General features: G+C 54.6%; 89 protein-coding genes, 1 other RNA gene and 1 other annotated feature (1 of these 91 cut by a window edge). Of the genes, 36 read left to right on the forward strand and 54 right to left on the reverse strand.

The genetic code is table 11. The annotated features are described in order from the left end of the window. The 8 genes from AC1RKC_RS17055 to AC1RKC_RS17090 form a co-directional block, all read right to left on the reverse strand. A protein-coding gene (locus AC1RKC_RS17055) for a sugar diacid recognition domain-containing protein (RefSeq protein WP_020825537.1) crosses the window boundary here: on the reverse strand, positions 1 to 579 show its 5' portion. The gene continues 555 nt to the left of window position 1, outside the view; 579 of the gene's 1,134 nt are visible here — the first part of the coding sequence; it begins with the start codon at positions 577 to 579; its stop codon lies off the left edge, out of view. Positions 580 to 745: 166 nt separating this feature from the next. Then, positions 746 to 1,390, reverse strand: a complete 645-nt coding sequence (gene adk, locus AC1RKC_RS17060) for an adenylate kinase (protein WP_020825536.1) — start codon at positions 1,388 to 1,390, stop codon at positions 746 to 748. A 203-nt stretch (positions 1,391 to 1,593) separates the two neighbouring features. Continuing rightward, on the reverse strand, positions 1,594 to 3,459 hold the full coding sequence (gene htpG, locus AC1RKC_RS17065; protein WP_020825535.1) for a molecular chaperone HtpG: 1,866 nt from the start codon (positions 3,457 to 3,459) through the stop codon (positions 1,594 to 1,596). A gap of 143 nt (positions 3,460 to 3,602) precedes the next feature. Next, positions 3,603 to 4,208, reverse strand: coding sequence for a recombination mediator RecR (gene recR, locus AC1RKC_RS17070; RefSeq protein WP_020825534.1), 606 nt, complete (start codon positions 4,206 to 4,208; stop codon positions 3,603 to 3,605). After that, on the reverse strand, positions 4,208 to 4,537 hold the full coding sequence (locus AC1RKC_RS17075) for a YbaB/EbfC family nucleoid-associated protein (protein WP_020825533.1): 330 nt from the start codon (positions 4,535 to 4,537) through the stop codon (positions 4,208 to 4,210). The genes recR and AC1RKC_RS17075 overlap by 1 nt, the downstream gene beginning before the upstream one ends. Positions 4,538 to 4,578: 41 nt before the next feature. Further along, positions 4,579 to 6,531 carry a DNA polymerase III subunit gamma/tau gene (gene dnaX, locus AC1RKC_RS17080; protein WP_046374335.1) on the reverse strand — a complete coding sequence of 651 codons (1,953 nt, stop codon included), beginning with the start codon at positions 6,529 to 6,531 and terminating at the stop codon, positions 4,579 to 4,581. Continuing rightward, positions 5,182 to 5,246, reverse strand: a sequence feature (DnaX frameshifting element). Its footprint overlaps the gene before it by 65 nt. Before the next feature lie 83 nt (positions 6,532 to 6,614). Next, complete coding sequence (gene apt, locus AC1RKC_RS17085) at positions 6,615 to 7,166, reverse strand: adenine phosphoribosyltransferase (RefSeq protein WP_020825531.1); 552 nt, start codon at positions 7,164 to 7,166, stop codon at positions 6,615 to 6,617. Between the two features lie 192 nt (positions 7,167 to 7,358). Then, positions 7,359 to 7,739: a DUF454 family protein gene (locus tag AC1RKC_RS17090; protein ID WP_020825530.1), complete on the reverse strand. Its 381-nt coding sequence runs from the start codon at positions 7,737 to 7,739 to the stop codon at positions 7,359 to 7,361. A 149-nt stretch (positions 7,740 to 7,888) separates the two neighbouring features. On the opposite strand from AC1RKC_RS17090, the gene priC reads away from it, so the two are divergent. Together priC and rsmS are read left to right on the forward strand one after the other, a co-directional pair. Then, on the forward strand, positions 7,889 to 8,425 hold the full coding sequence (gene priC / locus AC1RKC_RS17095; RefSeq protein ID WP_020825529.1) for a primosomal replication protein PriC: 537 nt from the start codon (positions 7,889 to 7,891) through the stop codon (positions 8,423 to 8,425). Positions 8,426 to 8,526: 101 nt separating this feature from the next. Continuing rightward, entirely contained in the window at positions 8,527 to 8,706 is a 180-nt protein-coding gene (gene rsmS / locus AC1RKC_RS17100; RefSeq protein ID WP_020825528.1) for a pleiotropic regulatory protein RsmS, read from the forward strand. Positions 8,707 to 8,743: 37 nt separating this feature from the next. On the opposite strand, the gene mscK is transcribed toward rsmS, so the two are convergent. The 3 genes from mscK to acrR form a co-directional block, all read right to left on the reverse strand. Next, positions 8,744 to 12,133 (reverse strand): mechanosensitive channel MscK, encoded by a 3,390-nt coding sequence (mscK, locus tag AC1RKC_RS17105; protein WP_262259305.1) that lies wholly within the window; start codon positions 12,131 to 12,133, stop codon positions 8,744 to 8,746. Between the two features lie 100 nt (positions 12,134 to 12,233). Then, positions 12,234 to 12,587: a DsrE/DsrF/TusD sulfur relay family protein gene (locus AC1RKC_RS17110; protein ID WP_116691053.1), complete on the reverse strand. Its 354-nt coding sequence runs from the start codon at positions 12,585 to 12,587 to the stop codon at positions 12,234 to 12,236. Between the two features lie 10 nt (positions 12,588 to 12,597). Continuing rightward, complete coding sequence (acrR, locus tag AC1RKC_RS17115; RefSeq protein ID WP_020825525.1) at positions 12,598 to 13,287, reverse strand: multidrug efflux transporter transcriptional repressor AcrR; 690 nt, start codon at positions 13,285 to 13,287, stop codon at positions 12,598 to 12,600. 142 nt (positions 13,288 to 13,429) lie between these two features. Between acrR and sdeX the strand changes: the two genes are divergently transcribed. The 4 genes from sdeX to ykgO all read left to right on the forward strand — a co-directional run bounded on the left by sdeX (position 13,430) and on the right by ykgO (position 18,367). Then, on the forward strand, positions 13,430 to 14,617 hold the full coding sequence (sdeX, locus tag AC1RKC_RS17120) for a multidrug efflux RND transporter periplasmic adaptor subunit SdeX (protein ID WP_020825524.1): 1,188 nt from the start codon (positions 13,430 to 13,432) through the stop codon (positions 14,615 to 14,617). A gap of 17 nt (positions 14,618 to 14,634) precedes the next feature. Further along, a complete protein-coding gene (gene sdeY / locus AC1RKC_RS17125; protein WP_046374338.1) occupies positions 14,635 to 17,781 on the forward strand; it encodes a multidrug efflux RND transporter permease subunit SdeY in 3,147 nt (1,048 codons plus the stop codon). A gap of 178 nt (positions 17,782 to 17,959) precedes the next feature. After that, the gene (locus tag AC1RKC_RS17130; protein WP_046374339.1) at positions 17,960 to 18,214 is read left to right on the forward strand and encodes a type B 50S ribosomal protein L31; all 255 of its coding nucleotides are present in this window, start codon (positions 17,960 to 17,962) and stop codon (positions 18,212 to 18,214) included. 12 nt (positions 18,215 to 18,226) lie between these two features. Continuing rightward, positions 18,227 to 18,367 carry a type B 50S ribosomal protein L36 gene (ykgO, locus tag AC1RKC_RS17135; RefSeq protein ID WP_012005563.1) on the forward strand — a complete coding sequence of 47 codons (141 nt, stop codon included), beginning with the start codon at positions 18,227 to 18,229 and terminating at the stop codon, positions 18,365 to 18,367. A gap of 112 nt (positions 18,368 to 18,479) precedes the next feature. On the opposite strand, the gene AC1RKC_RS17140 is transcribed toward ykgO, so the two are convergent. Genes AC1RKC_RS17140 through AC1RKC_RS17155 form a run of 4 tightly spaced genes read right to left on the reverse strand, consistent with a single transcriptional unit; the run spans position 18,480 to position 21,093 of the window. Then, on the reverse strand, positions 18,480 to 19,358 hold the full coding sequence (locus AC1RKC_RS17140) for a metal ABC transporter substrate-binding protein (RefSeq protein ID WP_020825520.1): 879 nt from the start codon (positions 19,356 to 19,358) through the stop codon (positions 18,480 to 18,482). 25 nt (positions 19,359 to 19,383) lie between these two features. Continuing rightward, a complete protein-coding gene (locus tag AC1RKC_RS17145; protein WP_041414279.1) occupies positions 19,384 to 20,241 on the reverse strand; it encodes a metal ABC transporter permease in 858 nt (285 codons plus the stop codon). Next, complete coding sequence (locus AC1RKC_RS17150; protein ID WP_176983628.1) at positions 20,228 to 20,950, reverse strand: metal ABC transporter ATP-binding protein; 723 nt, start codon at positions 20,948 to 20,950, stop codon at positions 20,228 to 20,230. Before AC1RKC_RS17150 ends, AC1RKC_RS17145 begins: the two co-directional genes overlap by 14 nt. Continuing rightward, positions 20,947 to 21,093 (reverse strand): hypothetical protein, encoded by a 147-nt coding sequence (locus AC1RKC_RS17155; RefSeq protein ID WP_020825517.1) that lies wholly within the window; start codon positions 21,091 to 21,093, stop codon positions 20,947 to 20,949. Before AC1RKC_RS17155 ends, AC1RKC_RS17150 begins: the two co-directional genes overlap by 4 nt. A 302-nt stretch (positions 21,094 to 21,395) precedes the next feature. Between AC1RKC_RS17155 and AC1RKC_RS17160 the strand changes: the two genes are divergently transcribed. From AC1RKC_RS17160 to hha, 3 genes are all read left to right on the forward strand, one after another. Beyond that, positions 21,396 to 21,749 carry a hypothetical protein gene (locus AC1RKC_RS17160; protein ID WP_237142410.1) on the forward strand — a complete coding sequence of 118 codons (354 nt, stop codon included), beginning with the start codon at positions 21,396 to 21,398 and terminating at the stop codon, positions 21,747 to 21,749. A gap of 162 nt (positions 21,750 to 21,911) precedes the next feature. Beyond that, a complete protein-coding gene (gene tomB, locus AC1RKC_RS17165) occupies positions 21,912 to 22,280 on the forward strand; it encodes an Hha toxicity modulator TomB (RefSeq protein WP_020825515.1) in 369 nt (122 codons plus the stop codon). Between the two features lie 55 nt (positions 22,281 to 22,335). Beyond that, on the forward strand, positions 22,336 to 22,539 hold the full coding sequence (gene hha / locus AC1RKC_RS17170; protein ID WP_020825514.1) for a hemolysin expression-modulating protein Hha: 204 nt from the start codon (positions 22,336 to 22,338) through the stop codon (positions 22,537 to 22,539). Positions 22,540 to 22,615: 76 nt separating this feature from the next. Here the strand turns inward: hha and AC1RKC_RS17175 are convergent, their stop codons facing one another. Then, positions 22,616 to 23,548, reverse strand: a complete 933-nt coding sequence (locus AC1RKC_RS17175) for a LysR family transcriptional regulator (RefSeq protein ID WP_020825513.1) — start codon at positions 23,546 to 23,548, stop codon at positions 22,616 to 22,618. A 138-nt stretch (positions 23,549 to 23,686) separates the two neighbouring features. Between AC1RKC_RS17175 and AC1RKC_RS17180 the strand changes: the two genes are divergently transcribed. Together AC1RKC_RS17180 and AC1RKC_RS17185 are read left to right on the forward strand one after the other, a co-directional pair. Then, positions 23,687 to 25,474 carry an adenine deaminase gene (locus AC1RKC_RS17180; protein WP_261135003.1) on the forward strand — a complete coding sequence of 596 codons (1,788 nt, stop codon included), beginning with the start codon at positions 23,687 to 23,689 and terminating at the stop codon, positions 25,472 to 25,474. A gap of 164 nt (positions 25,475 to 25,638) precedes the next feature. Then, complete coding sequence (locus AC1RKC_RS17185; protein WP_261135002.1) at positions 25,639 to 26,982, forward strand: NCS2 family permease; 1,344 nt, start codon at positions 25,639 to 25,641, stop codon at positions 26,980 to 26,982. Positions 26,983 to 27,097: 115 nt separating this feature from the next. On the opposite strand, the gene ffs is transcribed toward AC1RKC_RS17185, so the two are convergent. Then, positions 27,098 to 27,194: signal recognition particle sRNA small type (ffs, locus tag AC1RKC_RS17190), an RNA gene on the reverse strand. 157 nt (positions 27,195 to 27,351) lie between these two features. Between ffs and AC1RKC_RS17195 the strand changes: the two genes are divergently transcribed. Then, entirely contained in the window at positions 27,352 to 27,666 is a 315-nt protein-coding gene (locus AC1RKC_RS17195; protein WP_020825510.1) for an MGMT family protein, read from the forward strand. A 65-nt stretch (positions 27,667 to 27,731) separates the two neighbouring features. On the opposite strand, the gene AC1RKC_RS17200 is transcribed toward AC1RKC_RS17195, so the two are convergent. After that, positions 27,732 to 28,223 carry a YbaY family lipoprotein gene (locus tag AC1RKC_RS17200; protein ID WP_020825509.1) on the reverse strand — a complete coding sequence of 164 codons (492 nt, stop codon included), beginning with the start codon at positions 28,221 to 28,223 and terminating at the stop codon, positions 27,732 to 27,734. Between the two features lie 230 nt (positions 28,224 to 28,453). On the opposite strand from AC1RKC_RS17200, the gene tesB reads away from it, so the two are divergent. Further along, positions 28,454 to 29,317 (forward strand): acyl-CoA thioesterase II, encoded by an 864-nt coding sequence (gene tesB / locus AC1RKC_RS17205; protein WP_020825508.1) that lies wholly within the window; start codon positions 28,454 to 28,456, stop codon positions 29,315 to 29,317. Positions 29,318 to 29,396: 79 nt separating this feature from the next. Here the strand turns inward: tesB and AC1RKC_RS17210 are convergent, their stop codons facing one another. From AC1RKC_RS17210 to AC1RKC_RS17245, 8 genes are all read right to left on the reverse strand, one after another. After that, positions 29,397 to 29,996: a peroxiredoxin gene (locus tag AC1RKC_RS17210; RefSeq protein ID WP_242501564.1), complete on the reverse strand. Its 600-nt coding sequence runs from the start codon at positions 29,994 to 29,996 to the stop codon at positions 29,397 to 29,399. A 58-nt stretch (positions 29,997 to 30,054) separates the two neighbouring features. Next, on the reverse strand, positions 30,055 to 30,903 hold the full coding sequence (asd, locus tag AC1RKC_RS17215) for an archaetidylserine decarboxylase (RefSeq protein ID WP_261135001.1): 849 nt from the start codon (positions 30,901 to 30,903) through the stop codon (positions 30,055 to 30,057). A gap of 1 nt (position 30,904) precedes the next feature. Beyond that, positions 30,905 to 31,591, reverse strand: a complete 687-nt coding sequence (locus tag AC1RKC_RS17220) for an MOSC domain-containing protein (RefSeq protein WP_020825505.1) — start codon at positions 31,589 to 31,591, stop codon at positions 30,905 to 30,907. A 231-nt stretch (positions 31,592 to 31,822) separates the two neighbouring features. Further along, positions 31,823 to 33,109, reverse strand: a complete 1,287-nt coding sequence (gene amtB, locus AC1RKC_RS17225) for an ammonium transporter AmtB (RefSeq protein WP_020825504.1) — start codon at positions 33,107 to 33,109, stop codon at positions 31,823 to 31,825. 36 nt (positions 33,110 to 33,145) lie between these two features. After that, entirely contained in the window at positions 33,146 to 33,484 is a 339-nt protein-coding gene (glnK, locus tag AC1RKC_RS17230; RefSeq protein ID WP_012005549.1) for a P-II family nitrogen regulator, read from the reverse strand. A 292-nt stretch (positions 33,485 to 33,776) separates the two neighbouring features. Continuing rightward, on the reverse strand, positions 33,777 to 35,555 hold the full coding sequence (locus tag AC1RKC_RS17235) for a SmdB family multidrug efflux ABC transporter permease/ATP-binding protein (RefSeq protein ID WP_020825503.1): 1,779 nt from the start codon (positions 35,553 to 35,555) through the stop codon (positions 33,777 to 33,779). Then, positions 35,548 to 37,323 carry a SmdA family multidrug ABC transporter permease/ATP-binding protein gene (locus AC1RKC_RS17240; RefSeq protein ID WP_046374345.1) on the reverse strand — a complete coding sequence of 592 codons (1,776 nt, stop codon included), beginning with the start codon at positions 37,321 to 37,323 and terminating at the stop codon, positions 35,548 to 35,550. Before AC1RKC_RS17240 ends, AC1RKC_RS17235 begins: the two co-directional genes overlap by 8 nt. 97 nt (positions 37,324 to 37,420) lie before the next feature. Beyond that, the gene (locus tag AC1RKC_RS17245; protein WP_493092527.1) at positions 37,421 to 37,882 is read right to left on the reverse strand and encodes an Lrp/AsnC family transcriptional regulator; all 462 of its coding nucleotides are present in this window, start codon (positions 37,880 to 37,882) and stop codon (positions 37,421 to 37,423) included. 122 nt (positions 37,883 to 38,004) lie between these two features. Here AC1RKC_RS17245 and AC1RKC_RS17250 point away from each other — a divergent pair, with 122 nt between their 5' ends. Further along, positions 38,005 to 39,045 carry a PLP-dependent cysteine synthase family protein gene (locus AC1RKC_RS17250; RefSeq protein WP_020825500.1) on the forward strand — a complete coding sequence of 347 codons (1,041 nt, stop codon included), beginning with the start codon at positions 38,005 to 38,007 and terminating at the stop codon, positions 39,043 to 39,045. A gap of 61 nt (positions 39,046 to 39,106) precedes the next feature. Here the strand turns inward: AC1RKC_RS17250 and cof are convergent, their stop codons facing one another. Further along, positions 39,107 to 39,931, reverse strand: a complete 825-nt coding sequence (gene cof, locus AC1RKC_RS17255) for an HMP-PP phosphatase (RefSeq protein ID WP_115059842.1) — start codon at positions 39,929 to 39,931, stop codon at positions 39,107 to 39,109. Positions 39,932 to 40,034: 103 nt separating this feature from the next. Here cof and AC1RKC_RS17260 point away from each other — a divergent pair, with 103 nt between their 5' ends. Continuing rightward, a complete protein-coding gene (locus AC1RKC_RS17260; protein ID WP_041415228.1) occupies positions 40,035 to 41,783 on the forward strand; it encodes an SgrR family transcriptional regulator in 1,749 nt (582 codons plus the stop codon). A gap of 97 nt (positions 41,784 to 41,880) precedes the next feature. Continuing rightward, the gene (gene queC, locus AC1RKC_RS17265; protein WP_020825497.1) at positions 41,881 to 42,579 is read left to right on the forward strand and encodes a 7-cyano-7-deazaguanine synthase QueC; all 699 of its coding nucleotides are present in this window, start codon (positions 41,881 to 41,883) and stop codon (positions 42,577 to 42,579) included. A gap of 35 nt (positions 42,580 to 42,614) precedes the next feature. On the opposite strand, the gene AC1RKC_RS17270 is transcribed toward queC, so the two are convergent. The 9 genes from AC1RKC_RS17270 to bolA form a co-directional block, all read right to left on the reverse strand. Beyond that, on the reverse strand, positions 42,615 to 43,028 hold the full coding sequence (locus AC1RKC_RS17270) for an acyl-CoA thioesterase (RefSeq protein ID WP_020825496.1): 414 nt from the start codon (positions 43,026 to 43,028) through the stop codon (positions 42,615 to 42,617). Between the two features lie 155 nt (positions 43,029 to 43,183). After that, positions 43,184 to 43,573, reverse strand: coding sequence for a ComEA family DNA-binding protein (locus AC1RKC_RS17275; RefSeq protein WP_046374347.1), 390 nt, complete (start codon positions 43,571 to 43,573; stop codon positions 43,184 to 43,186). Positions 43,574 to 43,712: 139 nt separating this feature from the next. Further along, on the reverse strand, positions 43,713 to 45,596 hold the full coding sequence (ppiD, locus tag AC1RKC_RS17280) for a peptidylprolyl isomerase (protein ID WP_046374348.1): 1,884 nt from the start codon (positions 45,594 to 45,596) through the stop codon (positions 43,713 to 43,715). Positions 45,597 to 45,778: 182 nt separating this feature from the next. Then, entirely contained in the window at positions 45,779 to 46,051 is a 273-nt protein-coding gene (hupB, locus tag AC1RKC_RS17285; protein WP_006319790.1) for a nucleoid-associated protein HU-beta, read from the reverse strand. Between the two features lie 216 nt (positions 46,052 to 46,267). Continuing rightward, positions 46,268 to 48,622, reverse strand: a complete 2,355-nt coding sequence (lon, locus tag AC1RKC_RS17290; RefSeq protein WP_020825493.1) for an endopeptidase La — start codon at positions 48,620 to 48,622, stop codon at positions 46,268 to 46,270. Positions 48,623 to 48,816: 194 nt separating this feature from the next. Then, positions 48,817 to 50,088 (reverse strand): ATP-dependent protease ATP-binding subunit ClpX, encoded by a 1,272-nt coding sequence (clpX, locus tag AC1RKC_RS17295; RefSeq protein WP_020825492.1) that lies wholly within the window; start codon positions 50,086 to 50,088, stop codon positions 48,817 to 48,819. A gap of 163 nt (positions 50,089 to 50,251) precedes the next feature. Next, the gene (gene clpP, locus AC1RKC_RS17300; protein WP_020825491.1) at positions 50,252 to 50,875 is read right to left on the reverse strand and encodes an ATP-dependent Clp endopeptidase proteolytic subunit ClpP; all 624 of its coding nucleotides are present in this window, start codon (positions 50,873 to 50,875) and stop codon (positions 50,252 to 50,254) included. Between the two features lie 623 nt (positions 50,876 to 51,498). Next, positions 51,499 to 52,803 carry a trigger factor gene (gene tig / locus AC1RKC_RS17305; RefSeq protein WP_020825490.1) on the reverse strand — a complete coding sequence of 435 codons (1,305 nt, stop codon included), beginning with the start codon at positions 52,801 to 52,803 and terminating at the stop codon, positions 51,499 to 51,501. A 366-nt stretch (positions 52,804 to 53,169) separates the two neighbouring features. Continuing rightward, a complete protein-coding gene (gene bolA / locus AC1RKC_RS17310; protein ID WP_004940361.1) occupies positions 53,170 to 53,484 on the reverse strand; it encodes a transcriptional regulator BolA in 315 nt (104 codons plus the stop codon). 365 nt (positions 53,485 to 53,849) lie between these two features. Here bolA and AC1RKC_RS17315 point away from each other — a divergent pair, with 365 nt between their 5' ends. The 8 genes from AC1RKC_RS17315 to AC1RKC_RS17350 all read left to right on the forward strand — a co-directional run bounded on the left by AC1RKC_RS17315 (position 53,850) and on the right by AC1RKC_RS17350 (position 62,905). Further along, positions 53,850 to 54,428 carry a lipoprotein gene (locus tag AC1RKC_RS17315; protein WP_006319785.1) on the forward strand — a complete coding sequence of 193 codons (579 nt, stop codon included), beginning with the start codon at positions 53,850 to 53,852 and terminating at the stop codon, positions 54,426 to 54,428. Positions 54,429 to 54,481: 53 nt separating this feature from the next. Continuing rightward, entirely contained in the window at positions 54,482 to 55,960 is a 1,479-nt protein-coding gene (gene ampG, locus AC1RKC_RS17320) for a muropeptide MFS transporter AmpG (RefSeq protein WP_046374350.1), read from the forward strand. A gap of 439 nt (positions 55,961 to 56,399) precedes the next feature. Further along, a complete protein-coding gene (gene cyoA, locus AC1RKC_RS17325; protein ID WP_041414273.1) occupies positions 56,400 to 57,347 on the forward strand; it encodes a cytochrome o ubiquinol oxidase subunit II in 948 nt (315 codons plus the stop codon). A 4-nt stretch (positions 57,348 to 57,351) separates the two neighbouring features. Then, positions 57,352 to 59,343: a cytochrome o ubiquinol oxidase subunit I gene (gene cyoB, locus AC1RKC_RS17330; RefSeq protein ID WP_020825487.1), complete on the forward strand. Its 1,992-nt coding sequence runs from the start codon at positions 57,352 to 57,354 to the stop codon at positions 59,341 to 59,343. Further along, positions 59,333 to 59,950, forward strand: a complete 618-nt coding sequence (locus AC1RKC_RS17335; protein ID WP_046374351.1) for a cytochrome o ubiquinol oxidase subunit III — start codon at positions 59,333 to 59,335, stop codon at positions 59,948 to 59,950. The genes cyoB and AC1RKC_RS17335 overlap by 11 nt, the downstream gene beginning before the upstream one ends. Next, complete coding sequence (locus AC1RKC_RS17340) at positions 59,947 to 60,285, forward strand: cytochrome o ubiquinol oxidase subunit IV (RefSeq protein WP_020825485.1); 339 nt, start codon at positions 59,947 to 59,949, stop codon at positions 60,283 to 60,285. Before AC1RKC_RS17335 ends, AC1RKC_RS17340 begins: the two co-directional genes overlap by 4 nt. Positions 60,286 to 60,302: 17 nt before the next feature. Continuing rightward, positions 60,303 to 61,193 carry a heme o synthase gene (gene cyoE / locus AC1RKC_RS17345; protein WP_020825484.1) on the forward strand — a complete coding sequence of 297 codons (891 nt, stop codon included), beginning with the start codon at positions 60,303 to 60,305 and terminating at the stop codon, positions 61,191 to 61,193. 347 nt (positions 61,194 to 61,540) lie between these two features. Further along, positions 61,541 to 62,905, forward strand: coding sequence for an MFS transporter (locus AC1RKC_RS17350; protein WP_020825483.1), 1,365 nt, complete (start codon positions 61,541 to 61,543; stop codon positions 62,903 to 62,905). A 201-nt stretch (positions 62,906 to 63,106) separates the two neighbouring features. Here AC1RKC_RS17350 and AC1RKC_RS17355 read toward each other — a convergent pair whose 3' ends face one another. Then, complete coding sequence (locus AC1RKC_RS17355) at positions 63,107 to 63,598, reverse strand: YajQ family cyclic di-GMP-binding protein (RefSeq protein ID WP_020825482.1); 492 nt, start codon at positions 63,596 to 63,598, stop codon at positions 63,107 to 63,109. Between the two features lie 167 nt (positions 63,599 to 63,765). Here AC1RKC_RS17355 and panE point away from each other — a divergent pair, with 167 nt between their 5' ends. Together panE and yajL are read left to right on the forward strand one after the other, a co-directional pair. Further along, positions 63,766 to 64,677: a 2-dehydropantoate 2-reductase gene (panE, locus tag AC1RKC_RS17360; protein ID WP_046374353.1), complete on the forward strand. Its 912-nt coding sequence runs from the start codon at positions 63,766 to 63,768 to the stop codon at positions 64,675 to 64,677. Next, the gene (gene yajL, locus AC1RKC_RS17365; protein ID WP_046374354.1) at positions 64,640 to 65,233 is read left to right on the forward strand and encodes a protein deglycase YajL; all 594 of its coding nucleotides are present in this window, start codon (positions 64,640 to 64,642) and stop codon (positions 65,231 to 65,233) included. Before panE ends, yajL begins: the two co-directional genes overlap by 38 nt. A gap of 90 nt (positions 65,234 to 65,323) precedes the next feature. Here yajL and AC1RKC_RS17370 read toward each other — a convergent pair whose 3' ends face one another. The 3 genes from AC1RKC_RS17370 to thiI all read right to left on the reverse strand — a co-directional run bounded on the left by AC1RKC_RS17370 (position 65,324) and on the right by thiI (position 70,747). Continuing rightward, positions 65,324 to 66,970, reverse strand: a complete 1,647-nt coding sequence (locus AC1RKC_RS17370) for a ShlB/FhaC/HecB family hemolysin secretion/activation protein (RefSeq protein WP_493092526.1) — start codon at positions 66,968 to 66,970, stop codon at positions 65,324 to 65,326. A 74-nt stretch (positions 66,971 to 67,044) separates the two neighbouring features. Continuing rightward, complete coding sequence (locus AC1RKC_RS17375) at positions 67,045 to 68,523, reverse strand: filamentous hemagglutinin N-terminal domain-containing protein (protein WP_258090344.1); 1,479 nt, start codon at positions 68,521 to 68,523, stop codon at positions 67,045 to 67,047. A gap of 775 nt (positions 68,524 to 69,298) precedes the next feature. Next, positions 69,299 to 70,747 carry a tRNA uracil 4-sulfurtransferase ThiI gene (gene thiI / locus AC1RKC_RS17380; protein ID WP_020825479.1) on the reverse strand — a complete coding sequence of 483 codons (1,449 nt, stop codon included), beginning with the start codon at positions 70,745 to 70,747 and terminating at the stop codon, positions 69,299 to 69,301. 232 nt (positions 70,748 to 70,979) lie between these two features. Between thiI and xseB the strand changes: the two genes are divergently transcribed. The 4 genes from xseB to AC1RKC_RS17400 all read left to right on the forward strand — a co-directional run bounded on the left by xseB (position 70,980) and on the right by AC1RKC_RS17400 (position 75,152). Then, positions 70,980 to 71,243: an exodeoxyribonuclease VII small subunit gene (xseB, locus tag AC1RKC_RS17385; RefSeq protein ID WP_020825478.1), complete on the forward strand. Its 264-nt coding sequence runs from the start codon at positions 70,980 to 70,982 to the stop codon at positions 71,241 to 71,243. Between the two features lie 5 nt (positions 71,244 to 71,248). After that, complete coding sequence (gene ispA, locus AC1RKC_RS17390; RefSeq protein WP_020825477.1) at positions 71,249 to 72,169, forward strand: (2E,6E)-farnesyl diphosphate synthase; 921 nt, start codon at positions 71,249 to 71,251, stop codon at positions 72,167 to 72,169. A gap of 34 nt (positions 72,170 to 72,203) precedes the next feature. Further along, a complete protein-coding gene (dxs, locus tag AC1RKC_RS17395) occupies positions 72,204 to 74,069 on the forward strand; it encodes a 1-deoxy-D-xylulose-5-phosphate synthase (RefSeq protein ID WP_404780569.1) in 1,866 nt (621 codons plus the stop codon). Positions 74,070 to 74,177: 108 nt separating this feature from the next. Next, positions 74,178 to 75,152 (forward strand): aldo/keto reductase, encoded by a 975-nt coding sequence (locus tag AC1RKC_RS17400; protein ID WP_046374358.1) that lies wholly within the window; start codon positions 74,178 to 74,180, stop codon positions 75,150 to 75,152. A gap of 46 nt (positions 75,153 to 75,198) precedes the next feature. Here AC1RKC_RS17400 and pgpA read toward each other — a convergent pair whose 3' ends face one another. The 6 genes from pgpA to nrdR form a co-directional block, all read right to left on the reverse strand. Beyond that, the gene (gene pgpA / locus AC1RKC_RS17405) at positions 75,199 to 75,693 is read right to left on the reverse strand and encodes a phosphatidylglycerophosphatase A (protein WP_041414271.1); all 495 of its coding nucleotides are present in this window, start codon (positions 75,691 to 75,693) and stop codon (positions 75,199 to 75,201) included. A gap of 1 nt (position 75,694) precedes the next feature. After that, a complete protein-coding gene (gene thiL, locus AC1RKC_RS17410; RefSeq protein ID WP_048759611.1) occupies positions 75,695 to 76,678 on the reverse strand; it encodes a thiamine-phosphate kinase in 984 nt (327 codons plus the stop codon). A 52-nt stretch (positions 76,679 to 76,730) separates the two neighbouring features. Further along, positions 76,731 to 77,147 (reverse strand): transcription antitermination factor NusB, encoded by a 417-nt coding sequence (nusB, locus tag AC1RKC_RS17415; RefSeq protein ID WP_020825472.1) that lies wholly within the window; start codon positions 77,145 to 77,147, stop codon positions 76,731 to 76,733. Between the two features lie 20 nt (positions 77,148 to 77,167). After that, complete coding sequence (gene ribH / locus AC1RKC_RS17420) at positions 77,168 to 77,638, reverse strand: 6,7-dimethyl-8-ribityllumazine synthase (RefSeq protein WP_012005513.1); 471 nt, start codon at positions 77,636 to 77,638, stop codon at positions 77,168 to 77,170. A gap of 119 nt (positions 77,639 to 77,757) precedes the next feature. Then, positions 77,758 to 78,867: a bifunctional diaminohydroxyphosphoribosylaminopyrimidine deaminase/5-amino-6-(5-phosphoribosylamino)uracil reductase RibD gene (ribD, locus tag AC1RKC_RS17425; protein ID WP_129941081.1), complete on the reverse strand. Its 1,110-nt coding sequence runs from the start codon at positions 78,865 to 78,867 to the stop codon at positions 77,758 to 77,760. A 10-nt stretch (positions 78,868 to 78,877) separates the two neighbouring features. Next, positions 78,878 to 79,327: a transcriptional regulator NrdR gene (gene nrdR, locus AC1RKC_RS17430; protein ID WP_004949256.1), complete on the reverse strand. Its 450-nt coding sequence runs from the start codon at positions 79,325 to 79,327 to the stop codon at positions 78,878 to 78,880. A 186-nt stretch (positions 79,328 to 79,513) separates the two neighbouring features. Between nrdR and AC1RKC_RS17435 the strand changes: the two genes are divergently transcribed. After that, entirely contained in the window at positions 79,514 to 80,068 is a 555-nt protein-coding gene (locus AC1RKC_RS17435; protein WP_020825470.1) for a SadB/YajI family lipoprotein, read from the forward strand. A 47-nt stretch (positions 80,069 to 80,115) separates the two neighbouring features. Here the strand turns inward: AC1RKC_RS17435 and ttrA are convergent, their stop codons facing one another. Genes ttrA through ttrB form a run of 3 tightly spaced genes read right to left on the reverse strand, consistent with a single transcriptional unit; the run spans position 80,116 to position 84,981 of the window. Next, positions 80,116 to 83,199 carry a tetrathionate reductase subunit TtrA gene (ttrA, locus tag AC1RKC_RS17440; RefSeq protein ID WP_493092525.1) on the reverse strand — a complete coding sequence of 1,028 codons (3,084 nt, stop codon included), beginning with the start codon at positions 83,197 to 83,199 and terminating at the stop codon, positions 80,116 to 80,118. After that, on the reverse strand, positions 83,192 to 84,250 hold the full coding sequence (ttrC, locus tag AC1RKC_RS17445; RefSeq protein ID WP_130016243.1) for a tetrathionate reductase subunit TtrC: 1,059 nt from the start codon (positions 84,248 to 84,250) through the stop codon (positions 83,192 to 83,194). Before ttrC ends, ttrA begins: the two co-directional genes overlap by 8 nt. Continuing rightward, on the reverse strand, positions 84,247 to 84,981 hold the full coding sequence (ttrB, locus tag AC1RKC_RS17450; protein WP_048759620.1) for a tetrathionate reductase subunit TtrB: 735 nt from the start codon (positions 84,979 to 84,981) through the stop codon (positions 84,247 to 84,249). Before ttrB ends, ttrC begins: the two co-directional genes overlap by 4 nt. Positions 84,982 to 85,134: 153 nt before the next feature. Here ttrB and ttrS point away from each other — a divergent pair, with 153 nt between their 5' ends. Further along, on the forward strand, positions 85,135 to 86,889 hold the full coding sequence (gene ttrS, locus AC1RKC_RS17455) for a tetrathionate respiration histidine kinase TtrS (RefSeq protein ID WP_400824912.1): 1,755 nt from the start codon (positions 85,135 to 85,137) through the stop codon (positions 86,887 to 86,889). Beyond that, positions 86,867 to 87,466, forward strand: coding sequence for a tetrathionate respiration response regulator TtrR (gene ttrR, locus AC1RKC_RS17460; RefSeq protein ID WP_201895678.1), 600 nt, complete (start codon positions 86,867 to 86,869; stop codon positions 87,464 to 87,466). The genes ttrS and ttrR overlap by 23 nt, the downstream gene beginning before the upstream one ends. Positions 87,467 to 87,535: 69 nt before the next feature. Here the strand turns inward: ttrR and secF are convergent, their stop codons facing one another. The 5 genes from secF to queA all read right to left on the reverse strand — a co-directional run bounded on the left by secF (position 87,536) and on the right by queA (position 93,021). Continuing rightward, complete coding sequence (secF, locus tag AC1RKC_RS17465; RefSeq protein ID WP_020825464.1) at positions 87,536 to 88,504, reverse strand: protein translocase subunit SecF; 969 nt, start codon at positions 88,502 to 88,504, stop codon at positions 87,536 to 87,538. 10 nt (positions 88,505 to 88,514) lie between these two features. Beyond that, positions 88,515 to 90,362 carry a protein translocase subunit SecD gene (gene secD, locus AC1RKC_RS17470; RefSeq protein ID WP_071844576.1) on the reverse strand — a complete coding sequence of 616 codons (1,848 nt, stop codon included), beginning with the start codon at positions 90,360 to 90,362 and terminating at the stop codon, positions 88,515 to 88,517. 25 nt (positions 90,363 to 90,387) lie between these two features. Further along, positions 90,388 to 90,720, reverse strand: a complete 333-nt coding sequence (yajC, locus tag AC1RKC_RS17475; protein WP_004949246.1) for a preprotein translocase subunit YajC — start codon at positions 90,718 to 90,720, stop codon at positions 90,388 to 90,390. A gap of 33 nt (positions 90,721 to 90,753) precedes the next feature. Continuing rightward, positions 90,754 to 91,878, reverse strand: coding sequence for a tRNA guanosine(34) transglycosylase Tgt (gene tgt, locus AC1RKC_RS17480; protein WP_020825462.1), 1,125 nt, complete (start codon positions 91,876 to 91,878; stop codon positions 90,754 to 90,756). 72 nt (positions 91,879 to 91,950) lie between these two features. After that, on the reverse strand, positions 91,951 to 93,021 hold the full coding sequence (gene queA, locus AC1RKC_RS17485) for a tRNA preQ1(34) S-adenosylmethionine ribosyltransferase-isomerase QueA (RefSeq protein WP_020825461.1): 1,071 nt from the start codon (positions 93,019 to 93,021) through the stop codon (positions 91,951 to 91,953). Positions 93,022 to 93,265: 244 nt separating this feature from the next. Between queA and AC1RKC_RS17490 the strand changes: the two genes are divergently transcribed. From AC1RKC_RS17490 to ggt, 3 genes are all read left to right on the forward strand, one after another. Continuing rightward, positions 93,266 to 93,847 (forward strand): ACP phosphodiesterase, encoded by a 582-nt coding sequence (locus AC1RKC_RS17490; RefSeq protein ID WP_261138735.1) that lies wholly within the window; start codon positions 93,266 to 93,268, stop codon positions 93,845 to 93,847. Between the two features lie 229 nt (positions 93,848 to 94,076). Beyond that, on the forward strand, positions 94,077 to 94,679 hold the full coding sequence (locus tag AC1RKC_RS17495; RefSeq protein WP_020825459.1) for a peroxiredoxin C: 603 nt from the start codon (positions 94,077 to 94,079) through the stop codon (positions 94,677 to 94,679). Positions 94,680 to 94,909: 230 nt separating this feature from the next. After that, the gene (ggt, locus tag AC1RKC_RS17500; protein WP_493092524.1) at positions 94,910 to 96,673 is read left to right on the forward strand and encodes a gamma-glutamyltransferase; all 1,764 of its coding nucleotides are present in this window, start codon (positions 94,910 to 94,912) and stop codon (positions 96,671 to 96,673) included. Positions 96,674 to 96,810: the final 137 nt, after the last annotated feature.

Genomic DNA, 96,810 nt, shown 5'->3' on the forward strand with positions numbered 1-96,810 from the left:
GCGCTGAGTCTGCTCCAGCTCCGTCAGCAATTCACGCAGCAGGTGCGGCTGCGTGTCCTGTAATTCCGCGATCCAGACAATCCGTGGCTGTTGCAGATCTAACCCCAGGTAGGCGGCCATCGCCTCCAGCGAGCCTGATGCCGGCTGCGGTTGCAGCAACTGATTGGCCAGTTCCTCGCGGTAGCGTTTTTCCCACTGATGTTGATCCAGCAACGCCGCCTGCTCCACCATCATTTCGGCCGCCATTTTCACCAGTTCGGCATAAGCACGTACCTGCGCGGGTTCACCGGAAATACCGATCACCCCCACCTGTTGGCTGTGAAAACTGAAGGGCAAATTGATGCCGGGCCGCACTCCCTTGAGGTGCGCGGCAGTCACCGCATCGATTTCCACCACCCGGTTTTCGGTCAGCGCCAGAACAGCGCCTTCATGACGCTGAAACAGGCGTGAGGGGTTGCCGGAAGCGATGATGACGCCGTTGCTGTCCATCACATTGACAGAATGGCTGATGATGCTCATCGCCCGCTGCACGATCTGGCGTGCGGTGGATTCTGCCAGCAAATGGGTTGGTCTGAGCATGCGGATTGTCCCCGGGGATTAAGATGGGGGAGTTATACGCCATTTCTCTCGGTGGATTAAAGGGCACTAGCGCAACAAGCCACGGCGATCACAATTCGGCGGGTAAATAATAAAAAAAACGCCAGGCGGATGAGGCCTGGCGCTATGCACAGCAATGAAAAACCGATTAGCCGAGGATGTTCGCCAGTTCGGCGCTCACTTCGGTCACTTTGCGGGTGCCGTCGATTTTACGGTATTGGGTGTTACCTGCAGCAGCTTCTTTGCTGTAGTAGGAAATCAGCGGTGCAGTCATCTGATGGTATTCCACCAGACGTTTACGTACGGTTTCTTCCTGATCGTCTTTACGAGTTGTCAGTTCTTCACCGGTCGCGTCGTCTTTACCTTCCACCTTCGGTGGATTGAATTTAATGTGGTACACGCGGCCAGAAGGGGCATGTACGCGACGACCAACGATGCGATCGATAATCAGCTCGTCCGGTACGTCAAATTCCAGCACGTAATCCACATTGATGCCGGCTTCTTTCATCGCGTCAGCCTGTGGAATGGTGCGCGGGAAACCGTCCAGCAGAAAACCTTTACGGCAATCTTCCTGGGTGATGCGTTCTTTAACCAGTGCAATGACCAACTCATCGGTCACCAGCTTGCCGGCGTCCATGATTTCTTTCGCCTGCTTGCCCAATTCACTGCCGGCCTTCACGGCTGCGCGCAACATATCACCCGTAGAGATTTGCGGAATACCGTATTTCTCCATGATGAATTGAGCCTGAGTACCTTTACCAGCGCCCGGAGCGCCCAGCAGAATGATACGCATTGCGTAAATCCCCTTGCTATGTAGTTTTTATAAAATTGCGAAAACGCTCAACCATACCATTTCAGGGGGGGCTGGCTCAAGGTACGCGAGGAAATCGATTGCGGCGCCAAAGGGAGGAAACAGAGAATAAAGCGCGGGAAATCGGCAGGAAAAACAAAAAAATACGCCCAAAATTCGCGGATTTTGGGCGTATATACTCGGAATTATGCGGACAACAGTTTATTCATACGACGGATAAACTGATTTGGATCCTCCAGGGTGCCGCGTTCAGCCAGCAGAGCCTGATCCAATAACAGATCAATCCATTCGGCGAATTGTTCGTTATCGCCCACATCGGATGCGCGTTTGACCAACGCATGCTCCGGATTCAGTTCGAAAATGTACTTCACCGCCGGCGCTTCCTGGCCCGCAGCGGCAAACAGCTTCGCCATCTGGGTGCTCATTTCGTCGGCATCGGTGATAACGATAGCCGGCGTGTCGGTCAGACGGTGCGTCAGACGCACGTCCTTCACGCGATCGCCCAGCAGGGTTTTCACACGGTCAACAAAGGGCTCCAGCTGCTTCTCGGCGGCCTTCTGCTCTTCGGTTTCGTCTGCCAGCTTGTCCAACGCGTCATCTGCCTTGCTGACGGATTGGAACGGCTTGCCGTCGAACTCGGTCAGGTAGCTCATCATCCATTCGTCGATGCGGTCAGAAAGCAGCAGCACTTCGATGCCTTTCTTGCGGAACAGTTCCAGGTGCGGGCTGCTCTTGGCGGCGGCATAGCTGTCGGCGGTGATGTAATAAATCTTCTCCTGCCCTTCTGCCATGCGGCCCACGTACTCTTCCAGCGAGACGGTTTGCGCCGAGCTGTCATTGTGGGTGGAAGCAAAGCGCAGCAGCTTGGCAATGGCTTCTTTGTTGCCACCATCTTCCGCCGGGCCCTCTTTCAACACCAGACCAAACTGCTGCCAGAACTTCTGGTAGCCTTCCGCATCGTCTTTAGCCAGTTTCTCCAGCATCTGCAACACACGCTTGGTCAGCGCACCGCGCAGGTTCTGGGTCACACGGCTGTCTTGCAGGATCTCACGCGAAACGTTCAGCGGCAGATCGTTGGAATCGATCAGGCCACGCACGAAACGCAGGTAGTTCGGCATGAACTGTTCAGCGTCGTCCATGATGAACACGCGCTGCACGTACAGCTTCAGCCCGTGCTTGTGATCGCGGTTCCACATGTCCCATGGCGCCTGGGCCGGAATGTACAGCAGGCTGGTGTATTCCTGCTTGCCTTCCACCCGGTTGTGGCTCCAGCTCAGCGGATCGGTAAAGTCGTGCGCGATGTGCTTGTAGAACTCTTTGTATTCTTCGTCGGTCACGTCAGCCTTGCTGCGGGTCCACAGGGCCTGCGCCTTGTTGATTTTTTCCCAGGTGACGGTGCCGTCTTCTTCGTTTTTGCTTTCAATCTCAACCGGCAGTGCAATGTGGTCGGAGTATTTGCCGATCACGGAACGCAGACGCCAGGCATCGAGATACTCATCTTCGCCTTCGCGCAGATGTAGGGTAATTTCGGTACCGCGATCTTCTTTGCTGATATCGGCAATGGTGTAATCGCCTTCGCCGACAGATTCCCAGAACACGCCTTGATCGGCCGGAGCGCCCGCGGCACGAGTGCGCACGGTGACTTTATCCGCCACGATGAACGCGGAGTAGAAACCCACGCCGAACTGACCAATCAGCTGGCTGTCTTTGGCCTGATCGGAACCGATGGATTCCAGGAAGGCTTTGGTACCTGACTTGGCGATGGTACCCAGGTTTTCAATCACTTCCTCACGGCTCATGCCAATACCGTTGTCGGCAATGGTCAACGTACGCTGTTCTTTATCGAAAGAAAGGCGCACACGCAGCTCGCCGTCACCTTCATACAGCTCAGGCGTCGACAGTGCGCGGAAACGCAGCTTGTCGGCGGCATCCGAGGCGTTGGAGATCAGCTCGCGCAGGAAAATTTCTTTATTGGAGTACAGCGAATGAATCATCAAATGAAGCAGTTGTTTTACTTCAGACTGGAAACCACGGGTTTCTTGACCTTTCATACTCATTGATTACCTCAAAGACAATAGCTACCAAAAGCGAACAATGAGGATTAAGTGGGGACAAGGGCGTTGTTTTTCAAGCGGCTGGCGGGAAATTTTTGCAGATAGCTGACGGGGCCAAATAGCCCCATCAGAGGAAAACATCAAAACTTGATAACGTGACGACCGGCCAATGAATGCGACAACGTGGTGCCGTCGACCATTTCCAGTTCACCGCCCACCGGCACGCCGTGGGCTATGCGGCTGGCGACCACGCCATACTGGCCGCACATCTCGGCGATATAGTTGGCGGTTGCCTCACCTTCCACCGTCGGGTTGGTGGCCAGGATCACTTCAGTGATGCTTTCTTTTTCCAGCCGTTGCTCCAGCCGATCCAGACCGATATCACCGGGCCCAATGCCGTCCATCGGCGACAGGTGGCCCATCAGCACAAAGTAGCGTCCGGCGAACTGACCGGTCTGCTCAATGGCGTGAATATCCGCCGGACTTTCCACCACGCAGATCTGACCGTTTTGCTGACGGCGCGGATTGGCGCAGATGGTGCAAACGTCCTGCTCGGTGAAGGTACGGCAATCGGCACAGTGGCCAATCTCTGACATGGCGCGGGTCAGCGCCTGCGCCAGACGCATCCCACCACTGCGATCGCGCTGCAACAGCTGGAACGCCATACGCTGCGCCGACTTCGGGCCAACGCCCGGCAGGCAGCGCAACGCCTCCATCAGTGTTTCAAGGAGCGGGCTGGTCTGCATTAGAACGGCATCTTAAAGCCAGGTGGCAGTTGCATGCCGCTGGATACAGACGCCATCTTCTCTTTCTGGGTTTCGTCGATACGGCGCGCAGCATCGTTAATCGCAGCGGCAATCAGATCTTCCAGCATGTCTTTGTCGTCTTCCATCAGACTCTGATCGATCTCCACACGACGGCAGTTGTGCGCACCGTTGATGGTGACTTTCACCAGACCGGCGCCAGATTCGCCAGTCACTTCCAATTTGGCGACTTCTTCCTGCATCTGCTGCATTTTTTCTTGCATTTGCTGGGCTTGCTTCATCAGGTTGCCCAGACCGCCTTTACCAAACATAGTCGTCTCTCGTCGCTAGGGCCGCGCACTTTACGCGGCGTTTAAATGGGGCGAATACTCTCTTCATCCAGGTCTGCGTCGAAGAACCGGCGCAGCGTTTGGATATTGGTATCCGCAACGATCGACTGGCGCGCCTGCGCCAGTTTTTCTTCATAAATGGCTTGGCGCCACTCCAGCGGAGTCCGCTCCGCCGGATTATCGTCTTCCACCACGGTCAGTTCAACCGGACTGCCGTACAGCTCGGTGAGTGCATCGGTCAACACCTTCTGCGCCGAAGGCGAGTTCAGATGGCGCTGCGACGACCGCAGATGGAGACAAATTTTACCTGGTTCCAGCACTTCTTTAACCGCGTTCAACGCCAGTTGCTGCACCAGTTTTGGAATTTTCAGCTTATCGATTTCTGCCGCCCAGGCATCGCGTTCCAGCGACTCCACCACCAGCTTGGCTGACAGTTCGGGCGTTTTTTCATGCTCAAGAGCCGTGCGCAGCGCTTTTGGCGTCGCCAGCGGTTCCGGCTCGGCCTCTGGCTCGGTCTGTGCACGCCAGCGATAAGCTTCCGGCTTGGCCGGTTTTTGCTGAACAAGTTTTTCCGCCTGGCGCTGCTGGCTGCGCTCAGTCACGGAAGCCAACCGCTCCAGTGCTGAGTTTGCCGGCCGCGCTTTTCCTGGCGCCGCCGGTTCACTCTTTTTTGGTGTGGATGCTCCCTGCCGCAACAGCTGGGTGCGCGCCTTTAATAATTGCGCGGTGGCATCCGGTAAATTAGCCTGCTGATTATTCTGTGGCGCAACCTGGCCTAACGGCGGTGGCGCGTCCTGAAACTGTGGTGGCTGAGCCACCTGCTGAGCCTGCGGTTGCGCCATCTGCGCCGGTGCGGTTTGCACCATCGCCACCGGCTCAGGGATCACCGCTTTCGGGTGAAATGCCAGCGCACGCAGCAGGGTCATCTCAACCCCCATACGGCGATCCGGGGCAAAGGCCAGCTCTTTACGGCCGACCAGCAGGGTTTGGTAATAAAGCTGTACGTCCGTCGGCGGCAAAGTACGCGCCAGCTCACGCAGCCGCTGTTCAATGGCGGCGTAATGATTGTCCAGTACCGATGGCAGTAACTGCACCATCGCGATCCGGTGCAGCAAGGCCAGCGTTTCGATCAGCAGGTTTTCCCAGTCAACACCGCGTGAAGCGGCTTGCGCGACCTGCGCCATCACCTTTTCGCCATCTGCGCTCACCAGCGCTTCGAGGATTGCCAGCGGCTGTTCGTCGTCCAACGTACCGAGCATTTGGCTGACGGTGGTGGTGGTCACCTGCCCTTGCCCCATCGCGATAGCCTGGTCGGTGAGACTCAACGCGTCACGCATACTGCCGTCGGCAGCACGTGCTATCAGCTGCAGCGCGCGCTGGTCGCTGGTGATTTGTTCTGCCTGCAGAACCGTTTCCAACTGGTTGCGGATCTGCTCGACATCCAGAGCCTTAAGATGGAATTGCAGGCAGCGCGACAAGATGGTGACCGGCAGCTTTTGCGGATCGGTCGTCGCCAGCAGGAATTTGACGTGAGAAGGCGGCTCTTCCAGCGTTTTCAACAGCGCATTGAAGCTGTGACGCGAGAGCATGTGCACTTCGTCAATCAGGTAAACCTTGAAGCGGCCGCGGGCGGGTGCGTACTGGACGTTATCCAGCAGATCGCGGGTATCTTCCACCTTGGTTCTGGACGCGGCGTCGATCTCGATCAGATCAACAAAGCGCCCCTGCTCAATCTCGCGGCAGTTGTCGCATTGACCGCACGGCGTGGCGGTGATGCCGGTTTCACAGTTCAGGCCTTTGGCCAGCAAGCGCGCAATGGTGGTTTTACCCACGCCGCGCGTGCCCGAGAACAGATAGGCGTGATGAATCCGCCCCAGCGAGAGGCCGTTAGCCAGCGCAGTCAGGACATGTTCCTGTCCGACAACATCTGCAAACGTTTGAGGGCGCCACTTACGGGCAAGAACCTGATAGCTCATTAATACCGGAAAAGTCGAGTAATCTGGAGGGTCATGCTAACACAGCCCCGCGGCGATCCGCGAGGCCGTTGTGGTAATGCAGATCAGTGGCCGGCGAAGTTGACCAGGCAGTAGCATTCAATACCCAGTGAGTTCAAACGCGCTTCACCGCCGAGATCCGGCAGGTTGATAATGAAAGCAGCGTCTTTAACTTCACCGCCCAGACGGCGGATCAGTTTTGCGGTGGCTTCGATGGTGCCACCGGTTGCCAGCAGATCGTCCACCACCAGCACTTTATCACCGGCACTGATGGCATCGGTGTGTATTTCCAGTTGGTCAGTACCGTATTCCAGCTCATAGCTTTCGCTGAGGGTCGCGCGCGGCAGCTTGCCCGGTTTACGCACCGGAACAAAACCTACGCCCAGCGCCAATGCGACCGGTGCGCCAAACAGGAAACCACGCGCTTCGGTGCCAACCACTTTGGTCACGCCCGCTTCGCGAAAGCGCTCAACCAGCAATTCGATGCTGGCAGCATAAGCCAGCGGGTTTTCCAGCAGGCTGGTGACGTCACGGAACAGTATGCCCGGCTTAGGGTAATCCGGAATGGTTTTGATACTGTCTTTAATAAACTGAAGCTGCTGTGCAGTAGCGGTCATAATTATTGCCTGATAAAACTGCCTGATGACTTGCGCGCCGATCGTCTGGAACCCGATCCCGGCATAAACAGGGAATGGGAGGCCACCCGCGCACGAAAACGCCCAAATCTATGCAAACTGACGGACAAATGCAACTTTCCCCTGCATCTTTCAAAACGCAGCCTGAAAGCTATTGGATATCATAAGCCACAATCAGCGCTGTTTTTGTTGCGATAAGTCAACAACCGGCAAGCGCAACATGAAGGTCAGCAAAATAGCCAGCATCAGCAACAGCACTCCACGCACCCACCAGATTTTCACTAGCCACAACGAAAGTGCGAATGTCAGCACAATCACCACCACCGCCTTCCATTTAGCCCCTGGCGGTAAGGCGCGATGCTGCTGCCAATGACGCAGATAAGGCCCGAACCAGGAGCGGTACAATAACCAGCTGTGGAAGCGTGGTGACGAACGGGCGAAGCACCAGGCGGCCAACAGCAGAAACGGCGTCGTCGGCAGCAGTGGTAATACCACGCCCAACGTCGCCAACACCACCGCTAACCAACCGAGGATAATCAATAACCAACGCGTCATGCGAGCCCTTGTCCATCAACCTGTCTGGCGTTACTTTATCACCGCCTTCCCCCGTGCCACCAGCCGCAACGGGCGGAATTATGCACGGCGCTTGTTTCACGACGCGATCGCGGGCAAGCTGAGCCCACTATCCCCACAATGGAGCCGACGTGAGCACCCAGCGTCTTTTAGAAGCGTTAGAACAACAAATCAAGGTATTGGCCAGCGAGATCACGCCACGCGGCGACGCGCCTATCCCTCAGGCACGCTTCGATACTGCGCTGTTTTCTAACCGCGGTACACGGCTGCGCGATTATCTGGCCGAAGTGCAAAAGAACTTCGCCCAGCTGCAGACGGCGGCCAACGACAATCGCACCACTCAGGTGGCCTTTCTGGCAGAAAAGTTGCTGGCACAGCTCACCGCCCTGCAACGCGAGCTGGCAACCCAGACGCTGCGCCGTAAGAATCAGCCCAAAGAGGTGGCAGCGGTCGATCTGTATCACAAGCTGGCCGAACATCAGGATTATGAACGTCGGATCATTGCAATGATTCAGGATCGGGAAAGCCTGCTGGGAAGGCAGACGACGCTGGCGGCACAGCAAAAGCTTCAACATGAGCTGGCTGCGTTAGAAGGCCGACTGACGCGTTGCCGTCAAGCGCTGACGCGTATTGAGCGCAGTATTGAACGTAAAGAAAACGGTTTTTGAAGATTTATCACAATATTTTAATGATTATTCCCCCCAATCGGGCTTGTTCACTATACTCACCCGAACGAAGTATCATTCATCTCAATTAAAACGTGGGTTTTATGTCTCTAGAAAATGCCTCACCAGAATTGCAACTGGCGGTAGATCTGATTTACCTGCTGGAATGCAATGAGATCGATCCCGCCACCGCGCTGGCGGCGCTGGATATTGTCAAACGGGACTACCAGGAAAAGCTGCAGCGCAACGGCGTTACCTCCCCATATCTGCCTGTCGGGCAGTGAAAAGGGTTCAGCCTGCGCTGAACCCAGGATCCTCGTTCTACTCCCCTACCGATGAGCCGTCCTTATCCGACGATAGCGTCCGTTTTACTTCCTGCACCTCGTTGCCCTGCTGATTGTGCAAATAGACCTCGAGCTGGTTGAAAGCAATGTTGATGTCGTTTTCGCGACACAGGCGTTCAATCGAACGGTTCAATTCATCTACGGTATAACTGCGATCAAGCAATTCGCGTACATAAAGTCGCAGTTCATGATCCAGCGTACTGGCACCAAAATTCAGGAAGAACACCTGCGGTTCCGGATCGCTCATCACGCGTGGGTTATCATGAGCCGCCTTGAGCAGCACCGCTTTCACCTTATCCAAATCGGAGCCGTAGGCCACCCCTACCTTGATTAAAACGCGGGTGATGGTGTCCGACAGCGACCAGTTGATCAGCCGTTCGGTCACAAATGCCTTATTCGGAATGATCACCTCTTTGCGGTCAAAGTCGGTGATGGTGGTGGCACGAATGCGGATTTTGCTGACCGAACCAGAGAAAGTGCCAATGGTAATGGTATCGCCAATACGAATCGGCCGTTCAAACAGGATGATCAGGCCAGAAACAAAGTTGGCAAAAATCTCCTGCAGCCCGAAGCCCAACCCGACGGTCAACCCGGCGGCCAACCACTGCAGTTTATCCCAGGAGACACCCAGTGAACCCAACGCGGTTACTGCACCCACGGTGGTGATAAGGTAGGTGAGTATGGTGGTGACGGCGTAAGAGGTCCCCTGCCGTAGCTGCAGCCGCGACAGCACCACCACTTCCAGCAGACCGGGCAGGTTGCGTGTCATCACGTAAGCGACAATCACCGCCGCTATCGCTACCATCATGTTGCCCAGCGTCACCGCCTGCGCCACACTGCTGCCGGCGACAGTGGTGGTGTAATGCCATAGCGTAATGCTGTCCAGATACGAAATAACCGTGATCAAATCTGACCAAATGCCATACAGGGCGCTGGCGAAGATAATAAACAGCGCCATGGTGGTCAGACGCAGCGACTGCTTGTTGATCTGATCGAGCGCCAAAGGCGGCTCCTCAACCGGCTCCCCCCCTTCAGCCCCCTCTTTCTCTTTCGCCAGGCTCTGGCGGCGTGCCAATGCTCGGCGGTAAGCCAGGCGGCGCGCCGCGACGCTCAGCCCGCGAATGGCGGTCAGATACACAATGTTCCACAGGAAGAACAGATACAGGCTGTCGATCCAGCGACTGGCTAATCGTAGCGTGGTATAGAAATAACCAGCGAACATCAGCCCCAGCAGGATCAGCGGCGTAGCGGCAATAATGGTGGCAATAATCACCCGCACCGCATGCAAGCTTTTTTCACGCCAGTTGTCGCGGAATAATGGGAACACCAGCACCGCCAGCAGCGCCAAGGTCACCATCACCACCACCTGACCGATAACGTCTTCCACCAGCCGCAGTGGCGCTTTCTCGCCCAGCACCGACCAGAAGATCAGCGGTAGCAGCGCCAGCCCCAGGCGTACCGTCTGACGACGATAATGCGCACAAAGCTCGGCGGCGTAGTTGAAATGCCGCTCGCAGATGCCGCCAGGTGCCAGCGTGCGGTAGGTAAAGCCGAATATCAGCCAGAACAGCGCCAACTGTTGCGACAACGCCCAGAGAAAGTCACTGAGGCCGATTTCTGCACGGTAACACCAGAAACCGGCCCCCAACAGCAATGCCGAACCGGGCAGGACCTTCAGCAGAGTCAACACAATGGCCTTGGGGGTGTGCATCTGGCTGTCACGCTTTAACTGCCCCACGTCATTGGCCAGCTTCTGCAAATGGGTATCTATAAGTTTGTAACGCCAGCGCAACAGGCCGATCAGCAACAGCAGCGGGATCAGCATGACCAGTGAATTCAGCCCGCCCTGCAATACTTTGCCGAAGTCGACTTTGAAATCGAGCTCAGCCAGTTGATCTCTTACCGCTCCTGGCAAAGCTTTCAGCCACGCCAGATCGACCGGTTTGTTGCTGTTTACCCAGAAAATCTGCTGAGTCAGGGTATCGCGCAGCGAGCTGTTAACGCTGGTTAACTGCTGTTGGTTGATCTGCAGGCTGATCGACTGCGCCAACTGATTACTGAGCTGTTTGTTTAACTGATCCAACAGCTCACGACGCATATCGACGATTTCATTCAGAGCATCCAGCACGTCGACGCTGGCTTTTTCTTTGCTGTCGGCAACCAGCTTGTTGATGTAATCGTCACCCTTGAACAGCTCGTCACTTTGTTGCTTTATATCAAACTGTTCCAGGCGCAGATCGGCAATACGCGTGCCTATATCTGCCACCATCTTTTCCTGCGGCAGGCTTTGTTGCTGCTGATACAGAATGCGCGACAGCACCAGACTGCCTTTCAGCACCTGGATCTGCTCTTTGAGATTGCGCTCCGCCTGCAGGCCGCGATCCAGCCAGTTCTTCACCCGAATATTCTGCTGGAACAGTATGTTGCTCTCTTCCGTAGCGGCAATCAGCCGCTGGCTGAGCTGGCGGTTAACGTCCAACTCTTTGCTGACCAACTGGTCGTGCTGGATATCCGTAGCGTCTTCCGGATTCTGCGCCTCTTTGGCGGTTTTTTCCGACAGCGTCAGGCGCTTGCTGTTGACCACTTCTTGCAGCAACTGCACGTTGTGGTCAAGCGCATCGATATGCCCGGTCGTGTAATCGCGTTGCTTCTGCAGCAAATCTTGCAGGGTCGTGTTGGCTTCCAGACTTTTGCGCTGCAGATCTATCTGCGCGTTGAGCAGCGTTTCCTCGGTGGCTAGCATCACCAGTTGACTGTCACGCAACGAGTTTTGTCCCGGCGCCTGATCGTTGATCTGGTTACGAATTTCCTGCAGCCGCTGGGACGCGGTATACATGCTGCTCTGCACCCGTTCCGGTTGAGTCTGCAGCGAAACCAGCTGACTGTTATAGGTGGACAGGTTTTCCTGCGCCGTCTGCAGGTCATCGAGCGTCTGGTAAAGCCGGGTTTCCAATTCGCGCAGGGAAAGCTGCAGCAGTTCGGCCCGGGCGGCCGCACTGTCGACCGGCGTTTTGAGCGCCGCCAGATCGTCGGTCATCTGGCGCATTTTGGCCGGTGCCAGTTGCAGCTGCTGCTCAAGCTGCGCGCCATCTTGCCTGGTACGTTCGATGGCATCCAGCAGTTCGAGGGTTCGGGTAAGGTCTTGCTGCGTGAGTTTATTGAGCGGCGTCAGCATCTTTTGCTTATTCAGCGCATCAAGCTGGCTTTGGATTTCACTGCGTGACGGTACATCGCCAGCCGCATAGGCTGCAGGTTGGCAAACCACACAGAAAGCAATCAGCAAAAGCAGTGCAATGGCGCGGGAAAACTCCACACCGACCAACGACACGAGCGGCAGAAAAAGGCGTTTGGCTAATCTGCGATGCATGATTTGGCTTCGAATCAATAAACAAGACTAAAGATTATCACGATCGCAGAGAGCCGAAGAATAAGAAAAGCGTTGCAGATGATGTACAAATGTCGCGAACTTAGAAGGTCAATACTTTCTCCGCCGCCAACGTCCACTGTGCCAGTTCCACCAGCGTACCGATTTCCACCCCGTCCGCCAGCGGCAGCCGACTGACTCCGCGCGCATCGGCACAGGTTTTACACAATTTCACCGGCACCTGCTGTGCGGTAAGAATTTCCAGCATTTGCTGCAGGTGATAGCCTTCATGCGGCTGCTGCCCGGCAATGCCCGCGACCACCGCATCGGACATCAAAAACAGTTTCAGGTTGAGATCGGTCTGCTGCTCTTTCAGCGCAATCGCCAGACGCAACGCGTTAAACAGCGATTCGTGACCATAAGCGGCGCCATTGGCGATCAAGACAACGGATGACATGGTATTTCTCCTATAAATGATGATGTTCTGCACTCAACGGCTGTGCCGCCAGCTCCCCTTCCTCCGGTTTTATCCGCAAGGTGGGACTGAATTGGGCCATTTCGATAAATGAGTCGATCAACACCGCCGCCTCGGCTTTCAGATCAAAGCTTTCCGGCATAAAAAGCCAGTTTTCCATCAGGCCGGTAATGTAGGCGCGCAGAATGATAGAAGCGCGGCGGGTATGTAAATCAGCCGGCAGTTGGCCGTGGCGCATACTGTTGCGCAGCACGGACTCAATACGGTCGTAACCTTCCAGATAGAGGACTTTACGGGCATCTTGCAACGGGAGCATCTCACCGACAAATTCACACTTATGGAAAACGATCTCCATCAGGGCACGCCTGCGTGCATCATCTACCGTAGCCGTCAGAATATAAATTAGAATTTCGCGTAAAATACGCAGTGGATTCTCAGGGTACTTTGCCTGATACTCTAGTTCGAGATCGCCTATTTTCGACTCTGATAACTCCCAAACTTCGTTAAACAGGTCTACCTTATTCTTGAAGTGCCAGTAAATTGCGCCACGCGTCACCCCAGCAGCGGTGGCTATATCGGTGAGGGACGTTGCAGAAACGCCACGTTCAGAGAATTCTCGCACCGCAGCGTCAAGAATGTGCTGTCGAGTTTCTTGCGCTTGCTGTTTGGTTTTTCGTGCCATGGCGTTGTTTTTTCGGGGAAGTGAGATTTACATACATTCGTGTATGTATGTACCATAGCACGCACTAATAATTAACGCAGCAATGGGTTTTAAAGCTTGTGATCCATTGATCATTTTGAAATCGGACACTTGAGGTTTTTCTATGAACAAAAACAGAGGGTTAACGCCTCTGGCGGCAGTTCTGATGCTTTCAGGCAGCTTAGTGCTAACAGGATGTAACGATAAAGAAACCCAACAGCAAGGCGCCCAGGCACCGGCTCCCGAAGTGGGTGTAGTGACATTGAAGGCAGAACCTCTCAACATCACCACCGATCTTCCTGGTCGTACCGCTGCGTATCGTATCGCCGAAGTTCGCCCTCAGGTTAGCGGCATTATCCTGAAACGTAACTTCGTAGAAGGCAGCGATATCAAGGCAGGTACTTCCCTGTATCAAATCGATCCTGCTACCTATCAGGCAGCCTATGACAGCGCTAAAGGCGATTTGGCGAAAGCCCAAGCCAGCGCGTCTATCGCACGCGTGACGGTTAACCGCTACAAACCATTGCTGGGTACCAGTTACATCAGTAAGCAAGATTACGACACCGCAGTCTCCAACCTGCAGCAGGCGGAAGCCGCTGTTGTGGCTGCCAAAGCCGCTGTGGAAACCGCGCGCATCAACCTGGCTTACACCAAGGTGACTTCACCAATCTCCGGCCGTATCGGCAAATCTGCCGTGACCGAAGGGGCACTGGTCACTAACGGCCAAGCCACTGCTCTGTCTACCGTGCAGCAGCTTGATCCGATGTACGTCGACGTGACTCAGTCGAGCAACGACTTCCTGCGTCTGAAACAAGAACTGGCAAGCGGTGCGCTGAAGCAAGAGAACGGCAAAGCCAAAGTGAAACTGCTGCTGGAAAACGGCGCGCAATACGCTCAGGAAGGCACGCTGGAATTCTCTGACGTCACCGTTGATGAAACCACCGGTTCCATCACCATTCGTGCGGTGTTCCCTAACCCGAACGATACGCTGTTGCCGGGCATGTTCGTTCGCGCCCGTCTGGACGAAGGTGTGCGCAGCGACGCATTGCTGGTACCGCAGCAGGGTGTGACGCGTAACCCACGTGGCGATGCTACTGCACTGGTGGTAGGTGCTGACGACAAAGTTGAATTGCGTACGCTGAAGGCCGATCAGGCTATCGGCGACAAATGGCTGGTTACCGACGGTTTGAAAGCCGGCGACCGCGTGATTGTCACCGGCTTGATGAAAGTCCGTCCGGGCGCTCAGGTAAAAGTGCAGGAAGTTGACACTCAGGCGCAAAAACAGCCGCAGTCTGAAGCGCAGAAGTCATAAAAAGGAGCCGGTAAGACATGGCTAAGTTCTTTATAGATCGCCCGATTTTCGCCTGGGTAATCGCCATCATCATCATGTTGGCGGGTGTGTTGTCAATAATGAAACTGCCGATTGCGCAGTATCCAACTATTGCACCACCGGCGGTCAGTATTTCCGCAAACTATCCAGGCGCGGATGCCAAAACGGTGCAAGATACCGTCACTCAGATTATCGAACAGAACATGAACGGTATCGATAATCTGATGTACATGTCTTCCACCAGCGATTCCTCTGGTAGCGTCACCATTACATTGACGTTTGAATCCGGTACCGACCCTGACATTGCGCAGGTTCAGGTCCAGAACAAACTGTCGTTGGCCACCCCATTACTGCCGCAAGAAGTGCAGCAGCAGGGCCTGAAAGTAGAAAAATCCAGCAGCAGCTTCCTGATGGTGGCCGGTTTCGTTTCCGACGATCCGAACATGACCCAGGATGACATTGCGGACTACGTAGCTTCCAACATCAAAGATCCTATCAGCCGTTCATCCGGCGTGGGTGAAGTGCAGCTGTTCGGTGCCCAGTACGCCATGCGTATCTGGCTGGATCCGAACAAACTGAATAATTTCCAGTTGACCACTTCGGATGTCACCTCATCCATTACCGAGCAAAACAACCAGATCGCCGCAGGGCAGCTGGGCGGTATGCCACCGGTGCCGGGGCAACAGCTGAACGCCTCGATCATCGCGCAGACTCGCCTGACCTCTCCTGAAGAGTTCGGTAAAATTCTGCTGAAGGTGAATAGTGATGGTTCTCAGGTTCGCCTGAGTGATGTTGCACACATTGAACGCGGTGCAGAAAGCTACGCGGTAACCGCACGCTATAACGGTAAACCGGCAGCAGGTTTGGGGATCAAACTGGCCACCGGCGCCAACGCCCTGAACACCGCTAAAGGCGTAAAAGATGCACTGACCAAAATGGAACCCTTCTTCCCGCAGGGGATGAAAGTGGTTTATCCGTACGACACCACGCCGTTCGTTAAAATCTCCATCAACGAAGTAGTAAAAACGCTGATGGAAGCGATCTTGCTGGTGTTCCTGGTTATGTACCTGTTCCTGCAGAACTTCCGTGCGACGTTGATCCCAACCATCGCGGTACCGGTAGTATTGCTGGGGACCTTTGCGATCCTGGCGGCGTTCGGCTTCTCGATCAACACCCTAACGATGTTCGGTATGGTGCTGGCGATAGGCCTGTTGGTGGATGACGCCATCGTGGTGGTGGAAAACGTCGAGCGCGTAATGTCCGAAGAGGGACTGTCGCCGAAAGAAGCCACCCGCAAATCGATGGGCCAAATCCAGGGTGCGTTGGTCGGTATCGCCATGGTGCTGTCAGCGGTATTCGTACCAATGGCGTTCTTCGGTGGTTCAACCGGTGCTATCTATCGTCAGTTCTCGATCACCATCGTTTCCGCGATGGCCCTGTCGGTTCTGGTAGCGATGATCCTGACACCGGCACTTTGCGCCACCATGCTCAAACCGGTCCCGAAAGGCGATCATGGGATTAAAACAGGCTTCTTCGGCTGGTTTAACCGCATGTTCGAAAAGAGCACCAACCACTACACCGACAGCGTAGCCAATATTCTGCGCAGTACCGGGCGTTATCTGGTGATCTACCTGCTGATCGTCGTTGGCATGGGCCTGTTGTTCCTGCGCCTGCCGTCCTCGTTCCTGCCGGAAGAAGACCAGGGCATCCTGTTAACCATGGTTCAGCTACCGGCGGGTGCGACTGAAGCGCGTACCGCTAAAGTACTGGAAGAAGTCACCGACTACTTCATGACCAAGGAAAAAGACAACGTGGTCTCGGTGTTTACCGTAGCGGGCTTCGGCTTCAACGGTAACGGCCAGAACAACGGTCTGTCATTCGTCAGCCTGAAAGACTGGTCCGAACGTTCCGGTGAGCACAATAAAGTGCCTGCGATTGCCGGCCGCGCGATGGGTGCATTCTCTCAGATTAAAGAAGGCCTGGTATTCCCGTTCAACCTGCCGGCGATTATCGAACTCGGTACTGCGACAGGTTTCGACTTTGAACTGATCGATCAGGGTGGCTTAGGCCATGAAAAACTGACCGAAGCGCGTAACCAGTTGTTGGGCATGGCAGCCAAACACCCGGACCTGCTGGTGGGCATGCGTCCTAACGGCCTGGAAGATACGCCACAGTTCAAACTGATCATCGATCAGGAGAAAGCCAAGGCGCTGGGCGTGAGCATCACCACCATCAACAGTACGCTGACTACCGCGCTGGGTGGCACCTACGTTAACGACTTCATCGACCGCGGTCGTGTGAAGAAGGTCTACGTTCAGGCTGATGCGCCATTCCGTATGCTGCCAGAAGATATCAATAAATGGTTTGTTCGTGGCGGCACCGGCCAGATGGTTCCTTTCTCCGCGTTCTCTACGGCGAAATGGGAATACGGTTCTCCGCGTCTGGAACGTTATAACGGCCTGCCATCCATGGAAATTCTTGGACAAGCGGCACCGGGTAAGAGTACCGGTGAGGCGATGAACATGATGGAAGAGCTGGCGTCCAAACTGCCGAGCGGTATTGGTTACGATTGGACCGGTATGTCCTATCAGGAACGTCTGTCCGGTAACCAGGCGCCTGCGCTGTACGCCATTTCGATTCTGGTCGTATTCCTGTGTCTGGCAGCGCTGTATGAAAGCTGGTCGATTCCGTTCTCGGTCATGCTGGTACTGCCGCTAGGGGTTATCGGTGCTCTGCTGGCAGCAACCATGCGCGGCATGAACAACGACGTTTACTTCCAGGTGGGGCTGTTGACCACCATAGGTCTGTCGGCGAAGAACGCCATCCTGATAGTGGAATTCGCCAAGGATCTGATGGAGAAAGAGGGCAAGGGTCTGATCGAAGCGACGCTCGATGCGGTACGTATGCGTCTGCGTCCAATCCTGATGACATCACTGGCCTTCATCCTCGGGGTACTGCCGTTGGTTATCAGTAACGGTGCAGGCTCCGGCGCACAGAACGCGGTAGGTACCGGTGTTATGGGCGGGATGATTACCGCCACCGTGCTGGCCCTGTTCTTTGTTCCGGTGTTCTTCGTGGTGGTTCGCCGCCGCTTCGGCAAGAAGTCTGAAGACATAGAACACAGCCATCCGGTCGAACATCACTGATAACTCAGTGCTGTTTCCCTCCTGAAAAAAGGCCGCTTATGCGGCCTTTTTCTTTTGCTTCATCTGCTTAATGCAAATCACTCTCATTAATTTAGCTGCGGATGCATTTTGTACTTGATCCGCTCTGCCGTGCAGCGCATAATTATTGTTATAGTATAACATTACATGAGGGTGCATCATGAAAGCAGGTATCCATCCAAATTATCGTACCGTGGTATTCCACGACCTGAGTGCCAATGCCTACTTTAAGGTGGGATCGACCATTCACACCGATCGCACCATTGAGCTGGACGGTGAAAACTGGCCGTATGTCACTATCGACGTCTCTTCTGCTTCGCATCCGTACTACACCGGCAAGCAGAAGGAGTTCTCCAAAGAGGGCAGCACTGCACGTTTCCAGCAGCGTTTTGGCCGTTTTCTTGGCAAGAAGTAAAAGGGAATCAACATGCAGGTTTTGAGTTCATTGCGTTCGGCGAAGAATCGCCATCCGGATTGCAAAGTCGTGCGCCGCAAAGGTCGCATCTATGTGATCTGTAAAACCAACCCGCGTTTTAAAGCGGTACAGGGACGTAAGAAAAAGCGTTAACTTCCGTAGTGTCATCTGTCGCAAAGCCCCGTTGCTGCTCAACGGGGCTTTTTTTATGGAGAAAGCCGAAGTGTCATCAGTGTCCCCGCCATCATAACGGGGACATGAGGGTTTATTTCATACTGCTCAGTAAGGTATCAACATTGTGTTTGAATGCCTGCACGTAGTTCGCTGCCGGCCCCTGCGGTTGGGATAACGCCTCAGGATACAGCTCACCACCGGCTTTTGCCCCGGTCGCCGCAGCAATCTGCTTCACCAGGCGCGGGTCGGTCTGGTTTTCAATAAAGTAGGCGGTCACCTTTTCCTGTTTGATCTGCTTGATCAAACCGGCCACGTCGCTGGCGCTGGCCTCTGCTTCGGTAGAGAAACCGACCGGGGCAAGGAAGGTGACGCCATATTCTTGCCCAAAGTAGCCAAAAGCATCGTGGCTGGTCAGCACCTTACGCTTTTGCTGCGGTACTGCGGCAAACTGCGTTTTGGCCCACAAATCCAGCTTCTGCAACTGTTGGATATACTCTGCGCCGCGCTGGCGGAAATAATTGGCGTCTTCAGGATCGGCGGCAATCAGCGCGTTCATCACGTTTGTGGCGTACTGCACACCATTTTTCATGCTGTTCCAGGCATGAGGATCGGTGATCTCTTTGCCATCGTCTTCCATCTGGCGCGAATTTATTCCCTGCGATGCGGTGATGACCTGCCCTTTATACCCCGAGGCGCTAACCAGCCGATCGATCCAACCTTCCAGGCCTAAACCACTGACGAACACCACGTCGGCCTGTGACAGCACCTTGCTGTCCTTAGGCGAAGGCTCAAAGCTGTGCGGATCGCCGTCCGGCCCCACCAAGGTGGTGACCTTAACGTGCTCCCCCCCTACCTGCTTGACGATATCGCCCAGGATGGAAAAACTGGCAACGGCATCTACGGTTTTCGCCATCGCCAACGGGCTGGACAGCAGAGCAGCGACTGCCAGCGTAATAGGTAAACGTTTCATACTTTCTCCTTGCACATGACACTTCTCAACGGCGCGCCAGGGAAAAGATCCCCCCACGCGTCCCAAACAGAATCGACCCAAAAAAGATCACGCTGGCACTGAGCACAATAGCCGGGCCGGCAGGCAACGAGGCGTAATACGACCACTCCAGGCCGATCAAACTCGATAGCATGCCGATGCCCATCGCCACCGCCAACGTATGTGGCAGATTACGGGCCCAAAAACGTGCGCTGGCGGCAGGCAGCATCATTAGCCCTACCGACATCAAGGTGCCGAGGATTTGGAAACCGGCCACCAAATTGATCACGACCAGCGCTAAAAATAACCCGTGGATCAGTGCTAACCAGCGCGGGGCGCTAACGCGTAAAAAGGTCGCGTCGAAAGACTCAATCACCAGTGCGCGATACAGCGCCGCCAGCGACAAAAGTGAAAAACTGGCTATCGCCCCGACCATGAAAATGGCGTGCGTATCCACAGCAAGGATCGAGCCGAACAGCACGTGCAGCAAGTCGACACTAGAGCCACGCAAGGAGACAAGTGTGACTCCCAGCGCCAGGGATCCCAGATAGAAACCGGCAAAACTGGCATCCTCTTTCAACGGCGTTCGACGACTGACAAGCCCAGACAGCATGGCCACGGCGAGCCCGGCGATAAATCCCCCCACGCCCATCGCCACCAGCGACATACCGGAAATCAAATACCCTATCGCCGCACCCGGCAGCACCGCATGCGACAATGCATCACCCACCAGGCTCATGCGCCGTAGCAGTAAAAAAACGCCCAAAGGCGCGGCGCTGATCGACAAGGCAAAGCAGGCCACCAGCGCACGCCGCATAAAACCGAAGGAAGCAAAGGGATCAATTAATGTCTCAAGCAACATCACTGCGCCCTCCTCTGCTGCACAGCGGAGCGCTGGCAATATTTAACGCAGGAATATGTTCCAACACGCTGTCGGCTTTACCCCAGTGGCAACACTCTGGGGTCAGCAACAGCGCCTGTGGGAAGTGATTCGCCACCATCGACATATCGTGCAATACGGCAATTACCGTTTTTCGTTGCTGATGCAAACCTGCGATCACCTGAAGCAATAACTGAACGGTGGAACTATCGATGCCGGTAAAGGGTTCATCCAATAAAATAAGCGGTGCCTGTTGCACCAATAATCGGGCAAACAACACCCGCTGAAGTTGGCCACCGGATAACTCGCCGACGGGAGTGCGCGCCATAGCGGTCATGTTTACCCTGTCCAGCGCCTCGCTAATCTGCCGCTTCGCGTGCTTATTCAACCCACCGAACATCCCACTGGTCGGCCAGCTCCCCATCGCCACCAGATCGCTCACCAGGATCGGAAACTGGCGATCCAGTTCCGCCTGTTGGGGTAAATACGCCATACGCGGTAATTTGTTGCCGCTAAAACGTAAGTTCCCGCCCTGCAGCGGTAAAAGCCCAGCCAGTGTTTTCAGCAACGTAGACTTACCTGCGCCGTTAACGCCAACCACGGCGGTCAGCGATCCCACGGCGAAATGCCCGCTAAGTGGGGGAAACAACGGCGTTCCGCCATAGCCGATGACGGCTTTTTGTAACGTTATCATGGCAGCGCTACCGCCCAATGGATGCCCAACCAGAGTAGGCCGAGCAGCAAAGCGGCAATACCGCAGCGCAGGCCTGCGGAAGCGGTGAACAGCGAGTTCAATGACGGCAGATCGCCATCTTGTGGTGTGGATGTCAGTTTCATGGCCAAACGAGAGAGAATTTATTGTTACAATATAACATCACAATCACTTCTGTGACTCAAGCACCCTCTCGGTGATTAATGCAACCGAACGTAACAATAAAGTGATACTAGCGTTGACCAGCGCCATTTTTGGAACACCAGCGGAACTCTTTCAGGGATATACTGAGAAACGTCAGGGTTATTAACCGGTAAACAACGTTGAGTTACTGTAAAAAAGCATCTGGTTAACGAAAAGTTTACCGACGTATGGATGAAAAAGGAGTAAGATTAATAGATAGGATCGCTATACGGTCAGGCATTAAATGCAGGTAACTCTTAGCTACAGCACAATGATAGAAGCACTTTCTGTTAAAAAACTAAAGAAAGTGATTAACGATAGAATGTCAGAGTTGGTGCCGGCATTGACCAGCGGCTTGAGTTTTTATTCAGAAAGCGCACGGTATAGTGAAGGTTCATTAGAAATACTTGATATTCATAAATTGAGCGGCCACGAGTATTCAATGAGTTACCGCTATAAATGGACAATTTTCAACGCCTGTCTGGATATCAACGCCGAGGAATACATCAACGAAAGCGTGTTTTTTAGCGTGACTGAATCGGGCTTGCGCTTTGACATCATTGATAACTCCCGTCCATCTACTGCAGATGAATTGTAAGTTTACGTAATAACAGCAGGCCAGACGTGGAGAAATGATTTATATTCATTATATAGGAAGTTTATTTTATCACCGTCATTAAGCTACCTCTGTCCATGATGTAAATCAGCTTACTCACAGAGTGTTATCAACACCGAAATTAAGACTTACGGAGGGGATGATATGGATGAGTATTCGCCTAAAAGGCACGATATTGCTCAGCTGAAATTCTTGTGCGAAAATTTGTATGATGAAGGCATAGCCACGCTGGGCGACAGCCACCACGGCTGGGTGAACGACCCAACGTCTTCCGTCAACCTCCAGCTTAATGAGTTGATTGAACATATTGCTTCGTTTGTGATGAGTTATAAAATTAAATACATGGACGAAAGTGATTTATCGGAGTTAGTCGAGGAATATCTCGATGATACCTACACGTTGTTCAGCAGTTACGGTATCAATGATTCCGATCTGCGTCGCTGGCAAAAAACCAAGGCGCGATTATTCAGAATGTTCTCAGGAGAGGGCATCTGTACGACAATGAAATCTTAGGGGATAATTATCCCTAAATTATTCTATTCTACGGTTTATAACACCAAAGGTTATCATGACTAAAACTGATTATCTGATGCGTTTACGTAAATGCACCACTATTGACACCCTTGAACGCGTTATTGAAAAAAATAAGTATGAGCTTTCGGATGACGAATTGGAGCTGTTTTACTCTGCAGCTGACCACCGTCTGGCTGAGCTCACCATGAATAAGCTCTACGATAAAATCCCAACGGCCGTTTGGAAGTTCGTACGTTAATCAAGGCTCGAGATGCGTTGAGCCGATAGACTATCGGCCTCAATGTCAGGCAAATTCTCGTATTTATCTCATTGACTTACTGCACTTTCATCCGCCGTTGAAAATCCTGTAATAACAATTGGAAACAATCCTCAATTAATGCCGGGTGATTTCTGTGTGCACTGCGCATTAATGCCACGGTACGGCTAAGCATCGGTTGCTGCAGTTGAACCACGGTTAATTCATCGTCTTTCAAATGGGTGGTGTAAAGCTGAGGTAAAATAGCGACCGCTAATTCCGAACGGACCAATCCGTATAACGTCTCCAGAAAATCGACCTGGTAGCGTGCGATTAAATTCAGACGGTGGCTTTCTGCCAATGCCAGTACCAGCCGGCTGATATTCCCCTTGGAAAAAACCGCAATATCACGCCGGGCTAATTGCCGCCACGGCAGATGATGTGATTCAGCCAAAGGGTCATCACGGCGCATAACCACCACAAAGGGATCTTCCTGCAGCGGATATATCTCCAACGACTCCGGCACGGAACTATCGAGCGCCCCAATACCAAAATCAATCATGCCGTTCTCTAATTGCAGCAGCAGAGAATCATTAGTTTGATCGTGAAATTCTACCCTCAGCCGTGGAAAGTTCGCCGCCAGCAGCTGTGGCACGGCCGGAAACAACAGCCGGCTGACCGAAGGTACCAACCCGATGCGCAAGGTCCCATCTCCCCCCGCCAACATAATGCGCTGCATATCGTCAAAGGACGCCTGCGCCACATTCAGCAGCCGCTCGGCATGCGGCAAAATTGCCGCCCCCTGTTCGGTCAACGTCACCGCGGAAGCCGTGCGATTCACCAATTTTCCACCCAGCACCAACTCTATCTGTCGCAGCGCGCTACTCAGTGCCGGTTGGCTGATCGCCAAACGGTTCGCGGTATCGGTAAAATGCCGTAGCCGCGCCAGAGTAACGAAATATTGAATCTGCTTCAGAGACAGCGCGGGCAAGCGGCGCCAGGGTTCAGACATGTCAGGTTTCCATTCGCCAACCAAGTAAACGTTTGCGACAGCATAAACGTTTCTTATCAGGCAATAAATTAAATCATCTGTGCAAAGCCTGCCCGCCCCCCTAGAGTAACAACCCTGTCATCATGCCGGGTAATTACCATGACCACTCATTACACCAGCGCGTGCGAACGCCAACGCGCGGTGAAGGCCGCATTAGGCCAACTTCCTTTTGATTTGCTGCTGATGAACGCTGCGCTGGTCGATATGGCCACCGGTGAAATCCGTAACGCTGATGTCGGCATCGTCGGTGCACTGATTGCCAGCGTTCATCCCTGTGGCAGTATGACCGAAGCCCTTCAAACGCAAGACTTGGCCGGCGCATACCTGAGCCCCGGCCTGATCGACACCCACGTACACGTTGAAAGCTCGCACCTGCCGCCGGAAAAATACGCCGAAATCGTCGTTGCCCAAGGCACCACGACCATTTTCTGGGATCCACACGAACTGGCCAACGTGCTCGGCGTTGAGGGTGTGCGTTACGCGGTCGACGCCAGCCGTGGTCTGCCGCTCAGGGTGATCTGCGCGGCACCGTCAAGCGTCCCTTCCACTCCAGGTTTGGAAATGTCCGGCGCTGATTTCGGCGGCCATGAAATGGAAACCATGTTGGCCTGGCCGGAAGTCGGCGGGGTTGCCGAGGTGATGGACATGCACGGCGTACTGAACGGCAGCGAACGCATGCTGGATATCCTCAACGCCGGGCTGAACAGCGGCAAGTTGATCGAAGGTCACGCACGTGGGCTAAGCGGCGCTCAGCTTCAGGCCTATCTGGCCGCGGGCGTGACGTCCGACCATGAGCTGACCTCCGGTGCAGATGCGCTGGAGAAACTACGCGCCGGACTGACGCTGGAGATCAGAGGATCTCACCCTTACCTGCTACCCGAGATCGTTGCGGCACTAAAAACGTTGCCACACCTGTCCTCGCAGGTCACCGTCTGCACCGACGATGTGCCGCCGGATATGCTGCTGCAAAAAGGCGGCATTGTGGCGTTACTCAATATGCTGATCGAACAGGGGATGTCGGGAACCGACGTATTGAGGATGGCGACGCTTAACGCCGCTATTCGCCTGCAACGCAACGATCTGGGCTTGATTGCCGCGGGCCGCATTGCCGATCTGGTGGTCTTTGATTCGCTCACTCAACTGAGTGCGCGGCAAGTCTACGTCGCAGGAAAGCTGCTGGCGCAGAACGGAAAAATGCTGACACCGCTCAGTGCAAACCCGATGGTGACGGTGCCGCGCGATACGCTGCGGCTCCCGCCACTGACTCCCGCAGATTTCATATTGAAAGTCCCGGCGATCCGCCACGGTAAAGCCACCCTGCGCCACATTAAAGGCGCGCGTTTTACCCAGTGGAACGAAACCACCGTCGAGGTTCGCGACGGCGAAGTGCAGATACCGAACGGTTTTAGCCTGATCTGGGTGAAACATCGCCATGGTCGCCACCAGGCCACCCCGCAACTGGCACTGTTGGAAGGCTGGGGGGAACTGCGCGGTGCCATCGCCACCAGCTACTCACACGACTCGCATAACCTGGTGGTTCTGGGCCGTAACGCAACCGATATGGCGCTGGCGGCCAATGCCCTGATCGCCTGCGGTGGCGGCATGGCCCTAAGTCAAAACGGGGAAATTCTGGCTCAGGTGGCGATGCCGATTGCCGGCATGCTTTCAGATCTGCCTGCCGCGGAACTGGCACAACAATTTAAAAAACTGCGCGATCTGAGCGCACAAATCGCCGATTGGGAACCGCCCTACCGGGTTTTCAAGGCAATCGAGGGCACCTGTCTGGCGTGTAACGCCGGGCCGCACCTGACCGATCTCGGCCTGACCGACGGCACCACGCGCCAAATTGTCGAACCACTGATCGCCTGCTGGGAAACCCCGGCTTAAAAATAATCATAATAACAATATATACCCTATGGATTTCTAGTTGCAGCTAGACAGGCACGCTCACTCATCCCCAGGCGCTTACTCAAGTAAGTTACTGGGGTGAGTGAGTGTTGCCAACAACGCTGCGGCTTGAAATACGACGGGTAGCAACGGAGATTGTCTATATGGCTGAGAATTCAGTAAATGCTCCAACACCAGGGGGCTGGCTGCAACGGCGTTTTCAACTGCATGCGCGGCAAAGCAATGTCAAAACCGAATGCCTAGCCGGTATCACCGGTTTTCTGGCTGCGGCCTATTTGTTGGTGGTAATCCCCGGATTGCTGGCCATCGGCGGCATGGATAAGGGCGCAGTGACCACCGGCACCATTCTGGTGTTTGTGATCGGCAGCTTGCTTATGGCGTTTTACGGTAATCTGCCGTTTATCGTTGGCCCAGGGATCGGCGGTTCGGTGTTGGTCGGCGTGACGTTAGCGGGCAGCGAAGGCATAGGTTGGCAGATTGGGCTGGGTATCGCCTGCTGGTCCGGCATTTTGTTTTTTGCCCTGACTCGTCTTGGGCTGCGCGAGGTGGTTACCCGCTCGGTACCGCAGTCCATCAAGCTGGGGCTGACCGCATCTATCGGATTATTTGTTGCGGTGCTGGGGTTCCGTAACGCCGGGCTGGTACTGGCCAATGCCAAATCCAATGCGCTGATGCTGGGTGACTTCACGGCAACCGGTGCGTTGATCGCCCTGTGCGGCCTGTTTCTGGCCATTGCCCTGCAGGCTCGACGCATCCCGGGCGCGATTTTGTGGGCGATCCTGGTCGCAACGCTGGTGGGTATTCCATTCGGCGTCACGCACCTTCCAGCCAGTCTGATGGCAATGCCACACTCATTGGCCCCAGTGCTCGGCCACGTCGATATGATTGGTGCATTGAATATCGCCTTCCTGCCTTACCTGTTTGTCTTTTTCGCCTCGGAGTTTTTCTCCACCATGGGCACCACGCTCGCCGTCGGCGGTGAAGCCGGGTTACTGGACGAGCACGGCAACATGCCGCACATCAACCGGCCGTTTATGGTGGACTCGATCGCAGCGGCTTTCGGGCCCTGGGTCGGCATTCCAGCCGCCACGGCGCTGATCGAATCGTCAGCCGCTGCCGAAGCCGGTGGCAAGACTGGATTAACGGCGCTGGCGGCAGCCATCATGTTCTTGCTGATGCTGCTGTTTACCCCCATTGCCCTGATGATCCCGAAAGAGGCTACCGCACCGGCATTGATCCTGATCGGCCTGAATATGTTCAGTGGATTGCGCAAAGTCGATTTGGCCAACTTTACCGACGGCCTGCCGGTGCTGATGATGGTAATGATCACGCTGATTGCCAACAGCTTCGGCACCGGTATCGCAGGTGGGCTGCTGTTTTATATCATCATCAAGGTGATTGCCGGCAAATGGCGTGAAGTCCCAGTCGGGCTTTACCTGTTGGCTATCCCGCTGGCGTACTATTTCGCTACGCTGGTGAAGCACTGAGGTGAATTGCTGGCGAGCAATCGGCGCCGGCAGTTTTCCTGCAGCGAGATTTTTGGGGCGATAGTAAATACGAGAGAGTAGTGAAAGAATGATGCGGCGCTGAAATTGGTGGAGGCCCTGCCAGCTACATCCCGGCACACACGTCACCTGCTGCGGCTGCTTCCTTCCGGATCTGACCGAGTTCACAAGTTAGTGTTGCGGGAGAACCAACAGGGCCCCCATTGACGGCTTCTGGTACTGCGAAGCGGTGGGCATTATCGGTGATGGCCAGCTAAATAGCAAGCCAACCGGGGCCAACCGCTGTTTTCTTGCCCACCTCGGCTGTGGCACACTTTGATCTTGGGATTTCGCCGCAGCAGGAACACAGAAATGGAATCAGAAGACGCCTCATTCAGCCAGCGGGTGTTTCACATCGTGGCCGCCATTCCTTATGGCAAAGTGACGACCTACGGTGAGGTAGCGCGTCTGGCCGGTTCACCACGTGCGGCACGTCAGGTGGGCGGCGTATTGCGTCGCCTACCGGAAGGCAGCAGCCTGCCCTGGCATCGGGTGATTAACCGGCACGGGCAGATTTCGCAGCAGGGCGAGGACTTCCAACGCCAACGTCAGGCATTGCTTGGGGAAGGGATCGTTTTTGGCGCCCACAGCACGGTGGATCTGTTGGTTTACGGCTGGCGCTGGTGATAAAAAAACAGCCTTTGGCCGGAGCGCAAAGGCTGTTGATAGCTTACTGCTTCAGGACTACCGGATTACGGCATCGCCGTTGGCGTTGCCTGAACCGGAATGCCTTGCACCGGAACCAGCAGCAGGTCGGCACGGGTGCCGTTACGGTTCACCACTTCCTGGATTGTGTCGGTAATAAAGATCAGCTGCCCATTAACCGTGATTGCCGCGCTCAGGATAATACGCGCATTAGGCTGAATATCAGCCGGGTTGAACGGCAATACAAAATTAAACGGCGCTTGCTTGCCGTCGGTACGTACCGCACGCTGGGCGATCACTTTAGACGGAGCGTCCGCCAGTGAAGCATCAGAGAGCGTGACGGTCAGTATCGCATCCGGCGGCAGCGCAATGCGCTGGCGAATGTTAACCGAACCAGTCACCGCCGGGCCCTGAATCTGCGTTTGTGCAATCGCCGCGCTGCCCGCCGTTGGAGTAGGCACATTGCCACTCTTCTGGGCACAGCCAGCCAGAGTGAGGGTTAATGCTGCAGCTCCACCTACGATTTGCCAGAGTTTCATGGATCGGTCTCCTTTTTTATTATCAACACGTTGGTGGCTTCCACCACCCCACTCATTAAAGTTAGCACAAAACACTGAAAAATCCATTTAACACTGCCTATTAATCACTTACCCCCCTAATAATGTTCAGTATTAAGCCAATTTTCTCTGTGCCATAACGCAATATATTGACGTCTTACCGTGATATTCCGCACACTGAGCAAAATGATTATTATAAGGGTAGTAACTTTATGAGCCAGGCACTGCAAAACCTCCTTGATCTGCTGGATCTGGAGAAAATCGAAGAAGGGTTGTTCCGTGGCCAAAGCGAAGATCTGGGGCTACGTCAGGTATTTGGCGGTCAGGTGGTTGGTCAGGCACTTTATGCCGCCAAACAGACTGTTCCCGCAGAGCGGAGCGTACACTCGTTTCACAGTTATTTTCTGCGTCCAGGCGACAGCAGCAAGCCGATTATCTACGACGTGGAAATCCTGCGCGACGGTAACAGTTTTAGCGCCCGCCGCGTCAGTGCCATTCAGCATGGCAAGCCCATTTTCTATATGACAGCCTCTTTCCAAAGCCCGGAAGAAGGGTTTGAACATCAGAACACCATGCCGGATGTGCCGCCGCCGGAAGGACTGATGTCCGAATCGGACATTGCCCAAAAGTTGTCGCACATGCTGCCGGATAAAGTGCGTGAAAAGTTTATCGGCCAGAAGCCGATCGAAATGCGCCCGGTCAAATTCCACAACCCACTGAAGGGCAGCGTGGAAGAGCCACACCGCTACGTTTGGTTCCGCGCCAACGGCACCATGCCGGACGATCAGCGCATCCACCAATATTTGCTGGGTTACGCGTCAGATTTTAACTTCCTGCCGACGGCGTTGCAGCCTCATGGCGTAGGTTTCCTGGAGCCGGGCATGCAGGTGGCGACAATTGACCACTCAATGTGGTTCCACCGCCCCTTCCGCATGGATGACTGGTTGTTGTACGTGGTCGAAAGCACGTCAGCTTCCGGAGCCCGTGGATTTGTGCGCGGACAATTTTATACCCGTGACGGCGTTCTGGTTGCCACTACGGTGCAGGAAGGCGTCATCCGCCAGCGCGAAGCCTAAGCAATTCACCCTTCAATGGAATGCCAGCCAGGTTGGCTGGCATTTTTGCTTTGTGCCTTCACAAATGGGCGCGCCCAGCTCAGTCAAGGGTTCCCGGTGCTAAATCCGGATGGTCTCTCAGCCACCCGATGACCTCAGCGGCCGCTCTGTTCGCGGGGAAAACAGGATAGAACACATGTTCAATCGTGCCATCCCTGATGATCAGCGTTAAACGCTTAATCAGCCGCATGCCTTCCACGTTCATCGTGGGTAAACGCAAGGCGTTGACCAATGCAAACTCAGCATCGCTCAAGATGGGGAAAGTCAGCCTGAGGCGGTCAGACAACTCTCTCTGATAATCCGTGGTTTGCGTGCTCAACCCAAAGATCCTGATCCCGAAGGTGGTAAACACCTCCTTTTCGGCCTGAAAAGATAAAGTTTGCGCTGTGCAGCCACGGGCTCCGGGGATAGCGTCCCAACCTGCCGGCAGATTGCCGTGGGGCTCGCCGGTCCTCGGATAGGCATAAACAACCGTTCGCCCCGGCAAGATAGACAAGTCTACCCTCTCACCAAACGTTGAGTGAAAACGCAGGGCCGGCATCGGCATGCCGACCAGATGATCGGCCGCACCGTCATCCACCGGGCATGGCAGGTCGTCTGGCAATAACGCGGGATTGCCCATGTGATGTGTATTCGCCACGCTCTGACTCCCTATTCAAATGAAAATACTTCCTCATCGTTCGGCGAAGAGTTAACGCTTACTTTTTCATCACGGTGACAAAAGCATCAGAAAACTCAACCCTATTCCCTTGATTTATGTTACTGAAATCGAGATCCCAGCAGGAATCAAACAGAACTATGACTGTTGACCCCATAGTGAAATAGCCTATCTCCTCGCCCTTCTTGTAAAACAAACAATCATTATAAAAAGACTCATGGGTGTAGAGCCGGTTATAGTTGACCTTTCCTCCCCAAGCAGTGACTATCCCCCCCACCATAAATGCGCCTACAAAAATAACGGACATCCTGCCATGCTCCGTCATAAACTCACAAATCAGCCGTTCATTACCCACATATAATTCTTTATCATTTTTTACATTCTTCTCCCTGACCGATTTAAAATCTCCGGGACAATAAATGGTATTAATCAAGAAACCGTCGAACGGCATATGTACCCTGTGATAATCCTCCGGCGCCAGGTATATATTCGCAAAACGGCCGCCATTGTAGCCCTGCGTCATTTCATTATTAAAACCAAAAAGCCTAAAGATGGAATACTCAACCCCCTTGGCTTGCAGTAACGTATTCTCTTTTATCTCGCCATGGGCCCCCATACGCCCATCACAAGGCATACAAAGCTCAGTTGAATTCAATAAATTGACTTTATTCTTTGTTTCTTCGCTGAGCTCTCTGCAAAAAAAATCCTGGAAACTGCTGTAATCCTTGATGTTCTTCTTCTGGTAACGTGACAGATCGATTGACCTTGCCTTGCACAGGATAAAAATAAAAATATAGTGAACGTTAAAAAAACTGGCTTCACTCATCCGCTTACCAATTTTGAATAGGTTTGTACGTAGCAGCGATAAAAAATCAACGTACCCTTTCATTTTAATCCTTTTTTCCATGCAATCTTGGCGACCAATCTTCAACAGCCCCAGTGAGCAATCTTTTCATAAACAGTTTCCGCCAAGAGGCAACCAAGGGTAATTCCAACATACTGGTCAGGGTTTCTTCATCAAGAGATTTGGTAAAAATAACTTTCATTATCTCCTGCAAACTCCATTTATCATTGGTCCTGTTAATCAAGGTAATTTCATCGCCCAAACCGACATTTCCCTGCTGAATCACCCTGAAATACCAACCGGTGCGGTAGTTAATTTGTAGCATTTCCGAAAAATAGGGAATGTCGAATCTGTCATTTAACTTCCAACAGGGTAATCGACCTTGTGAAACCTCCACTACTGCCGTCCCTATGCTAAAAATGTCGCCGACAAAGACCTGACTTTCATCCAAACCGATAGTGCTAAAATTCTCGCCAAATGCGCCGGCATTCTCGAAAAAGGGACAGTCGGGAAATTCTGCCTTCCACTTTTTATAATGTTCCAATGGATAAACGTGTACCGCCTTTTCCGGCCCGCCATGTACCTTCAGGTCGCCGATCTCATCACCCTCAATGCCTTCATAACCTACTGAAACCAGATGATTAACCTCTTTTTTGAATATGCCGGTAAAGCTATCAGGACGAGTGAAAGGAACCACTTTTCCTACGTAAACAGAATTCACTATTCCTTTCATCGTTATCTCCCACTTAATACGTATTAATACAAATAAATAAAACAAACAGTACAAATCAAAGCCATTATAGAAAAAGCACTTGATAATGCAATTAATATAAGGTCAATAAAAACAGTGCATTACTTAAAAAGGGGGAATATCGTTAAAAAAGAAAAAGGGCGATGTCTCCATCGCCCTTTCTGCATCATCATTATTTTTCGAGTTATTTAGCGCACTGCCCTTCTTCAAGGCTTATTGGTTATAGGCACTCTCACCATGGCTGTTGACGTCCAGACCTTCGCGCTCCTGCTCTTCCGGTACTCGCAGCCCGACGATAGCACCTGCCACTTTGAAGGCAATGAAGGCGGCCACTCCAGACCATACCAGCGTGATCACCACGCTCAACAGTTGGATCCACACCTGATGCCCCATGGTAACACCTTCTGCGTACCCGGTTCCGCCCAGCGAGGCGGAGGTGAACACGCCGGTCAGCAAGCATCCGACGATGCCGCATACGCCATGTACACCGAACACATCGCAGGTATCGTCCACTTTCAGCCATTTCTTCAGCGTGACCACGCCCCACAGACCGGCAATGCCACCGACCAGGCCGATAATCAACGCCCCGCCAACCCCTACGGTACCCGCAGCAGGCGTGATGGCAACCAGCCCGGCGATACAGCCGGAACAGGCCCCCAGCAGAGAAGGTTTACCGCGCACAATCCACTCGGCAAAAGTCCAGGAAAGAATAGCGCCTGCGGTTGCCACTACGGTGTTCAGGAAAGCCAGGGCCGCAATGCCGTTAGCCGCGCTGGCAGAACCGGCGTTAAAGCCGAACCAGCCGATATACAGGATAGAAGCGCCGGTAAATACCATCGGCAGGTTATGCGGTTTGAAAGCTTCCTTACCGAAACCAGCACGCTTGCCGAGCAGATAAGCGCCCACCAGGCCGGCACTTGCCGCATTGATATGCACCACGGTGCCGCCGGCAAAGTCCAACGCGCCATCAGCGGCCAGGAAGCCACCGCCCCACACCATGTGGGCAATCGGCAGGTAGGAAATGGTGAACCAGATAGCGGCGAAAATCACTACCGCCGAGAAGCGGATACGCTCGGCAAAGCCCCCCACCACCAGCGCGACGGTGATACAAGCGAATGAACACTGGAACGCTACGTGGATCATCTGGCTAAAGGTCCCGGTGACGCTGTCAATGCCAATGCCTTTCAGCATCGCCGTCTGGAAACCACCGAAGAAGGCATTACCTTCGCTGAAAGCCAGACTGTAGCCATAAAGCACCCACAGAACACACACCAATGCGAAGGTGACGGTGACCTGGGTCAGCATGGAGAGCACGTTTTTGGAGCGCAGCAAACCACCGTAAAACAAAGCGACACCCGGCAAGGTCATGAACAGCACCAAAGCGGTGCAAATCATCATGAAGGCGTTGTCAGCCTTGTCTGCGACCGCCGGAGCGGCCAGGGCCAAAGAAGGAACCATGGTTACCGTACTCAGGCCCAACATGGATAAAAGTTTTTTCATTATCAATCCATCCCCATTACTTTACTGAGCCTGTGATTACAGTGCTGCTTCGTCTGTTTCGCCGGTGCGAATGCGAATGACACGTTGCAATTCGGCAACGAAAATTTTGCCGTCACCGATTTTGCCGGTGTACGCCGCTTTACTAATCACATCAACCACTTCATCCAACTGATCGTCGGCGATAGCGATGTCGATTTTTACTTTAGGTAAAAAGTTGACGCTGTATTCGGCTCCGCGATAGAGCTCAGCGTGCCCCTTCTGGCGACCAAAGCCTTTTACTTCGCTTACGGTCAGCCCCTGAATGCCTACAGAGGATAGGGCTTCACGCACGTCCTCCAGCTTGAATGGTTTAATCACCACGGTCACCAGCTTCATATTGCCCCTCCACGAATTAAGCCCAAACTCACCCCGGTACGAGACTTATAAAGCAAAGGCTATGCCACAAATGGTTTTGTACGCGGATTCAGCAAATTAACCGGCAGGATGGGGATCTGGCATGCGACGAGCGGCTAATAGCGCGCGACCAACTGATGGGCTGATTAAATATTGCGCACTAATTTGGTGCGTAGCGCGTCGAAAAAGTGCAGCGAGAGGGATTTTAAACGGGCTTGTGCCTGTTTGTGGTGCGTGGCGACAAAAGAAAGGGGCCGTTAAAACGGCCCCCAGATCATGCGGGTTGTGTTTCTTCGCGATTGGCAGCGGCCAATTCTTCACCCACCAGTTGCAGCTGGTACATCTGGTAGTAACGTCCCTGCTGAGCCAACAGTTGCTGATGATTGCCCTGCTCGACCGCCTGACCCCGGTGCAGAACCAGAATGGAATCGGCATCGACAATGGTCGACAATCGGTGAGCGATCACCACCAGCGTGGTATGTTCACGAATCAAACGCAGTGCACGCTGAATCGCTTGCTCAGTACCTGAATCGATGTTGGCGGTCGCTTCGTCGAGGATCAGGATCTGCGGCGCCTGCACCAATACCCTGGCCATCGCCAATAGCTGTTTCTGGCCCACCGACAGGTTGTTACCCTGCTCGCCCAGCCGGGTGTGAATCCCCTGTGGGAAGCTGCGTACCAGCTCAGCCAATTGCACCGTTTCCAGCGCCTGCCACACTATCTCTTCACTGATGTTACGGCCCAGCGTAACGTTGGCCAGCACCGATTCGGCGATCACCACCGGATCCTGCTGCACCATTGCCACCCCCTGCCGCAACGTACGGTGCGACAGGCTGGCCAGCGGACGACCATCGAGACGGACTTCGCCCTGATTGACCGGGTAATACCCCATCAGCAGGTTGGCCAGCGTGCTCTTGCCGCTGCCGGTATGCCCCACCAACGCCACAAAACCCCGCGACGGCACCGACAGCGAAATATGCTGCAGCACCTTTTTGTCATCGCGGTAGGCAAAGCTCAGGTCTTCAATATCAATGCGGCCACTCTCGAGCGGGCGATCGTCCGTTCCATAGCTCTGTTGACGGCGATCCATCAGTTCGAAAATACGCTCACCGGCCACCACCGCCTGCTGCAGAATCGACTGCTGCGACGTCAGCTCAATCAACGGCTCATTCAGACGCCCGAGGTAGTTGATAAAGGCATAGAGCACGCCCACGCCAATGCTTCCCTCACCGCTGAAGCCAAACAACATCAGCAGGCCACACAGCACCAGCGCCGAAAACAGGCTGAGCAGCGGACGCAAAAGGAAACCATCCAGCCGCAGAGTCTGCATACGCGCGGTGTAGTGCGAACGGCTGGCGGCGCTCATGCGTTCACCAAAGCGGATCTGCTGGCGGAACTGCTGGATCACGCCCATGCCGTTGATCACTTCGTTAAAGCCGTCGTTGATGTCTGCCAGATAGCTGCGCACCCGGCGCACAATCGGGATGCTGTAGTATTGGTAAATGCCCATCACCACAAACACCGCCGGGAAGATGCAGATCGCCACCAGCGCCATACGCCAGTCCAGGCTGAACATCGCCACCAGCATGGCGCCAATCAGCGCAGCGCTTTTCAATACGGTGGACACTACCATGACGTACAGGTCTTTAATCACCTCGGTGTCATTGGTCACTCGCGAGATCAACTGCCCCACCGGCTGCGTATCAAAAGCGCTGAGCGGCTGACGCAACGCGGCGTCCATCACGTCGGTACGCAGGCGTTGAACCACCCCGACCGCGGCCTGGTTGAACAACAACGCTTGAAAATAGTGCAGCGCCGCCGCTAACAGCTCCAGCAGAATATAGGCCGCCGCCAGCCCGCAGACGATCATCAGCGGCAACTGGCCCTTAGCCACATAGTTATCGATAAAATAACTGATCAGGATCGGTCCGGCGACTTCCGCTGCCGCCGCAACCCACAACATCAACACCGCCAGCCCCAGAGGTTTGCGGTATGGCGATCCATAAGCCAGCAACCGTTTCAGCGTCGGCCACAGCTTTTGCATCTTATTCATTGGCCAGTATCTCCTCGCCGCTTTCCGGTGCCTCATCCAGCGCCGCTTCCAGTTGCTGATAGCGGTACATATCGCGGTACCAGCCCGGTTGGGCCGCCAGGGACGCATGTTCGCCACGCTGAGCCACGCCGCCGTGTTGTATCACCAGAATTTCGCTGGCTTCGGTCAGTGCCGAAAGCCGGTGCGCGCTGATAATCACCGTCCGGTTTTGTCCCCAACTGCGCAAATTGTGCAGGATTTGGTGTTCGGTTCGACCATCTACCGCCGACAACGCATCGTCGAGGATCAAGATTTCTGCATCCAGTAACAATGCACGGGCAATAGAAATACGCTGTTTCTGGCCGCCGGACAGCATCACGCCACGCTCACCCACTTCAGTTTCATAGCCTTGCGGCAGGCGCATAATGTCTTCATGCACGCTGGCCAACTGGGCTGCACGCTCAATCTGTTCCTGCGTCGCGCCCGGATTCCCCAGCGCAATATTGTTGGCCACGCTGTCCGAGAACAAGAATGGCGTCTGACTCACCACAGACAGTCGCGAGCGCCAGTCGTCGAGCTTCACCTGGGTCAGCGGCAATCCCTGATAGCTAATCTGACCATCATCCACATCAAACTGGCGCTGGATCAACGACAGTAACGTTGACTTACCAGCACCGGTCGGGCCACACAGGCCAAGCATCTGACCCGGCTCCAGCTTCAACGTGACATCGTGCAACGCCGGGTGCTGGTTGCCAGGATAGTGGAAGGATCGGATATCGACGGCCAGGCTGCCACGCCCCGCCGGCAATGGATACTCACCGTCGGTCACTGCCGGCGCTTCCTCCAGCAGGCTGCGAATGCGACCGTATGCCGCACTGCCGCGTTCAACAATGTTGAACATCCAGGCCAGCGCCAGCATCGGCCAAATCATCAGGCCGAGGTACATCACGAAGCTGGTCAGTTGCCCAAGCGTCAGAGAGCCATTGACCACCATCCAACTGCCACCGCCGATAGCCAACAGATTGGCGGTACCGATAGCGATGTAAATCGTCGGGTCAAAACGCGCATCTACCCGCGCTACGTGCATATTTTTGGCGCCGGTTTGGGCGGCCACTTCGGCAAATTGATTGGATTGGTGATCCTCCAGACCAAACGCCTTAATCATGCGGATGCTGGTCATGCTTTCCTGCGCCTGATCGTTCAGGCTGGAGAACGCCGCCTGCGCCGATTTAAAGCGCTGATGCAACTGATCGCCGTAATACTTGATAACGATCGCCATGATGGGCATAGGGATCAACGACAGCAGCGTCAACTGCCAGCTAATTTGGGTGCTCATCACCACCAGCACCGCCAAGCCCATTACCAGCGAATCGACCAGCGTCAACACCCCTTCACCGGCAGCGAAAACGACCCGATCGACATCATTGGTGGCACGTGCCATCAGATCGCCGGTACGGTGGCGCAGATAGAAAGCCGGGTTCTGGCGGCTAAGCTGGCGGTAGAAATTTTCACGCAGTTCGACGGCAAGCTGATAAGACGCGCCAAACAGCAACACTCGCCATACGTAGCGCAGCAGGTAGACCACCACGGCGGTGCCGAGCATCAGCCCCAGCCATGCCATCAGCACGCCGCTGGACATCTGTTTTTCGGTAATACCGTCGACAATGATCCCCACCAGCTTGGGTGGCAACAGCTGCAGAATGGCAATGATGATCAACAGCACCACTGCCCCCAGGTAGCGGCGCCACTCGCGGCGGAAGTACCAGCCGATTTGGGTAAATAGTCTCACGCAGTTTTATTCCAGGATGTAGATGTAATAGTTTTTTCTCTCGATCTGCCTCAGCAGAGTAGGATACCACCGTTACTTTGCCAATTTGGTGAACTTTTCACTCAGGAACCGGCAGGGCGGTGGTGTATTTGATTTTTTCCATCGCGAAGCTGGAAGTGACGTCGATCAGCCCAGGTACCCCGTTCACCAGACGCTTGTAAAAACTGTCGTAGCTCTTCATATCAGCCACTTCCACCTGCATCAGGTAATCGTACTCCCCCGCCATGCGGTAAAATGCCAGCACCTCCGGCATCTGCTGGGTCAGTTGCACGAACGTCTGATACCACTCGCTGCTGTGCTGCTGGGTTTTGATCAGCACAAATGCCGTCAGGCCCAACCCGAGTTTTTCATTATCCAGCAGCGCGACCCGCCCACGGATATAGCCTTCCTCTTCCAGCCGTTTCAGCCTTTTCCAGCAAGGCGTCGACGTCAGATTGACCGCATAGGCCAGCGCCTGCAGCGGCTGGGTGCAGTCCTGTTGCAGCATGCACAGTAACTTACGGTCTGTTTTATCTAACATATCGTCAACCAGGAGAAAAATTTTCTCTCATTAAGCGATTAAACAGGAAAAATGGCAATCCTTTTTTCCCGGCGGCAGGCTATATTATGCAGCAAATAAGCCCCCTATTCTGAGGCCAGACGATGACAAACTCTTGGGTAAAATATGCTATCGGTGAAATAGAAGCGGATTTCCAACGCTCCGCCGACACGCACCTGATCCGCCTGAACCTGCCCGAATTTCCCGGTATCTGCCTGTACCTGAAAGATGAAAGCACTCACCCGACCGGCAGCCTGAAGCATCGGCTGGCGCGCTCGCTGTTCCTGTACGGCCTGTGCAACGGCTGGATCACCGAAAACACCACGATTATCGAAGCCTCTTCAGGTAGCACCGCCGTGTCCGAAGCTTACTTCGCCCGGCTGATTGGCCTGCCGTTTATTGCCGTGATGCCTTCCTGCACGGCACGCCGCAAGGTTGAGCAAATTGCGTTTTACGGCGGCCGCTGCCATTTCGTCGATCACGCGGCACAGATTTACGCGGTCTCCGAGCAGTTGGCGCAAGAACTGAACGGCCACTATATGGATCAGTTCACCTACGCCGAACGCGCCACCGACTGGCGCGGCAATAACAACATCGCCGACAGCATCTTCCGCCAGATGGCACGCGAACCCTTCCCTGTCCCTAAACATATCGTGATGAGCGCGGGCACCGGCGGTACATCTGCAACGCTGGGACGCTATATTCGCTATCAGGGGCACGACACCCGCTTGACGGTCGTCGATCCGGAAAACTCGGTATTCTATGATTGTTTCCACCAGCGCGATCGCACCCTGATCGGCAGCTGCGGCAGCAGGATCGAAGGTATTGGCCGCCCGCGTGCCGAACCCTCGTTTATCCCGTCGGTGGTCGACAGCATGCTGCGCGTTCCGGACGCGGCCAGCGTTGCTACCATTCATTGGCTGGAAACGGTACTGGGCCGTAAAGTGGGCGCCTCCACCGGCACTAATGTGTGGGGCGCGCTGCAATTGGCGAAACAGATGCGGGAAAATGGCGAACAGGGTTCTATCGTCACCCTGCTATGCGACAGCGGTGAGCGCTATCTGGATACCTACTACAACCCTGAATGGGTGAGAAACAATATCGGCGATCTGACCCCGTATCTGGCGCAACTGGCAGACTTGTAATCGCACCCGGCAGGCGAAAAAAAGCCGGGTAAGTCATACCCGGCCGGCTGCCAATAAAGCCTCATAATTCGGGGGAATAGGTGAGGTAAGGTGAACGCAGCCAATGTTGCAAATAGTGAGCCACCGCCTGCTGTTCGCAATGGCCGATAACCTGTAGTTGTGGCAGTGAAGACTTCAGCTGCGGCAGGGCATTGCCCATCACCACGCCGTGCCCCACCGTCGCCAGCATTTCCCTGTCGTTCATGGCATCGCCAAACGCCATGCAGTCCGCCATCTTCAGCCCCAGATGGCGGCTCAACGTATCCAGCGCGGTGCCTTTGTTACACCCCAACGGCAAGACCTCCAGGCATTCATAGGCAGAGAAACAGAGATCAACGCGTGTTCCAAACTGTTCCCGTAGCTGAATCTGTAGCTTAAGCAGTTCCACATGTGGTCCAACGAAGCACACCTTACTGTTGCCGAAGGCCGGTAAACGACGCACTTCGGTAAGCTGATAACGGAAGCCGCTCAGATGATGAGCCCGCAACATTTCTTCCGGTACCGCAAACTCGGTCATCCAGCCTTCGTCTCGGAAGACGTGCATGCTGGCAACCGTATGCCAATGGGTGTGCAGCACCTCTTCGGCTATGTCAGCAGGCAAATCGGTGGCGTGAAGTTGTTGCCCCAGATGATCGTAAACCCGCGTACCGTTGCCTGTAATCAGATAGCCTTGCAGACCCAGTTGCGCCATGATCGGCTGCGCGTCCAGGTAGTGACGCCCGGTAGCGAAGGTGACAACCATCTCCCGTTCAACCAGTTGCTTTAGCACCGCCAGAGTTTCCGGCCCGACCCGGTGATCCGGTGTCAACAATGTGCCATCCATATCAAAAGCCGCCAGGCGATACATAAAGACCTCATGAATGTGAACGCGATTACAGTCCCTGCAGTATGAGATGGTATTTGCGGAAGTAATAGTGAACAATTCTGGAAAACTGTTCCGGATTTCCATCATGCGCCTGACCCATCGTCTCAGCCAGTATCAACGCCTGTATCAACAGCTCGGCGCTGCGCCGGTGGCCATCACCATCGGCGAACTCGCAGCCCTGTTCTATTGCAGCGAACGCCATGCTCGCACGCTGGTACAACAGCTACAGGATCAGGGCTGGCTAAGCTGGCAGTCACAGCCCGGTCGCGGCAAGCGGGCTCGCCTGCAGTGTTTGAAAACCCCGGATGAGCTGCGCGCCGCACACTTGCAGCGCTTGCTGCATGACGGCGACCACCAGGGCGCGTTGGAAATGGCGCAGTTGGCGCCGCAGCATTTGCAGGAGTTGCTCAGCCCGCATCTCGGCGGCCAGTGGCAGGCAGGCAGCCCAACGCTGCGTATCCCCTATTACCGCACGCTGGAATCTCTGGATCCACTGACCCTGACCGGCCGCGCCGAACAACATTTGGTTGCCACCCTGCATGCCGGGCTGACGCGCTTCATTACCGGCAATCCTGAACCGCAATCCGATCTGGCCCATCACTGGCAAATCAGCCATGACGGCCTGCGCTGGCAGTTCTTCCTGCGCAGCCAATTGCGCTGGCACAACGGTGAAATGCTGACCGGCCAGCAGCTGTTGCAAACGCTGGAAAAGCTGCAACGACACCCTCGCAGTCGCCCCAGCCTGGCCAACGTTAAGGCCATCAGCCTGCCGCATGCGCTGTGTCTGCAGTTTGATTTACAGCATCCCGACTACTGGTTGGCGCATCGTCTGGCGGAATTGCCTTGCCTGCTAACCCACCCGGAGGCCGCAGGCATTGGCGCTGGCCCTTTCAAACTCACGCTAAACGAGGCGCATTTGGTACGTCTGGAACAGCATCCGTTTTACCATTTGCAGCATCCTTATCTTGAGAGCATCGAGTATTGGATCACCCCGGAGCTACAGGTCGACGCGGCTTACACCAGTTGCCAGCACCCGGTGCGCATAACCATCGGCCAGCAGGAAGAGATGGCGCTGGCACGGCCGGTGCAACGCAGCATGAGCCTGGGCTGGTGCTATCTGGCGGTCAATTTGAAACACGGCGTGCTCAACGAAGCCCAGGGCCAAAAACTGCTGATGTTGATCCAGCAATCTGGCCTGTTGGCCAATCTGCCGGTACCAAACAGCGTCATCACCCCCAGCCACGAAATGCTGCCAGGCTGGGCCATCCCTCGGCATCAGGTCGATGATGAGATAGCCCTTCCCGCCAAATTGACGCTGCTGTATCGGCCACCGGTAGAACTGGAAACGGTCACTGTGGCTCTGCAGCAGCTTTTGGCACGCCACGGTTGCGAGCTGGAACTGCGTTATTACGCGGGTAAACGCTGGCAAAGCGCCGAACAAATCGAACAGGCCGACCTGCTGCTGGCCGATAACCTGATCGGTGAGTCACCGGAAGCGACGCTGGAAAGCTGGCTGCGGCAAGATACGCTGTGGCGCGGCATTCTGCCCGACGATCGCTGGCGACATCAGCAGCAGACGCTGCAGCAGATCCAACAGTTACCTGCACAGCAACCGCGTTATGAGCAGTTGAAAGAGTATTATCAGCAGCTGATGAGGGCGGCGATCATCACACCTCTGTTTCACTATCAGTATCAAATTAGCGCACCGCCGCGCATTCATGGGGTTACCCTGACCGCCCATGGCTGGTTCGATTTCTGTCAGGCCTGGCTGCCGCCGCCGCTGGACTCGACAGAGCCGCTTTCCCCAGACTTAATGGGCCCGGCCCAGCGGTAACCCGCTATTTCTGCTACCATTGCTGCCGCAACGCATTTTTATCCTACCGCCCGAGTGTTCATCGGGTAGGGTCTCAGCACTAAATTGAGGTAATTTTATGAAACGCGCGGTTGTCGTTTTCAGCGGTGGACAAGATTCCACGACCTGCTTGATTCAGGCATTGCAACAGTACGACGAAGTTCACTGCGTCACCTTCGATTACGGTCAGCGCCATCGCGCCGAGATTGAGGTGGCTCAAGCGCTGTCGGTGGCCCTTGGGGCCAAGGCGCATAAACTGCTGGACGTTGGCCTGCTCAATGAACTGGCGATCAGCAGCCTGACCCGTGACAATATCCCGGTTCCGGCTTACGGCAGCACCGAGGCCAACGGGTTGCCGAGCACTTTCGTGCCGGGCCGTAATATTCTGTTCCTGACGCTGGCGGCGATTTATGCCTACCAGGTCGAAGCCGAGGCGGTGATCACCGGCGTTTGCGAAACCGATTTTTCCGGTTATCCCGACTGCCGCGACGAATTTGTCAAAGCGCTGAATCAGGCAATAGTACTGGGCATCGCCCGCGATATCCGTTTTGAAACGCCACTGATGTGGCTGAACAAGGCTGAGACCTGGGCACTGGCAGATTACTACCATCAGTTGGATCTGGTTCGGCAGGAAACCCTGACCTGCTACAGCGGTATTAAAGGCGATGGCTGCGGTGAATGTGCAGCCTGTCACCTGCGCGCCAACGGCCTGACGCAATACCAAATCAACAAAGCGGAAGTGATGGCGAGCCTGAAACAGAAGACCGGCCTGGTCTGAGTGAATAACGGCGGCAAACATTGCCGCTCGTTGCTTTACCCTTCTTCCGACAGCGTGAGCACCTGAAGGTGTTCGCGCAGTTGCCCTTCAATCGGCAACGCCCGCTGAGTTTTCAAATCGACGCAGACAAAGGTCAGCATCGCATCCGCGACCGGCGCGCCCGTGGCATCCTGCGTCACCTTTTGGCTCAGCACGCCGCTTTTACCGTTAAGCTGCACCATCTGACTGTCGATACGCAACTTGTCTCCCAGCACCGCCGGCGTGCGGTAATTGATATTGATATTAACCACGATAAAGGCGATGTTGTTTTCCGTCATCCAACGGAAGCCCTCCTGGTTCTCCAGCCAATCCCAGCGCGCCTCCTCGAGAAATTCGAGATAGCGCGCATTGTTAACATGTTGGTAAACATCGAGATGATAACCACGGACTTTGATAAAGGTCTGATGCATAGGGAACGGCCACTCCTACCTGGTGATTACAGAAAGAAGGAGCCACTGATGGCTCCTTCACCCGTTTGGTCAAGTCGCCAAACTGGTAAGACCTGTAAAATGTAGCAGAGGAAAAAGGGCTGCATGGGCACTTTGCCATGCAGCCGTGATAGATATCACATTTTGAGCCGCGCACGGTTCCGTTCAAACAGGGCGGGCCCAATACCCGGCACTTCCTGAAGCTGCTCAATCTGCGTAAAAGGACCATTCTGCTCACGGTAGCGCACGATACTTTCCGCTTTCTTCAAACCCACCCCCTTCAATACACTGGCCAGCTGCTCGGCATCGGCCTGATTGATACTGACCGATGCCTCATCGTCGATGCCGACTGCGGCTTCAGTGCCTTGCCCTGCTTTCATCGCTGGTGCTGATAACACCGGCTGACCGGTCGTGCTCTTTTCCTCAGCGGCCATCGATGGCCCGGCCAAACCTATCAGGGCCGCGGCCAGCAAAACTTTGAGGCTGAAACCATATCCATTAACCGCTTTCATTTCTGCAAGTTGCATGCTGTATCCTCCTTGTGTTTAACAGCAAGCTCACCTTGCCGCAGCGGGTGAACTTCAGCAATTGGCGGATAACAGATATGGAAAAGGCCGCGAGAGCGGCCTTTTGGAATTGCATTGCGTTGCAGAAAACTGCGGCGCGTTACTGAGGCTGTTGCTGCTCAGCGGCACCCATGGTGATTTTGGCTTCTTTACGCAAGCTGGCCAGCAGCGAGTCAAAGGAGACGCCGGTAGCACCTTCTTCCATTTTGCTGACGAAGGTTTTCATTTCTTCCGCCGACAGGCTGCCTGGCGTCACGGCATCAAGTGCAATCAGCACTACGTTGTCCTGACGGTCTTGCGACATGCCGTATACCGGTTTGCCTTCCTGCGGGTGCGGCAGCGCGAACACGCTCTGCACCAGTTGGCTGTCTTCCGGCGCGCGTGCCATCTTCTGCACGCTGCCAAAGCTCAGGCCGGCCGCTTTCATCGCTTCGTCGCCCTTGCCCTGTTTCAGCTCAACCAACAGCTTTTCGCCCTGCAGTTTCGCTTCCTGTTCGGCTTTGTTGCGCTTGACCAATTCCGCCACGCGATCTTTTACCTGATCGAACGGCTCAATGCCTTCTGGCTTGTGGCCTGAAACGCGGATCACGAAGGCACGGTCGCCATCAACGGTGATTACATCGGAGTTGCTGCCCGGAGAGCCGCCTTCGCCAATCAGTGAACCGTCGAAAATCGACTGGACGACAGGTTTGAAGTTCAGCGCAGCCGGAATGTTGTCGCGGGTGAACCAATCGGTCTGAGTCGCTTTCACACCGGCGGCTTCTTCGGCTGAGGCCAGAGATTCGTTATCGCTGGTCGCCGCTTCACTCACCTTTTGCTGCAGCGCGTAATAGGCGTCTACCGCCTTCTCCTGCTTAACCTGCTTGGCGATGGCATCACGCACTTCGCTAAGCGGCTTCACTTTTTCCGGCTCGATATCGTTCAGACGTACGACCAGATAGCCCACAGAGGACTTCACTGCACCGGAAAGCTGGCCTTTTTCGGTCAGGTTTGCCTGTTTCAGCTCGTCTGCCGTGGTGTCCGGCTCCAGCCAGCCCAGCTCGCCACCGGTACGGCGTGAGATGATGTCGGTGGATTTTTCTTTCGCCAGGGTGGCGAAATCGCCGCCTTTTTTCAGCTCGTCCAGCACCGCATTGGCTTCCGCCTCGGTTTTCAGCTGGATCACGCTGTAATTCTTGCGCTCAGGCTGGCCGTAGCTGCTTTTGTGCTGGTCGTAATAGGCGCTGATATCCGCATCTGCTACCGTCACCTTGTCCTGCATAGAGGCGGCGTCCATCGGGATGTAGCTTACTTTGACCTGCTCCGGCGCAATAAAGCTGTTCTTGTTCTGGCTGTAGTAGTCTTTCAGCTCGTCGTCGGTCACGGTCTGCTTGGCCTGCAACGCTTTCAGATCCAGCGTAGCCAGGCGCACATCGCGCTGCTGCAGCACCAGTGACGTCATCCCTTGCGCTTCGGTTGGCAGGATGAAACCTGACTCGCCGAAGGCCTGGATCACCTGCTGATTAACCAACTGCTGACGCATTGACTGCGCAAAGTTATCGGCGGTGTAACCCATGCGGCTAATCAGATCGAGATATTTAGCGTTATCGAACTGGCCGTTTGTCTGGAAGTAAGGCGCTTTACGGATGGCTTCCTTCACCTGATCGTCACTGACGCTCAGGCCTAATTTCTTGGCATATTGGTCCAGCAGCATGTTGTCGATCAGCTGTGACAGTGCCTGATGGCGCATCTGCTGCATATAGCCTTCGTTGCCCGCCAGTACGGAGAACTGGTCACCCAACTGTTGCTGCATGCGGCTGCGTTCGCTTTGGAAAGCCTGTTCCAGCTGAGCACGCTCGATCACCTGGCCATTGACCTTCGCTGCATAATCACCGGCACTCCCCTGATAGCTGACCACCCCTGTCAAAAGAAATGACAAAATGATCAAGCCCAGGATGATTTTGAGCACGACGTGATTAGCTGCCGCGCGTAAATTGTCCATCATAGTGTGACAACACTCCGCTGTGATGTGGATTAAAAACACCCTTGTGCAGGCGCGTTCCCTGCGACAAAAATAAAAAAAGCGCATCAATCTGATGCGCCTTATATCTTACCTTACCAGCACCGTTGCGTCAGGTGATTGTTTATTGCTAAACCCTGCAACGCTAAACGGTTAGACGCAAACAATCAGTTTACTGCGTCTTTCAGCGCTTTCCCTGCACGGAAGGCCGGAACTTTGGCTGCCGCGATTTTGATCTCTTTACCGGTCTGTGGGTTACGGCCAGTACGGGCAGAACGCTCACGCACGGTGAAAGAACCGAAACCAACCAGCGCCACGTCATCCCCTTCCTTCAAGGATTCGGTAACAGATGCAATCACTGCATCTAAAGCACGCCCAGCTGCCGCTTTGGAAATATCAGCACCTGCGGCAATTTTGTCGATCAGTTGTGACTTATTCACTCTATCATCCCCTCTAGAATTCAATCGTCGCACCGGAAAATCCCTACGGTTGCGACAGCGCAGCTGTTATATCAATCCCATCGAACCTTGGCAAGCCACCGAAAGCGTGACAAAACGCGGGCCGACAGCTTTCTAACTTAGCGGTACAAAAAAAGACTGGCAAGTCCGAAATGACTTGCCAGCATAAGTTTTATCAATGGTTTTTGCGATTCGTCACTATTTTGCCGCTACCGGCAGTGCGCCGAAGGCCGGATTCTGCAACGCAAGGTTCAAAACCTCATCGATTCGCTGCACCGGATGAATCTCCAGATCGGCGATAACATTGTCCGGAATTTCTTCCAAATCGCGCTTGTTCTCATACGGGATCAGCACGGTTTTGATGCCGCCGCGATGCGCAGCCAACAGTTTCTCTTTCAAGCCACCAATCGGCAGTACCTGACCACGCAAAGTGATCTCACCGGTCATTGCCACATCGGCACGAACCGGGTTACCGGTCAGGCAAGACACCAGCGCGGTACACATAGCGATACCGGCACTCGGGCCGTCTTTCGGGGTCGCGCCTTCCGGCACGTGCACGTGAATATCGCGCTTCTCGTAGAAATCGGCGTTGATACCCAGTTTGTCTGCACGCGCACGGACCACGGTCAGCGCAGCCTGAATCGATTCCTGCATCACTTCACCGAGAGAACCGGTGTAGGTCAGCTTGCCTTTGCCCGGCACGCACGCGGTTTCGATAGTCAGCAGATCGCCGCCCACTTCCGTCCACGCCAGGCCGGTGACCTGGCCCACACGGTTTTCGGTATCGGCACGGCCATAGTCAACGCGTTGCACACCCAAATAATCTTTCAGGTTGTCGCCGTTGATCTCGATATGCTTGATCTTCTTGTCCATCAGCAGCGTTTTCACCGCTTTACGGCACAGCTTGGAGATTTCACGCTCCAGGCTACGCACCCCGGCTTCGCGGGTGTAATAACGGATAATGCCAATGATGGCGCTGTCGTCGACCGTCAGCTCACCTTTTTTCAGGGCGTTACGCTCAAGCTGCTTCGGCAGCAGGTGCTGCTTGGCGATATTGAGCTTCTCGTCCTCGGTGTAGCCGGACAGGCGAATCACTTCCATACGGTCCAGCAACGGCGCAGGAATGTTCATCGAGTTCGAGGTAGCAACGAACATCACGTCGGACAGATCGTAATCCACTTCCAGGTAGTGATCGTTAAACGCCACGTTCTGTTCCGGATCCAGCACTTCAAGCAATGCCGAAGCCGGATCGCCACGCATGTCGGAAGACATCTTGTCGATTTCGTCCAGCAGGAACAGCGGGTTTTTCACCCCGACCTTGGCCATTTTCTGGATCAGTTTACCCGGCATCGAACCGATGTAGGTACGACGGTGACCGCGAATTTCCGCTTCGTCACGCACGCCGCCCAGCGCCATACGCACATACTGGCGACCGGTTGCTTTGGCGATCGACTGCCCCAACGAGGTTTTACCTACGCCAGGAGGCCCCACCAGACACAGGATAGGCCCTTTGATTTTGCTTACGCGGCTCTGTACTGCGAGATACTCAAGAATACGGTCCTTGACTCGCTCCAGGCCATAGTGATCGATATCGAGCACTTCTTGCGCTTTAACCAGGTCTTTTTTAACCTTGCTGCGCGCATTCCACGGCACCTGGAGCATCCAGTCGATGTAACCACGGACCACGGTCGCTTCCGCAGACATGGGTGACATCATTTTCAGCTTTTGCAGTTCCGCTTCGGTTTTTTCACGCGCGTCTTTCGGCATTTTCGCCGCTTCAATCTTGCGCTTCAGCGCTTCATGCTCGTCCGGCGCGTCGTCCATCTCGCCCAGTTCTTTCTGAATCGCCTTCATCTGCTCATTCAGATAGTACTCGCGCTGGCTTTTTTCCATCTGCTTTTTGACGCGGTTACGGATACGTTTTTCAACCTGAAGCAGGTCAATTTCCGATTCCATCATCGCCATCAGGTATTCCAGACGTTCGGTGATATCGAACATCTCCAGTACCGACTGCTTGTCGCTGAGTTTCAGCGGCATGTGCGCGGCAATGGTATCCGCCAGGCGTGCAGCATCGTCGATGCTGTTCAATGACGTCAGCACCTCCGGTGGAATTTTTTTGTTCAGTTTGATGTAGCCTTCAAACTGATTGATTGCGGTGCGCACCAGGACTTCTTGTTCACGTTCGTCAATCGCCGGTGACTCAAGATATTCTGCCTGGGCGGCAAAGTGCTCCCCGCTATCGGAAAGCGTAGTAATACGTGCCCGCTGCAGGCCTTCTACCAGCACTTTTACCGTGCCGTCTGGCAGTTTTAGCATCTGTAAAATCGACGCTACGGTGCCGACAGAGAACAAGTCATTAATGCCAGGTTCATCCGTTGAGGCCTCTTTCTGTGCCACCAGCATGATCTTTTTATCATGATCCATTGCTGCTTCGAGGCACCGAATCGATTTTTCCCGGCCAACAAATAACGGGATCACCATGTGCGGATAAACCACCACGTCGCGCAACGGCAAGACGGGGATTTCAATGCGTTCGGAACGCTCAGGGTTCATAGAGCTCTCTCTTAAGTTTAACTTCCGCCAGGTTGAGGGGAATCTCATGAGACGCAAGCATCAAACGTTTCATAAAATCTGGTTAATGAGTATATGGGGATGAATCTCTTACATTCAACGGCAAGAATGCAGGAAAAAGAAATGGGGGATAAAATCCCCCATTTTGACATTAACTTTCTGGTTTGACTGGCGAATTATTCGCCTGAAGCCTGTGCTTCCGGTTTGCCGTAAATCAGCAAAGGCTTGGACTGGCCGGCGATAACCGATTCATCGATCACCACTTTATCGACGCTGTCCATGGATGGCAGGTCATACATGGTGTCCAGCAACGCGCCTTCTACAATGGAGCGCAGACCACGTGCACCAGTTTTACGCGTCATGGCCTTCTTGGCGATGGCGTTCAGCGCTTCTTCACGGAATTCCAGTTCCACGCCTTCCAGATTGAACAATGCCTGATACTGTTTGGTTAAGGCATTTTTCGGCTCTTTCAGGATCTGGATCAGCGCTTCTTCGCTCAGTTCGCTCAGGGTTGCCACGACCGGCAGACGACCGATGAACTCAGGAATCAGGCCAAACTTGATCAGATCTTCCGGCTCAGCCTGCAGCAGCAGTTCGCCTTCGGTCGCTTTCTCAGCTTCACCCTTCACGGTCGCGCCGAAGCCGATACCGGAACCGGTATTGACGCGCTGACCAATCACCTTATCCAGGCCGGCAAATGCGCCGCCGCAGATAAACAGGATTTTCGAGGTATCAACCTGCAGGAATTCCTGCTGAGGATGCTTACGGCCACCCTGCGGCGGAACCGCGGCAATGGTGCCTTCGATCAGCTTCAACAGGGCCTGCTGCACGCCTTCACCCGACACGTCACGGGTGATGGACGGATTGTCTGACTTACGGGAAATCTTGTCGATTTCATCGATGTAGACGATGCCGCGTTGTGCTTTCTGCACGTCGTAGTCGCACTTCTGCAGCAGCTTCTGGATGATGTTCTCCACGTCCTCACCCACATAACCGGCTTCGGTCAGCGTGGTAGCGTCGGCCATGGTGAAAGGCACGTCCAGGAAGCGCGCCAGCGTTTCTGCCAGCAGAGTTTTGCCGCTACCGGTCGGGCCAATCAGCAGAATGTTGCTTTTGCCCAACTCGATACCGTTGCTGGTATCGCCGTTACGCAGGCGTTTGTAGTGGTTATACACCGCTACCGCCAGTACTTTTTTCGCCTGCTCCTGGCCAATGACATAGTCATCCAGGTGGTGGCGAATTTCGTGCGGCGTCGGCAGCGCACTGCGCTCACGATGCGGGGCAACTTCTTTAATCTCTTCGCGAATAATGTCGTTACACAGGTCAACACATTCATCGCAGATATACACTGACGGACCGGCAATCAGCTTACGCACTTCATGCTGGCTTTTGCCGCAGAAAGAGCAGTACAGCAGCTTTCCTGAACCGTCTTTGCGCTTATCTGTCATCAGTAAACCTCTTCTTTAGTCTTTGTCCCGCAGGAATATCACGGCGGCAGTGCGCCCAAAACGCATACCGGGAACGCCGATTATGCTCACCAGAGCGAGCTGCGCCCGCTCTGATTACTATAGCCTATCGGCTCGCACATATACCTCGCCAGCCGCGTAGTACTTACTTGCGGTGCGTCAGAATGCCGTCAACCAGACCGTATTCTACCGCTTCTTCCGCGGTCATAAAGCGATCGCGCTCGGTATCGCGTTCGATCTGCTCCAGTGACTGGCCGGTATGCTCTGCCATCAGCTCGTTCATGCGTGCCTTCACCTTCAGGATTTCACGCGCATGGATTTCAATATCCGTCGCCTGGCCCTGATAACCGCCCAGCGGCTGGTGGATCATCACGCGTGAGTTCGGCAAGCAGAAGCGTTTGCCCTTGGCACCTGCGGTCAGCAGGAAAGAGCCCATCGAGCACGCCTGGCCCATACAAATGGTGCTGACGTCCGGCTTGATGAACTTCATGGTGTCATAGATTGACATGCCAGCGGTGATCACGCCACCCGGGGAGTTAATGTACAGGTAAATGTCTTTTTCCGGGCTTTCCGCTTCGAGGAACAGCATCTGCGCCACAATCAGGTTGGCCATGTGATCTTCGACCTGGCCGGTCAGGAAAATAATGCGCTCTTTCAGCAGGCGGGAATAGATGTCGTAAGAACGCTCCCCGCGTGAAGTCTGCTCTACCACCATCGGCACCAGGGCCATGTTAGGTGCAAATTGATCTCGTTCGCCACTGTATGACATTACCGTCTCCTAATAGAAATTGCCTTGGCGGCCAGGGTTACACCCTATTACACCGATTCTACTTGAGAACGGTCATGATGACTATGCTCAAGCATTCGACCCGCGCCACACGTACCCGACGGTTTTTCTCATACCGCGCACTCTGGCAAACAGCCCATACCCATCATCTTTCAAGTCGCAGCGTTGTTACCTGCTTACAAGACCCCTCAGTGGGTCTTGCCCCTTAGGGGCCGCTGCAAGCCGCGTTCAAATCTGTTCCCGACAGATTTGCCGCTCACCCCAGTGACTTACTCGAGTAAGCGCCTGAGGATGAGCGAGCTGGGCGCCTGACTGCGACTTGAAAGCTATAGGGTATATATACATTTTACAGATTGGGGCCGCTGACAGAATTTCAAGCCCAACTGCGTATTTTAACGCGGCCAGCATTGTCGACGATGACCATCATGCCAGACTGTCCCAAGAGCAACAGGGTAAATATAGTGCATATTGTCACGCTTAACCTGAGATTAATCAGCTACGTGGCAAAAAGAAAAGCCCGCAACCGAAGGTTACGGGCTTTTTTAACGCCGGGGCCGGCAAGCCAGCCCCGAAGGCGCGTTAGATTGCGCCCTGGCGTACAGACATTACGCCTGTTGAGTCTGGTTCATCAGCTCGCTGAAGGTAGTGGCTTTTTCAGTCACTTTCGCTTTTGCCAGCAGGGCTTCAACCGCTTGTTCTTCCAGAGCAACGTTGCGCATGTTGTTCATCAGCTCTTTGTTTTTGCTGTAGAACTCAACAACTTCACTTGGATCTTCGTAAGCGGAAGCCATTTCTTCGATCAGCGTCTTAACGCGATCTTCGTCAGCTTTCAGATCGTTGGTGCTGATCACTTCGCCCAGCAGCAGGCCAACAACTACGCGACGCTTAGCCTGCTCTTCGAACAGTTCGCGTGGCAGTTCCAGCGCTTGCTTCTCGTTGCCGCCGAAACGCTGTGCAGCCTGACGGCGCAGAACGTCAACTTCGCCGTCGATCAGCGCAGCAGGAACGTCGATTTCGTTAGCGCTGACCAGACCGTCGATTGCCTGAGTCTTGATGCGGTTACGCACTGCGCCTTTCAGCTCGCGCTCCATGTTTTTACGCACTTCAGCACGCAGGCCTTCGATAGAACCATCAGCCACGCCGAAACGTTTGATGAATTCTTCAGTCAGCTCTGGCAGCTCACGCTCTTCCACTTTCTTCAGAACGATAGCGAATTTAGCCGCTTTGCCCTTCAGGTTTTCAGCGTGGTAATCTTCCGGGAAGTTAACGTCGATAGTGAATTCTTCACCGGCTTTATGACCGACCAGACCTTCTTCGAAGCCTGGGATCATGCGGCCCTGGCCCATAGCCAGTACGAAGTCAGAGGCTTTGCCGCCTTCAAACTCTTCGCCATCGATAGAACCGGAGAAATCTACGGTTACGCGGTCTTCAGCTTGCGCTGCGCGATCGCTGTCTTTCCAGGTCGCCTGCTGCTTGCGCAGGGTGTCCAGCATGGTGTCAACGTCGGCGTCGTTAACTTCAACAACCGGCTTCTCAACTTCGATGCTGTCCAGGCCTTTCAGCTCAACTTCCGGATACACTTCGAATTCAACCGCGAAAGTGAAATCTTCACCTTCTTTGTACTCGCCCGGCACGTAGTTTGGTGCGCCGGCCGGATTGATCTTTTCTTTGATGATCGCATCAACAAAGCTGCGTTGCATCGCTTCGCCCAGCACGTCTTGACGAACGGAAGCGCCATAACGTTGCTCAACGATGTTCATCGGTACATGGCCTTTACGGAAGCCATCGATACGAACGCTTTTTGCCGCGTTGATCAGCTCTTTTTTAATAGCCTGCTTGATAGTATCAGCGGGTACAGTAATAGAGAGACGGCGCCCAAGGCCTTGAGTGGTTTCTACTGAAACTTGCATCTTGTTACCTCAAAAAAATCACAGTGCTCGGTCAACTCCGTTCCAAGAACCAGGACGGCTACATTACAGAACCGAGTTTCCTGATGACAGAAGCGTCCCGAAACCATTCCGGAAAAATAAGACGCGACATTATAGCGGCGCAAGCGGAGCGAGTCGAGGAAAGCAAGGCGGCGGCGGCGCGCTAAAACTCACACTTTTGCCGATTTGATCGCCAAAAGGCCGCCGAAGCCGACCCGGCCTTCGCTGCATTACGCATCGGCTATGTCGTCGTCAAAAACAGAAACGGCCCGCAGGCCGTTCCAAAATTCGTCTGTAGTAATACCCCAAATCGTGGTCAAAGTTCCACTGATACCGCAAATTTAGCCGTCAGGCCAAGGTTCCGGCCCCACGACAAGGCGGAGACGCCGGCACGGTATCCTGCAACCCTTCCCACTCTTTCAGGGTGTAGGTGTGCAACGCCAGCGCATGTACGCCATCCGCCAACTCCTCTGACAGCACGCCGTAAATCGAACGATGCCGCGTCAGGAAGCGTTCGCCAACGAAGCGATCGCTAACCAATACCACCTTGAAATGGCTTTCTGAACCCGCCGGAACGTTATGACGATAACTTTCATCAACGACTTCCAGATACGCGGGCTCAAACGCCGCCCTTAACTTTGCTTCTATTTGCTCGCGAATCATAGGATCTCCTTACTACACCGGCAGAGGACCGCCCCCATCTATTTCAATCTTAGCCGCTTTCGTCCCTTTTAGACCATTCCTCAGGTAAATTTCTCTTTTTTGCGGACAAAAAACGGTCAACATCCGCCGTCGCTTGAGGTTTATCTGATTGAGACGGCCAAAAAAGCATGTTTTTATCAACGGCAGGTAAAAATTTGTCACTCCATTGCGTTCTGCGCTTCCTCCGGCCGGCGGCGATGCTATGATGTCGACAATTTGTTGTTGGCTATCCCGCTCTGATTATTACAGAAAGCTTGCTCAAACCCGCTTCGTTAATCCTGGCAGTTTGCGGCGACATAAAATCCATCGAGAATGAGACAGTAACTATGTTAAAAAAACTTTGCCTTCCACTGTTGGCCGCACTGATGCTGGCCGGCTGTGCCACCAGCAGCAACACCCTGAACGTGACGCCGAAGATCGTCCTGCCGCAGCAGGATCCGACCCTGCAGGGCGTGACCATCAGCATTAACGGCGCGGATCAGCGTCAGGACCAGGCGCTGGCGAAAGTGAACCGCGACGGCCAGTTGGTGACGTTGACCCCATCACGCGATCTGCGCTTCTTGCTGCAGGAAGTGCTCGAGAAACAAATGGGCGCACGCGGCTACATGATTGGCGCTGACGGCGCAGTTGATCTGCAAATCGTCGTCAATAACCTGTATGCAGACGTCTCCGAAGGCAACCTGCGCTACAACATCACCACCAAGGCCGATATTTCTATTACCGCCCAGGCCAAAAACGGCAACAAGCAGGTGAAAAACTACCGTTCAACCTATAACGTTCAGGGTGCCTTCACGGCAACCAACGAGAAAATCACTAACGCGGTCAACACCGTGTTGGGCGACGTTATTGCCGATATGGCGCAAGACACCAGCGTCAACGACTTCATCAAGCAAAACGCGCGTTAATCCGCGAACGCCTTGTGCCGCCCGAACCATCGGGCGGTGCAGACAGGGAACTCATGTCGAAACAGTATCTGAATATCTTCACCCAGCGTAATTCCGCCATCCTCCTGCTGCTGGGCTTCGCGTCGGGTCTGCCCTTGGCACTGACCTCCGGCACGCTGCAAGCCTGGATGACCGTCGAAAACATCGATCTGAAAACCATCGGCATTTTTTCGCTGGTCGGTCAGGCCTATGTGTTCAAATTCCTCTGGTCGCCCTTTATGGATCGCTACACCCCGCCTTTTCTCGGGCGGCGGCGCGGCTGGCTACTGATCAGCCAGCTGTTGCTGGTGGTGTCAATTGTGGCGATGGGCTTTATGCAGCCGGCACAGCACCTGTGGTGGCTGGCGGCATTGGCGGTACTGGTGGCGTTCTGTTCTGCGTCACAGGATATTGTTTTTGACGCCTATAAAACCGATCTGCTGAGCGCTGAAGAGCGCGGCACCGGTGCCGCTGTCTCGGTATTGGGTTACCGGCTGGCGATGCTGGTGTCCGGTGGGTTGGCGCTGTGGCTGGCGGACCGCTACTTAGGCTGGCAGTCGACCTATTGGTTGATGGCCGGTTTGATGTTGATCGGTATTGTTGCCACCCTGCTGGCGCCTGAACCCGACGACAGCATTCCGGCACCGCGCACCATGGAGCAGGCGGTAGTCGCTCCGCTGCGTGATTTCTTTGCGCGTAACAATGCCTGGCTGATTTTACTGCTGATCGTGATGTACAAGATGGGCGATGCCTTTGCCGGCAGCCTGAGCACCACCTTCCTGATCCGTGGCGTCGGCTTCGATGCCGGTGAAGTCGGTCTGGTCAACAAAACGCTCGGCCTGTTCGCCACCATCGTCGGCGCGCTGTTTGGCGGCGTGCTGATGCAACGCCTCAGCCTGTTCCGTGCCCTGATGCTGTTCGGCATTCTGCAGGCGGTTTCCAATCTCGGCTATTGGATACTGGCGGTCACCGATAAAAACATCATGACCATGGGCAGCGCCATCTTCCTGGAAAACCTGTGTGGCGGCATGGGCACCGCGGCCTTTGTCGCGTTGCTGATGACGCTGTGCAACAAGTCATTTTCCGCCACCCAGTTTGCCCTGCTGTCGGCGTTATCTGCCGTCGGACGGGTATACGTCGGGCCGATTGCCGGATGGTTTGTTGAAGCACACGGCTGGCCACTGTTCTATTTATTCTCGATCGTTGCCGCGGTGCCTGGTCTGCTGCTGTTGCACCTGTGCCGTCAGACGCTGGAATATACTCAACGTACCGATAACTTCATGCCGCGTACCGAATTCCGCCAGTTTTACCGCTGGGCATTGCGCCTGCTGACGGTTGGCTGCTCCATGCTGGGCCTGTGGCTGCTCCTCCTTATCACCAATGCGCTCGACTGGACCCTCTTGCCGAACCTGGCCGATCGGTTACTGCAGATGGGCGCCGCGCTGAGTCTGGTGGGTATTGCGATGGGGAGCCTGCTGGACTATCTGGCACTGCGTCGTACCCGACTGGCCTGATCGAGTCGACCGGCCATCGTGCCGGTCGACAAAAACGCATCAGAGTGATGTATTTATTTAGTTAAAAAATATAATTCCCGTCCAAATTATTTTTTTATCCGAGTACGGCGCTCGGAAATAAAATTAAATTCACCTTTAAGACACAATTATTTTACATTAAATAAACCTTTCATTCGTATTTCAAAAAAGCGTTTTCACCTGAAAGATTCATCATACCTTTAGTTTTCCTTAACATACGAATTACCCGGAACGATTCAGCGCGCCAACGCGTTGTTGCCATTAGTAAATTGTCACGTAGCGTGACATCTGTGACACCCTTAACAGAAAGTGTCAACAAGGCGCTGACACTCCCTTAAGCATGTTTACAGTACTGCAACCTTCCCGTAAAATGCCCGCACACATGAAACGACAATAGAGCCTTTGTAATTGAGGTCGTTAGATGAGACTTAAGAAATACAATAAAAGTATTGGGATGTTGTCATTAATTGCCTCCACTGTAATGCTCAGTGGTTGCAATATGGTATTGATGAATCCCAAAGGAGCAATTGGTGTTGAGCAACGGACACTGATTATCACTGCAATCGCATTGATGTTGATCGTAGTGATACCAGTTATCTTTATGGCGTTCGCCTTTGCCTGGAAGTACCGTGCTTCCAACAAAGACGCCAAATACAGTCCGAACTGGTCACATTCCAACAAGATCGAAGCGGTCGTCTGGACCATTCCTATCATTATCATCGCCATCCTGGGCACCATTACCTGGAAGACTACCCACGAACTGGATCCGTTCAAGCCGATTGTCACTGACAAGAAGCCGATGACGATCGAAGTGGTGTCGCTCGACTGGAAATGGCTGTTTATCTACCCGGAACAAGGTATCGCGACGGTTAATGAGCTGGCCTTCCCGAAAGATGTTCCAGTCGAATTCAAGATCACCTCTAACTCGGTAATGAACTCGTTCTTTATTCCTCAGTTAGGTGGGCAGATTTATGCGATGGCCGGGATGCAGACCAAACTGCACCTGATCGGCAATGAAGCAGGCAAATACGACGGTATTTCAAGCAGCTTCAGCGGTCGCGGGTTCTCCGGCATGAAATTCACCGCCATTGTCACCCCAACCGAAGGCGACTTCGATCAGTGGGTTGCCAAGGTGAAAGCATCGTCGAATAACCTAAACGCCACCAGCGACTTTAACAAACTGGCAGAGCCGAGTGAAAACAACCCGGTCGAGTACTTCTCCAGTGTCAAACCGAATTTGTTCAAAGAAACTATTGGCAAATTCATGGGTGATATGGACATGCACAAAGGCGCTACCGCGCACGAAGGTATGGACATGAGCCAGGGTATGGACATGGGTGAACATGCTCACGCCGGAGCCGAGGAATAAACTGATGTTGGGAAAATTAACGATTGATGCGGTTCCGTACCACGAACCGATCATCATGGTCACCGTTGCTGCAATTGTTATTGGGGGCCTGGCACTGCTGGCGCTGATAACCTATTTCGGCAAGTGGAAATGGCTATGGAGCGATTGGTTGACTTCGGTTGACCATAAAAAAATTGGTATCATGTACATCATCGTGGCAATGGTTATGTTGCTGCGTGGTTTCGCCGATGCCATCATGATGCGTAGTCAGCAGGCGCTTGCGTCCGCCGGCGAGGCCGGATTCCTGCCGCCGCACCACTACGACCAAATCTTCACCGCCCACGGCGTCATCATGATCTTCTTCATGGCGATGCCTTTCGTGGTCGGTCTGATGAACGTAGTGGTACCTTTGCAAATCGGTGCGCGCGACGTTGCCTTCCCGTTCCTGAACTCCCTGAGCTTCTGGTTCTTCGTGGTGGGCGTAGTGCTGATCAACATCTCTCTGGGGGTTGGTGAGTTCGCGCAGACAGGTTGGCTGGCGTATCCGCCGCTGTCGGGCAAGGAATACAGTCCTGGCGTCGGGGTCGACTACTGGATCTGGAGTCTGCAGATTTCCGGTATTGGTACCCTGTTGACCGGTGTGAACTTCTTCGCCACCATTCTGAAGATGCGTGCTCCTGGCATGCCTCTGATGAAGATGCCGGTGTTCACCTGGGCAGCTCTGTGTACTAACGTCCTGATCATCGTTTCTTTCCCAATTCTGACCGTAACCATCGCGTTGCTGACCCTGGATCGCTATCTGGGCACCCATTTCTTTACCAATGATATGGGCGGCAACATGATGATGTACATCAACCTGATTTGGGCCTGGGGTCACCCAGAGGTGTATATCCTGGTTCTGCCGGTGTTCGGTGTGTTCTCCGAAGTCACCGCGACCTTCTCGAGAAAACGTCTGTTCGGCTATACCTCACTGGTATGGGCAACCATCGCGATTACCGTTCTGTCATTCATCGTATGGCTGCACCACTTCTTTACCATGGGGTCCGGCGCGAACGTAAACGCCTTCTTCGGTATCGCCACCATGATCATTTCCATCCCTACCGGGGTGAAAATCTTCAACTGGCTGTTCACCATGTACCAAGGCCGCATTCAGCTCAACTCCGCTATGCTGTGGACCATCGGCTTCATCATCACCTTCTCCGTGGGTGGTATGACCGGTGTTCTGTTGGCCGTGCCGGGCGCGAACTTCGTGCTGCACAACAGTCTGTTCCTGATTGCCCACTTCCATAACGTTATCATTGGTGGTGTGGTGTTCGGTTGCTTCGCGGGCCTGACCTACTGGTTCCCTAAATCCTTCGGCTTCACGCTGAACGAAAAATGGGGTATCCGTGCGTTCTGGTTCTGGATCATCGGCTTCTTCGTTGCCTTTATGCCGCTGTATGCTCTGGGCTTTATGGGTATGACTCGTCGTATCAGCCAGAACATCAACCCAGAGTTCCACCCACTGCTGCTGGTAGCGGCTGGCGGCGCGGCTCTGATTGCCTGCGGTATCCTGTGCCAAGTGATTCAGGTGTTCGTCAGTGTGCGTGACCGTGAGCAGAACCGTGACCTGACCGGTGACCCATGGGGTGCTCGTACGCTGGAGTGGTCGACTTCGTCTCCACCGCCGTTCTATAACTTTGCCGTAGTGCCACAGATTCATGACCGTGATGAATTCTGGGACATGAAAGAAAAAGGCGTAGCTTATAAGAAACCGGCTAAATACGAACCGATTCATATGCCGAAGAATACCGGTGCCGGTGTTATTATTGCTGGCTTCAGCCTGGTATTTGGTTTCGCGATGATCTGGGACATCTGGTGGATGGCGATCGCTGCCTTCGTAGGTATGATCGTGACCTGGATTGCCAAGAGCTTCGATGAAGATGTTGATTACTATGTGCAGGTTGATGAGATCGAGCGCATTGAAAACCAACACTATGAACAAATCAGCAAAGCAGGCGTGAAACATGTCAACTGATACTCTGACTAACCATAACGCAGCCCATGCAGAGCATGGGCACCACGACGCAGGAGAGACCAAAGTCTTCGGATTCTGGATCTACCTGATGAGCGACTGTATTTTGTTTGCGAGCTTGTTCGCGACTTATGCAGTACTGGTGAACGGGACCGCTGGCGGTCCCTCTGGCAAAGACATCTTCGATCTGAAGTTTGTCCTGGTTGAAACCTTCCTGCTGTTGTTCAGCTCCATCACCTACGGTATGGCGATGATCGGCATGAACAAAGGCAAGGTAAGCAGCGTTAACACCTGGCTGTTCCTGACCTTCCTGTTCGGTCTGGGCTTCGTTGCGATGGAAATCTACGAATTCCATCACCTGATCGTTGAAGGCTATGGCCCGGATCGCAGTGCGTTCCTGTCCAGCTTCTTCGCGCTGGTTGCGACCCACGGTCTGCACGTAACTACCGGTCTGGTTTGGATCATCATCATGATGATTCAGGTCAGCAAGCGTGGCCTGACTGCAACCAACAAAACCCGTTTGATGTGCCTGAGCCTGTTCTGGCACTTCCTGGACGTGGTCTGGATCTGCGTCTTCACCGTTGTTTACCTGCTGGGGGTTATGTCATGAGTCATTCATCCCATGAAACTTCTCACGGCGGCGCAAGCCACGGTAGCGTCAAGACCTATCTGATCGGCTTTATTCTGTCGATCATCCTGACGGTGATTCCATTTGCGATGGTGATGAGCGGTACCGCCTCTCACTCAACCATCCTGGCGGTTGTTGTTGGCATGGCAGTGATTCAGGTCGTCGTTCACCTGATTTACTTCCTGCACATGAATACCTCATCGGAAGAGCGCTGGAACCTGGTGGCATTGCTGTTCACCGCTATGATCATCGGTATCGTTGTTGTGGGTTCACTCTGGATTATGTACAACCTCAACATCAATATGATGGTCAGTTAAGAGTCGAGCTGCACGTGATGATTAAGCAATACCTGCAAGTAACTAAACCAGGAATTATTTTCGGCAATTTAATTTCTGTCGTCGGGGGATTCCTGTTGGCTTCCAAAGGAAGCATCGACTATCCCCTGTTTCTCGCCACCCTGGTGGGTGTCTCGTTGGTTGTCGCTTCGGGCTGTGTGTTTAACAACTACATTGACCGCGACATCGACAAGAAAATGGAGAGAACGAAGAATCGGGTGCTGGTAAAAGGCCTGATCGCGCCGAGTGTAAGCCTGGTTTACGCTACCGCCCTGGGTATTGCGGGCTTTGCGTTGCTGTATATTGGCGCCAACCCGCTGGCCATGTGGCTGGCGGTGATGGGCTTTGTGGTTTATGTCGGCGTCTACAGCCTGTACATGAAACGCCACTCGGTATATGGCACGCTGATCGGCAGCTTGTCGGGCGCTGCACCACCGGTTATCGGTTACTGTGCAGTCACCAACGAGTTCGATGCCGGTGCGTTGATCCTGCTGGCTATCTTTAGCCTCTGGCAGATGCCGCATTCCTATGCGATTGCCATCTTCCGCTTTAAAGATTACCAGGCGGCCAACATTCCGGTACTGCCTGTCGTCAAAGGCATCTCGGTGGCGAAGAACCACATCACCGTCTACATCGTGGCGTTTATGGTTGCTACGCTGATGCTGACTTTGGGCGGCTACGCCGGCTACAAATACCTGATCGTCGCTGCGGCGGTGAGCGTTTGGTGGCTGGGGATGGCGCTGCGTGGTTACAAAGCCGAAAATGACAGCGTTTGGGCACGCAAACTGTTTGTGTTCTCGATTGTTGCCATTACCTCGCTTAGCGTGATGATGTCTATCGACTTCAGCGCTTCGGCCTCGCCGGAAACCTTGATGACTTACGTCTGGTAAGCCAAATCGTCTGTGAATGGGCCGCTTAGCGGCCCATTAAATTGATGACAAACACCCGAAAAACGTGGTTTTCGGATGTTTGGGGCAAGGCAGAGATATAATCCTTTGTTTCTATTAGTACTCAATGCATTACTACTAGCTACTGAGGTCTTTGTCCGCTCTCTATGGGCCGCTTAGCGGCCCATTTTATTTGTCTCGCAGAAAAACCGACGAACTGTAATATCTGCTAAACAACATTAGATTTACCCCCCCTGCCCTTCACACTAAAATGACGCAGTTTTAACAGAAGCTATCCCATCAGGCGTTATCACCGATAACCTGACGGAATGGCTTTTAATGAGGTTTTAATGAACGATAATGCAATGACCCCGCTGGAACGACGGGCGACCTGGGGATTAGGAACGGTATTCTCACTGCGCATGCTCGGCATGTTTATGGTGCTGCCGGTACTGACCACCTACGGTATGGCGTTGAACGGCGCCAGCGAAACGCTGATCGGTATCGCCATTGGCATTTACGGCCTGGCGCAAGCGGTGTTCCAAATTCCCTTCGGCCTGATTTCCGACCGCATCGGCCGCAAGCCGCTGATTGTCGGCGGGCTGTTGATCTTCGCGCTGGGTAGCGTGATCGCCGCCGCCACCGACTCCATCTGGGGGGTGATCCTCGGCCGGGCATTGCAAGGCTCAGGGGCTATCGCCGCAGCGGTGATGGCACTGTTGTCTGATCTCACCCGGGAACAGAACCGTACCAAAGCGATGGCATTCATCGGCGTCAGCTTCGGTATTACCTTCGCCATCGCCATGGTGGTCGGCCCGATAGTCACCCACGCTTTTGGTCTGCATGCGCTGTTCTGGATGATTGCCGTGCTGGCATTGGCCGGTATCGTCATCACCCTGGCGGTCGTGCCTTCCGCCAGCAGCCACGTGCTGAACCGCGAATCCAGTATAGTCCGTGGCAGTTTCAGCAAGGTGTTGAGCAATTCCCGCCTGCTGAAACTGAATTTCGGCATCATGTGCCTGCATATCTTGTTGATGTCCAGCTTCGTGGCACTGCCATTAGCGATGGAAAAAGCCGGTTTGGCGCCCAGCGAACACTGGATTGTCTATCTGGTCACCATGCTGGTGTCTTTCGCCGCCGTAGTGCCGTTTATCATTTATGCCGAAAAGAAGCGCCGCATGAAGCAGGTGTTTATGGGCTGCGTGGCGGTATTGTTCTGTGCTGAAGTGCTGCTGTGGCTGTCTGGCGCGCATCTTTGGGGCATTATTGCTGGCGTTCAGTTGTTCTTTATGGCGTTCAACGTGATGGAAGCGATCCTACCTTCCCTGATCAGTAAAGAGTCGCCGGCGGGCTATAAAGGCACGGCCATGGGGGTTTACTCCACCAGCCAGTTTATCGGCGTGGCGATTGGCGGCAGCCTGGGAGGATTTCTGTACGGCCTACAGGGCGCGGGATTGGTCTTTATCGCCGGGGCAGTTTTAGCCGCCATCTGGTTTATGGTCAGCAGCACCATGCAGGAACCGCCGTACGTGAGCAGCCTGCGTATTACGCTGTCGGAACTGGCAGTGAAAGACTCGGCGTTGGAAAGCCGCCTGAAGGCCCAGCCGGGTGTAGCAGAAGCGATTGTGGTGCCGGAAGAACGCAGCGCCTACGTAAAGGTCGATACCAAGCAAACCAACCGCGGTCAGTTGGAAGCGCTGGTGAATTCGCTGTAAAGAAAAGGGCCGGCAAGCCGGCCCCCAGATTGCTGATAAAGCCCTTCGCAGTTAAAAGTCCTGAACTTGGGGCTAATAAAAACAAAGGATTATATCTTCTGATTTACCCCAAACATCCGAAAACCACGTTTTTCGGGTGTTTGTCATCAGACTAAGGGCCGGCAAGCCGGCCCCATCAATATATTCTTCTTGGCGAAAGGATCAGTCGCGGAAGTTTTTGAACTGGAAAGGCTGCCCCAGATCGGCACCGCGCACCAGCGCCATCACGCCCTGCAGGTCGTCGCGTGATTTACCGGTTACCCGTACTTCATCCCCTTGGATCTGCACCTGAACTTTCAGCTTGCTGTCTTTGATCAGCTTGACGATTTTCTTCGCCTGGGCGGCTTCAATACCCTGCTTCAGCTTGGCTTCCACACTGTAGGTTTTACCGCTGTGGGTCAGCTCTTCGGGGATCTCCAGCGCGCCGCCGTCAATGCTGCGCTTGCTGAGTTTTTCACGCAGAATATCGAGCAGCTGCTGCACCTGAAAATCAGATTCGCTGGCAACCTTGATGCTTTCGTTTTTTTCGTTCAGCTCAAAGCTGGCCGGCACGTTACGGAAATCCCAACGGGTACCAAGATCGCGCGTGGCGTTCTCAACGGCGTTACGTACTTCTTGCATATCAATTTCGGAAACAATGTCGAAAGATGGCATACTTCTTCCTCCTGAATTAGAGCCTAATGCGATAGGCGATTTCGATGCCGAGCATGATAACCGCTTTAGCGCCTCAGACAAAATTTGCCGGCCCCGCCGCGCAGCAGAAAAGTCTATAATTATAGGATAGATACTGGGCGTTCTTCCCGTTACCCCAAGGAGTCTGGATGAAAATAACTGTTCTTGGTTGCGGCGCGCTCGGACAGCTGTGGCTCTCCCGGCTTTATCAGCAAGGCCATGACGTACAGGGATGGTTACGAGTACCGCAACCCTTTTGCGCAGTGAACGTCATTGAGCCTGAAGGCCTCTCGTTCAACCGTAATTTGCCCACCAACGATCCTGAACATCTGGCCCAAAGCGAACTGTTGCTGGTCACGCTAAAAGCCTGGCAAGTCTCTGGGGCGGTTAGCGCCCTGCTGCCGAAGCTGCACCCGCGTTGCGCCATCCTGCTGCTGCATAACGGCATGGGCACGCAGGACGAGCTGCCGCCGAACAACCAGCCGATACTGCAGGGTACCACCACCCATGCGGCACGCCATGACGGCAGCACTATTATCCATGTTGCCGGCGGCACCACCCATATCGGCCCGACATCTCCGGCGGCGACTTCGCTCAGCCACCTGGCGGAAGTGCTGCATCAGGCACTGCCTGACGTCGCCTGGCATAACAACATTGCCTCGGCGAACTGGCGCAAACTTGCGGTCAACTGTGTGATTAATCCGTTAACGGCCCTGTATAACTGCCGCAATGGCGATTTGCAGCGCTATCCGGAGCAAATTGAGGCCATCTGCCGTGAAGTCGCCGGCGTGATGGCGATGGAGGGTTACCATACCTCCTGCGAAGGCTTACAGCAGTATGTGATGGAGGTGATCCAGAGCACTGCGGACAACGTCTCTTCGATGCTGCAAGATATCCGCACTCAGCGGCATACCGAGATCGACTACATTACCGGCTATCTGCTGCGTCGCGCACGCAGCCACGGCGTGACTCTGCCGGAGAACGCGCGACTGTTTGAATTGATTAAGCGAAAGGAAAATGAATATGAGCGTATCGGCGCTGGTCTGCCTGGCACCTGGTAGCGAAGAAATCGAAGCCGTCACCACGATAGATCTGTTGGTTCGGGCGGGCATCAAAGTCACTACAGCCAGCGTAGCCGGCGATGGCGACCTGACCATTGTCTGCTCACGCGGCGTCAAGCTGCTGGCAGATGCGGCGCTGGTGTCTATTGTCGATGATCCCTTCGACGCGATAGTGCTGCCCGGCGGCCTGAAAGGTGCCGAGTGTTTCCGCGACAGCCCGCTGCTGGTGGAGAAAGTGCGTCAGATGCATCTGCAGGGCAATATCGTCGCCGCCATTTGTGCAGCACCCGCGCTGGTGCTGCAACATCACGATCTGTTCCCCGTCGGCAATATGACCGGCTTCCCAGGGCTGAAAGAACAGATTCCGGCCGATAAATGGATGGAACGACGTGTGGTATACGATGCGCGTGTTAACCTGCTCACCAGCCAGGGGCCGGGAACTTCGATGGAGTTTGCGCTGAAGCTGATTGATTTGCTGCTGGGGAAAGCCAAAGCGGCGGAGATCGCCGCTCAGCTGGTCTTGATTCCGGGGATGTACGATTTCCGCGATAACTAGGGATCTCACCGTTAAAGGGGGAGAGTCATGCCACACCACGCCGCTGACTATCCCCTAAGAGACATGCTACAGCAACGAGCTTGCTATAAATTAGAAGTTCATCTGAACTGAAAATCCCAGGACAGTCTGATCTGCAGGTAATGCCATTGGTTTAATTAATGGCGCGCCTGCAAAGATATCAACATAGGCATTCCACTTACTCGCCCGTAGGCCAATGACGCCACCGGCCAGAGCACCGCCAAAATCATCATTTTTTTTCATAATATATCCATAATCAATCCCGGCATAAGGCTGGATATAACGGCTGTCCAAGGCTATTGTATTACGCCAATATCCGCCACTGCTCCCCAGCAGCTTGTAATCACCACTAAATCCCCTAACGGTCGTTCTATCACCGATACTCGACTTATCCTGAATAGGCAACGCGTAATTAGACGTTTGTAACGATAACTCACCTAGGTATCTCAATGAAAAATCAGACCAGGAAAAGGGGGACAGCAAACTGGCATTGGCTCTAATGATATGACTGAATGGACGCGCGGCATCAGCTTCCCTGCGGGCATTAAACCATGACATGCTTTTAGTATAATCCAGAGACAAGTTTATTTTAGCACGTTCAAAATAATGAAGATGATTAACACTTAGCTTCAGACTGGACAGGCGGCTTCGTTGCAGATTAATTTCAGTATCGTTCAAATAATAGTAATATTTGCGCTGTAACAATTGACTACTCAGGGTGGTTTTCTGGCTTCTTCCCCGCCATAAAGTACGGCTTATCTGTCCCCCCCAATATTCAGAAGCCCCCAGGTAGCGATAACTTATGCCATTGCCCATTATCTGTTGATGGTAGCGGCTATTCCCCGTAAACAGATTCAGTGACCAAAAACCATAAGGTATCGAATAATTAAGCGAGCGATAATTATTCCCCCGGTTCACAGAGGCCGGAAAATTACGTGTTATTGATCCATAGAACACATCGTTAAGCGAGGTCACATTATCAAGAAACAAGGCCAGCCCGCCCTGATACCTGCCCGTGGCTCTAGAACCGGAGTCATCCGCCCAGGTGGTCAACCGCCAATATTTGCTCTGCTTGCGAAAAACCTCTATGTCACTTTGACCAGGCTCTTCTCCCGGCACAATGCGGATAGTTGAAACCGCATTCGGCATCAGATTCATATTCTCCAGACCCTGCTCGATATTGCGCAGGTTCAGTACTTCATTATGTCGTAACGGAAACGTAAAATCTGGATGAAAGTAGTGACTGCTATTAGCGGTGAGTTTAATTTCCCCAACTCTTCCATAGGCAATAATCACCGTTAATGCACCGGTTGCCTGATGGTAGTTTGATATTATTACACGGGTAGTGATGAGCCCTTGTTCAATAATATAATTCTGCATGGCCCTTTGCAGATTGCTTACCCCGACAACCCCCAGGCAGCGGCCATTAGCTGACTGAGATAAATGCCTGATGAAACTACCAGGATCTTCTTGACTGATTAACACCACCTTTTTCACTTTCCAGCAGGATTTCTCCTGAGGAAAGAAAACCCCATCGCTGAGCTCTTCAGTCTGCGGCGTCAGAATAGCCTGCTGAGTAGGCGATAATTTCTTTAACGTATTACTTATCGTGTGTTCCTGGCTGATCGCCTGCTGCTCCAATGAAACACTAATAGAGGAGGAAAAGCTGTTCACAGGAAAGGTAAAAACGACAAGTAAGGCTATATGATATATTTTCATTTTAAGACACACAGAAAAGAAAAACACCCCACCGTTCAGTGGGGAGAATATTAATGACCACAGTGTCTTATGGTTTATTTTATCTTCTTGCCGTTATTCGTAACAAACCCACTCTGGGCCGTCATTGAACCATTATTAACAAAGTAATAACCTTTATGGCTAATATTACCAGCGGCTTCAACCTTTCCTGTGTTAGCAAATGTCGTATCTGTGAAGCTGACGGATGACTGCCTGGAGGTGATGGTACCTTTATTCAGCACAGAGCTGCCATTAACAGATAATAGACCTTTAGACTCAATAACACCTCCGTTATCGTTTTTAAAGGCGCTGGTAGTCATCTTCAGAGCCCCCTCTGTCGATTTTATCGCTCCCTGGTTAACCAGCTGGCTGCTACTGATCAGCATTGGGCCTTTAGAATTAATAACCCCATTAGGTTTATTTTCTAAAGTCGATGCCCCTATTCTTAACCCCGCCTCAGATTCTATATTACCTGAATTTTTAAAACTCCCCGAGCTAATCGATAAGGAGCTATTAGTTTTTAATGCCCCACTGTTAACCAGGGCAGAACTGCTCATATTTAGTGGACCGGAAGAGGAAATAGTCCCACTGTTGGTTAATTCCTCGGAGAGGAGCGTCACGCCACGCTCATTGGTCTGAATGATGCCCCGATTATTAATACCTTTGGCAGGATTAACGCCAATCCCTTGCTCGTTGGCAATTAGCGTAATGCGCCCCGCATACATTCCCCCCAACTCCGAGACATCGATTGACACGTCAGGCTTAACCGACGAGTCCGTAGCAGGTGAAGCCCCAGTCAATTTAATCGTTTTACCTTTGCTGCCAGAGATAATCTGAACACCGCTAATGCTCTGATTAGCCTGTTTCTCGCTGGGTAACTTTTGGATACTTGCCATATTGGCACTAATATCGTTTTTACCGGCAACAACCAACAGCGTCTTGGCATTAAGCGCCGCATTGATTTTTTCGGTCCGGGCCAACACTGCCGTATAATCGACATCGCCTTTTTGTAACCCTTTCCCGTCAAAGCTCACTTCACCCTGTGTCACCTGATAACCGCTGAAAGTCCCGTTTTTAAACTGCAGTTCCCCGGTTGTCAACACGCCATCATTAGCGTTGATAAATCCGCAGCCGTTACAGGTGATACCTGATTTGTTAGCGATGACGACGTTAGCTCGCTGGCCCGCGACCTCCACCATGCCATTCAAGATGCTTTTGTTTGATGAATTAACCTCATTCAAAATCATGCTGGCAGCACCGTTGGCAAGATTGCTATTACCAGCCAAGGCGCCAGCCAAGCCAGAAGTGCTCCCCCCAACGCTGTTGTTCAGTACAACCCCTCTCTGATCAACATCAAACTGTGAGTACTGATTGTGGGATACTCCATCGGTGCCTGCTGCCTTGATATTCACTACAGGGACATTATTGATGTTACTCACGCTGGCACTTCCTTGCTGCGGAGTAATATCCGCAAATGCAGCACTGCTTTGACACAGGATTGCCAGCGAAGACAATACAAAAGACATTGTTTTCATTTTCACAAAATTATTTCCTTAAATAGGTTCACTTACATTAGTATTTATCGAGAATACTCATGGCTTATCCGCGATAAATTCTTTCCTTGTAATCCACCGTTGATTTAAGACGTCATTGATGAATACATAAATAATTCCGCATGGTGGAATCAAAACCATTCACCCTTTGAATTAATCAACCAGTAAACAACATAAAATGTGAAGAATTCATTTTAAATGACGCATATGAAAATAACGAAAAAACATCTTTACCTCGTGACCAAACATTGTCAATAAAAACCTACTCCAGCCGTCAACTCACAATAGGTTAATCACATCAATATCATAAAAAAATTAATAACCTTGCATTACAAATTAAAAAATAAAATGAAAACAAATGAAACATTGATATAAAAAATATCATTATAAACATTAACTGAAAACATAATAAAATAACTCAACCAGTCCATATGGATTATCTAAAAAACATAGAATAAAATTAAATAATCTTATTTAAATTTGATGGTAAATCTCATAACACGCGCCCCTTAACAACTATAAAGGGTAGTATTTTTCTTTTAGGGGAATACTTTGATTCAGAAAGGAGGGATAGCGCGATCATCCAATTACGAGACGTTTTAGAGCGTGCAGGAGATATTTAAAAATACAAAAGCGTATACCTATGTAATTCACTTTAGGATATAGCGGTTCCCCACTGACTTGCTCGGCGCAAGTCAGTGGGGAGGTTAATCAACGCGGCAGTTTAAGACCCAGGCATCAGCCGATGGATGAAAAACTACGGACGGTAGACCTTGACGTTGTTGTAGCCCTGCTCCAGCAAATACAGCGCCTGCAAGCGGCTCATTACGCCACGCTCACAGTACAGCAGGTAGGTTTTGCTCTGGTCCAAATCGCCAAACTGGGTGCTGAGTTTGTAGAACGGCAGCGGTTTCACCTCAACCTGATCCAGCTTCAGCGGCTTGTCTTCCTGCTCGTCATTAGAACGAATATCCAGAATCACCTCGTCAGCGCCAAACGCCGCCACGGTTTCCACTTCGGTAACCTGTTCCTGCGTCTGCTCGGCGATGGTGCGAATGTCCACGTTCTTGGCTTCGCTGACCACGCGATCGAGAATGCTGAAGTCAAAGTGAGCTTCTTCTTCTTCGATTTTGGCTTTGACCGCCTTCACCGTCGGGCTTTTCGAGATCACGCCGCAGTATTCCGGCATAGTCTTGGCGAAGTCTTCGGTGCCAATCTCACGCGCCACTTTGATGATGTGCTCTTTGTCGTGGGAGATCAGCGGACGCAGAATCAGCGTATCGGATGCGTTGTCGATCAAACGCAGGTTAGTCAATGTTTGGCTGGAAACCTGTCCCAGCGCCTCACCGGTCACCAGAGCCTGCACGCCATAACGCTCCGCTATCTGTGAAGCGGCGCGCACCATCATGCGCTTAAGCACCACGCCCATTTGACCGTCTTCGACCTTCTCGAGGATCTCGCCGACCACAGGTTCAAAATCGATGGCGATAAAGCGCACCTTGTGCGAACTGGCAAAACGGTTCCACAGGTAGTGAGCCACCTGCCGCACGCCAATTTCATGCGCGGCGCCGCCCAGATTGAAGAAGCAATAATGCACGCGGCAACCACGGCGCATCAGCATATAGCTGGAAACGCCCGAGTCGAAACCACCGGAAATCAGCGACAGCACGTCTTCCTGAGTGCCCACCGGGTAACCGCCAATGCCTTCACGACGGGCTTTGACCAGCATCAGCTTGTCGTCTTCGATTTCCAGGTTAACCGTCACCTGCGGGTGCGACAGTTTAACGCGCGCGCTCTCAATGTGCTGGTTCAGACCGCCACCAACGTAACGCTCAACGTCTTGCGAATTGAAGTCCTGCTTGCCGCGGCGCTTTACGCGCACGCAGAAAGTTTTCCCCTGCAGTTGCTCGCGGTAGGCTTCCAGCGTCTGCTCGAAAATATGGTGGATATCGGTATATTCGCGGTCTTCCACTTCCAGAATGTGATGAATGCCGGGAATGCGCGTTAACGCGTCGGCAATTACCGGCCGCTGGTTTTCATCTTTGGCGCGAACTTCGATATGATCCCAGTGACGGACGACCGCCAGTGTTTCATCATACTGCTTCAGGACGTTACGGATACTGGTCGAGAGGATCTTGATAAAGCGCAAGCGCACAGATTGGCTCTTGATGGTGATTTCCGGGAACAATTTAATGATAAACTTCATGGCGGTCTTTATTGTCAGAATTACGAGGGAAAAGGATTTACAATGTATATGCGATTGATAAAACCCACGGGGTTGCCGAATGTTTTATCAATCGCATTTGCGGCGCAGAGTATATCACTATCTGGTGAGTCTCGGTGCACAAAACCACACATGCGCGCCATGATTTGCCAATCAAGATCCGCTAGGATAGGCTCTGGCGCCACTGTTCACATGATGATGTAAAAAGAAAATTATGCCGAAAAAACCTGCACAATCAGACAGTACAGAGCAAAACGTCAGCTTTGAGAGCTCCCTAAGCGAGCTGGAAAACATCGTGACGCGTCTGGAATCGGGTGAGTTACCGCTGGAAGACGCGCTGAATGAATTCGAACGCGGCGTGCAGTTGGCGCGTCAGGGCCAGCAGAAGCTGCAGCAGGCGGAGCAACGCGTACAAATTTTGCTTAACGACAGCGCCGATGATGCTGCGCTGACGCCTTTCACACCGGATGCCGAGTAATCACCATGTCCGAAACTGTCCAACAGACCGCTTTTTCTGACCAGTTGCAGGCCTTGCGCCAGCGGGCCGACCGTACGCTGCTGGATTTTATCGCACCGTTGCCATTCAACGATGGCAATATGGTGGCGGCAATGCGTCACGGTGCACTGCTGGGCGGGAAACGCCTGCGTCCGTTTCTGGTGTACACTACCGGGCAGATGTTTGGCGTATCACTGAATAATTTGGATGCTCCCGCAGCTGCGGTAGAATGCATTCACGCCTACTCGCTGATCCATGACGACTTGCCGGCCATGGACGACGACGATCTGCGTCGCGGTCAGCCAACCTGCCACATCAAATTTGGCGAGGCCAATGCCATTCTGGCCGGAGATGCGCTTCAAACGCTGGCATTCACCATTCTGGCCGATGCCGACATGCCCGACGTGGCGCTGCGCGATCGGTTGGCGATGGTTTCCGAGCTGGCCACCGCCAGCGGCGTTGCCGGCATGTGCGGTGGGCAATCGCTGGATCTGGAAGCCGAAGATAAGCAGATAGGTCTGGAAGCGTTGGAACAGATCCATCGCCACAAAACCGGCGCGTTAATTCGCGCAGCAGTTCGCCTTGGGGCTCTGGCCGCCGGTGAACCCGGCCGTAAAGCGCTACCGCAGCTTGACCGATACGCCGCCGCGATAGGCCTGGCTTTTCAGGTGCAGGATGATATTTTGGACGTGGTCGGCGAAACCGAAAAAATCGGTAAACGCCAGGGGGCGGACCAGCAACACGGAAAGAGCACCTATCCAGCTTTGCTCGGGCTTGACAGCGCGAAAGCAAAAGCGTGGGATCTCTATCAGGAAGCTTTAGCTGCATTAGACACTTTGGCAGCACAATCTTATAACACAGCGCCATTGCGAGCGTTAGCCAGCTTCATTATTGAACGCGACAATTAACGTGTGACGTTAACTCCTCTGATATGAGTATCGAATGAGTCTTGATATAGCCAAATACCCGACCCTGGCGCTAGCGGAAAATCCCGATGAACTCCGTTCGCTGCCGAAAGAGAGCCTGCCGAAACTGTGTGACGAACTTCGGCAATACCTGCTGGACAGCGTCAGCCGTTCCAGCGGCCACTTTGCCTCCGGGCTGGGAACCGTCGAACTGACGGTGGCGTTGCACTATGTGTACCACACCCCCTTCGATCATCTGGTGTGGGACGTGGGTCATCAGGCTTACCCGCATAAAATTTTGACCGGTCGCCGCGACAAGATCTCCACCATTCGCCAGAAAAATGGCCTGCACCCTTTCCCATGGCGTGCGGAAAGTGAGTATGACGTGTTGTCGGTTGGTCACTCCTCGACTTCGATCAGCGCCGGTCTCGGCATGGCGGTAGCTGCGGCTCGCGAAGGCAAAAACCGCCGTACGGTTTGCGTTATCGGCGATGGCGCCATCACCGCCGGTATGGCATTTGAAGCCATGAACCACGCCGGTGATATCGATCCGGATATGCTGGTGGTGCTTAACGACAATGAAATGTCGATTTCGGAAAACGTCGGTGCGCTGAACAATCATCTGGCGCAGCTGCTGTCCGGCAAGCTTTACTCCACCCTGCGTGAGGGCGGTAAAAAAGTGCTGTCCGGCCTGCCGCCAATCAAAGAGCTGGTCAAGCGTACCGAAGAACACCTGAAAGGTATGGTCGTGCCGGGCACGCTGTTCGAAGAGCTGGGCTTTAACTACATTGGCCCGGTCGACGGCCATGACGTTCAGGGACTAGTCGCTACCTTGAAGAACATGCGTGACCTGAAAGGCCCACAACTGCTGCATATCATGACCAAAAAGGGCCGTGGGTACGCACCGGCAGAAAAAGACCCGATCAGCTTCCACGCGGTACCCAAATTCGATCCTGCCAGCGGTACCCTGCCGAAAAGTGCCGGCGGCCTGCCGACCTATTCAAAAATCTTTGGCGATTGGCTGTGCGAAACCGCCGCCAAAGACAGCTCACTGATGGCGATTACCCCGGCAATGCGTGAAGGCTCGGGCATGGTCCAATTCTCCCGCGACTATCCGCAGCAATATTTTGACGTAGCGATCGCCGAACAGCACGCGGTGACCTTCGCTGCCGGGTTGGCAATTGGCGGCTACAAGCCGGTGGTGGCGATTTACTCCACCTTCCTGCAGCGCGCTTACGATCAACTGATCCACGACGTCGCGATTCAAAATTTGCCGGTGATGTTTGCCATCGATCGCGGCGGTATTGTCGGCGCTGACGGCCAGACTCACCAGGGTGCATTCGATCTGTCATTCATGCGCTGTATCCCGACTATGGTGATCATGACGCCAAGTGATGAGAACGAATGCCGCCAAATGCTCTACACCGGTTATCACTATAACGAAGGCCCAAGCGCCGTACGTTACCCTCGCGGTACGGGTACCGGCGCGCCGCTGGAGCCCCTTAGCGCGCTGCCGATCGGCAAAGGCGTTGTCCGCCGTGAAGGTGAAAAACTGGCGATCCTGAACTTCGGCACCTTGCTGCCGGAAGCTGCGCAGGTGGCGGAAGCGCTCAATGCCACGCTGGTGGATATGCGCTTCGTAAAACCGCTGGACGAACAGCTGGTGCTGGAGCTGGCAGCCAGCCATGACGTGCTGGTCACGCTGGAAGAAAACGCCATTATGGGCGGTGCCGGTAGCGGTGTTAACGAGTTGCTGATGGCCAAGCGTCGCGCTATCCCGGTACTGAATATCGGCCTGCCGGACAGCTTTATCTCACAAGGCAGCCAGGAAGAGGTGCGTGTCGATCTGGGTCTGGATGCCGCAGGGATACAGCAGAAGATTGAGGTCTGGCTGGCGCAATAATTTTCGCGCCTGATTTGACCGACGCCTCCGCATTGCGGGGGCGTTTTCATTTGCCTCGCCCGAAAACCCGCTACAGTTAAAGTTCTGTGCTGATACCGGGAGGAAAGCATGAAGTATCTGAAACTGGGCAATACCGACCTGAACGTTTCCCGCATCTGCCTCGGCTGCATGACCTACGGTGAACCCGACCGTGGCAACCATGCCTGGACGCTACCGGAAGAAAGCAGTCGCCCGCTGCTGAAACAGGCGCTGGATGCCGGCATCAACTTCTTCGATACCGCCAACAGTTACTCAGATGGCAGCAGCGAAGAGATCGTCGGCCGGGCGCTGCGCGATTACGCTCGCCGTGACGAAGTAGTGCTCGCCACCAAAGTCTATTTCCCGATGAGCAATCTCGAGTCTGGGCTATCGCGCGCTAAAATCATGCAGTCCATCGACGATAGCTTGCAGCGACTGGGCACCGACTACGTTGATCTGTTGCAGATCCACCGTTGGGACTATGAAACGCCGCTGGAAGAGACGCTGGAAGCGCTGCATGAGGTGGTGAAAGCCGGCAAGGCGCGTTATATCGGCGCGTCTTCGATGTACGCCTGGCAGTTCGCCAAGGCACTTTATACCGCCGATCTGCACGGCTGGACGCGTTTTGTCAGCATGCAGGATCAGTACAACCTGATCCAGCGGGAAGAAGAGCGAGAGATGCTGCCGCTGTGCGCCGCCGAGGGCATCGCGGTGCTGCCCTGGAGCCCGCTGGCACGTGGGCGCCTGACCCGCCCATGGGGTGAAACCACCGCGCGACTGGTGTCCGATCAGGTCGGCAAAAACTTGTACGATGAAACCGAAGGCATTGACGCCATCATCGCCGAACGCGTGGCAAGCATTGCGCAAGAACGCGGCGTATCTCGGGCGCAAATCGCTCTGGCATGGCTATTGAGCAAGCCGGTCGTCAGTGCGCCAATCATCGGCGCGTCACGTCACGAACATCTGGAAGACGCCGTCGCTGCCGTCGATCTTGAATTAACGCAGGAAGAGATAGCCGAGCTGGAAACGGCTTATGTGCCGCATCATGTGACAGGATTTGAATAGTACAGTGAGTATCAAGGGCGCAGCATGATGAACTGCGCCCTTGTCATCAGAACAGCCCGGCAGGCCAGTGATGACCAATCAGGTAGATGATACCGGCGGAAATCACCCCGGCGACGATGTCGTCGATCATAATCCCCATGCCACCGTGCACGTTGCGATCGAACCAACGGATCGGCCACGGCTTCCACATATCCAGAATGCGGAAAATCACAAAGCCCGCGGCAACCCACTGCCAGTCGTTGACCGGCAGCGCCATCAGCGTGATCCACATCCCGACAAATTCGTCCCAGACGATGCTGCCGTGATCATGGACCTTCATATCTTTGGCCGTCTGGTGGCACAAATAAACGCCGATGCAGATGCTGAACATCACCAGCAGCGAATAGAGTTGCCACGGCAGTTGGATCAACAATAACCAGAACGGGATCGCCGCCAGCGACCCCATGGTGCCCGGTACCACCGGTGACAAACCGCTGCCGAAGCCGGTTGCCAACAGGTGCCACGGATTGCTCATCCGCAAGCGACGTGTTGCTTCATCCATGTTACGCCTGCCCTTCGCTGAAATGATCGAAACCGTGCCATGGCAGCTCAACCGCTTCATCGTTGCGATAGAACTTGATGCCTTCCGAAAGCGGGCCAATCTGACCAATGCAGGTGTAATCCGCGCCCAAATGGCTCAACGCCACTTCCAACGCGCCGCGATTGATCTCCGGTACGGTGAAGCACAGCTCGTAATCCTCTCCGCCGGTCAACGCCCAGCGTAACGCCTGTTCAGCATCGGTGTGGCTGCTTAGCGCCTGCGACAGCGGCAGCTCATCCAAATTGATGCGCGCACCGCACTCGGAGGCTTTTAATATGTGCTTCAGATCGGAAATCAGACCGTCCGAAATATCAATCGCCGAGCTGGCCAGATCGCGCAGCGCCTGCCCTTGCAGCACCCGCGGCTGGGGTCGCAGATGGCGCCCAATCAGGTAATCACGAGCGTCAGCGTCCGCCACCTGCAGGCGATCCTGCAAAACAGCCAACCCGGCGGCACTGTCACCCAGCGTACCGGTGGTGTAGATCCAATCGCCAATACGTGCGCCGCCACGGGTCAACGCCCGGCCGGCCGGGATCAGACCGTGGATCGTCAGCGTCATGCTCAATGGGCCACGCGTGGTATCGCCGCCAATCAACTGCATGCCGTAATAATTAAGTTGTTCGAACAGACTGTCGCTGAACGCCTTCAACCAGGGCTCATTCACTTCCGGCAGGGTTAATGCCAGTGAAAGCCAGGCTGGATCCGCGCCCATAGCCGCCAGATCGCTCAGGTTAACTGCCAACGCTTTGTAGCCGAGATCGGCCGGATCGATGTCCGGCAGGAAGTGAACGCCCGAAACCAGGGTATCGGTACTGACGGCCAAAAGCTGTTTTTCTGCCACTGTCAGGAGTGCGCAGTCATCTCCAATGCCCAACTGTACGTCCCGGCGCAGACTCTTAAACCGGTCAAAATAGCGGGCAATGAGGTCAAATTCGCCACATGCCATGGTCGATGTTCCAATAGAAGAAATTAAGGCCGGGGATACCGGCCTTAATTTTTTATTTTTTCTTGCGGATGCTTGGTGCTGCTTTATCCAGCACGCCATTCACAAACTTGTGGCTGTCTTCAGCGCCGAAGGTTTTCGCCAGCTCGATCGCTTCATTGATAGCCACCTTGTACGGCACGTCCTCACGCATTTTCAGCTCAAACAGCGCAATGCGCAGAACGGCTCTTTCCACCTGGCCCAGCTCTTCGAGCTGACGCGACAGGTAAGGTGCCATCAGGCCATCCAGCAGACCTGCATTCACCGCCACGCCGGACAGCAGCTCCCGAAAATAGGCGATGTCCACATCTTTGACATCTTGCTCCGTCAGGAACTGGTGTTCAACATCGGCAATGTCATTTTTAGACAACTGCCAAGAGTAAAGCGCTTGAACAGCGCACTCACGAGCGCGGCGACGAGCAGCAGGTTTCACGGAATTCCCCTTAACTAAATTCAGGCTTTAATAGCTTTGATAACATTAATCATTTCAAGTGCGGTCAGAGCAGCTTCAGCACCCTTGTTGCCCGCTTTGGTGCCGGCACGTTCGATAGCCTGTTCGATGCTCTCGGTTGTCAGCACGCCAAAGGCAACCGGGATTTCAGTGTTCAAAGAAACACTGCCCAGGCCGGAGCTGGCTTCGCCCGCGACATATTCGAAGTGCGCGGTGCCCCCACGGATAACGGTGCCCAGTGCAATAACCGCATCGTATTTGCCGGTGTTAGCCAGCACGCGTGCAGTCAGCGGCAGCTCGTAAGCGCCCGGGACCCAGACAACGGTGATGTTGTCGTCAGCAACCTGGCCAATGCGCTTGAGTGCATCGATAGCACCTTGCAGCAGGCTGTCGTTGATGAAATTGTTAAAACGTGCAATTGCGATCGCCACACGGGCATTTGGAGTAGCAACAACACCTTCGATAACTTTCATGGGCTTTCCTTAAAAATGGGTTCAATACCCCGCAGGGGGGCGGATTCTATCACATTCTTTATCTGCCTGCGCGGGCGGTTTTGTAAAACGCTGACCGCCCCGGCTCGCGGGCATTAAATTCAGTATTTTGCCTTCAACCGCAGCCGCAAATCGGGGCCAATTTGCCGTACTTCGCTGAAAACAAACTCCGGCGCATCGGCCAGACGCTCAAGGCCCGGCAGTTGACACAGACCGCGGCCATTATCGCCCAACAGTTTTGGCGCGATGTACAAAATGAGCTCATCGACCAGCCCCGCCTGCAGCAAGGCACCGGCGAGCTGTGCACCGGCCTCTACCCAGATCGAGTTCACCTGGCGTTTCGCCAGTTGCATCATCATCACCACCAGATCGACTCCGCCGCCGTGCGCCGGAAACGTCAGTTGCTCGACGTCCTGCGGCCAGGTTTGAGCGTCCGCCTGCAGGCGTGCCAACCAGGTTGCACCCGGCTGATTAACCACCCGATGCTGAGGCGTGACGCGATTTTGGCTGTCGAGGATAATGCGCAACGGCTGGCGCAGGTTTTCACGCGGATAAATGCTTTGAGTTTCGGCGTCCAGCTCATCCCAACGAACCGTCAGTGACGGATCATCAGCCAGCACCGTAGCGCTGGTGCTGAGAATCGCGGCGCTTTGCGCCCGCAACCGCTGCACGTCCTGACGCGCCTGCTCAGAGGTGATCCATTGGCTTTCGCCAGAGGCCATTGCCGTGCGCCCATCCAGCGAGGCACCCAGCTTCAGTTGTACATAAGGGAAGCCGGTGCGCATGCGCTTGAGGAAGCCCAGATTCACCGCCTCGGCTTCGGCCAGCATCACACCGTGGCGTACGTCCAGCCCGGCCTGCTGCAGCTTATACAGACCACGACCGGCGACCTGCGGATTAGGATCTTGCATCGCCGCAACCACACGGGTAATACCGGCGGCGACCAATGCATCGGCACAAGGCGGCGTGCGGCCATGGTGGCTACAAGGCTCCAACGTGACGTAAGCCGTGGCACCACGGGCTTTTTCGCCCGCCATGCGCAACGCATGCACTTCCGCATGGGGTTCACCGGCGCGCACATGGTAGCCTTCGCCGACGATTTCGCCATCGCGCACAATCACGCAGCCGACGTTAGGGTTAGGTGCCGTAGTAAAACGCCCCAGCCGCGCCAGTTCGAAGGCGCGCGCCATATACAATTCGTCGTTATGCATCAAAGCTCCCTTAGTCCTGCAGACGGGCGATCTCTTCGCCGAATTCGCGGATATCTTCAAAGCTGCGATAAACCGAGGCAAAGCGAATATAGGCCACTTTATCCAGCTTTTTCAGCGCATCCATCACCAGGTTGCCCACCAGTTTAGTCGGCACTTCACGCTCGCCGGTGGCGCGCAGTTGGGATTTAATGTGGTTAATCGCGTTTTCCACGTCGTCGGAGCTGACCGGGCGCTTTTCCAACGCTTTCAGCATGCCACGACGCAGTTTGTCTTCGTTGAAGGGCTCGCGAACTTCATCGCTTTTTATGACCCGCGGCATCACCAGTTCAGCCACTTCAAAGGTGGTGAAACGTTCATTACAAACCAGACATTGGCGGCGACGGCGCACCTGCGAACCATCACCCACCAGGCGAGAATCAATGACTTTGGTATCAACGGCGGCGCAGAAAGGGCAATGCATAACACGTCCTGATAAACGTTTTCATAGTTAAGAACAGTTTACCCCGAAGTGCGGTCACAACAAAGGCCGCCGGTTATTTGTTGCGAGCCCCTCTTCGAAATAGCGCCCCAAAAGGCGACGAACATGACTTTCCCCACCAGCCGGGCTAAGCTGATATCAGGAGATGTTGAATAGGAAATACCCGCCATGACAACCCGTTACCCCAAAATTTGCCTGCTCAGCGCACTGGTTCTGCTGGCCGGATGCGCACAAACTCGCGAAGTGCCGAAGCTGCGTAACCAGGTGGTTGAACTGAATCAGAAACTCACCATCCTGACCAATCAGGCCACGGCGCTGGAACAGCAAAACCAGCTGAATCAGAACTCCACCAGCGGCGTCTATCTGGTGCCTGCAGCCAATAATGCCGCCCGTCTGCACAGCAATCTCGGCGAACTGAGCGTGTCACTTAGCCACGTAAAAACCGAGGCTAACGGCGCCCAGGCCTTGTTGCACGTTCGCACCTTGTCACAAGCCTCCTTGCCTGCGTTCAAGGCGGTAGTGGAATGGGGCCAGCTAGATGCGGCCACCGGTAAACCGCTGACGGCCGATGCGCTTTCACAACCTATCGCCACCGCGGACTCGCTGCTGCCAAAAACAGAATACAGCTTTGAGCTGCGTTTCAGCGGCCTGACGCCTGAGCAATTAGGCTATGTGCGGCTGCACAGCGTAGAGCCCACTACGGCCGCCGTCCCTCAGCACTAAGCTTTTGAATGCCCACTCCCGGCCTTGACCGAGCGTGGGCCTACTGCTTAGCTCAACCGCTGCAGCCTTGCCGGCAACCCCTGGCGCACCGCCGCGCCGCTGACCCAATCCAGCCAGCTATTGCTGATTTCGCGGGTCGGATCGGGCAAACCGAGGTCGTTGAGATTAATGCCGGCGGCAATGCGTGCATCCGCGGCCAACGGTTGACCATCCAGTGTGTGCGTCCGCGCGCCCATCTCACGATGGCCATAACCATGCTCAATAGCAATTACGCCAGGCATCACACCATCCAGCAGGCTGATCTGGGCTTCGACGCTGCCCCCCGGGGTCTGCAACCTGACCCGATCGCCATGCCGCAGCGCATAGCGTCGCGCATCGGCCGGATTCAGCGCCACCAGATTGACCGGTTTCACCGCACGCAAGCGATCGATCGGTGCCGTAGAGCTGCTCATCAGATGCGATTTGAACGACATCAAACGGAACGGCCATGCCTCTGGCGGATAGTGCTCCCCGACATCAGAGCCGTCGGCAAAACGCGGCGGGTAATAGGTCGGACAGCCGCTATAGCGCTCTCCCGTCATCGCATGGCGGTGGCGGGCCACCTCTTCGTTCCAGATATTCAATCCCTTTTTCCACTGCGGGCCGGTTTCATCGCCACGCCAGGCCTGCTCATAAGGCGCAAAACGCCCACCGCGCGCCAGCAGATAGCCCACACGCAGTCGCTCATCCGCTTTCAACACGCTATTCAGCGCCGGTTGCAGGCGATCGACCCCGGTCAATCGCAGCTCGCTTTCCGTCACCTCGGGCAGCGGTTCACCGGCAAAAGCCACGTTGGCCGCCGCCCGCAGATAATAATCTTCGGCATTGTGCAGCCCGAAGCGGTTACCCTGTGGATCCTGCAATGCGCCGTCGCCAAAGCCCGGTAACCCCAGAGCTTTAGACAGCGCAATGACAAAGCTCTCCAGCGCCACCGGCTGCCCATCGGCCGTTTTCGCCGTACGTGACGGCACCACCGGCCAACGCGCGGTACTCGCCCGCACCATCACACCGGACCAGGGGGCGGTAAAGCCCCAACTCTCGAAGTTATGCGTATCCGGGACGATATAGTCCGCCAGCGCACTGGTTTCGTTAATAAAAGCATCGATCGCAATAAACAGCGGTAGCTGCCGCGGGTCCTTCAGCCGACGCTCAACCACCTCACGCAAACCGGCCACGCCATACAGCGGGTTGCCCATATGGCTGATCCAGGCTTTTAGCGGGTAGGGATATCCCATCAGCGCCGGTGCCAACTGTTCGGTGAACTGACCCGCCACGAACGGGTACCAAGGCCCGCGCGCCGGGTAAGGTTTTTCCCCTTGCTCAAGCTTGCGGCGATATTCGTCGGATTGTTCATACGCCTGCTTGCTGCGTGATAGCACCAATCCTTTCGGTTTCACCATGCCGGGAAACGTCTTGAGGTTATAGCGTGGCCCGTCGGCAAACTCTTTGAATTTGCCGCCGCCCACCGAAACACCGCCCTTAAGGTTCAGGTTGCCGATCAGCGCGTTGAGCATCATCACCGCCCAACTGTTATAAAAGCCGTTGCCGCTCATCATGCCGCCGTGAGCAATCACCGCCGCTTGCCGTTGGTAAGAGGTGAATTCTTTGGCCAGTGCGGCAATGGTCTCGGCACTGACGCCGCAGCGCGCGCTGTATTCAGCCAGCGTAAAGCGCTCAGCCGCCAGTTGCAGACACAGGAAGCTCGAACGCACCCGAACCTGCGAACCGTCGGCCAACTGTAATGGTTGATCTACCCGCAACGGCCCCTGCAGCGCCAGGTTGGCCGCTACCGGCTGACCGCGCTGCTCATCCCATACCAAAGGCGAACTCTCTGACTCTCCTGGCGTGCTGCCGTCCAGATGTGTCTGACGCAAAAACTGTCCGCACAAGGGGTGATCTTCATCGGTGACTACCAGATGCGTGGCATTGGTCCAGCTTTTTTCACCGGCGGCCTGCATTGCCACCTCGCCTGGCAACGCCAGGTAGTCTGCGTTATAACGTTCCTGTTCGATAATCCAGCGGATCATCCCCATGACCAACGCAGAGTCTGTACCGGGCAACACCGGCACCCAACGGTTGTGATCGTTGGCCAGGGTCGTGGTCAACGGCAATGCCGGAGCCACGACCACGTAACGAAACTCGTCGCGCATGCGGGCATTGGCCAGTTGGCGCCCCTGGCGCTTGAACGGGTTGCCGGACTGCGCCGGTGAAGTGCCGAGAAACAGGCCAAAGCGCAAATTATCCCAGTCCGGTTTGACGTGGGCATTGGTTTCCAAATCGCCCATTAAAGCCCCGGAACCGGCACGATAGGCCAATCCACAATAGGCACCATGATGACCGAAGTTACGTGTCCCGAAGGCGTTTTGCGCGAAACGTTTGATGAACGCGTCCCGGCCTTCATCGCCGGCATTGGTGACCAACAGTTGATTGGCCTTGGGGCCCAACGAAGGCTGAGCCGGATCGAGCGGCGTGTCGAGATCGCGGATAGCCCGCAGCCCCTCGATCGGCCCTTCGCCAAACAGATCGCCGCCCTCCACAACTTCCTGAATCAGCTGTTCAAAGCTGATGCGTTGCCACTGCCCGCTGCCGCGCGGCCCTACCCGCTTCATCGGCTCCAGCACGCGGTAAGGGCTGGTTAATCCCTCCAGCAAGGTCGCGCCCCTGGCGCAGGCCGTCGAGCGTTGTTCAAGGCCCTCATCGCCCCCCAGACGGTTGAGCGCGTCCGCCACCGGCAAAGCGTAGGGAAAGTGACGATCGTGAGATAGCGGATGGTAAGGATTACCGGCGATCCGCAAGATCTGGTGGTTCTGGCGATCCACCCTGGCCCGCACCCCGCATAGCGTCCAACAGCCAAAACACTGGGTCATCGATACTGCCTGCTGTGGGTTGGCCTGCCAGCCATCGGGGTGCCGACGCCCTTCGGTCGGCAAGGCGTTGGCGCTGATCCTGTCCAGCGTCAATTTACCGCTGCTGCCGTCGCGCAGCCCGGTAAACACCTTCTGAACCATCTCGCTGTAGCTGGCGCCGAACAGCGTCAACCCGCCCAGGGCCAGGCCGCCTTTTAACCACTGACGCCGCGTTGACTTAGCCATAATGTTTTTTCTCCATCAACTGATGCTGTAATTCACGGATCCCAATAATTAACGCTATCCACAACCCCAAAGTGCCCAGAATCGCCAACAGCCCTTCGCTGCCGAGCGGTAGCACATAGGGATTGGTTAATACGTTGAACTTAGGCAGCGTCTGGGTTTGCATCAGCAGCAGCCAACGCACACCCCAGCAGAGCAACAGCGCGACCATGCACTGGCCCAGCAACCCTTTTGCCCCCAGCGCTTGGCTGCGAACTCGCCAGGCCAGCGCCAACAACAACAAGATCGAGACGACAACGGCGATGCCGGCCAAACGCCAAACCACGCCTTGACTTGCCAAGCGATGCAACGCGGCAGAGGACGTGCTGCCATCCAGCCACCAGCCAAGGCAAGAGAAGCACAGCAACAGCAAACTCACTGCCTGATAGCCAGCCAGACGTGGCTGCCATTGCGGTTCGTACCGCAACCAGCAGGCCAACAGCGGCGGAACGGCCTGCACAGCGGTAAGCAACAGCAACCAGGGCAACCACAGGCTGTACCACAGCGGCTGCGCCCTGAGGACGGATACCTCGCGCCCGGTGTAGAGCAAGATGCTGGCTGCCGAAAGCAAGGTGGCCAGCGCCACCCAACGTAGCCATTTTTCCTCGCGCCAGGCCGGGAATATCTGTAACCAACGCGCCCAGAATGGCAAGGTTTCCGCTCTCAACCGGCTACGCATCAGCAGCGCGAAATAGCCCATCACTAGCAGGGTAAACAGCGGCAAGAACAGCGAGCCGAGCGACATCCACGACCAGGGCGTAAAGTGCGCGTAAAAATGCCAGATACGGGCAGGTTGGTGCAGATCGGCACTCAGAGCCAATGGCGCCACGGTGCCGCTCACGACTGCCAACGAGACGGCGGCCAGTTCCAGCCGGACCGTTTTGTTGGGTTCACGCCAGCGCAGCCAGACGGCAATAACGACGCTGCCGCAGGCCAAACCGATGAAGAAGAAATACTGCACCGCCCAGGGCAGCCAGGCGATCTCCTGCGGACGGGCCATGATTTCGCGGATCATGCGTGCACCTCCTGCCACAACGCCGGTTGCCCCCGGACATGGCTGACGAAAGCCTCATCCAGCCCCAGATAGAAAACCTGCGGATGCGTGCCCTGCTCGGGCTTGAGTACCTTGAGCTGAGGCTGGTGCTGTTCCAAAGTGCGCCTCAACACTCCCTGACGATCGTTAAGATCGCCAATCATCCGTGCGCCTCCGACACAGGATTCGACACAGGCCGGTAGCAGTCCGGCATCCAGCCGATGCACGCAGAACGTGCATTTGTCCGCGGTTTGAGTTTCATGGTTGATAAAGCGCGCCTCATAAGGGCAGGCCTGTACGCAATAGGCACAGCCAACGCAACGGGTGTTATCGACTACCACAATGCCGTCCTGCCGCTGGAAAGTGGCCTGTACCGGGCAAACCGGCACGCAGGGCGGGTTATCGCAGTGATTGCACAGCCGTGGCAACAGCACGTTGGTGGTCGATGCCTGGCCCTCCAGGGTGACCTGATATTGCAGTACACTGGTGCGAAATTGCCCCTGAGGCAGTTGGTTTTCCACCGCGCAACTGACCGTGCATGCCTGACAGCCAATGCAGCGACGCAAATCAATCAGCATCGCCATGCGTTTTTCACCGTTGCCTTCGCGACGGGCCGGCTGTAACTGCCAACCTGACTGCGCCAGCGGCACCAGCGCAGCGCCGGCGGTGAGCGCACCTAGCCGTTGTAAAAACTGACGTTTCCCACTGTCCATTGATTTCTCCCAATAAGTACCTGCCGGGGAACTGATACAAGGGAGTGTAAAAAGGGCAACCGGTCGCCAATATTGTGGTTTACCACATTACCGTCGACGGCTTGATCCAGGACAATTCAGACCGGTGATGGGGATCATAAAAGCGGAGATGATGTGAAAAGAGCAGCGCTACTTCTGTTGCTGGGCAGTTGGTTGAGCTCAGCCTGGGCGGAACAATGGACGATAGCGGTGCTGGCGCTGCGTGGCGATGCCCATGCGCTGGTCCAATGGCAGCCGTTGGTCGATCATCTTAACCGCCAGTTTCCCGCAGACCATTTCCAACTGTCGCCAGTGAGCCTCAGCGGTATGAAAGAGGCCGTCCGCAGCGAGCGCGTCGATTTTCTGCTCACCAACCCGGCTCAATACGTTCAACTGGATAACCGCTATCCACTGCGCTGGCTGGTTTCACTGCGTTCAGCCCAACCCCCTCTGCAGGGCTCAAGCAACGTCGTCGGCAGCGTCATACTGGTGCGCAGCGACAGTCCAATAACCACGCCCCGCCAACTGACCGGAAAGAACGTTGGTGCCGTCGCTACCGATGCTTTTGGCGGCTACCTGCTGGGTTACAAAGAACTGCTTTCCGCGGGGCTGAACCCGGAGAAAGATCTTCAGCTGCACTTCAGCGGTTACCCGGCGGATGCTCTACTGTATCAATTGCGCGATCGGGCATTGGATGCGGTGATTGTGCCGGTTTGCCTGTTGGAAAAAATGCAGGCGGAAGGATTACTGCAGGCCGGTGATTATCGCGCACTGCTGGCGAAGCAAAGCGACCAGCGCTGCCTGACCAGCACCGAACTGTACCCTAACTGGTCCTTTGCCGCCTTAAACCACGTGCCGGACCGGTTGGCAGACGAATTAACTCGCCAGTTGCTGCAGATGAACACCCCCGGTTTGCCGGTTTGGGGAGCCCCGGCGTCATCACGTCAGGTTAATCAGCTGCTGCAGGATCTGAATATCCACCCGACGCAGCGTTCTCTCTGGCAGGAACTGTACCTTTGGGCACAGCAGCATTGGCTGCTGCTCAGTGGAATTTTCGGGGTGATGGTATTGCTCGGCGCCAATCATCTGTGGGTAGGTTATCTGGTACGCCGCCGCGGGCGCCAACTCGAACAAATGCACCAGACGCTACGTGCCAGAGAAACTGCTCTGGCCCGGGCGCAGCGCCTCAGCGCCCTGGGCGAAATGGCCTCCGGTTTTGCCCATGAGCTTAACCAACCGCTGGCGGCGATCCGCCACTATGCGGAAGGGTGTCGTATCCGTCTGGAGCGCAGCGACAACCAACATGAACTGCTGCCAATCCTCGAACAGATTGGCCAGCAGGCGCAGCGTGGTGCGGAGAGTATCGTTAACTTGCGACGCTGGGCCAGCAAAACACCCCATGACGAAAATGCACAATGGCTGTTACTGCGCCCGCTGGTGGAACACGTCATCCAATTGATGCAAATAAAACAACAGCATCCGCAGTGCCGATTAACCATTAACATCCCGTCGCAGAGCCAGCTGTACAGCCAGGCGACGTTATTAGAGCAAGTGCTCACCAATCTGTTGAGCAACAGCCTGCAGGCGGGTGCCCAACAAATCACGCTGCGCCACGAAGCCGACGCACATCAGCACCGGTTGATCGTTGAAGACGATGGCGGCGGGCTCAGCGACGAACAACTGGCACTGCCGTTCGTGCCCTTCCGCAGTACCAAACAGGAAGGTCTCGGGTTAGGGTTGGTGATCTGCCAGCGGCTGTTGAAGGGCCAAGGCGCAGAGCTGACGCTGGAAAATTACTTAGCTTCCCCACAACGACAGGGGCTGCGCGTGATTCTGCACTTCCCTGTCATTCAAAAGGATCCCAGCTATGGCGCTGATACATCTGGTTGATGATGATTTTGCCGTTACCGACGCCTGCCGCTTTTTACTCGAAGGGCTGAATTATCGGGTACAAACCTGGCACGACAGTCAAAAATTCATCGACAGCATCGATCCCTATCAATGCGGCGTCGTCATGCTGGATATCCGGATGCCGGGGATTGATGGGCAACAGGTTCATCAACAGCTGCGGCGGCAAAACAGTACGCTGGCAGTGGTGATCGTCACCGGTCACGGCGATATAGCCATGGCCGTGGAGGAAATGAAGCTGGGAGCCGTCGATTTTCTACAAAAACCGATCGCCGCCGCGCCGCTGATTGAAGCACTGGAGCGCGGCATTATCCATTCGCAACGTCAGGTTGAGCAACGCCAACGGCAACAGCTTTTCGGCGCGCTGACACCGCGCGAACGCGATATTGCCCGTGCGGTAGCCGCAGGAATGACCAACAAACAGATCGCCGAACATCACTTTATCGCGGTACGCACCGTCGAAGTGCATCGGGCCAGAGTGATGGAAAAAATGCAGGCGGGTAGCCTGGCAGAACTGGTGAACACGCTTAACCGACTAACGCTAACCAGTCTGGATTAGCGATTTTCAGGCAAAAAAATGCCGGTCGGGATAAACCGGACCGGCATCGTATTTCAACTCACCGACAGATTACGGCAAGAGAGAAGGCTGATCTGCGCCCTCTTTCTCCACTTTCTGCTGCAGCATGTGTTCACGTTTCATACCCAGCTTCAACGCCAGCGCGGACGCCACGTAGATGGAGGATACGGTACCGATAGACACACCGATCAACATAGCCAGAGAGAAGCCGTGCAGCATCGCGCCGCCGAAGATGTACAGCATCAGCACCACCATCAGGGTGGTACCGGAGGTCATCAAAGTACGGCTCAGCGTCTGGGTCAGCGACACGTTCATGATTTCGTAAGGCGTCCCGCGGCGGATCTTGCGGAAGTTCTCACGAATACGGTCGGAAACCACGATGCTGTCGTTCAACGAGTAACCGATAACCGACATCAATGAAGCGACGATGGTCAGGTCAATCTCGATATGGAACAGCGACAGCACACCCAAGGTGATGACCACGTCGTGCGCCAGCGCGATAACCGCCCCCAGCGCCAAACGCCATTCGAAGCGGAAACCGACGTAGATCAGGATACTGATCAACGCCACCAGCAGCGCCATGCCACCGTTTTGCGCCAGTTCGGTGCCCACGCTCGGGCCGACGAACTCTATGCGTTTTACGCTAGCGTTTTTGTCGACCGAATCGTTGATCACGCCGATCACTTTGTTACCCAGTTCCTGGCCAGCGGTACCGGTCGCCGGTGGCATACGCACCATCACGTCACGGCTGCTGCCAAAGTTCTGAATAACCGGGTCCTGGAACCCGGCTTTTTCCAGCGTATCGCGCATCAGATCGAGGTTGGCCGGTTTTTCCAGGCTGATTTCAATCACCGTACCGCCGGTGAAATCCAGACCCCAGTTAAAACCGCGTACCGACATAACGGCGATTGACGCGATCAGCAGCACCAGCGAGATGCCGAAGGCCACGTAATCCCAGCGCATAAAGTCATAGACTCTACGGCCGTAGTTGAGTTGTTCAACAGTATAATCCTGTGCCACAACGCACTCCTCAGATAGACAGCTTGTTAATGCGTTTGCCGCCGTAAAGCAGGTTGACGATGGCACGGGTACCGACAATCGCGGTGAACATGGACGTCGCCACACCGATTGCGGTGGTAATCGCAAAGCCCTTGATCGAACCGGTACCTACTGCGTACAGAATGATCGCGGTGATCAGGGTGGTGATGTTGGCGTCAACGATACTGGAGAAGGCGCCTTTATAGCCCTCATGGATCGCCTGCTGAACGGAACGTCCGTTCTTCAGCTCTTCCTTGATACGTTCGTTAATCAGTACGTTGGCGTCGACCGCCACCGCCAGCGTCAGCACGATACCGGCAATCCCCGGCATGGTCAGCGTCGCCCCCGGCAGCAGGGACATCACGCCGACAATCAGCACCAGGTTGGCGACCAGCGCCGTGGTGGCGATCATGCCGAACTTACGGTACCAAACCACCATAAACACGATGGATGCCACCAAGCCCCACAAGCAGGCTTCCAGACCTTGGGTGATGTTCTGTTGTCCCAGGGTCGGGCCGATTGTACGCTCTTCCACAATCTGGATTGGCGCAATCAGCGCACCGGCACGCAGCAGCAGCGAAAGCTGACGTGCTTCGTTCGGGTTGCCGATACCGGTAATACGGAAGCTGTTGCCCAGACGTGACTGAATGTTCGCCACGTTGATCACTTCTTCCTGTTTCACCAGAATCGCACGGCCATTGGCGTCTTTCTTGCCGCTGTCCTTGTACTCCACAAACAAGGTCGCCATCGGCTTGCCGATATTGTCCTTGGTGAAGTTGGACATCGCAGTGCCGCCGGCACTGTCCAGCGAGATGTTCACCTGCGGTTGGTTATATTCGTCGGTGCTGGAAGTGGAGTCGGTGATATGGTCACCGGTCAGGATCACACGCTTGTACAGCACTACAGGCTGGCCTTCACGGGTGTCTTTCACTTCTGAGTCGCCTGGGACACGGCCATTTGCCGCAGCCGTGACGTCCGCATTGGTGTTAACCAGGCGGAATTCCAGCGTAGCGGTAGCGCCGAGGATCTCTTTAGCGCGAGCGGTATCCTGAATGCCCGGCAGTTCGACCACGATGCGGTCGGAGCCCTGACGCTGCACCAGCGGTTCGGCAACGCCGAGCTGGTTAACGCGGTTACGCAGGATAGTGATGTTCTGCTGTACCGCGTATTCGCGCGCTTCGCTCAGACGGGCATCCGTCAAGTTGGCTTTCAGGGTGTTGCTGCCGTTGGCAGAGAACACCATATCGCGCTGACGCGGACTGAGGTAGCTGATGGCCTGATCGCGGGCAGCATCGTCACGGAAACGTACTTCCACGCCGTTGTTGTCCAGCTTGCGGATAGACGCATAAGGAATGCCCTTTTCACGCAGCTCGCTGCGCAGGGTATCCATGGTCTGTTCCTGCAGCTTGCTCAGGGCAGTGTCCATGTCGACTTCCATCAGGAAGTGCACGCCACCGCGCAGGTCCAGACCGAGTTTCATCGGTTCGGCGCCCAGCATGGCCAACCAGGCTGGTGTGGCCGGCGCCAGGTTCAGCGCAACCACGAACTTGTCACCCAGTTCCGCCATCAGGGCTTCACGGGCACGCAGCTGAATATCAGGATTGCTAAAGCGAGCCAGAATGGCGCCATTTTCCAGCGCAATCGACTTGCTCGTAATCTTGTCTTTTTCTAATACGGTACGGACTTGGTCCAGTGTAGTTTCACTGGCGGCGACACCGCGCGCGCCAGTGATTTGTACAGCCGGATCCTCACCATAGATGTTGGGAAGCGCGTAAAGCAGACCGATGAAGATCACCACGATCAGCATCAGATACTTCCACAAAGGATAACGGTTTAGCACGGCAATTCCCTTCGGGAAAACAAAATTACAGGGCCTTCATGGTACCTTTCGGCAGAACGGCCGCCACGAAGTCACGCTTGATCATCACTTCCGTGGTGTCATTCAGCGCAATGGCGATAATGCCGGTGTCAGCCACTTTGGTCACGCGGCCAATCAGGCCACCGGTGGTCAGCACTTCATCACCCTTGCCGATCGAGTCCATCAGCTTCTTGTGCTCTTTAGCGCGTTTCTGCTGTGGGCGCAGGATCATGAAATAGAAAATCAGACCGAACACCACCAGCATAATGATCAGAGAGTACGGGCTTCCCTGAGCCGGAGCCCCTGCGGATGCGACGGCGTCAGAAATGAAAAAGCTCATTGAAATTCCCTCATTAAGTTATCAATTATTAATTCAAGCGTTTAAAGGTGGAATCGGTTTACCGATCCGACCGTAGAAATCCGCAACAAACAGCTCTAATTTACCCTGTTCAATGGCCTCGCGTAAACCCGCCATCAGGCGTTGGTAGTGACGCAGGTTATGAATGGTGTTCAATCGGGCACCCAGTATTTCGTTGCAACGATCAAGATGATGCAAGTAGGCGCGGCTGTAATTGCGACACGTATAGCAATCACAGTCTTTATCCAGCGGAGAAGTATCATCCTTGTGCTTGGCATTACGGATTTTTACCACACCGTCAGTCACGAACAGATGGCCGTTACGGGCATTACGCGTTGGCATCACGCAGTCGAACATATCAATACCGCGACGCACGCCTTCAACCAGGTCTTCCGGCTTGCCGACGCCCATCAGGTAACGCGGCTTATCTTCCGGAATTTGCGGGCAAACATGTTCAAGAATGCGGTGCATATCCTCTTTTGGCTCACCGACCGCCAGGCCGCCCACAGCGTAACCATCAAAACCGATATCCACCAGCCCTTTTACTGAAACATCACGTAAATCTTCGTAAACACCGCCCTGAATAATGCCGAATAACGCATTTTTATTATTCAGTTCGTCAAAACGCTGGCGGCTGCGCTGCGCCCAGCGCAGTGACATTTCCATCGAACGCTTGGCGTAGTCCCAATCTGCTGGGTACGGCGTACATTCGTCGAAAATCATCACGATGTCGGAACCCAGGTCATACTGGATTTCCATCGATTTTTCCGGGCTGAGGAACACCTTGTCGCCGTTGATCGGGTTACGGAAATGAACGCCTTCCTCTTTAATCTTGCGCATTGCGCCCAGGCTGAACACCTGGAAGCCGCCGGAATCGGTGAGGATCGGGCCATGCCACTGCATGAAATCATGCAGATCGCCATGCAGCTTCATGATTTCCTGGCCTGGGCGCAGCCACAGGTGGAAGGTGTTGCCCAGCAGGATCTGCGCGCCGGTCTCTTTCACTTCTTCCGGCGTCATGCCTTTTACCGTGCCGTAGGTGCCGACAGGCATAAAGGCCGGGGTTTCCACCACGCCGCGGTCAAAGATCAGGCGGCCACGGCGAGCGCGGCCATCGGTAGTGTCTAATTCGTACTTCACTAAGCCTCCAGCATCAGAGAAACAGTCTGATGTCGTTAAAACAGGGCCGCGCCAGATGCGCAGCCCAGAAAATCAGGCGCCGACGGACTCTTGCTCCGCCTGCGGGTTACGGCTGATGAACATCGCATCGCCATAGCTGAAGAATCGGTACTGCTCGGCCACCGCCTGCTGATAAGCATTCATGGTGTTTTTATAACCGGCAAAGGCGGAAACCAGCATAATCAGCGTGGACTCCGGCAGGTGGAAATTGGTCACCAGCGCGTCAACCACCTGATAATGGTAGCCGGGGAAGATAAAGATGCTGGTGTCGCCGAAGAACGGGGCAATTAACGCCTCCTTGCTGGCGTTTGCGGCGCTTTCCAGGGAACGCACCGAGGTCGTGCCTACCGCCACCACGCGCTTGCCGCGAGCTTTACAGGCCAATACCGCGTCAACCACGTCCTGCGGCACTTCCGCATATTCGGCGTGCATGACGTGTTCTTCGATGGTTTCCACCCGCACCGGTTGGAAGGTGCCGGCGCCCACATGCAGCGTGACAAAGGCCATCTCGATGCCCTTCTCACGCAGCGCGGCCAGAAGCGGCTCGTCGAAGTGCAGCCCGGCGGTCGGCGCAGCGACGGCACCCGGCTTCTCGCTGTAGACCGTCTGATAAAGCTCGCGGTCAGCGTCTTCGTCCGGGCGATCGATATAAGGTGGCAGCGGCATGTGGCCGACGGCATTGAGGATAGTGAACACGTCGCGCTCATCGTTGAAACGCAGTTCGAACAGCGTATCGTGACGCGCTACCATGGTGGCGGCGATGCTTTCATCGTCGCCCAGCAGCAGGTCGGCGCCCGGCTTAGGCGCTTTCGACGCGCGAACGTGCGCCAACACACGATGGTCATCCAGCACGCGTTCAACCAGGACTTCAATCTTGCCGCCGCTGACCTTGCGGCCAAACATGCGGGCCGGGATCACCCGGGTATTGTTGAACACCAGCAGATCGCCGGCTTCCAGATTATCCAGCAGATCGGTGAATACGCCGTGCGTCAGCGCCCCGCTCGGCCCGTCCAACTGCAGCAAGCGGCAACCGCTACGCTCAGATTGGGGATAGCGGGCAATCAGGGACTCGGGAAGTTCAAATGAAAAATCGGCGACGCGCATGGGTATTCACTTCTTCAATTGTATATACCCTATGCATTTCAAGTTGCAGTTAGGCGGCCAGCTTGCCCATCTCCGGGAGCTTACTTGAGTAAGTGACCGGAGTGGGCAAGTGCAGCCAACAACACTGCGGCTTGAAAGGCGACGGGTATGTTAGTCATAAAAAACAGGCGGCCTAGTCTAAAGCTGTGGGCGGTCAGCGGCAAGAAATAAGGAGGATTTGCATGACTTCAGGTATAGTTGCCGGATGAATTTTCTCGCTCATCTCCATTTGGCCCAGCTTGCGGAAAGCTCGTTACTGGGCAATCTGTTGGCCGACTTCGTGCGCGGCAACCCCGCAGGCGAGTACGATCCCGAGGTGGTGGCCGGCATTATGATGCACCGCCGCGTCGACGTATTGACCGACAGCCTGCCGCAGGTCAAAGCCTGCCGCGACTATTTCTCTGCAGAACACCGGCGCGTAGCGCCAATCACGCTCGACGTGGTATGGGATCACTTTCTGGCTCGCCACTGGCAGCAACTGGAGCCGTCCCTCAGCCTGCACGGCTTTACCCAGCAAGCCCGCAGCCAGATCGTGCCGCATTTGCCACTGACGCCGGCGCGCTTTCAGAATTTGAACGGTTATCTCTGGCCGGAACGCTGGCTGGAGCGCTACGCCGAACTGCCGTTTATCGGCAACGTGCTGGTGGGCATGGCCAGCCGTCGTCCACGCCTGGCGGCGCTGGCGGGATCTTTCGCCGACGTAGAGCGCAATTATCATCAGCTTGAAACACAGTTCTGGCAGTTTTACCCCCAGATGATGCAGCAGGCAAAAGAGAAAAAGCTGTAAGGTCAAACCAAACCCATTGAAAATGCGACGCTTTACAAGAAATTGCTTTTTAAGCCTTGCCCTTTTACGGGAAAAGGTTATTTTTAAAGCTCGCTAAATTTAATCAACGACTTTGATAGGTAAAAGCTATCTCATTGATTGGTCTTTTACCCTTTATTCACCCAGTCGTGGCCCCTATACTGGCCCTTGTTTTTACATCAACCCCTTAACACCTATTACAGGAGTAATTATGGTCCTGGTAACTCGTCAAGCCCCTGACTTCACCGCAGCTGCCGTACTCGGCAATGGCGAAATCGTTGAAAACTTCAACTTCAAGAAGCACCTGAACGGCAAACCGGCCGTCCTGTTCTTCTGGCCGATGGACTTCACCTTCGTATGTCCTTCTGAGCTGATCGCTTTCGATCACCGCTATGAAGAGTTCCAGAAGCGTGGCGTTGAAGTGGTTGGCGTTTCATTCGACTCAGAATTTGTCCACAACGCATGGCGTAAAACCCCAGTCGAAAATGGCGGCATCGGGGAAGTGAAATACGCAATGGTTGCTGACATTAAGCGTGAAATTCAGAAAGCTTACGGCATCGAGCACCCAGAAGCAGGCGTTGCCCTGCGTGGTTCTTTCCTGATCGACAAAGACGGCGTGGTTCGCGCTCAGGTTGTTAACGACCTGCCAATCGGCCGTAACATCGACGAAATGATCCGTACCGTTGACGCATTGCAATTCCACGAGCAGCACGGCGAAGTGTGCCCGGCTCAATGGGAAAAAGGCAAAGCAGGTATGGGCGCTTCTCCAGACGGCGTTGCTAAATACCTGTCCGAAAACGCTTCCAAGCTGTAATTTCAGCCCATTAGCGTATCAACCGGCCCTTGTGGCCGGTTTTTTTTGCGCCAAATTAGGGCGTACTGCCCAGTTATCGTGCTTCATTTCCTTGTTTCCGCTCACATTTCCCCGGCGGTTTTCCGCGCGTATCCCTATCAGCAGCTAGTATCAATAACGCTGGCCCACTCTTTGCACGACACCGGTGGCAAGCCAAACACAATAAGAAAACTGACAGGGTAGGAATAACTATGTTTTTACAGAAATGGAGCAAGCCGCTGACCATGGCGGCGCTGCTGGTCAGCAGCAGCCTGTATGCCGCATCCAATCCGGCGGTCGAAGCCAAAAACGGCATGGTGGTAACATCGCAACATCTGGCCTCTCAGGTCGGCGTCGATATCCTGAAGCTGGGCGGTAATGCCATAGACGCAGCCGTGGCAGTGGGTTACGCGCAGGCGGTGGTCAACCCGTGCTGCGGCAACATCGGCGGCGGGGGCTTTATGACGGTGCACCTGGCTGACGGCACCGATACCTTTATCAATTTCCGTGAAACCGCGCCGGCGGCGGCCAATGCCAACATGTATCTGGATGCCGAGGGCAACGTGAAGAAAGGTGCCAGCCTGTATGGCTATCTGGCGGCGGGCGTGCCGGGTACGGTACTGGGAATGGAAACTGCGCGCGTTAAATACGGCAAGCTGAGCCGCGAACAGGTCATGGCGCCGGCCATCAAACTGGCGCGCGAGGGCTTTATCTTGACCCGTGCCGACACCGATATTCTCGATACGACCATCGCGCGCTTTAAGCAAGATCCGGAATCCGCCAAAATCTTCCTGCGCGTTGACGGCACGCCACTGCAGCCGGGCGATCGCCTGGTGCAAAGCGATTTGGCCAACACCCTGACCGCTATCGCCAAAGAGGGGCCAGACGCCTTCTACAAAGGCAAAATTCCCCAAGCGGTAGAGGCAGCAGCCAAACAAGGTGGCGGTATCCTGACCGCGGCCGATTTCGCCAACTACAAAGTGACCGAAACCCCGCCGATCACCTGTAGCTATCGCGGCTATAAATTTGTATCGGCGCCCCCACCCAGCTCAGGCGGCGTGACGCTGTGCGAAATCCTCAACGTGGTTGAGGGTTATGACCTGAAAAGCATGGGCTTCAATTCGGCAGCGGCAATCCATACCATGACCGAAGCGATGCGCCACGCCTATATGGACCGCAACACCTACCTTGGCGACCCGGAGTTCATCAAGAATCCGATCGACAGGCTGGTCAGAAAGAGCTATGCCGAAGAAATCCGCAAGAAAATCGTCGCTGACAAAGCTACACCGTCGGAAAACGTACAGCCCGGCATGGAACCCCACGAGAAGCCGGAAACCACCCATTACTCGATTGTCGATCATGATGGCAACGCTGTCTCTACCACCTATACCGTTAACGGCCGCTTTGGCGCGGTGGTGATCGCACCGGGCACCGGCTTCTTCCTCAATGATGAAATGGATGACTTCACCGTCAAGGTCGGCGAGAAAAACCTCTATGGCCTGGTGCAGGGTACCGCCAACAGCATTGCCCCCGGTAAGCGCCCACTATCGTCGATGAGCCCGACGCTGGTGACCAAAGACAATAAAATCTTTATGGTACTCGGCTCGCCGGGCGGATCCCGCATCATCACCATCACCCTGCAGACCGCGCTCAACGTGATTGACCACGGCATGGCGCCGCAAGAGGCGGTAGATGCGCCACGTATCCACCATCAGTGGTTGCCGGATGAGGTTTACTACGAGCAGCGCGGCGTTTCTGCCGATACGCTCAAAATCCTTGCCGGTATGGGTTACAAGATGGTTGAGCAAACGCCGTGGGGCGCGGCGGAGCTGATTCTGGTGGGCCTGCCGGGTGCCGCCGGAGTCAGCCCGGCCAACTCCGGCAACGATTCGGCAGTGTCCGGCAAGGTGCGCGAAGGCTACCTGTACGGTGCCAATGACGTTCGCCGCCCAGCCGGTTCTGCCGTGGGATATTGATCGGCTCATTGGGCGTGTGAACGCCCACTCACTGAATTAAGGGCCGGGATACCGTAATGTCGTTCACTTAAGGTGTTTTTTAGGCCAGTTCAATGTTCTTTTCGGTCGATAAACGGGCAAAGCTCCATGAGGTTCTG

This window comes from Serratia sp. GW822-FHT06E05 (genome assembly GCF_058799445.1).

What these genes read in the sequence shown, in the direction of transcription:
- adk (WP_020825536.1), bottom strand. Translation starts at nt 1,390, where the DNA reads ATGCGTATCATTCTGCTGGGCGCTCCGGGCGCTGGTAAAGGTACTCAG.
- htpG (WP_020825535.1), bottom strand. Translation starts at nt 3,459, where the DNA reads ATGAAAGGTCAAGAAACCCGTGGTTTCCAGTCTGAAGTAAAACAACTG.
- recR (WP_020825534.1), bottom strand. Translation starts at nt 4,208, where the DNA reads ATGCAGACCAGCCCGCTCCTTGAAACACTGATGGAGGCGTTGCGCTGC.
- AC1RKC_RS17075 (WP_020825533.1), bottom strand. Translation starts at nt 4,537, where the DNA reads ATGTTTGGTAAAGGCGGTCTGGGCAACCTGATGAAGCAAGCCCAGCAA.
- dnaX (WP_046374335.1), bottom strand. Translation starts at nt 6,531, where the DNA reads ATGAGCTATCAGGTTCTTGCCCGTAAGTGGCGCCCTCAAACGTTTGCA.
- apt (WP_020825531.1), bottom strand. Translation starts at nt 7,166, where the DNA reads ATGACCGCTACTGCACAGCAGCTTCAGTTTATTAAAGACAGTATCAAA.
- AC1RKC_RS17090 (WP_020825530.1), bottom strand. Translation starts at nt 7,739, where the DNA reads ATGACGCGTTGGTTATTGATTATCCTCGGTTGGTTAGCGGTGGTGTTG.
- rsmS (WP_020825528.1), top strand. Translation starts at nt 8,527, where the DNA reads ATGTCTCTAGAAAATGCCTCACCAGAATTGCAACTGGCGGTAGATCTG.
- mscK (WP_262259305.1), bottom strand. Translation starts at nt 12,133, where the DNA reads ATGCATCGCAGATTAGCCAAACGCCTTTTTCTGCCGCTCGTGTCGTTG.
- AC1RKC_RS17110 (WP_116691053.1), bottom strand. Translation starts at nt 12,587, where the DNA reads ATGTCATCCGTTGTCTTGATCGCCAATGGCGCCGCTTATGGTCACGAA.
- acrR (WP_020825525.1), bottom strand. Translation starts at nt 13,287, where the DNA reads ATGGCACGAAAAACCAAACAGCAAGCGCAAGAAACTCGACAGCACATT.
- sdeX (WP_020825524.1), top strand. Translation starts at nt 13,430, where the DNA reads ATGAACAAAAACAGAGGGTTAACGCCTCTGGCGGCAGTTCTGATGCTT.
- sdeY (WP_046374338.1), top strand. Translation starts at nt 14,635, where the DNA reads ATGGCTAAGTTCTTTATAGATCGCCCGATTTTCGCCTGGGTAATCGCC.
- AC1RKC_RS17130 (WP_046374339.1), top strand. Translation starts at nt 17,960, where the DNA reads ATGAAAGCAGGTATCCATCCAAATTATCGTACCGTGGTATTCCACGAC.
- ykgO (WP_012005563.1), top strand. Translation starts at nt 18,227, where the DNA reads ATGCAGGTTTTGAGTTCATTGCGTTCGGCGAAGAATCGCCATCCGGAT.
- AC1RKC_RS17140 (WP_020825520.1), bottom strand. Translation starts at nt 19,358, where the DNA reads ATGAAACGTTTACCTATTACGCTGGCAGTCGCTGCTCTGCTGTCCAGC.
- AC1RKC_RS17150 (WP_176983628.1), bottom strand. Translation starts at nt 20,950, where the DNA reads ATGATAACGTTACAAAAAGCCGTCATCGGCTATGGCGGAACGCCGTTG.
- AC1RKC_RS17155 (WP_020825517.1), bottom strand. Translation starts at nt 21,093, where the DNA reads ATGAAACTGACATCCACACCACAAGATGGCGATCTGCCGTCATTGAAC.
- AC1RKC_RS17160 (WP_237142410.1), top strand. Translation starts at nt 21,396, where the DNA reads ATGCAGGTAACTCTTAGCTACAGCACAATGATAGAAGCACTTTCTGTT.
- tomB (WP_020825515.1), top strand. Translation starts at nt 21,912, where the DNA reads ATGGATGAGTATTCGCCTAAAAGGCACGATATTGCTCAGCTGAAATTC.
- hha (WP_020825514.1), top strand. Translation starts at nt 22,336, where the DNA reads ATGACTAAAACTGATTATCTGATGCGTTTACGTAAATGCACCACTATT.
- AC1RKC_RS17175 (WP_020825513.1), bottom strand. Translation starts at nt 23,548, where the DNA reads ATGTCTGAACCCTGGCGCCGCTTGCCCGCGCTGTCTCTGAAGCAGATT.
- AC1RKC_RS17180 (WP_261135003.1), top strand. Translation starts at nt 23,687, where the DNA reads ATGACCACTCATTACACCAGCGCGTGCGAACGCCAACGCGCGGTGAAG.
- AC1RKC_RS17185 (WP_261135002.1), top strand. Translation starts at nt 25,639, where the DNA reads ATGGCTGAGAATTCAGTAAATGCTCCAACACCAGGGGGCTGGCTGCAA.
- AC1RKC_RS17195 (WP_020825510.1), top strand. Translation starts at nt 27,352, where the DNA reads ATGGAATCAGAAGACGCCTCATTCAGCCAGCGGGTGTTTCACATCGTG.
- AC1RKC_RS17200 (WP_020825509.1), bottom strand. Translation starts at nt 28,223, where the DNA reads ATGAAACTCTGGCAAATCGTAGGTGGAGCTGCAGCATTAACCCTCACT.
- tesB (WP_020825508.1), top strand. Translation starts at nt 28,454, where the DNA reads ATGAGCCAGGCACTGCAAAACCTCCTTGATCTGCTGGATCTGGAGAAA.
- asd (WP_261135001.1), bottom strand. Translation starts at nt 30,903, where the DNA reads ATGAAAGGGTACGTTGATTTTTTATCGCTGCTACGTACAAACCTATTC.
- AC1RKC_RS17220 (WP_020825505.1), bottom strand. Translation starts at nt 31,591, where the DNA reads ATGAAAGGAATAGTGAATTCTGTTTACGTAGGAAAAGTGGTTCCTTTC.
- amtB (WP_020825504.1), bottom strand. Translation starts at nt 33,109, where the DNA reads ATGAAAAAACTTTTATCCATGTTGGGCCTGAGTACGGTAACCATGGTT.
- glnK (WP_012005549.1), bottom strand. Translation starts at nt 33,484, where the DNA reads ATGAAGCTGGTGACCGTGGTGATTAAACCATTCAAGCTGGAGGACGTG.
- AC1RKC_RS17235 (WP_020825503.1), bottom strand. Translation starts at nt 35,555, where the DNA reads ATGAATAAGATGCAAAAGCTGTGGCCGACGCTGAAACGGTTGCTGGCT.
- AC1RKC_RS17245 (WP_493092527.1), bottom strand. Translation starts at nt 37,882, where the DNA reads ATGTTAGATAAAACAGACCGTAAGTTACTGTGCATGCTGCAACAGGAC.
- AC1RKC_RS17250 (WP_020825500.1), top strand. Translation starts at nt 38,005, where the DNA reads ATGACAAACTCTTGGGTAAAATATGCTATCGGTGAAATAGAAGCGGAT.
- cof (WP_115059842.1), bottom strand. Translation starts at nt 39,931, where the DNA reads ATGTATCGCCTGGCGGCTTTTGATATGGATGGCACATTGTTGACACCG.
- AC1RKC_RS17260 (WP_041415228.1), top strand. Translation starts at nt 40,035, where the DNA reads ATGCGCCTGACCCATCGTCTCAGCCAGTATCAACGCCTGTATCAACAG.
- queC (WP_020825497.1), top strand. Translation starts at nt 41,881, where the DNA reads ATGAAACGCGCGGTTGTCGTTTTCAGCGGTGGACAAGATTCCACGACC.
- AC1RKC_RS17270 (WP_020825496.1), bottom strand. Translation starts at nt 43,028, where the DNA reads ATGCATCAGACCTTTATCAAAGTCCGTGGTTATCATCTCGATGTTTAC.
- AC1RKC_RS17275 (WP_046374347.1), bottom strand. Translation starts at nt 43,573, where the DNA reads ATGCAACTTGCAGAAATGAAAGCGGTTAATGGATATGGTTTCAGCCTC.
- ppiD (WP_046374348.1), bottom strand. Translation starts at nt 45,596, where the DNA reads ATGATGGACAATTTACGCGCGGCAGCTAATCACGTCGTGCTCAAAATC.
- lon (WP_020825493.1), bottom strand. Translation starts at nt 48,622, where the DNA reads ATGAACCCTGAGCGTTCCGAACGCATTGAAATCCCCGTCTTGCCGTTG.
- clpX (WP_020825492.1), bottom strand. Translation starts at nt 50,088, where the DNA reads ATGACAGATAAGCGCAAAGACGGTTCAGGAAAGCTGCTGTACTGCTCT.
- clpP (WP_020825491.1), bottom strand. Translation starts at nt 50,875, where the DNA reads ATGTCATACAGTGGCGAACGAGATCAATTTGCACCTAACATGGCCCTG.
- tig (WP_020825490.1), bottom strand. Translation starts at nt 52,803, where the DNA reads ATGCAAGTTTCAGTAGAAACCACTCAAGGCCTTGGGCGCCGTCTCTCT.
- bolA (WP_004940361.1), bottom strand. Translation starts at nt 53,484, where the DNA reads ATGATTCGCGAGCAAATAGAAGCAAAGTTAAGGGCGGCGTTTGAGCCC.
- AC1RKC_RS17315 (WP_006319785.1), top strand. Translation starts at nt 53,850, where the DNA reads ATGTTAAAAAAACTTTGCCTTCCACTGTTGGCCGCACTGATGCTGGCC.
- ampG (WP_046374350.1), top strand. Translation starts at nt 54,482, where the DNA reads ATGTCGAAACAGTATCTGAATATCTTCACCCAGCGTAATTCCGCCATC.
- cyoA (WP_041414273.1), top strand. Translation starts at nt 56,400, where the DNA reads ATGAGACTTAAGAAATACAATAAAAGTATTGGGATGTTGTCATTAATT.
- cyoB (WP_020825487.1), top strand. Translation starts at nt 57,352, where the DNA reads ATGTTGGGAAAATTAACGATTGATGCGGTTCCGTACCACGAACCGATC.
- AC1RKC_RS17335 (WP_046374351.1), top strand. Translation starts at nt 59,333, where the DNA reads ATGTCAACTGATACTCTGACTAACCATAACGCAGCCCATGCAGAGCAT.
- AC1RKC_RS17340 (WP_020825485.1), top strand. Translation starts at nt 59,947, where the DNA reads ATGAGTCATTCATCCCATGAAACTTCTCACGGCGGCGCAAGCCACGGT.
- cyoE (WP_020825484.1), top strand. Translation starts at nt 60,303, where the DNA reads ATGATTAAGCAATACCTGCAAGTAACTAAACCAGGAATTATTTTCGGC.
- AC1RKC_RS17350 (WP_020825483.1), top strand. Translation starts at nt 61,541, where the DNA reads ATGAACGATAATGCAATGACCCCGCTGGAACGACGGGCGACCTGGGGA.
- AC1RKC_RS17355 (WP_020825482.1), bottom strand. Translation starts at nt 63,598, where the DNA reads ATGCCATCTTTCGACATTGTTTCCGAAATTGATATGCAAGAAGTACGT.
- panE (WP_046374353.1), top strand. Translation starts at nt 63,766, where the DNA reads ATGAAAATAACTGTTCTTGGTTGCGGCGCGCTCGGACAGCTGTGGCTC.
- yajL (WP_046374354.1), top strand. Translation starts at nt 64,640, where the DNA reads ATGAGCGTATCGGCGCTGGTCTGCCTGGCACCTGGTAGCGAAGAAATC.
- AC1RKC_RS17370 (WP_493092526.1), bottom strand. Translation starts at nt 66,970, where the DNA reads ATGAAAATATATCATATAGCCTTACTTGTCGTTTTTACCTTTCCTGTG.
- AC1RKC_RS17375 (WP_258090344.1), bottom strand. Translation starts at nt 68,523, where the DNA reads ATGAAAACAATGTCTTTTGTATTGTCTTCGCTGGCAATCCTGTGTCAA.
- thiI (WP_020825479.1), bottom strand. Translation starts at nt 70,747, where the DNA reads ATGAAGTTTATCATTAAATTGTTCCCGGAAATCACCATCAAGAGCCAA.
- xseB (WP_020825478.1), top strand. Translation starts at nt 70,980, where the DNA reads ATGCCGAAAAAACCTGCACAATCAGACAGTACAGAGCAAAACGTCAGC.
- ispA (WP_020825477.1), top strand. Translation starts at nt 71,249, where the DNA reads ATGTCCGAAACTGTCCAACAGACCGCTTTTTCTGACCAGTTGCAGGCC.
- dxs (WP_404780569.1), top strand. Translation starts at nt 72,204, where the DNA reads ATGAGTCTTGATATAGCCAAATACCCGACCCTGGCGCTAGCGGAAAAT.
- AC1RKC_RS17400 (WP_046374358.1), top strand. Translation starts at nt 74,178, where the DNA reads ATGAAGTATCTGAAACTGGGCAATACCGACCTGAACGTTTCCCGCATC.
- pgpA (WP_041414271.1), bottom strand. Translation starts at nt 75,693, where the DNA reads ATGGATGAAGCAACACGTCGCTTGCGGATGAGCAATCCGTGGCACCTG.
- thiL (WP_048759611.1), bottom strand. Translation starts at nt 76,678, where the DNA reads ATGGCATGTGGCGAATTTGACCTCATTGCCCGCTATTTTGACCGGTTT.
- ribH (WP_012005513.1), bottom strand. Translation starts at nt 77,638, where the DNA reads ATGAAAGTTATCGAAGGTGTTGTTGCTACTCCAAATGCCCGTGTGGCG.
- ribD (WP_129941081.1), bottom strand. Translation starts at nt 78,867, where the DNA reads ATGCATAACGACGAATTGTATATGGCGCGCGCCTTCGAACTGGCGCGG.
- nrdR (WP_004949256.1), bottom strand. Translation starts at nt 79,327, where the DNA reads ATGCATTGCCCTTTCTGCGCCGCCGTTGATACCAAAGTCATTGATTCT.
- AC1RKC_RS17435 (WP_020825470.1), top strand. Translation starts at nt 79,514, where the DNA reads ATGACAACCCGTTACCCCAAAATTTGCCTGCTCAGCGCACTGGTTCTG.
- ttrA (WP_493092525.1), bottom strand. Translation starts at nt 83,199, where the DNA reads ATGGCTAAGTCAACGCGGCGTCAGTGGTTAAAAGGCGGCCTGGCCCTG.
- ttrC (WP_130016243.1), bottom strand. Translation starts at nt 84,250, where the DNA reads ATGATCCGCGAAATCATGGCCCGTCCGCAGGAGATCGCCTGGCTGCCC.
- ttrB (WP_048759620.1), bottom strand. Translation starts at nt 84,981, where the DNA reads ATGGACAGTGGGAAACGTCAGTTTTTACAACGGCTAGGTGCGCTCACC.
- ttrR (WP_201895678.1), top strand. Translation starts at nt 86,867, where the DNA reads ATGGCGCTGATACATCTGGTTGATGATGATTTTGCCGTTACCGACGCC.
- yajC (WP_004949246.1), bottom strand. Translation starts at nt 90,720, where the DNA reads ATGAGCTTTTTCATTTCTGACGCCGTCGCATCCGCAGGGGCTCCGGCT.
- queA (WP_020825461.1), bottom strand. Translation starts at nt 93,021, where the DNA reads ATGCGCGTCGCCGATTTTTCATTTGAACTTCCCGAGTCCCTGATTGCC.
- AC1RKC_RS17490 (WP_261138735.1), top strand. Translation starts at nt 93,266, where the DNA reads ATGAATTTTCTCGCTCATCTCCATTTGGCCCAGCTTGCGGAAAGCTCG.
- AC1RKC_RS17495 (WP_020825459.1), top strand. Translation starts at nt 94,077, where the DNA reads ATGGTCCTGGTAACTCGTCAAGCCCCTGACTTCACCGCAGCTGCCGTA.
- ggt (WP_493092524.1), top strand. Translation starts at nt 94,910, where the DNA reads ATGTTTTTACAGAAATGGAGCAAGCCGCTGACCATGGCGGCGCTGCTG.